The sequence below is a fragment of the Nitrospirota bacterium genome, assembly GCA_040754395.1.
Lineage (GTDB): Bacteria > Nitrospirota > Thermodesulfovibrionia > Thermodesulfovibrionales > SM23-35 > JBFMCL01.
The window spans coordinates 56,588-171,930 of the sequence record JBFMCL010000002.1; the positions used below are offsets into that span (position 1 = coordinate 56,588).

The 115,343-nt window shown below is 49.7% G+C and carries 109 protein-coding genes and 4 tRNA genes (2 of these 113 running past the window's edge); 33 read left to right on the plus strand and 80 right to left on the minus strand.

The window, feature by feature from the left end; all coding sequences use genetic code 11:
- From AB1552_01435 to AB1552_01475, 9 genes are all read right to left on the minus strand, one after another.
- Nucleotides 1–148: the 5' end (the start) of a tRNA1(Val) (adenine(37)-N6)-methyltransferase gene (locus AB1552_01435; protein MEW6052439.1), read on the minus strand. The gene continues 575 nt to the left of window position 1, outside the view; only the first 148 of its 723 coding nucleotides appear in the window; it begins with the start codon at nt 146–148; its stop codon lies beyond the left edge, outside the window.
- Between the two features lie 12 nt (nt 149–160).
- Nucleotides 161–1,612: an HD domain-containing phosphohydrolase gene (locus tag AB1552_01440; GenBank protein MEW6052440.1), complete on the minus strand. Its 1,452-nt coding sequence runs from the start codon at nt 1,610–1,612 to the stop codon at nt 161–163.
- 134 nt (nt 1,613–1,746) lie between these two features.
- On the minus strand, nt 1,747–2,157 hold the full coding sequence (locus AB1552_01445; protein ID MEW6052441.1) for a F0F1 ATP synthase subunit epsilon: 411 nt from the start codon (nt 2,155–2,157) through the stop codon (nt 1,747–1,749).
- Nucleotides 2,158–2,191: 34 nt separating this feature from the next.
- Nucleotides 2,192–3,613 carry a F0F1 ATP synthase subunit beta gene (atpD, locus tag AB1552_01450; GenBank protein MEW6052442.1) on the minus strand — a complete coding sequence of 474 codons (1,422 nt, stop codon included), beginning with the start codon at nt 3,611–3,613 and terminating at the stop codon, nt 2,192–2,194.
- Nucleotides 3,614–3,654: 41 nt separating this feature from the next.
- Nucleotides 3,655–4,533, minus strand: a complete 879-nt coding sequence (gene atpG / locus AB1552_01455) for an ATP synthase F1 subunit gamma (GenBank protein ID MEW6052443.1) — start codon at nt 4,531–4,533, stop codon at nt 3,655–3,657.
- Nucleotides 4,534–4,557: 24 nt separating this feature from the next.
- On the minus strand, nt 4,558–6,069 hold the full coding sequence (atpA, locus tag AB1552_01460) for a F0F1 ATP synthase subunit alpha (GenBank protein MEW6052444.1): 1,512 nt from the start codon (nt 6,067–6,069) through the stop codon (nt 4,558–4,560).
- Between the two features lie 4 nt (nt 6,070–6,073).
- Entirely contained in the window at nt 6,074–6,613 is a 540-nt protein-coding gene (gene atpH / locus AB1552_01465) for an ATP synthase F1 subunit delta (GenBank protein MEW6052445.1), read from the minus strand.
- On the minus strand, nt 6,610–7,218 hold the full coding sequence (gene atpF / locus AB1552_01470; GenBank protein MEW6052446.1) for a F0F1 ATP synthase subunit B: 609 nt from the start codon (nt 7,216–7,218) through the stop codon (nt 6,610–6,612). The genes atpH and atpF overlap by 4 nt, the downstream gene beginning before the upstream one ends.
- On the minus strand, nt 7,215–7,637 hold the full coding sequence (locus tag AB1552_01475; GenBank protein MEW6052447.1) for a hypothetical protein: 423 nt from the start codon (nt 7,635–7,637) through the stop codon (nt 7,215–7,217). Before AB1552_01475 ends, atpF begins: the two co-directional genes overlap by 4 nt.
- Before the next feature lie 175 nt (nt 7,638–7,812).
- Here AB1552_01475 and bioF point away from each other — a divergent pair, with 175 nt between their 5' ends.
- Together bioF and bioD are read left to right on the plus strand one after the other, a co-directional pair.
- Complete coding sequence (gene bioF, locus AB1552_01480) at nt 7,813–8,946, plus strand: 8-amino-7-oxononanoate synthase (GenBank protein ID MEW6052448.1); 1,134 nt, start codon at nt 7,813–7,815, stop codon at nt 8,944–8,946.
- Between the two features lie 223 nt (nt 8,947–9,169).
- Nucleotides 9,170–9,874, plus strand: coding sequence for a dethiobiotin synthase (bioD, locus tag AB1552_01485; protein ID MEW6052449.1), 705 nt, complete (start codon nt 9,170–9,172; stop codon nt 9,872–9,874).
- Between the two features lie 190 nt (nt 9,875–10,064).
- Here the strand turns inward: bioD and dapA are convergent, their stop codons facing one another.
- The 3 genes from dapA to lysA all read right to left on the minus strand — a co-directional run bounded on the left by dapA (nt 10,065) and on the right by lysA (nt 13,191).
- Nucleotides 10,065–10,937 (minus strand): 4-hydroxy-tetrahydrodipicolinate synthase, encoded by an 873-nt coding sequence (gene dapA / locus AB1552_01490; protein MEW6052450.1) that lies wholly within the window; start codon nt 10,935–10,937, stop codon nt 10,065–10,067.
- A 99-nt stretch (nt 10,938–11,036) separates the two neighbouring features.
- Nucleotides 11,037–11,891: a diaminopimelate epimerase gene (dapF, locus tag AB1552_01495; protein MEW6052451.1), complete on the minus strand. Its 855-nt coding sequence runs from the start codon at nt 11,889–11,891 to the stop codon at nt 11,037–11,039.
- Between the two features lie 43 nt (nt 11,892–11,934).
- Nucleotides 11,935–13,191 carry a diaminopimelate decarboxylase gene (lysA, locus tag AB1552_01500; GenBank protein ID MEW6052452.1) on the minus strand — a complete coding sequence of 419 codons (1,257 nt, stop codon included), beginning with the start codon at nt 13,189–13,191 and terminating at the stop codon, nt 11,935–11,937.
- Nucleotides 13,192–13,435: 244 nt separating this feature from the next.
- Here lysA and AB1552_01505 point away from each other — a divergent pair, with 244 nt between their 5' ends.
- From AB1552_01505 to AB1552_01515, 3 genes are all read left to right on the plus strand, one after another.
- Nucleotides 13,436–15,379, plus strand: coding sequence for an aconitate hydratase (locus AB1552_01505; protein MEW6052453.1), 1,944 nt, complete (start codon nt 13,436–13,438; stop codon nt 15,377–15,379).
- Between the two features lie 127 nt (nt 15,380–15,506).
- Nucleotides 15,507–15,582: transfer RNA gene (locus AB1552_01510), tRNA-Lys, on the plus strand.
- 5 nt (nt 15,583–15,587) lie between these two features.
- Nucleotides 15,588–15,665 (plus strand) — tRNA-Glu (locus AB1552_01515).
- A 317-nt stretch (nt 15,666–15,982) separates the two neighbouring features.
- Here AB1552_01515 and AB1552_01520 read toward each other — a convergent pair.
- A complete protein-coding gene (locus AB1552_01520) occupies nt 15,983–16,645 on the minus strand; it encodes a hypothetical protein (GenBank protein ID MEW6052454.1) in 663 nt (220 codons plus the stop codon).
- Between the two features lie 188 nt (nt 16,646–16,833).
- Between AB1552_01520 and AB1552_01525 the strand changes: the two genes are divergently transcribed.
- Nucleotides 16,834–17,109 (plus strand): BrnT family toxin, encoded by a 276-nt coding sequence (locus tag AB1552_01525; protein MEW6052455.1) that lies wholly within the window; start codon nt 16,834–16,836, stop codon nt 17,107–17,109.
- The gene (locus AB1552_01530; GenBank protein ID MEW6052456.1) at nt 17,087–17,353 is read left to right on the plus strand and encodes a CopG family transcriptional regulator; all 267 of its coding nucleotides are present in this window, start codon (nt 17,087–17,089) and stop codon (nt 17,351–17,353) included. Before AB1552_01525 ends, AB1552_01530 begins: the two co-directional genes overlap by 23 nt.
- Nucleotides 17,354–17,631: 278 nt before the next feature.
- Here AB1552_01530 and AB1552_01535 read toward each other — a convergent pair whose 3' ends face one another.
- Nucleotides 17,632–17,781, minus strand: a complete 150-nt coding sequence (locus AB1552_01535) for a hypothetical protein (GenBank protein MEW6052457.1) — start codon at nt 17,779–17,781, stop codon at nt 17,632–17,634.
- Between AB1552_01535 and AB1552_01540 the strand changes: the two genes are divergently transcribed.
- The 4 genes from AB1552_01540 (at nt 17,782) to aspS (ending at nt 21,787) form a co-directional block, all read left to right on the plus strand.
- On the plus strand, nt 17,782–18,630 hold the full coding sequence (locus AB1552_01540) for a DUF3187 family protein (GenBank protein MEW6052458.1): 849 nt from the start codon (nt 17,782–17,784) through the stop codon (nt 18,628–18,630).
- A gap of 40 nt (nt 18,631–18,670) precedes the next feature.
- On the plus strand, nt 18,671–19,144 hold the full coding sequence (locus AB1552_01545; protein ID MEW6052459.1) for a deaminase: 474 nt from the start codon (nt 18,671–18,673) through the stop codon (nt 19,142–19,144).
- Between the two features lie 113 nt (nt 19,145–19,257).
- On the plus strand, nt 19,258–20,019 hold the full coding sequence (locus AB1552_01550) for a pseudouridine synthase (protein ID MEW6052460.1): 762 nt from the start codon (nt 19,258–19,260) through the stop codon (nt 20,017–20,019).
- A complete protein-coding gene (aspS, locus tag AB1552_01555) occupies nt 20,006–21,787 on the plus strand; it encodes an aspartate--tRNA ligase (GenBank protein ID MEW6052461.1) in 1,782 nt (593 codons plus the stop codon). The genes AB1552_01550 and aspS overlap by 14 nt, the downstream gene beginning before the upstream one ends.
- A 34-nt stretch (nt 21,788–21,821) precedes the next feature.
- Here aspS and AB1552_01560 read toward each other — a convergent pair whose 3' ends face one another.
- Both AB1552_01560 and aroC read right to left on the minus strand, forming a co-directional pair.
- Entirely contained in the window at nt 21,822–23,288 is a 1,467-nt protein-coding gene (locus AB1552_01560) for a HEAT repeat domain-containing protein (protein MEW6052462.1), read from the minus strand.
- Nucleotides 23,289–23,340: 52 nt separating this feature from the next.
- Entirely contained in the window at nt 23,341–24,597 is a 1,257-nt protein-coding gene (aroC, locus tag AB1552_01565) for a chorismate synthase (protein MEW6052463.1), read from the minus strand.
- Nucleotides 24,598–24,694: 97 nt separating this feature from the next.
- On the opposite strand from aroC, the gene AB1552_01570 reads away from it, so the two are divergent.
- The gene (locus AB1552_01570; protein ID MEW6052464.1) at nt 24,695–25,234 is read left to right on the plus strand and encodes a CPBP family intramembrane glutamic endopeptidase; all 540 of its coding nucleotides are present in this window, start codon (nt 24,695–24,697) and stop codon (nt 25,232–25,234) included.
- Between the two features lie 377 nt (nt 25,235–25,611).
- On the opposite strand, the gene AB1552_01575 is transcribed toward AB1552_01570, so the two are convergent.
- The 23 genes from AB1552_01575 to AB1552_01685 all read right to left on the minus strand — a co-directional run bounded on the left by AB1552_01575 (nt 25,612) and on the right by AB1552_01685 (nt 50,072).
- Nucleotides 25,612–27,903: a S8 family serine peptidase gene (locus AB1552_01575; protein ID MEW6052465.1), complete on the minus strand. Its 2,292-nt coding sequence runs from the start codon at nt 27,901–27,903 to the stop codon at nt 25,612–25,614.
- Between the two features lie 10 nt (nt 27,904–27,913).
- A complete protein-coding gene (gspN, locus tag AB1552_01580) occupies nt 27,914–28,705 on the minus strand; it encodes a type II secretion system protein GspN (protein ID MEW6052466.1) in 792 nt (263 codons plus the stop codon).
- A 105-nt stretch (nt 28,706–28,810) separates the two neighbouring features.
- A complete protein-coding gene (locus AB1552_01585) occupies nt 28,811–29,317 on the minus strand; it encodes a hypothetical protein (GenBank protein ID MEW6052467.1) in 507 nt (168 codons plus the stop codon).
- Entirely contained in the window at nt 29,314–30,378 is a 1,065-nt protein-coding gene (locus AB1552_01590; GenBank protein ID MEW6052468.1) for a hypothetical protein, read from the minus strand. Before AB1552_01590 ends, AB1552_01585 begins: the two co-directional genes overlap by 4 nt.
- Nucleotides 30,378–31,262: a type II secretion system minor pseudopilin GspK gene (gene gspK / locus AB1552_01595; protein ID MEW6052469.1), complete on the minus strand. Its 885-nt coding sequence runs from the start codon at nt 31,260–31,262 to the stop codon at nt 30,378–30,380. The genes AB1552_01590 and gspK overlap by 1 nt, the downstream gene beginning before the upstream one ends.
- Nucleotides 31,262–31,906, minus strand: a complete 645-nt coding sequence (locus AB1552_01600) for a prepilin-type N-terminal cleavage/methylation domain-containing protein (protein ID MEW6052470.1) — start codon at nt 31,904–31,906, stop codon at nt 31,262–31,264. The genes gspK and AB1552_01600 overlap by 1 nt, the downstream gene beginning before the upstream one ends.
- A complete protein-coding gene (locus AB1552_01605) occupies nt 31,887–32,288 on the minus strand; it encodes a prepilin-type N-terminal cleavage/methylation domain-containing protein (protein ID MEW6052471.1) in 402 nt (133 codons plus the stop codon). The genes AB1552_01600 and AB1552_01605 overlap by 20 nt, the downstream gene beginning before the upstream one ends.
- Nucleotides 32,285–32,776, minus strand: a complete 492-nt coding sequence (locus AB1552_01610) for a prepilin-type N-terminal cleavage/methylation domain-containing protein (protein MEW6052472.1) — start codon at nt 32,774–32,776, stop codon at nt 32,285–32,287. Before AB1552_01610 ends, AB1552_01605 begins: the two co-directional genes overlap by 4 nt.
- Complete coding sequence (gene gspG, locus AB1552_01615; GenBank protein ID MEW6052473.1) at nt 32,745–33,176, minus strand: type II secretion system major pseudopilin GspG; 432 nt, start codon at nt 33,174–33,176, stop codon at nt 32,745–32,747. Before gspG ends, AB1552_01610 begins: the two co-directional genes overlap by 32 nt.
- A gap of 49 nt (nt 33,177–33,225) precedes the next feature.
- Nucleotides 33,226–34,401: a type II secretion system F family protein gene (locus tag AB1552_01620; protein ID MEW6052474.1), complete on the minus strand. Its 1,176-nt coding sequence runs from the start codon at nt 34,399–34,401 to the stop codon at nt 33,226–33,228.
- A complete protein-coding gene (gene gspE, locus AB1552_01625) occupies nt 34,382–35,902 on the minus strand; it encodes a type II secretion system ATPase GspE (protein ID MEW6052475.1) in 1,521 nt (506 codons plus the stop codon). The genes AB1552_01620 and gspE overlap by 20 nt, the downstream gene beginning before the upstream one ends.
- Nucleotides 35,903–35,944: 42 nt before the next feature.
- Entirely contained in the window at nt 35,945–38,254 is a 2,310-nt protein-coding gene (gene gspD / locus AB1552_01630) for a type II secretion system secretin GspD (protein ID MEW6052476.1), read from the minus strand.
- 59 nt (nt 38,255–38,313) lie between these two features.
- On the minus strand, nt 38,314–39,189 hold the full coding sequence (locus tag AB1552_01635; GenBank protein MEW6052477.1) for a type II secretion system protein N: 876 nt from the start codon (nt 39,187–39,189) through the stop codon (nt 38,314–38,316).
- 162 nt (nt 39,190–39,351) lie between these two features.
- Entirely contained in the window at nt 39,352–41,460 is a 2,109-nt protein-coding gene (locus tag AB1552_01640) for a S8 family serine peptidase (protein MEW6052478.1), read from the minus strand.
- Nucleotides 41,461–41,643: 183 nt separating this feature from the next.
- Nucleotides 41,644–43,257, minus strand: coding sequence for an Ig-like domain-containing protein (locus tag AB1552_01645; GenBank protein MEW6052479.1), 1,614 nt, complete (start codon nt 43,255–43,257; stop codon nt 41,644–41,646).
- A 16-nt stretch (nt 43,258–43,273) separates the two neighbouring features.
- A complete protein-coding gene (locus tag AB1552_01650; GenBank protein MEW6052480.1) occupies nt 43,274–43,930 on the minus strand; it encodes a hypothetical protein in 657 nt (218 codons plus the stop codon).
- A gap of 34 nt (nt 43,931–43,964) precedes the next feature.
- Nucleotides 43,965–46,217, minus strand: coding sequence for a type IV pilus secretin PilQ (gene pilQ / locus AB1552_01655; GenBank protein MEW6052481.1), 2,253 nt, complete (start codon nt 46,215–46,217; stop codon nt 43,965–43,967).
- Nucleotides 46,214–46,732 (minus strand): pilus assembly protein PilP, encoded by a 519-nt coding sequence (locus tag AB1552_01660; GenBank protein MEW6052482.1) that lies wholly within the window; start codon nt 46,730–46,732, stop codon nt 46,214–46,216. Before AB1552_01660 ends, pilQ begins: the two co-directional genes overlap by 4 nt.
- Entirely contained in the window at nt 46,729–47,361 is a 633-nt protein-coding gene (pilO, locus tag AB1552_01665) for a type 4a pilus biogenesis protein PilO (protein ID MEW6052483.1), read from the minus strand. The genes AB1552_01660 and pilO overlap by 4 nt, the downstream gene beginning before the upstream one ends.
- A 1-nt stretch (nt 47,362) precedes the next feature.
- Nucleotides 47,363–47,902, minus strand: a complete 540-nt coding sequence (locus AB1552_01670; GenBank protein ID MEW6052484.1) for a PilN domain-containing protein — start codon at nt 47,900–47,902, stop codon at nt 47,363–47,365.
- A complete protein-coding gene (gene pilM / locus AB1552_01675; protein ID MEW6052485.1) occupies nt 47,899–48,936 on the minus strand; it encodes a type IV pilus assembly protein PilM in 1,038 nt (345 codons plus the stop codon). The genes AB1552_01670 and pilM overlap by 4 nt, the downstream gene beginning before the upstream one ends.
- Nucleotides 48,937–49,081: 145 nt before the next feature.
- The gene (gene truB, locus AB1552_01680; GenBank protein ID MEW6052486.1) at nt 49,082–49,993 is read right to left on the minus strand and encodes a tRNA pseudouridine(55) synthase TruB; all 912 of its coding nucleotides are present in this window, start codon (nt 49,991–49,993) and stop codon (nt 49,082–49,084) included.
- Between the two features lie 2 nt (nt 49,994–49,995).
- Nucleotides 49,996–50,072 (minus strand) — tRNA-Arg (locus AB1552_01685).
- Nucleotides 50,073–50,449: 377 nt separating this feature from the next.
- Between AB1552_01685 and AB1552_01690 the strand changes: the two genes are divergently transcribed.
- Nucleotides 50,450–52,489 (plus strand): PAS domain S-box protein, encoded by a 2,040-nt coding sequence (locus AB1552_01690; GenBank protein MEW6052487.1) that lies wholly within the window; start codon nt 50,450–50,452, stop codon nt 52,487–52,489.
- A gap of 41 nt (nt 52,490–52,530) precedes the next feature.
- On the opposite strand, the gene AB1552_01695 is transcribed toward AB1552_01690, so the two are convergent.
- From AB1552_01695 to lptC, 8 genes are all read right to left on the minus strand, one after another.
- Nucleotides 52,531–53,034 (minus strand): DUF2155 domain-containing protein, encoded by a 504-nt coding sequence (locus tag AB1552_01695; protein ID MEW6052488.1) that lies wholly within the window; start codon nt 53,032–53,034, stop codon nt 52,531–52,533.
- Between the two features lie 185 nt (nt 53,035–53,219).
- Nucleotides 53,220–53,312: transfer RNA gene (locus AB1552_01700), tRNA-Ser, on the minus strand.
- A gap of 93 nt (nt 53,313–53,405) precedes the next feature.
- Complete coding sequence (rapZ, locus tag AB1552_01705) at nt 53,406–54,251, minus strand: RNase adapter RapZ (protein ID MEW6052489.1); 846 nt, start codon at nt 54,249–54,251, stop codon at nt 53,406–53,408.
- Between the two features lie 63 nt (nt 54,252–54,314).
- Entirely contained in the window at nt 54,315–54,839 is a 525-nt protein-coding gene (gene raiA / locus AB1552_01710; GenBank protein ID MEW6052490.1) for a ribosome-associated translation inhibitor RaiA, read from the minus strand.
- 11 nt (nt 54,840–54,850) lie between these two features.
- Nucleotides 54,851–56,293, minus strand: coding sequence for an RNA polymerase factor sigma-54 (rpoN, locus tag AB1552_01715; GenBank protein ID MEW6052491.1), 1,443 nt, complete (start codon nt 56,291–56,293; stop codon nt 54,851–54,853).
- Nucleotides 56,293–57,015 carry an LPS export ABC transporter ATP-binding protein gene (gene lptB / locus AB1552_01720; GenBank protein MEW6052492.1) on the minus strand — a complete coding sequence of 241 codons (723 nt, stop codon included), beginning with the start codon at nt 57,013–57,015 and terminating at the stop codon, nt 56,293–56,295. The genes rpoN and lptB overlap by 1 nt, the downstream gene beginning before the upstream one ends.
- Before the next feature lie 14 nt (nt 57,016–57,029).
- A complete protein-coding gene (locus AB1552_01725; protein ID MEW6052493.1) occupies nt 57,030–57,518 on the minus strand; it encodes an LptA/OstA family protein in 489 nt (162 codons plus the stop codon).
- On the minus strand, nt 57,493–58,002 hold the full coding sequence (lptC, locus tag AB1552_01730; protein ID MEW6052494.1) for an LPS export ABC transporter periplasmic protein LptC: 510 nt from the start codon (nt 58,000–58,002) through the stop codon (nt 57,493–57,495). The genes AB1552_01725 and lptC overlap by 26 nt, the downstream gene beginning before the upstream one ends.
- 75 nt (nt 58,003–58,077) lie before the next feature.
- Between lptC and metG the strand changes: the two genes are divergently transcribed.
- On the plus strand, nt 58,078–58,425 hold the full coding sequence (metG, locus tag AB1552_01735) for a methionine--tRNA ligase subunit beta (GenBank protein ID MEW6052495.1): 348 nt from the start codon (nt 58,078–58,080) through the stop codon (nt 58,423–58,425).
- Nucleotides 58,426–58,535: 110 nt separating this feature from the next.
- Here metG and AB1552_01740 read toward each other — a convergent pair whose 3' ends face one another.
- On the minus strand, nt 58,536–59,678 hold the full coding sequence (locus tag AB1552_01740; protein ID MEW6052496.1) for a cytochrome c3 family protein: 1,143 nt from the start codon (nt 59,676–59,678) through the stop codon (nt 58,536–58,538).
- A 202-nt stretch (nt 59,679–59,880) separates the two neighbouring features.
- On the minus strand, nt 59,881–60,576 hold the full coding sequence (locus AB1552_01745; GenBank protein ID MEW6052497.1) for a YIP1 family protein: 696 nt from the start codon (nt 60,574–60,576) through the stop codon (nt 59,881–59,883).
- A gap of 147 nt (nt 60,577–60,723) precedes the next feature.
- Between AB1552_01745 and AB1552_01750 the strand changes: the two genes are divergently transcribed.
- The 6 genes from AB1552_01750 (at nt 60,724) to AB1552_01775 (ending at nt 66,300) form a co-directional block, all read left to right on the plus strand.
- Nucleotides 60,724–61,785 (plus strand): ADP-ribosylglycohydrolase family protein, encoded by a 1,062-nt coding sequence (locus AB1552_01750; protein ID MEW6052498.1) that lies wholly within the window; start codon nt 60,724–60,726, stop codon nt 61,783–61,785.
- Nucleotides 61,782–62,678: a DUF72 domain-containing protein gene (locus AB1552_01755; GenBank protein ID MEW6052499.1), complete on the plus strand. Its 897-nt coding sequence runs from the start codon at nt 61,782–61,784 to the stop codon at nt 62,676–62,678. The genes AB1552_01750 and AB1552_01755 overlap by 4 nt, the downstream gene beginning before the upstream one ends.
- Nucleotides 62,679–62,947: 269 nt before the next feature.
- Nucleotides 62,948–63,547 (plus strand): transcriptional repressor LexA, encoded by a 600-nt coding sequence (gene lexA / locus AB1552_01760; GenBank protein ID MEW6052500.1) that lies wholly within the window; start codon nt 62,948–62,950, stop codon nt 63,545–63,547.
- 186 nt (nt 63,548–63,733) lie between these two features.
- On the plus strand, nt 63,734–63,973 hold the full coding sequence (locus tag AB1552_01765) for a hypothetical protein (GenBank protein ID MEW6052501.1): 240 nt from the start codon (nt 63,734–63,736) through the stop codon (nt 63,971–63,973).
- 42 nt (nt 63,974–64,015) lie between these two features.
- A complete protein-coding gene (gene dinB, locus AB1552_01770; GenBank protein ID MEW6052502.1) occupies nt 64,016–65,251 on the plus strand; it encodes a DNA polymerase IV in 1,236 nt (411 codons plus the stop codon).
- Nucleotides 65,252–65,376: 125 nt separating this feature from the next.
- Nucleotides 65,377–66,300, plus strand: a complete 924-nt coding sequence (locus AB1552_01775) for a serine protease (GenBank protein ID MEW6052503.1) — start codon at nt 65,377–65,379, stop codon at nt 66,298–66,300.
- Between the two features lie 14 nt (nt 66,301–66,314).
- Here the strand turns inward: AB1552_01775 and AB1552_01780 are convergent, their stop codons facing one another.
- The 19 genes from AB1552_01780 to mraZ form a co-directional block, all read right to left on the minus strand.
- Nucleotides 66,315–67,436: an acetoin utilization protein AcuC gene (locus AB1552_01780; GenBank protein ID MEW6052504.1), complete on the minus strand. Its 1,122-nt coding sequence runs from the start codon at nt 67,434–67,436 to the stop codon at nt 66,315–66,317.
- 3 nt (nt 67,437–67,439) lie between these two features.
- Nucleotides 67,440–67,874, minus strand: coding sequence for a hypothetical protein (locus tag AB1552_01785; GenBank protein ID MEW6052505.1), 435 nt, complete (start codon nt 67,872–67,874; stop codon nt 67,440–67,442).
- A gap of 183 nt (nt 67,875–68,057) precedes the next feature.
- Complete coding sequence (gene ftsZ / locus AB1552_01790) at nt 68,058–69,221, minus strand: cell division protein FtsZ (protein ID MEW6052506.1); 1,164 nt, start codon at nt 69,219–69,221, stop codon at nt 68,058–68,060.
- A 22-nt stretch (nt 69,222–69,243) separates the two neighbouring features.
- Complete coding sequence (ftsA, locus tag AB1552_01795; GenBank protein ID MEW6052507.1) at nt 69,244–70,467, minus strand: cell division protein FtsA; 1,224 nt, start codon at nt 70,465–70,467, stop codon at nt 69,244–69,246.
- Nucleotides 70,464–71,228, minus strand: coding sequence for an FtsQ-type POTRA domain-containing protein (locus AB1552_01800; protein MEW6052508.1), 765 nt, complete (start codon nt 71,226–71,228; stop codon nt 70,464–70,466). The genes ftsA and AB1552_01800 overlap by 4 nt, the downstream gene beginning before the upstream one ends.
- On the minus strand, nt 71,215–72,126 hold the full coding sequence (locus AB1552_01805) for a D-alanine--D-alanine ligase (GenBank protein ID MEW6052509.1): 912 nt from the start codon (nt 72,124–72,126) through the stop codon (nt 71,215–71,217). The genes AB1552_01800 and AB1552_01805 overlap by 14 nt, the downstream gene beginning before the upstream one ends.
- Entirely contained in the window at nt 72,113–73,033 is a 921-nt protein-coding gene (gene murB / locus AB1552_01810) for a UDP-N-acetylmuramate dehydrogenase (protein ID MEW6052510.1), read from the minus strand. Before murB ends, AB1552_01805 begins: the two co-directional genes overlap by 14 nt.
- A 20-nt stretch (nt 73,034–73,053) precedes the next feature.
- A complete protein-coding gene (gene murC / locus AB1552_01815) occupies nt 73,054–74,457 on the minus strand; it encodes a UDP-N-acetylmuramate--L-alanine ligase (GenBank protein ID MEW6052511.1) in 1,404 nt (467 codons plus the stop codon).
- The gene (murG, locus tag AB1552_01820; GenBank protein ID MEW6052512.1) at nt 74,450–75,592 is read right to left on the minus strand and encodes an undecaprenyldiphospho-muramoylpentapeptide beta-N-acetylglucosaminyltransferase; all 1,143 of its coding nucleotides are present in this window, start codon (nt 75,590–75,592) and stop codon (nt 74,450–74,452) included. The genes murC and murG overlap by 8 nt, the downstream gene beginning before the upstream one ends.
- 45 nt (nt 75,593–75,637) lie before the next feature.
- Nucleotides 75,638–76,816, minus strand: coding sequence for a putative lipid II flippase FtsW (gene ftsW, locus AB1552_01825; GenBank protein ID MEW6052513.1), 1,179 nt, complete (start codon nt 76,814–76,816; stop codon nt 75,638–75,640).
- Nucleotides 76,816–78,216: a UDP-N-acetylmuramoyl-L-alanine--D-glutamate ligase gene (murD, locus tag AB1552_01830; GenBank protein ID MEW6052514.1), complete on the minus strand. Its 1,401-nt coding sequence runs from the start codon at nt 78,214–78,216 to the stop codon at nt 76,816–76,818. Before murD ends, ftsW begins: the two co-directional genes overlap by 1 nt.
- On the minus strand, nt 78,200–79,318 hold the full coding sequence (locus AB1552_01835) for a D-alanyl-D-alanine carboxypeptidase family protein (protein MEW6052515.1): 1,119 nt from the start codon (nt 79,316–79,318) through the stop codon (nt 78,200–78,202). The genes murD and AB1552_01835 overlap by 17 nt, the downstream gene beginning before the upstream one ends.
- 3 nt (nt 79,319–79,321) lie before the next feature.
- A complete protein-coding gene (mraY, locus tag AB1552_01840; GenBank protein MEW6052516.1) occupies nt 79,322–80,404 on the minus strand; it encodes a phospho-N-acetylmuramoyl-pentapeptide-transferase in 1,083 nt (360 codons plus the stop codon).
- Nucleotides 80,404–81,771, minus strand: coding sequence for a UDP-N-acetylmuramoyl-tripeptide--D-alanyl-D-alanine ligase (gene murF / locus AB1552_01845; GenBank protein MEW6052517.1), 1,368 nt, complete (start codon nt 81,769–81,771; stop codon nt 80,404–80,406). The genes mraY and murF overlap by 1 nt, the downstream gene beginning before the upstream one ends.
- Nucleotides 81,768–83,312 (minus strand): UDP-N-acetylmuramoyl-L-alanyl-D-glutamate--2,6-diaminopimelate ligase, encoded by a 1,545-nt coding sequence (locus tag AB1552_01850; protein MEW6052518.1) that lies wholly within the window; start codon nt 83,310–83,312, stop codon nt 81,768–81,770. The genes murF and AB1552_01850 overlap by 4 nt, the downstream gene beginning before the upstream one ends.
- Nucleotides 83,309–85,015: a penicillin-binding protein 2 gene (locus AB1552_01855; protein ID MEW6052519.1), complete on the minus strand. Its 1,707-nt coding sequence runs from the start codon at nt 85,013–85,015 to the stop codon at nt 83,309–83,311. Before AB1552_01855 ends, AB1552_01850 begins: the two co-directional genes overlap by 4 nt.
- 17 nt (nt 85,016–85,032) lie before the next feature.
- On the minus strand, nt 85,033–85,377 hold the full coding sequence (locus AB1552_01860; protein MEW6052520.1) for a hypothetical protein: 345 nt from the start codon (nt 85,375–85,377) through the stop codon (nt 85,033–85,035).
- Complete coding sequence (gene rsmH, locus AB1552_01865; GenBank protein ID MEW6052521.1) at nt 85,359–86,258, minus strand: 16S rRNA (cytosine(1402)-N(4))-methyltransferase RsmH; 900 nt, start codon at nt 86,256–86,258, stop codon at nt 85,359–85,361. The genes AB1552_01860 and rsmH overlap by 19 nt, the downstream gene beginning before the upstream one ends.
- Before the next feature lie 15 nt (nt 86,259–86,273).
- Complete coding sequence (mraZ, locus tag AB1552_01870) at nt 86,274–86,726, minus strand: division/cell wall cluster transcriptional repressor MraZ (protein MEW6052522.1); 453 nt, start codon at nt 86,724–86,726, stop codon at nt 86,274–86,276.
- Between the two features lie 578 nt (nt 86,727–87,304).
- On the opposite strand from mraZ, the gene AB1552_01875 reads away from it, so the two are divergent.
- Nucleotides 87,305–87,577: an HU family DNA-binding protein gene (locus AB1552_01875; GenBank protein MEW6052523.1), complete on the plus strand. Its 273-nt coding sequence runs from the start codon at nt 87,305–87,307 to the stop codon at nt 87,575–87,577.
- A gap of 108 nt (nt 87,578–87,685) precedes the next feature.
- The gene (locus tag AB1552_01880) at nt 87,686–87,991 is read left to right on the plus strand and encodes an MTH1187 family thiamine-binding protein (protein MEW6052524.1); all 306 of its coding nucleotides are present in this window, start codon (nt 87,686–87,688) and stop codon (nt 87,989–87,991) included.
- Between the two features lie 118 nt (nt 87,992–88,109).
- On the opposite strand, the gene AB1552_01885 is transcribed toward AB1552_01880, so the two are convergent.
- The 3 genes from AB1552_01885 to polX all read right to left on the minus strand — a co-directional run bounded on the left by AB1552_01885 (nt 88,110) and on the right by polX (nt 92,951).
- Nucleotides 88,110–90,716 (minus strand): CBS domain-containing protein, encoded by a 2,607-nt coding sequence (locus tag AB1552_01885; protein ID MEW6052525.1) that lies wholly within the window; start codon nt 90,714–90,716, stop codon nt 88,110–88,112.
- Between the two features lie 65 nt (nt 90,717–90,781).
- The gene (locus AB1552_01890; GenBank protein ID MEW6052526.1) at nt 90,782–91,168 is read right to left on the minus strand and encodes a hypothetical protein; all 387 of its coding nucleotides are present in this window, start codon (nt 91,166–91,168) and stop codon (nt 90,782–90,784) included.
- Nucleotides 91,158–92,951: a DNA polymerase/3'-5' exonuclease PolX gene (gene polX, locus AB1552_01895; GenBank protein MEW6052527.1), complete on the minus strand. Its 1,794-nt coding sequence runs from the start codon at nt 92,949–92,951 to the stop codon at nt 91,158–91,160. The genes AB1552_01890 and polX overlap by 11 nt, the downstream gene beginning before the upstream one ends.
- Before the next feature lie 261 nt (nt 92,952–93,212).
- Between polX and AB1552_01900 the strand changes: the two genes are divergently transcribed.
- Complete coding sequence (locus AB1552_01900; protein MEW6052528.1) at nt 93,213–93,416, plus strand: hypothetical protein; 204 nt, start codon at nt 93,213–93,215, stop codon at nt 93,414–93,416.
- A 52-nt stretch (nt 93,417–93,468) separates the two neighbouring features.
- Here the strand turns inward: AB1552_01900 and AB1552_01905 are convergent, their stop codons facing one another.
- Nucleotides 93,469–94,317, minus strand: coding sequence for a hypothetical protein (locus AB1552_01905; GenBank protein MEW6052529.1), 849 nt, complete (start codon nt 94,315–94,317; stop codon nt 93,469–93,471).
- Nucleotides 94,318–94,617: 300 nt separating this feature from the next.
- Between AB1552_01905 and AB1552_01910 the strand changes: the two genes are divergently transcribed.
- Nucleotides 94,618–95,640 (plus strand): GNAT family N-acetyltransferase, encoded by a 1,023-nt coding sequence (locus AB1552_01910; GenBank protein MEW6052530.1) that lies wholly within the window; start codon nt 94,618–94,620, stop codon nt 95,638–95,640.
- Nucleotides 95,641–95,791: 151 nt separating this feature from the next.
- On the opposite strand, the gene AB1552_01915 is transcribed toward AB1552_01910, so the two are convergent.
- Nucleotides 95,792–96,832: a radical SAM protein gene (locus AB1552_01915; protein MEW6052531.1), complete on the minus strand. Its 1,041-nt coding sequence runs from the start codon at nt 96,830–96,832 to the stop codon at nt 95,792–95,794.
- A 251-nt stretch (nt 96,833–97,083) separates the two neighbouring features.
- Here AB1552_01915 and AB1552_01920 point away from each other — a divergent pair, with 251 nt between their 5' ends.
- From AB1552_01920 to AB1552_01930, 3 genes are all read left to right on the plus strand, one after another.
- The gene (locus AB1552_01920) at nt 97,084–97,617 is read left to right on the plus strand and encodes a peptidylprolyl isomerase (GenBank protein MEW6052532.1); all 534 of its coding nucleotides are present in this window, start codon (nt 97,084–97,086) and stop codon (nt 97,615–97,617) included.
- Nucleotides 97,618–97,634: 17 nt separating this feature from the next.
- Complete coding sequence (locus tag AB1552_01925; protein MEW6052533.1) at nt 97,635–98,303, plus strand: glycerophosphodiester phosphodiesterase; 669 nt, start codon at nt 97,635–97,637, stop codon at nt 98,301–98,303.
- A 153-nt stretch (nt 98,304–98,456) separates the two neighbouring features.
- Nucleotides 98,457–98,996: a PAS domain S-box protein gene (locus AB1552_01930; GenBank protein MEW6052534.1), complete on the plus strand. Its 540-nt coding sequence runs from the start codon at nt 98,457–98,459 to the stop codon at nt 98,994–98,996.
- 89 nt (nt 98,997–99,085) lie between these two features.
- Here AB1552_01930 and AB1552_01935 read toward each other — a convergent pair whose 3' ends face one another.
- Nucleotides 99,086–100,438, minus strand: a complete 1,353-nt coding sequence (locus tag AB1552_01935) for a DEAD/DEAH box helicase (protein ID MEW6052535.1) — start codon at nt 100,436–100,438, stop codon at nt 99,086–99,088.
- Nucleotides 100,439–100,689: 251 nt separating this feature from the next.
- Here AB1552_01935 and AB1552_01940 point away from each other — a divergent pair, with 251 nt between their 5' ends.
- Nucleotides 100,690–101,046 (plus strand): DVU0772 family protein, encoded by a 357-nt coding sequence (locus AB1552_01940; protein ID MEW6052536.1) that lies wholly within the window; start codon nt 100,690–100,692, stop codon nt 101,044–101,046.
- On the opposite strand, the gene AB1552_01945 is transcribed toward AB1552_01940, so the two are convergent.
- Nucleotides 101,043–102,614 (minus strand): radical SAM protein, encoded by a 1,572-nt coding sequence (locus AB1552_01945; protein ID MEW6052537.1) that lies wholly within the window; start codon nt 102,612–102,614, stop codon nt 101,043–101,045. The two genes, AB1552_01940 and AB1552_01945, sit on opposite strands and share 4 nt — an antisense overlap.
- A 386-nt stretch (nt 102,615–103,000) precedes the next feature.
- On the opposite strand from AB1552_01945, the gene AB1552_01950 reads away from it, so the two are divergent.
- A complete protein-coding gene (locus tag AB1552_01950; GenBank protein MEW6052538.1) occupies nt 103,001–103,648 on the plus strand; it encodes a hemolysin III family protein in 648 nt (215 codons plus the stop codon).
- An 8-nt stretch (nt 103,649–103,656) separates the two neighbouring features.
- Here the strand turns inward: AB1552_01950 and AB1552_01955 are convergent, their stop codons facing one another.
- Nucleotides 103,657–104,253 carry a methyltransferase domain-containing protein gene (locus AB1552_01955; GenBank protein ID MEW6052539.1) on the minus strand — a complete coding sequence of 199 codons (597 nt, stop codon included), beginning with the start codon at nt 104,251–104,253 and terminating at the stop codon, nt 103,657–103,659.
- Between the two features lie 123 nt (nt 104,254–104,376).
- On the opposite strand from AB1552_01955, the gene AB1552_01960 reads away from it, so the two are divergent.
- Complete coding sequence (locus AB1552_01960) at nt 104,377–105,567, plus strand: NAD(P)/FAD-dependent oxidoreductase (GenBank protein MEW6052540.1); 1,191 nt, start codon at nt 104,377–104,379, stop codon at nt 105,565–105,567.
- Nucleotides 105,560–106,159 carry a Maf family protein gene (locus AB1552_01965; GenBank protein MEW6052541.1) on the plus strand — a complete coding sequence of 200 codons (600 nt, stop codon included), beginning with the start codon at nt 105,560–105,562 and terminating at the stop codon, nt 106,157–106,159. The genes AB1552_01960 and AB1552_01965 overlap by 8 nt, the downstream gene beginning before the upstream one ends.
- A gap of 376 nt (nt 106,160–106,535) precedes the next feature.
- On the opposite strand, the gene AB1552_01970 is transcribed toward AB1552_01965, so the two are convergent.
- From AB1552_01970 to AB1552_01980, 3 genes are all read right to left on the minus strand, one after another.
- On the minus strand, nt 106,536–107,075 hold the full coding sequence (locus AB1552_01970) for a hypothetical protein (protein ID MEW6052542.1): 540 nt from the start codon (nt 107,073–107,075) through the stop codon (nt 106,536–106,538).
- Between the two features lie 151 nt (nt 107,076–107,226).
- Complete coding sequence (locus tag AB1552_01975) at nt 107,227–108,039, minus strand: dienelactone hydrolase family protein (protein ID MEW6052543.1); 813 nt, start codon at nt 108,037–108,039, stop codon at nt 107,227–107,229.
- 323 nt (nt 108,040–108,362) lie between these two features.
- Nucleotides 108,363–109,268: a nitroreductase family protein gene (locus tag AB1552_01980; protein MEW6052544.1), complete on the minus strand. Its 906-nt coding sequence runs from the start codon at nt 109,266–109,268 to the stop codon at nt 108,363–108,365.
- Nucleotides 109,269–109,407: 139 nt separating this feature from the next.
- Between AB1552_01980 and AB1552_01985 the strand changes: the two genes are divergently transcribed.
- A complete protein-coding gene (locus tag AB1552_01985; protein MEW6052545.1) occupies nt 109,408–110,001 on the plus strand; it encodes an NAD(P)H-dependent oxidoreductase in 594 nt (197 codons plus the stop codon).
- 245 nt (nt 110,002–110,246) lie between these two features.
- Entirely contained in the window at nt 110,247–111,947 is a 1,701-nt protein-coding gene (locus tag AB1552_01990; GenBank protein ID MEW6052546.1) for a DUF4388 domain-containing protein, read from the plus strand.
- A gap of 22 nt (nt 111,948–111,969) precedes the next feature.
- Here AB1552_01990 and AB1552_01995 read toward each other — a convergent pair whose 3' ends face one another.
- Nucleotides 111,970–115,343: the 3' portion of an EAL domain-containing protein gene (locus tag AB1552_01995; GenBank protein MEW6052547.1), read on the minus strand. 508 nt of this gene lie beyond the right edge of the window; only the last 3,374 of its 3,882 coding nucleotides appear in the window; the start codon falls outside the window, past its right edge; the stop codon is at nt 111,970–111,972.

Here is a 115,343-nt window from a genome sequence, read left to right on the forward strand (position 1 = left end):
TCCCTGATCCTGCACCCAGATCGGCAATGGTGCCGACGTTATTGAGGGCTACAAAATCAAACAGAAGAAGTGAGTCGACAGAGAAGCGGTACCCTTTTTTTGACTGATAGAGTTGTATGTCGCGGATGTTGTCAAGCGAAATATCCATTCCGTATCTTTTTCAGGTCTTTTCTCTTACCGTATCCTGCACAATCCCTTTCTCATGCAGGAAGGAGATGAATATCTCTACCACGCGGGGGTCGAACTGGATTCCTGAGAACCTTCTGATTTCCTGAATGGCGTCCGCCATCGAAAGGGCATTCCGGTAAGGCCTGTCCGTGGTCATGGCGCCGAATGCATCCGCAACAGCAATAATCCTTGCACCAAGGGGGATTGCTTCACCCCTGAGTCCGTCCGGATAGCCCGAACCATCAAAAGACTCATGATGATGTCTGATGATCTCTCTTGCCTCCTTTATCGGCGCTACAGGCTCAATGATCTTTGCGCCATCTACAGGATGTTTCTTTATAATATTCATTTCCTCCTCGGACAGCTTGCCGTCCTTCATGAGAATGTGATCAGGAACGCAAATCTTGCCCAGATCGTGCAGCAGTGCAGCTTTTCTGATGTTTTCAATATCATTCTCGGGAAGCCCCATCTTTCGCGCGATCTCTACTGAGTATTCGGAAATATCCTTCATATGTTTGTCAGTATACAAATCCCTCGCCTCAACTACCCCGGACAACGTAACGATCATCGAGAGATAGGACTGCTGGAGTTTCTCATAAAGATGGGCATTTTCTATGGCAGCGGCAGCCTGTCCGCTCAGGACCGAAACAAGTTCGATCTCCGACGAAGAAAAAGAATGCCCGGGGTCAAGCCTGCTGATACAGAGAAGGCCGATTATATTTCCCCTGATCGAGAGCGGGACAGAAACGTAGGAAGACATCCCGTAGCCCTTGTTGATTTCATGAAAGTCCCGGTTCAACCCGATTTCATTGGTAATAAGCAGGGGATTGTTTTCCTTAAAGACAGATTCAGCATGGTGCACAAAATCCGGCGATAACCCGTAATGCTCTTTCAGATGCAGCCTGCCGGTATTTTCATCGAACAAAGCAAGCCATACCCTCTCTGCGTGTGTTTCCTTTACCACAGTATCCACTATCAGCTTGAGCAAACGTTTCTGGTCCACTTCCCCTATTATTTCCTTGCTCACTTCAAAAAGCGGCATCAATGCCCGCATCCTGATGTTTTCTCTCAGCAGCCTCGCCTTTTCGAGAGCTTCAGCAACAGCAGCCTGAAGTTCAAGCGGAGTAAATGGTTTCAATATGAACCCCTGCGCACCTAATCTGAGCGCATTGATCGCGGTATCAAGTGTCCCATGACCGGTAATGACGATAATCGGGATCTCTGTATTATGGGTTCGCACCTGCCTGATCACATCAAGGCCGTTCATGTCCGGCATTTTGATATCGGTCAGGATAAGATCAAACCTGTCCTCTGACAGAAGTTTCATTCCCGTTTTTCCGTCAGCGGCCGTTTTCACACGGTACTCGGTCTTGGAGAGGATGTCTCTGGAAAGCTGAAGGATAAACTCCTCATCGTCTATTATGAGGACACTTTCTTTTTGCATGTCAATGAATCACCTTAGAGTATGTCGCTCCATATGATACCAGTTTTTTTTACGGTAATTCCATGCATAAAAAAGGCCATGCTTAAATGCATGGCCTTTGTGAGTGTGTTGAATTACTATGGAATGCTTTTATCCTACCTGAACTTCTCTCCTATCTGCACTCTGGTGACTGCCCTTTCAAGGGATGAGGATGCACGTGCAAAATCGAACTCTTCTGCTTTCTTGAGTCTTTCTTCTGCCCTTTTCATCGCAGCCTTTGCCCTCTCAACATTTATATCCTCAGATTTCTCTGCACTGTCGGCGAGTACCATGACCCTGTCGGGCCCGACCTCTGCATATCCCCAGTTTACAAAGATATATTTTATTGCATTACCCTTTTTATAAGAGAGCATCCCTATTTTCAGGGTTGTAAAGAAAGGCACGTGTCCTGGAAGTACCCCGAACTCACCTTCACTTCCGGAACAGGTGACTTCATCAACATCCTCGCTTAATATAAGGCCATACGGGGCAACAACCTCAAGTGTTAATTTGCTTTCTTTCTCCATATTTCTCCTGCCTTAATCTTGACTTTCTTTATGCCTATCTGCTCCAGCCGAGTTTCTTGGCCTTCTCTTCAACCTCTTCAATCGGGCCTACCATATAGAATGCCTGTTCAGGAATGTCATCGTACTGTCCTTCAACAATAGCCTTAAAGCCTTTTATGGTATCGGCAGTCTTGACATATTTACCTGCCTGGCCTGTAAATGTTTCCGCGACATGGAACGGCTGGCTCAGGAATCTCTGAAGTTTCCTTGCCCTTGCAACGATCATTTTATCATCTTCCGAAAGTTCCTCGATACCGAGGATCGCGATGATGTCCTGGAGTTCTTTGTACCTCTGGAGTGTTTTCTGAACGTTTCTTGCAACGGCATAATGTTCTTCGCCGATTACCTTTGGATCAAGGATTCTTGATGTTGAATCAAGGGGATCGACAGCAGGATAGATACCAAGCTCTGCAATCTGCCGTGAAAGAACGACGGTTCCGTCAAGATGCGTAAACGCTGTGGCAACCGCAGGGTCTGTAAGGTCGTCAGCAGGGACATAAATCGCCTGCATGGAGGTAATCGCGCCCTTCTTTGTCGTGGTAATTCTTTCCTGGAGTGCGCCCATGTCTGTTCCGAGAGTAGGCTGATATCCGACCGCTGAAGGCATTCTTCCGAGAAGCGCGGAAACCTCGGCCCATGCGAGTGTGTATCTGAAAATGTTATCGATGAACAGGAGAACGTCCTGTCCCTGATCCCTGAAGTATTCTGCACAGGTCAGGGCGCTCAGTCCGACGTTTGCTCTCGCGCCGGGAGGCTCGTTCATCTGACCGTAAATAAGGGCTGCCTTTGGCAAAACGCCTGAATGCTTCATTTCCAGATAAAGGTCATTTCCTTCCCTTGTTCTTTCACCAACGCCTGCAAACACGGAGATACCGCCGTGGACCATGGCGATGTTGTTGATCATCTCCATGATAATAACGGTTTTTCCGACTCCTGCACCACCGAACATTCCCATTTTACCGCCACGAACAAACGGGATGAGAAGGTCAAAAACCTTCACGCCTGTCTCAAATGCCTGGGTAGTAGCTTCCTGTTCGGTAAAATCAGGAGCAGGTCTGTGAATAGGCATTCTCTCTGTTGTTTCTATTGATCCCATTTCATCAATAGGGTCACCTACGACATTTATGATTCTTCCTAATGATGACTTGCCAACCGGCACACTTATGGGTTGGCCTGTATCAACGACCTCCATGCCTCTCACCATACCATCCGTGGGTCCCATGGCAATTGTTCTCACCTTGTTCTCACCAAGATGAATGGCCGCTTCCAGGGTAACATGGATCTCCGGTATGCCCTTTTCAGGGTCTCCGGCAAAATCTACCGTCACAGCATCACGTACTTTCGGCAACTGTTTTTCGAATTCGACGTCTACTACTGCACCTATTACCTGTGATATTTTTCCTACATTCATTTCAATACCCCCTAAGCTATATTAAAAATCCTTGAACTTTATAATCCCTAATCCTTCAACGCCTCAACGCCGCCGACGATATCCATCAGTTCTTTAGTAATTGAGGCTTGCCTTACTTTATTGGCCAGGAGCGTTACTTTGCTGATCAGTTCAGAACAATTCTTTGTCGCGTTCTCCATGGCTGCCATTCTTGCCGCTTCCTCTGCAGCTGATGATTCAAGCAACGCCCGGTAAATCTGTATTTCAATGTATTTCGGCAACAGTCTCTCAAATATTGCTGCTCGGGACGGTTCATAAAGGTAATCAGCGGTCATCGCCGTTTCCTTCTTTTCCTCTCCTCCTGCCAGCTTTCCTACAGGAAGAAGTTTCATGGAAGTAACTTTCTGTGAGATAAGGGACTTGAATTCGTTATAAAAAACAATTACCTCATCAAACGACTCATTTGTATAATGCTCTGTGAGATTGCCTGCGATCTCCTGGGCGTTGGCATAAGATATTCTGCCGGATAACCCGATCCAGGTGTTTCTCATCGGCACACCTCTTCTGCGGAAAAAGTCACGGGCCTTTCTTCCGATAACGCTGAGGGTAAACTCAATATTTTCGTCTTTCATCTGATTGATATATTTATACGCAGCCTTCAGGATATTTGTATTAAACGCTCCGCAAAGGCCTTTATCTGATGTCAGCACCAGTATTTCTACGGTTTTCTTCGGTCTCAGAGCAAGAAGGGGATGTATCTCCCGCTCAGCGACACTCGCAAGGTCAGACAGCACCGTCTCCATCCGTGAGGCATAAGGCCTGAAATTCAGCATCCGGTCCTGCACCTTCCGCATCTTCGCTGCTGCAACCATCTTCATCGCGGCAGTGATCTTTTTTGTGCTCTGGATCGCTTTTAGTCTTTTTCTTATATCCCTTAAAGTTGGCATGTATCCTCTCCTATCAAAACCGTATTATGCTGAGTAGGTTTTCTTGAAAGCTGTGATTGCCTCGGTCAGTTTTGCTTTAAGGTCATCATCCAGTGCCTTCTTTTCCATGATCTCTTTTTTCAGATCCTGTTTTTCAGCTCTTATATACCTCATAAAGGCTTCCTCAAAAGCTCTTATCGACTCAACCGGCACGTCATCCAGAAATCCCTGGGTTCCTGCAAAGATGACAATAATCTGATCATCAACCGACATCGGAACGAACTGGTCCTGCTTCAGAAGCTCGACCATTCTCTGCCCTCTCTGTATCTGTGCAAGGGTTGCCTTATCAAGGTCGGAGGCAAACTGGGCAAATGCGGCAAGCTCCCTGTACTGGGCAAGGTCAAGCCTGAGCATACCGGCAACCTGTTTCATAGCCTTTATTTGGGCTGCGCCGCCGACACGGCTGACCGAAAGACCCGCGTTCACCGCCGGTCTTATACCACCGTAGAAAAGTTCCGGCTCAAGGTATATCTGACCGTCAGTAATGGAGATGACGTTTGTAGGTATGTATCCGGAGACGTCACCAGCCTGTGTTTCGATAACAGGAATTGCGGTCAGAGAACCCGCGCCCATCTCGTCGCTCATCTTCGCCGCCCTTTCGAGAAGTCTTGAATGAAGATAGAAAACGTCGCCGGGATATGCCTCACGCGAAGGAGGACGTCTCAGAATCAGGGAAAGCTGTCTGTATGCCTGTGCCTGTTTTGTTAAGTCATCATACGCTATAAAGGCGTGTTTGCCGTTATCCCTGAAATACTCGCCCATGGTGCAGCCGACATACGGTGCAATATACTGGAGAGGCGCCGGCTCACTCGCTGTTGCAACAACTACGATTGTATGCTCGAGCGCGCCCATTTCCTCAAGTTTCTTAACGGTATTGACAACAGCCGGCCGCCGCTGTCCGATGGCGACATAAATGCAGGTAACATCGCCACCCTTCTGGTTTATGATTGTATCAATGAGGATGGCTGTCTTGCCGATCTGGCGGTCGCCGATGCAGAGCTCTCTCTGCCCCCTTCCGATCGGAATCATGGCATCTACCGCCTTAATGCCTGTCTGGAGCGGCTCATGAACCGGTTTTCTTTTAATGATGCCCGGGGCAACAACTTCGACCTTGCGGGTATTTTTTGTGTTGATCGGGCCCTTGCCATCAATCGGCTGTCCGATTGCGTTGACTACTCTCCCTCTCAGTTCATCTCCGACCGGAACTTCCATAACCTTTCCGGTACGCTTGACAATATCGCCTTCCTTCACGAGTTTGTCCTCACCGAACAGAACCGCACCGACTGAATCTTCTTCAAGGTTCAGTGCCATCCCGACAACACCGTTCGGGAATTCGAGCATTTCCATGGCCATACAATTGTCAAGGCCATAAATCTTTGCGACACCGTCACCGATGTAGGTCACGGTACCGATTTCACTTACGTCAACCTTCTTTTCAAAGTCTGTGATCTGCTTCTTCAAAAGTTCGCTTATTTCTTCTGTCTTGATTTCTGGCATAATGTCACCCCTTTATTAACTCATCTTTTAAAAGCCTTAACTGGCCTCTTATGCTCGTATCGTACATGGTGCTTCCCATTTTGATCAGAATTCCGCCGAGAAGGGAAGGATCCACAACGTATTCCAAATCCACATCCCTGTCAGTCAGTTTCTTCAGGGATGCCTTGAGTGTATTCTCATGATCCTTGCTTATCTGGATGGGGGTCATGACCACCGCCTTAGCCTTCTTCTTCTTTTCGAGGTAGAGATTCGTGGCTATCCTGATAATATCGGGGAGCGCGATGATAACCCCGACATCAGAAAGATGCAGAATAAATTTGACCGTGTACTCAGAAAGCTTCATCTTTTCCGAAAGCGCCTTAAGGATTGTTGTCCTTTCGTCCGATGTGAACCTCGGGTTGATAACAAGGCTCCTGAATTCCCTGCTCTTTACCATCAGGTCATTCACTGCGTTAAGTTCGGCAAGTGACTGCGGCACATTTTCGAGGCTTATGCTTCGAAGCAATGCCTTTGCGTACCTGTTTGCTTCTTTTGTCGGTTTCAACCTTTGCCTCCTATCTTCACAAGAGACTCTGCAAGCAGTTTTTCCTGCTCCTCTTTGGTCATTTGTTCCTTGATTTTCTTTTCGGCGAGCTCCATGGCAAGTTCAACCGCTTCAGCCTTAATGGCTTCTTTTGCATGTTTCAGTTCGAACTCGATATTGGCTTTTGCCTGCTCCAGTATTTTTGCCTTGAGTTTTTCACTTTCACTTGTGATGATGTCCCTTTCCTGTTCGCCGGATTTTTTTGCCGCAGCAAGGATTGCCTCTATTTCACTGTCTTTCACCTTGAGCCTTTCCTCCACTTCCTGCAGGGCTTTGATAGCGATTTCCTTCGCTTCCCTTGCCTCGTTCAGGGTCTTCTCAATCAGTTCAGTCCTTTTCTGGAGGAAATTCTGAAACGGCTTTTTCGCGAATACAAAAAGGAGCACAACAAGTACAAGGAAATTGATGATCTTCCATATATAATCTTTCAGCAGTGAACCATGATCACCCTCTCCGCCACCGGCAAATGCATAAGACGCAAATGTCAGGCTGGCGACAACCAGCAGCAGAATGTAACTGAAAAACTTATGAATGCCGTTTTCTGGATTCTTTTTTCCCTTTCTCATGCCTTCACCAGCTTTCTTACGATTTCATCGGAAAACCTGTCAACATCGGCCCTTAACGTATTTCTTGCCTTTTCAGCCTCGGACTTGATCTCTGCCCGCGCCTTCTCAAGGGTTGCAACCGCTTCCGCTTCTGTTGCTGAGAGCAGTTCCCTCTGTTTGTTCAGGCCTTCGGCCTTGAGAGATTCAAACATCTCCTTTGCCTTGCTTCTGGCTTCGGCAAGCTCACGGTTCATCCTTGCAATGCCTTCTTCCCTTTTTTCTGTCATCTCTCTGGCAGCATCAAGCGCGCCTTTGACCGTATCGTCCCGTTCCTTGAAGACTTTCATGATGGGATTGAAAAGGATGGCGTTGAGAATGAAGATTAAGACAAGAAACTGGATGGCTAACACAATAAACCATAATGGCTGAATATCTAGCATCTTTCACCTTCCATTGAGTAGTTTAGAAAAGCGACACCAGAATACCACAGGCAAAAAAAGATTGTCAAGAGGTTTTTGAAATTCAAAAATATAATGTTTCTCATTTTGCAGTTTTATGTCTGAATCCGCATCTGTCCTGCCTTTTTCCGCATATTCATTATGGTAAAATACCCGCATGTTCCTCGATAAAATCAGCAGATTGAGAGATGACAATCTTGTCAGAATCATCAATGACCGGCAGTCCCCGCAGGGGGCACGGATACGCTTCAGGGACAGGGAATATCTCAATTTTTCTTCGAACGACTATCTCGGTTTCGCAAATCATCCTCTCATTGTCGCGCGCGCGAGGCAGGCGCTGGAAGAATTCGGGTTCGGTGCAGGCGCATCACGGCTTCTCGGCGGAGGAAGCAGACTGCACAATAAAATCGAAAAAAGAGTAGCCGGATTCAAAAAAACTGACTCCGCGCTCGTCTTTAATTCAGGCTATGCGGCAAATACCGGCATCATACCTGCAATCGCGGATGATGCTACGGCTTTGTTCAGTGATGAGCTTAACCATGCAAGCATCATCGACGGATGCAGGCTCAGCCAGTCACGAACCCATGTGTACAGACACAAAGACATGTCGCATCTCGAAGACCTCTTAAGGCAGAACAATACCATCAGGAAGATCATCATTACAGACAGCATCTTCAGCATGGAAGGGGATATCGCACCTGTCAGGGACCTGTGCAACCTCTGCAAGGCCTACGATGCACTGCTCTATCTGGATGACGCCCATGCAACAGGGGTAATAGGGGAAGGCAGAGGTGTGCTCGCGCATTTCCGGATTGAGCCCGAACCATGGATATTCCAGATGGGAACGTTCTCGAAAGCCCTTGGGTCTTTCGGAGCCTTTCTTGCAGGAAGTGCAGATGTCATTGAATGGGTCAGAAACAGCGCACGGAGCTTCATGTTCTCGACAGCGCTGCCGGCATGTGTGATTGCCGCATCCGGTGCAGCACTTGAACTGGTCGAAAACACTCCCGGGATGCTGGACAAGCTCTGGGAGAACCGGCAAAAGGCAGCAGACGGCATACGAGGTATCGGATATGATATCATGGGCAGCGAGACACCGATAATCCCTGTGGCAACAGGGACGATAGAAAACACCATGCGCATTTCGGGACATCTGTTTGCAAAGGGTATTTATGCGGCCGCGATACGTCCACCAACCGTAAAGCAGCCCAGAATAAGAATCAGCGTAACCGCCGCACATACCGATGAAGACATCGGAAGATTAATCGACACACTGAAAGAAGCCGCCTAGCCAATATTAAAATGGGAAGAGTGGCTGAGGATAGCGTATTTGCGCGGATTCTTTTGCTGATAGTCAAATACACTATGTGAAAATAAAGAGGCAAAAGCCTTGCAGGAAGGAACGACCGAGAATGAGAAAAAAATACGCTGTTCTCAGGATAATCAGAAAAATGTATGAATAATTATGAATAATTATGTATGAATAATATGGTCTAGGTGCTTGAGGTCATACAATGGCAAAGGGCTTTTTCATAACCGGCACTGATACAGGAGTTGGCAAAACCGTTATCACGGCTGCGCTGATCAAGTCCGTACAAACCTTCGGACTGAGGGTCTGCGGAATGAAGCCGATCGAAACAGGCTGCCTCCGAGAAGATGAGACATTGATACCTTCCGATGGCATGTTCATCAAAAAGATCTCCCGCATGGAAGAGACAGAGAATGACGTCTCGCCATGCCGCTTTGAGAACCCGCTTGCACCGTTTCCTGCGGCAGAAATCAAGGGACGACCAGTCAGCCTTGAGAAAGTGCACAAGGTATATCATACGCTGTCCCGGAAATATGATGCGGTTATGGTGGAGGGAATCGGCGGGCTGCTTGTGCCGGTGACAAGGGATTACTTCGTGCTCGATCTTGCAAAGGATTTCGGATTACCGGTCATCGTTGTTGGGAGACCTGGTCTCGGCACGATCAATCACACGATGCTCACAGTGAAATATGCGATCAATGAAGGTCTCGTTGTCGCGGGCATCATCATCAACTACCACCATCCTCCCGACAGTTCCCTTGCAGAGGCCACAAATCCGGAAGTGTTGACAAAAATCAGCCCGGTTCCGCTCATAGGAGTGTTTCCCCACCTGAAGGATTTGAGCGCACAGGCCATAGAGGAAGCTGCCCTGCAAAACCTGGATCTGGACATTATCAGGTCATATCTTTAGCGTATTTTCATTCAGACACTCGCGCAGCCATGCATGTCCGTTCAATTGGTCACAACGGACTCTTCTTTGTCATCCTTATCCGTTCACCGGCAAGCCCGCAACTCGCAGGACGCTGACGACGGTTTCCGGCATTTCATTTCCGCTCTCACACGAAATAAATTCTTGAATCCGGTTTGGCTTTGCTCCCGGACTATATCAGCTTCAGATCGGCAAGCACTTTCCTCAGCTTCTCCTTATTGGCCGGTGCCATCTCGCAGAGCGGAAGCCTGAATTCCTCCTGTATTCTCCCCATCATGGCAAGGGCGGTCTTGACCGGGATCGGGTTTGTCTCGAAGAACATTGCCGCGTTCAGGGGTTCAAGCTTATAATGGAGTTCCCGTGCCTTGTCATGCTGTCCTTTCAGCCAGGATGCACACATCTGCGACACCGCCTTTGGCGCAACATTCGCAGATACCGATATCGCGCCTTTGCCGCCAAGGGCAAGAAGCGTGAGTGTGGTAAAGTCATCTCCGGAAATTACGGTAATCCTGTCCCCGCACAACCGAATGATTTCGCTGACCTGTTTCATATCACCCGTCGCCTCCTTAATGGCAACGATGTTCTTTATTTCCGCAAGGCGGGCAACAGTAGCAGGGAGCATATTGATTGCAGTACGTCCCGGGACATTGTACAGAACGATAGGGATGTCAACCTTTTCCGCAACGGTCTTGTAATGCCTGTAGAGCCCCTCCTGGGTAGGCTTATTATAGTAAGGAGTAACCAGCAGGACTGCATCTGCACCTGATTTCTTTGCATGTTCTGTTATTTCTATTGTTTCATCCGTTGAATTCGCGCCGGTTCCCGCAATGACAGGAACCCGTTTTTTCACTGTCTTCACGGCAATATCAATAACCCTGTAATGTTCCTTGTAATCGAGCGTTGACGCTTCTCCGGTCGTGCCGCACGGGACAATCGCATTGGTTCCCTGGGCAATATGCCATTCGATCAGATCTCCAAGCGCCTTTTCATCAACCTTCCCCTTCTTAAAGGGGGTAACGATTGCGACTATAGACCCTTTAAACATATCTGCCTCCTTTTTAAGGGTTTATACAAGTTTCAAACCCGTCCGATACTGTATTGTTTCTTTGTCTCTCATACGGAATGTCGCATACACCGGCATTTCTCAGATATCTATTATGCCCTCAAACACATGCACAGCAGGCCCTGTCATATACACCCGGTTGTTCTGATCCCACTCGATGAAAAGGTCACCACCGGCCAGATGGACAGTTACGGATCTTCCTGCAAGTCCCTTCCTGTGTGCGGCAACAGCGACTGCCGATGCACCCGTGCCGCACGCCGTGGTTTCACCGGAACCCCTTTCCCACACACGCATACGGATTTCCTTTTCAGAAAGGATTTCGAAGAATTCGACATTCACCCTGTTGGGGAATAACGGGTGCGTTTCGATCATGGGCCCGTAACGTGATACGGGAAACCCGTCAACATGGTCAACAAGAATAACCGCATGCGGATTGCCCATCGAGACACAGGTGATCCGGAATTCCCTGTCAGCAACCTGTAGCGGGTAGTCAATAATCATTCCGGATTCATGCCATTGACTGCTCTCTGAAGCCTGTATTGCTACAGGAATCCTTTCCGGATCAAATACCGGCTCTCCCATATCGACCCTGACCATATCGGCAGCCTTCTCGGGTTTGATGATGCCTGCAAGGGTTTCGATATCGAGAATGCGCTTGCCGGAAAGGTTTCTGTCCCAGATGTATCGGGCCAGACACCGGATACCGTTTCCGCACATCTCCACTTCGCTTCCGTCAGCATTCAGAATTCGCATCCTGAAATCAGCCTTGTCAGACGGATAGAGAAGGAGCAGCTGATCTGCGCCGATACCGAATCTCCTGTCACATGCCCGCCGGCTGAATGTCCTGAGGTCCTCTGTCCCGTGAGGACACGCCTCCTGCATGCAATCCACCACAACAAAGTCATTGCCAAGGCCGTGCATTTTTGTAAAATGGATTTTCATCGCAGTATAAAGTGATTTTTCTTTTTATCGAGCCTGTTCACTGCAAATATCCGGGGATATGTTCGTGCATCACGAGATCGTGATACGTCTGGCGTTTTCTTATCAGCACATGGTGTTTCCCTTTTATCAGAACTTCTGCAGCTTTCGGCCTGCTGTTATAATTGGAACTCATCGAAAAACCGTATGCGCCGGCACTCATGACCGCGAGATATTCTCCCTGCTTTACTTTCTGCAACTCGCGTTCTCGTGCAAGAAAATCACCGGACTCGCATATGGGGCCAACCACGTCACAGATTATTCTCTCTCTCCTGTTTCTTACCACAGGCTGGATGGAATGGTACGCTTCATAGAGTGACGGGCGGATGAGGTCATTCATCCCTGCATCGACGATCACGAATTCCTTCGCCTGCCCTTTTTTCAGATAGAGTGTTTGTGTCACCAGTATGCCCGCATTCCCGACAATCGACCTCCCGGGCTCCATAATCAGGGTCACTTTCCTGCCTTCAAGCAGCGGTATGAGGTGCTGCGCAAGGTCTTTGGGAACCGGCGGCTCCTCATCCTTGTACGAAATGCCGAGACCGCCTCCGACATCGAGATATTTGATCGCAACACCACGGGCAACAAGTTTGTCTATAAGCAGCAATATCCTTTTCAGCGCATCTACAAAAGGGGTTACCTTTGTGATCTGGGAACCGATATGCTTGTGGATACCGACAATATCAATATTTTTCAGTCCCGATGCAAGCCGGTAATATTCCAGCGCATCTTCGATGGGGATGCCGAATTTATGCTTCTTCATTCCTGTCGTAATATACGGATGGGTTTCCGGATCGATGTCAGGGTTAATCCTCAGTGCTATCGGCGCCCTCTTCTTCATATTGCCTGCAACCCTGTCAATCTCCCGCAGTTCATTTTCAGACTCCACGTTGAACATGAGGATGCCTGATTTCAGGGCAAACCGTATTTCCTCAACCGTCTTGCCAACACCGGCATACACGATCTTTTTGGAAGGAATCCCCGCGTTCAGGGCGACAAAAAGTTCCCCTCCTGAAACGATATCAGCGCCTCCGCCGTTTTTTGCGAACAGCCTGATGATCGCAGAACTCGGATTGGACTTTACCGCATAACAGATGATGTGCGGATAATCATTAAACGCTTCGTCATATGCCCTGAAATGCCGCAGAAGAGTGGTGTAGCTGTATACATACAACGGCGTTCCGTATTTTTTCGCAAGAGTTCTGACAGGGACATCTTCGGCATACAACTCGCCGGACCGGTACTTGAATGAATGCATGGGAGATCTCCAGGTTTTTATTTCTTTAAATTCGGCTATATTGTAAACATATTTTCTTTTTATCTCAAGGCACAGGGGCGATGCAATTTTGGATTTCAGTCTTACGGATATGTTACATTTGAAAAATATCCGTATTGCCAATGACGGCATTGGACATTCCCGCTCACTCCTTCGGAAAGGAAGGCGCGGCATGAATAATACACATAATACAGGCTCACAGCATGCACAGGATACGGAGGTTAAATTGGGAAAAAACATTGCAGAAAAGATATTCGAAGCCCACAGGGTATACGGCGAACTGAAACCCGACACCCCTGTGGGACTGAAAGTTGATCAGGTCTATACACAGGATGCCACCGGCACCATGACCTGGCTGCAGTTCGAGGCGATAGGGATCGATCGGGTGAAGGTCCCACTCGCGGTCTCGTATGTCGATCACAACATGCTGCAGCAGAATTTTATGAATCCTGACGATCACGTGTTTCTTCAGACTGCCGCAGCAAGGTTCGGCGCCTATTTTTCACGGCCCGGCAACGGCATCTGCCATCAGGTGCATCTCGAACAGTTCGCCGCACCGGGGAAAATCGCGCTCGGCACAGACAGCCATACACCGACAGGCGGCGGCATGGGGATGATCGCAATCGGTGTCGGCGGACTCGATGCAGCGACAGTAATGGGCGGGGCTCCGTTCGAGCTGACCATGCCGAAGGTGGTCAGGATCAACCTGACAGGAAAACTCCGGCGCCCGTGGGTGACCGCAATGGACGTTATCCTGGAAATTCTGCGAAGGCTGACGGTAAAGGGCGGCGTCGGGAAAATATTTGAGTACGGGGGCCGCGGGGCAAGGGATCTCTCTGTTCCCGAAAGAGCTACCATCACCAATATGGGCGCGGAACTCGGCGCGACAACGTCGATATTCCCGAGCGATAAAAAAACAAAGGCGTATCTTGCCGCAGTAGGGAGAGAAGCCGACTGGATCGAGATGAAGGCTGACAGGGGTGCCGGATATGCCGAGAGTATCGACGTAGACCTCAGCCAGATTGAACCGATGATCGCGCAGCCTCACAGCCCGGACAATGTGGTCTCAGTAAAAAGCCTCACCGGGACAAAGGTCGACCAGGTCTGCATCGGAAGCTGCACCAATTCCTCGTATCAGGCCCTCAAGACCGTTGCATCAGTCCTGCGGGGCAACACTGTTGCAAGGGATGTGAATCTCCTGATCAATCCGGGATCAAAACAGGTATATGAGATGATCGCAAAAGAGGGACTTATTGCCGACATGGTGGCAGCAGGGGCAAGAATGCTCGAGGCTTCCTGCGGACCCTGCATCGGCATGGGGGGAGCGCCGGGCAGCGGCCAGGTCTCGGTCCGTTCATATAACAGGAACTTCAAGGGCAGAAGCGGCACCAAAGACGCATCTGTGTATCTTGCAAGCCCGGTATCGTGCGCCGTGTTTGCGTTACAGGGGATGATTCGCGATCCCCGTGAATCAGGACTGCATATCAGCCCTTTCAGAGAGCCGAAAAAGTATCTGATCAGCAGGAATTTCATCATCCCTCCGGTGACTGATACGGCGGACATTGCAATCATTAAGGGACCCAATATCAGGGAGATATCCATTAAGGCACCTCTTCAGGATGCCATAGACGCAGAAGTGCTCATCAAGCTCGGAGACAACATCACCACAGATGATATCATGCCTGCGGGATCTGCGGTGCTTCCGTACCGTTCCAACATACCGGCGATTTCTGAGTTCGTGTTCAGCAATATTGACAGCACCTTCAGCACCCGTGCAAAAGAAGCAAAGGTCTCAGGCGGAGGGATTATTGTCGGGGGAGACAACTACGGCCAGGGCTCGTCCCGTGAGCATGCAGCCATTGCTCCGATGTTCCTCGGCGTGCATGCGGTAATCACGAAATCGTTTGCCAGGATACACCGGTCGAATCTGATCAATTTCGGGATACTGCCCCTTCTCTTCAGAGATGCCGGGGATTATGAAAAAGTTGCACAGGGTGACAGGCTGCTGATCAGGGACGTCATGAACGGAATTACCGGAACCCAGTTGTATATCGTGCACAATCAGTCAAGGAACTTCGTCTTTGAGGTCTTTTCCCAGCTCAATGCGCGTGAACAGGAGATTATCATCTCGGGGGGATTGCTGCCGAACACGAAGAAGCGTCTTGAATAATGCAGGCTGTCGAGGGGATGACATGTCTCCTGTTTCATTTGCTGGAAAAATGCCTCTGTTCCGAAGCAGTTCGCATGATACTGTTTGACAAGTTTGTACCGAAAAAGGTAAATTAAAAATCTAATCCGGGCCGCTAGCTCAGTTGGTAGAGCAACGCCCTTTTAAGGCGTGGGTCGTTGGTTCGAATCCAACGCGGCTCACCAATCGCGTCCCTATCGTCTAGCCCGGCCTAGGACATCGCCCTTTCAAGGCGGTAACACGGGTTCGAATCCCGTTGGGGACGCCAATACCAAAATCAACTCCCTTTGGCAATCATGTCAAAGGGTTTTTTTATTTGCGGGATGCCTTATGACACTTGAAAAGGGTTTCTTACAGGAGCTCATAATTAAGCATCATAGAACAAGGCTGTGATTGTTTTTTCAGGGAATGAACATGCCCTCGGAGCTAACCGGGATGCAGCCTGCACCTACAAGGGCGCAAAAATTACGTAAGATGAAAAGTGATGGTTAACAGGAGAATTGTCTAATGGTCCATCTGATCCGTCGGGGCAATCACCTTTGCTAAAACCAAATCAGCTTAATCCCGATCGGCTGTCGAGCCGCTTTAAGAGTAACCGAATTGATATATGTCATTAGCACGGAACCTCTTATCAAAGGGTACAAATTCGTTATAACGACTATCAAGAAATGCGCCCATGATTCTAAGCTTTGTGAGATAAGGTGCCTTTCGGCCCCACTCCGCTTTCTGTCCGGAGGCTATCTCCCACCTCCCATTTATGATCTCCGCGATCTGTGAATGGCCAGATAGCCCTGAACTCCATTCACCTTTACACGAAGGGCATTCTAAATCAATCTCTTTGCCATGTTCAGTAAGCCAGGCTTTAGCAGAGAGAGTAGAAAGTGATTCCCGAATAAAATCGACGCTGAGGACCGATGCTGTAGATGGTGCGCTCTCAAGAATGGGCGGCAATATAGTTTTCATGAATAACGCATTTGCTTGAAGACCAGCCCACGGGGATCGAAAATACTGTGCTCGATATCCAGTAGCTGAATTAAAAAATTGATCGAACAAGGTTCTTCCTATTTCCACAGTATATACTGGCCTCTGAAAATCAGTGCCCTCGATCCTATTAGTGTGACAGCAGAGCACAGCGAGGTTCTTTGCTATTGTTATCGCAATGTCTTCGAAGGAGATGGAATCTTTAAGCTTGGGAAGGCGTTCCTGAGCATCCATCTGTAGTTTTAGTGTCCAAGTTATGTCATGCATTGGTATTTATTTTTTCATAATGTTAGCGTCGGATACTCATAGCAATATGCTCCATTATAGCAGGAAGCGATGCTTGAGGACTTCAGGAAGGACAATTGCCTCACCTTAAAAAAAGGAACACATCGAAAATAAGTTTGGATCTTCTTCTTATTTTATACAGATATTGATTAAATTCTGTATAATATATTATGAAATTTGAGTGGGATTCTCGAAAAAGTAGTGCCAACATGGATAAACACGGAATTGATTTCGAATCTGCCAAGGCACTCTGGCTTGACGAAAATAGAATCGAAATCGAAGCGCCATACCCTATCGAAGAAAGAAGAATCCTTATTGCACATTTACAGGGAATGTTTTGGACTGCTGCATATACTATTCGGGAAGAGTCTACCATAAGACTTATTTCTGTGAGACGGTCAAGGGGGAAGGAGGTTAAATTATATGAAAAAGAAAAAATTGGCTAAGAATATAAGGGAGTTCGACCAGCGTTTTGACGCGGGAGAAGATATCCATGATTTGATTGATATGAAGAAGTCAAAGATAATACATCATGGGAAAAAGGTGCGTCTAACAATCGATGTAGCTGAGTCCCTGGTGAATGAACTTGACGAAATACGTCGGAAGATCGGAGTAGACAGAGGTGCCTTAATAAAAGTTTGGCTTCATGAAAGAGTGAGGCAAGAAAAGGGAACGAGGAAAGCCAGTTAATCAGTTTATTTACAAAAGAACTACGCGGCCTTATGGTGTATACAATCGGCGCGCACTTCAGGAAGACATTGAGGCAAGTTTTTAATGCCGGTGACACTCCGTTCCTCTTTGAAAAACTCTTTCGAGACGGACATTATAAAATTGGCCTTGCCATTTTCCACCACAATTACTTTTCTCATAATACTTCTGTAGTGGAAAATAGTAGTCAAGCTGCCTTCTGCATCAACCAGGTTCGAAAATCATAAATAAAGGGACGCCAATTTTTTCTTCAATTGACTTCACCGTCTGCCTTTGGTAACGTATTTCCCGTCATGAAAATGCTGACGGTTGCAGTATTGTCTCTTCTGCTCATTGTATCCCTCTCTTTGCCAGCAGGCGCCTTTGACGGTCCTCTGCAGGTCAGAAACCAGTTTCCGCTCTTTCTTCATTTGAATGCTCCCTCTCCGGAATCTGCAGCTATGGGAGATACTCTGTCTGCAAGTCTTTCACATTCGAGCGTCCATCTCGTGAGGAATTCACCCGGGTGGACTGCGGGTCTTGACATGGAAATAACGGAAATAACTTTCAGGTTCAGAAAGACTGTCAGAGATTTTATCGAACTCGGGATCGACCTTCCGCTGCTGAGTTTCAGTTCCGGGTTCATGGACGGCTTTCTCAAAGATTATCATGATACATTCGGCTTCCCGGATTACGGGCGGAGCAGAAGGTCGGACAACAAGTTCCTTTATGAAGTGAGGAAGGGCGGCACTCTTGTGGTGAAGGGGAAAAACGGCAGAACGGGACCCGGTGATATCCGCCTTACTGCGAAAAAACCTCTCCTGAGCGGCAATCCCGCCGTCAGTATAAAGGGCGAGATCGAACTCCCGACAGGAGATGCACACACCGGATTCGGAAGCGGCAGCTTCGGCGCCGGCCTGGCTGTGCTGTGTGATGCGCAACTGAGTGAGAAATTCAAATCGTATCTGAACATCGGGGTTGTCTCTCCCGGTGATCTGCGGGCACTCAAAAAAGTGGATAGCAGGGAATTCGTCTATGGCAGCACCGCCATTGAGGCTGCCCTATGGAAGCATATCAGCCTCATCGGCCAGGTTCTTGTGCACAGCTCCCCTTTTCCGGAGACGGATATTCCATCCGTTGACAGGACTGCGGTACTCCTCTCATTCGGGGGGAGATATTCTGCCGGGAAGAACAGCCTTGAAGTCTCGTTTACCGAAGATCCCAATACCTCCGGAGCGCCGGATTTCACCATGAATTTTTCTTTCCGGAGACTGTTCTGAACCTTGTAAGCATCTGATTCCGTAAGCTATTATACATATCATGAAAAAGCCGAAAAAACTGAGACCCGACTGGGACGAATATTTTATCGGGATCGCGAAGGCTGTTTCGGCCAGAGCAACCTGTTTCCGGAGGAAATATGGCTCGGTGATCACCAAGGACAACATTATCGTCAGCACCGGGTATAACGGCGCTCCCAGAGGGATGAAAGACTGCCTTGACGTAGGCAAATGCACCCGGAGAGAACTCCAGATCCCTCACGGCGAGCGATATGAACTCTGTCACAGCGTACACGCAGAGGCCAATGCAATAATCCGTGCGTCTGCGGATGAACTGAGGGATGCCACGATCTACATTTCCGGAACCGATGAAGACAGCCGCGAGTGCAACTCCGAGCCCTGCATGATGTGCAAGCGGATGATTCTGAACTCACAGATAGCAAAAGTGGTCTGCTCCGACGGGAACGGGGGTTTTTCGGTCGTAAACCCCAAGAAGTGGCTCAAAAAAAGGGTTTAGCCTGCTGAGTGTACAAATACTTGTGTATCCCAATAGGATATGGTTTTTCATACATTTTCATCCCGCTGCGCTGTTTCTGTCTCCCCGGCTTCCACAAATCGTTCAGATGATCTATGGTATCATTAACTCTTATGGAAAAAAGGCTCCAGAAGATACTCTCCGAAATGGGGATCGCGTCAAGAAGGAAAGCGGAAGAGCTGATCATGGAGGGCCGGGTGACGGTCAATGGTCAAATGGCAACGCTCGGCACCAAGGCGGACGCTGCAAAGGACCATATAAAGCTTGACGGAAAGCTTCTGATCAGGCCGGAACCGAAGGTGTATCTCATGTTCCATAAACCGAAAGGGGTGGTTACGACACTCCATGACCCTGAAGGCAGGCCCACTGTAAAAGATTTCCTCAAGAAGGTAAAATACAGGGTTTTCCCCGTCGGACGGCTCGATTATGATTCTGAAGGGTTGCTGCTTCTGACGAATGATGGAGATTTCGCGCACTCGTTGCTCCATCCTTCAAAAAAGATATACAAAACCTATCTTGTGAAGGTGAAAGGAGAACCGGACGAGGCGAAGGTCCAGAAATTGCGGAAAGGGATCAGGCTCCTGGAAGGGGTAACCGCTCCTGCGAGGATAAAGAAACTGCGGGAGACGGAACACAATACATGGTTTGAGATGACCATATATGAAGGGAAAAAACGACAGATCAGAAGGATGTTCATGGACATCAAACATCCCGTGCTGAAACTGAAGAGAATAAAGTTTGGCGATCTGTCGCTCGGCGACCTGGAATCAGGTGCATACCGGTTCCTGACAGCCGAAGAAATAGAGAAAGTGAAAAAAGAATTTTTCACTGATCGGAGGGCAGATGGTTCGCGATAAAGGGTGTGGGGAGATACTGGAATCTGACATTGGCAAAAATCTGAGTCTCTGCGGATGGGTATTCAGACGGAGAGACCATGGCGGCCTCATATTTATAGACCTGAGGGACAGGAGCGGGGTCCTCCAGATCGTATTCAGCCCCGACGTTTCCGGAGCAGCGCATGAACATGCCCATGACCTGCGGAGCGAATATGTGCTCTCTGTGTCTGGAGAAATAAGAAAACGGCCTGAGGGGACGGAAAACCCCGGCATGACGACCGGGATGGTTGAGCTGTATGTGAACAGTCTGTCAGTCCTGAATGAATCTGCGCCCCTGCCTTTCAGCGTGGAAGACGCTGCAGATGCCTCGGACATGCTGCGGCTGAAGCACCGGTACCTGGACCTGCGGAGACCTGAAATGCAGCGTAATTTCATTATCAGGCACAAAGTCACAAAGATTGTAAGGGATTACCTCGACGAGAGGGGTTTTCTTGAAATCGAAACGCCCATGCTTACCAAGTCAACCCCTGAAGGGGCAAGAGATTATCTTGTGCCAAGCCGCCTGAACCCGGGAAATTTCTACGCGCTGCCTCAGTCACCGCAAATATTCAAACAGATCCTGATGGCTGCCGGCCTCGAAAAATACTTCCAGATCGTGAAGTGTTTCAGGGATGAAGACCTCAGGGCAGACAGGCAGCCCGAGTTCACCCAGATAGATCTTGAAATGTCTTTTGTGGACATCGAGGATGTGACAGGGATTATTGAGGGCATGATGCAGACGCTCTTCAGGAGCATTCTTGATCAGGAACTCGCCATCCCGTTTGCGCATCTCAGCTACAGGGAATCTGTGGAAAGATTCGGGAATGACAAGCCTGACCTCCGGTTCGGCCTTGAACTCAGTGACATGGCAGACCTTGCGGAAAAAGGAACGTTCAAGGTCTTTCTCGACGCTGTCAGGTCAGGAGGAAGGGTTAAGGGGATAAACGGGCCGGGAATGGCATCCCTGTCAAGAAAAGAGATCGACATGCTGACCGAGGAGGCCCAGTCTTTCGGCGCTAAAGGGCTTGCGTGGATAAAGGTAAAAAACGGGTTCGAGTCTCCCATTGTGAAATTCTTTCCGGATGAGATTCTCCGGCAGATGGCAGAACGGCTTCAGGCAGGCGAAGGAGATCTTATGCTTTTTGTCGCAGATAAAGAGAAGGTTGTGCATGACGTCCTGGGCAGGATGAGGCTTGAGCTCGGGAAAAGGCTGAACCTCGTAGAGCCCGGCTACAGATTTGCATGGATTACCGATTTCCCTCTCCTCGAATGGAATGATGAGGAAGAGAGGTTCGAGGCGATGCACCACCCGTTCACCTCGCCGATGGATGAGGATATTGAAAAGATGCTGTCGGGCAATACGGAGGATAAGGGGATTCTCGCCTCTCTCCATGCAAAAGCCTATGACATTGTCCTGAATGGTTACGAGATCGGCGGTGGCAGCATCCGTATCCACCGTCGTGACCTGCAGAGGAAGATGTTCGATATCCTGAGAATCTCCGGGGAAGAGGCGCGGATGAAATTCGGGTTCCTGCTCGATGCGCTTGAATTCGGGGCACCTCCGCACGGAGGGATAGCGCTTGGCCTGGACAGGCTTGTCATGATTATGGTCGGGGCTTCCTCAATACGGGATGTTATCGCATTCCCGAAAACACAGAAGGCATTCTGCCTCATGAGCGGCACCCCGTCGCCTGTGGAACAGAAACAACTCAGAGAGCTCCATATCAGGACAGACATTCCGGAGGCATAAGGACGGGAAGCACCAGTACGATTATGCGTTTGCCCTACTGGCTTCTGATGCTCTCATATGCACCAGCCGCAATATCACGCACATAGTTGTCACGGTCATTCATTGCATCACGCAGGGGTTCAATCGCGCGGGGGTCTTTTATTTTTCCGAGGGCTTTCGCGGCTTCCGATCGCACTACCCATGATTCGTCCCTGAGTGCTTCTATGAGCGGGACAACTGCGCGGCTGTCCTTTATTGATCCCAGGATTATTGCGGTAGCCGACCTGACATGGATATCGCCATCCTTCAGCATAAAAATCAGCCGCTCCACGCCCGGTCCCCCGATACGTTCGAGCGCCTTCGTGGCATTTCCACGCACATGGGCATTTTTATCTTTCAGGGAATCGATCAGGGGCTCAACCGCATGAGAATCACTTGTATTTCCGAGGGCTTTTGCAGCTTCTGCACGTACAGCCCAGGATTCATCCTTCAGTGACTCGATGAGCGGTACAACCGCCCGGGTATCATTGATTTCTCCGAGTATTCTCGCTGCTGCCTGCCTGATGGAAATATCGTCGTCCTTCAGTGCCAGGATAAGGCCTTTCACCGCAGGAGCGCCTGTTCTGAGCAATGTCTTTGCCGCGCTGTCACGCACATTCCTGTCACCGTCTCCCAGGGCAGAGATCAGGGGTTCTATAATACGTTCATCGTTTACCGCTCCCAACGCCGCAGCCGCGTTTATCCTCACCGTGCTGTCTTCATCCAGAAGCGCATCAATAAGGATGTCGACTGCCCTGTTGTCAGACTTTCCTTCAAGCGCCTTCACCGCCATCCTTCTGATCACCGGCTCTTTGCTCTGTGATGCGGCAATCAAATAGTCCGTCGACCGGGGGTCTTTCTGGCTGTATATTATCGTTTCAAGGGCACGAAGCACCGCCAGCTGAATCTTTGACTTCCTGTCCTTCAGCAATTTACTCAGCGGCTCCAGTACACGTGCGTCCCTGATTTCTTCCAGAGACATTACCGCTTTGTAACGGACCTCGGCATCCTCATCCTTCAAGGCGCCGACCAGCGCGTCCACGACACCATTCTCCCGAATCATCCCGAGTGCTTCAGCCGCATTTCTTCTGACAGTGATGCTTTTCGCTTTCAGCGCAGCAGCAAGAGGTCCTGCGGAAGGCCTGCCTATCTTGCTAAGGGCGATCATGGCCTCGCGGGAGGGCGAGGTTGACCCCAGTATCGTATCATCTGCGCGGATGATCACGGATGCCTCATCTCCAAGCATGGCGGCAAGGTACGGGATAGCGGGAACCGCCTTCGCTCCCATATCCCCGAGTCTCACGGCTGCGTTCTTTCTCTCTGCAGGAGACTGGGAATACAGCAGTTCGATCTGTTTTTTCACTTCAGGGGCCAGGTCTTCAGGAATTTTTTCTTTCGGGATATCTGGTATGGCATAACACTGAGCTTGCGTCATGAACACAAGCACGACCGTCAGCATTATTTGTGTGGCTATGCTTCTCATATCTCCTCCCCCAACGATCAAGCTACAAAAAACTGCGTGCTCTTCTTCGTTCTCAGAAAGCCTGCATATATTTCACGTATGACTGATAGTTTCTCTTTACCTCGGTCATGGAGTCGCCGCCGAACTTCTGGAGAAACACATCTGCAATCGTCAGTGCAACCACTGCTTCCCCGATAACCCCTGCCGCAGGTACCGCACAGATATCGGACCGTTCGTACGCCGCCTCAACCCTTTTCTTGGTAAAGATATCCACTGACTGAAGCGGTTTTCTCTGTGTCGGGATCGGTTTCATTGCCGCGCGCACAATTACCGGCAAACCGTTTGTCATGCCTCCCTCGATACCGCCGGAGAAATTGGTCTTCCTGGAAAATCCGTTGCCGCTGATTTCCGGTTCTTTGGAGCGGTTTCCTGCGTGACGGATCTTTTCTCCGCGCCCTGCGGCCTTGCCTTGATAAAATATCTCATCCATTACCTCTGATCCGAACCTGCCGCTCATCAGGAAACCAAGCCCGGTTTCGACTCCCTTAATCGCCTGTATGCCCATCAATGCCTGTGCGAGCCTTCCGTCAAGCCGTGTATCCCATTGGATATGGCTTCCAAGGCCTATCGGCACATTAGTTACAAAAACCTCGAATATCCCGCCAAGGGAGTTCCCCTCCTTTACCGCCTTGTCTATCAGCCTGACCATCTTCTGAGAAACCCTTTCATCAGGGCATCTGACAGGCGATTTCTCAGCCCTTTTGAATGCCTGCAGAAGCTGTTTCTGCTGCGGGCTTTGACTGATACGCCCTGACTCAGGGATCCTCACTGCTCCTATCTGCACGATATAACTGCCGACGGTGATGTTGAATTCTGCCAGAAAACGCTTTGCCACGGCCCCCAGTGCGACCCGCATGGCTGTTTCCCTCGCACTTGAGCGTTCGAGGACATTGCGTATGTCATGATGGTCATATTTGATTGCACCGGGAAGATCTGCATGTCCGGGCCTCGGTCTGGAAACAGCAGGGATAGACCCTGCTGCCCGGGCATGCACAGACATCCCTTCCCCCCAGTTTTTATAGTCCCTGTTCGTGATAATAAGCGCCACCGGGGAACCGATGGTATTCCCCCACCTGACCCCTGAGATGATCTCGGCATGGTCGGATTCTATCTTCATTCTCCCGCCCCGCCCATATCCGCCCTGCCTTCTTCTCAGGTCGTTATCAATATCCTCCTCAGACAGGGAAAGACCGGATGGAATCCCCTCAAGAATGCCGACCAGAGCTTTTCCATGAGACTCACCGGCAGTTATGTAGCGAATGGCTCCCATTATTTCCTGAAAGTATACCATAGTCAGGGGTTCAGGGAGAAATCCATCAGTACGCCTGAGAATTGACAAAACTGCCGGTGAAAGACGATTATTTACCATGAATACCAAAACCCTATCGGGCTATCTTGCAGTTCTTTGCCTGTCATTTCTCCTCAGGATCATCGGACCATCAGACAGTTTTTCCCACAGCCTGCTGCCCGTCCTGATGATGGCATTTCCTGTTATCGTCGGCCACCGGGTGAAATTCAGACTCTCGGTAAAAGATTCCGCTGCGGGCCTCCTCGTCTCCGCTGCGATCCTGATTCCCTATTACATGCTCTTTGGAAGTGATCTGAAGGTGCTGACCGGGCATTCCCTCCTTTTTCAGCTCATCGGGATAGCCCTGCCGGAGGAGTTCTTTTTCCGGGGGTTTCTTCAGGATTCGCTCGGCAGGAACCTGCAGGCAATTCTTGTCACCAGCCTGCTTTTTTCTGTTGCCCACCTGCCGAAGGCTATGTTCCTCGGTGAATGGACGGCTCTGCTCAGTTTTTTCCCGTCACTGGTAATGGGATGGCTGTATATGAAAACGGACAATATACTTCCGGGGACTATATTTCATCTGCTGGCAAATATTGTCTATGGCGCTGCTTCACACTGAAGCAGTCTGCGCTATCGTCCTCTGAGATTGCTTTCCCGCCGGAACGCCAATGAGAACTATTCAAGAACCCAAATCCATCGATATACAACTCAGACGCTTTGGAAGCGGGTCATTGCAGACACCTGAACGGTACATGGCAATATTGTTTTTTGCATTGATTCAGGGGATTGCTTCGTCGCTTTGCTCCTCGCAATGACATGTCCATTGTGTCATCGCGAGCGAAGCGTGGCGATCTCGTTGTGTGAAACTGAGACTGCGGAGTCTGTTCCAAATGAAGTGAAGAATCTCGCTCCTGGGTTGCTCCGGCTTTGTCTCGCACCAACATTCACAATGACCATGTGTATCACTTCATTTGGGCATTGATAATACGAATTGAATTAATATCTTCTCATCCTCCTTAGTACCCAAACAACCGCAACAGGCACCATTAGGACAGCGGCATCGGCAGCAGACGTCGGACAGTTGGCAGTCCTGCCAATTGAACAGCCACCCCCTCCACCACCTCCTCCTCTACCGCCACCGCCTCCATTGCCATTGCCCTGGCCGCCTCCGGGGAGGGTCGCAGAGGCCTCATTTGAATACCCTGAAGAGGCAAGTGCATTGAATGCCCTTACCCGGTAGGTATAGGTCTTCCCTGATACAAGCCCGGCATCCGTATACGAAGTCTGATTTTTTGTCACAGATGCGATCTCAAGGAACTGGCCGCCTGCCTCTTTCCGTTCAATCCTGAATCCGTCCTCTCCTGTGGCATTATCCGTCCAGTCAAGTGCTACCCCCGTATTTGACAGCACCTGTGCATTCAGCGCTGCTGGCGGCAACAGCGAGGTGACGGCGCTGTATGCATTCACCCTGCCCCCGGTCAGAATCCTGTTCAGCAGAGAAGGTTTCTGATCGACCGTATTGAGAATCGTGCCCTTTATCTGGTCGGCATTGAAATCGCTGTACACGGCAGCAACAAGAGCTGCTATCCCTCCGACAATGGGAGTTGACATTGAGGTTCCGCTGAAAAACTGGTAGGCATCATGGTAACTGATACGGAATGCCTCAACGCTCCCGAAAGGCTGTACCGCGTCTATGAATCTCTGATTCCTTGCACCGTCTCCGTAGTTCAGCGGGACGCCGGCGGCAATACCACTGAAGACGTTCATGCCGGTGAACACATCGCCGTTTGCATCATCGGTAATATACAGGGCATGCAGATAATTCTGGTAAAAGCTGCTCGTTCCGATATCATATCCGATATCCTGACCGGTTATGAAAAGCCGGCCTCCATTATCGAGAAAAGACGAGAGGTGTGTCTGGTCGTTGAGCGTGAGGGTGCTGCTGTACTGATCCCCCGTGAACCAGATGACAAGCCTGTACTGCATTAACTGGCCTGCTGCGGGACCACTGCTCCCTGCAGGGACTGAATATTTGTCAAACGCATGTCCGAGGGCCTGAAGAGACTGGGCAAAGTAATTCTCATACGACTTCCCCCCGTCATCATCAACCAGGAGTATCTGATCTCCCGGGACAATGGCATGAAAATCCAGGACCGCCTGCATGACCGCATTTCGTGAAGCCGAGCCGTTGATCCCTTCAAAGCCGAACGCCAGATATGCAACCCTGTAGAACCCGCTGTATGTTACCCCTGTGGCAAAAGATGGTATGGTGCTCAGGATGTTCTCTCCCGGCGCTGCCACATCGACAGACGCGCGGCCGTAGTTGGAAAAGAGCGCAAGGTTATCATTCTGGTCCGATGCTGCAACAGAAAGGACATTGGGAAGATTGAACCCGGCAGGATATCCGGGAGTCACATCCTCATTGTCGCCGATCCCGTCCTCGCCTCCATTCCCTGCGGCCGCAACAAAAAGGATGCCCGGATACAACGCAATTACATTATAGAGCGACTGCGAATAGTCAGGGCCACTCAGGCTCATGTTCACAATCCGCGCGTTATTGGATGCGGCAAAGACTATTGCTTCAATAACATCAGCGATCGTGCCTTCTCCGTCCTGATCGAGCACTTTCAGCGGCATTATCTTCACCCGCCAGTTCACGCCGGTTACCCCCCGTGCGTTGTTTCCGACTGCGCCAAGAATACCCGCCACATGCGTTCCGTGTCCGTTCTGGTCGTCCGGATCCGCATCATTATTGATAAAATCATAGCCTGCTGCCAGATTTCCCGACAGATCCGGGTGATTTCCGTCCACACCGGTATCGATAACCGCTACCGTAACAGAAGATGCATCCCGCACTACCTCCCAGGCCTCGGGGCCGTCGATATCCGCATCGGAAGTCCCGAATGTTCCATTGACTGCCTGCCCGGTATTATGCATGCCCCACAGCTCACTGAACCTCGTGTCATCAGGCAGGATCGCCGCCCTGACGATGAAGTTTGGTTCTGCATATTCAACCGCGGGGTGTGCTCTGTACATTTCAACTGCTTCCTCAACCGGCATGCCTTCCGGTATCATGATTCTCTCAAGCCCTTCCAGTCCCAGTGTCCTGACTGCTTTTGCTCCCAGTGCATCGTGCACGCCGGATTTCTGCATTTCCCGTACACCTGTCCTGAATTTTACGAGTACCTCTCCCTGCTTATATACAGAACGGGCATGTCTGCCGGGGCTGTCACCTCCGCATGCCAGAAAAGCGAGTATAAGCAGCCCAAGAAGCGCCTGTTTCCACATTATTCCCTCCTTATACAGGGATATGGCCCTTTATCGGGATTATATAATATCCCGGAGAAACCCGGTACCGGTCGAGATTCATACTGACAAGAGGATTTTCAAGAAAAGACCTGTCAGGCATCAATTCCATTGTGAGATCTGCAACCCCCGTGTTCACCACTCCCTTGATCCGTGCGTAAATGTCCCTGCCTTCCAGTGAGACAGATTCGATTTTTATCATATTTCCCGTAATATGCAAAGAACCCTGTATGTTGCTGAAAAAATTCAGCGGGACCAGTACTCCGCTGAATTCCGCCGGCCTGAAGCCTGCTTCCTTCACCGCAAAGTCAGCACGCGCTTCACTGCCTTCCGTGGAAAAAGTCCCTGAAACAGTGCCTTCACCCCGAATCCCGAAAGAACCGAGAAGCCGGATGCTGCGCATGTCTGCATCTTTCAGTGCAAGGCTCGCCCTGAACTCCCGGCCGGCGCGGAATATGTCTCCGGATACCGTGCCGTTGCCGACAGTCCCTTCATATGAAACACTTAACTGCATCAGGAAGAGGAGCAGGGGGTGGATGCGTGCCTCAATGTTATGTAATGAAATGAGTTCCCTGGCAGATTTGCTTATTCGGATGTGTTCCACACGAAAATTGCAGAACAGTCCCTTCTCAAGCCCGCTGATCTCCAGATCGAGAAGATGTTCTGCCGCTGAATCTTCCATGACAGACTGTATCGCACTGGCAGGAAAAGCCATCCACAGGCACCAGAGCATGATCGGGACAGAAGCCAGCGCTATCGCGGTTTTTTTCGCAGGGGACATCATCTGATCCCGGGGAATACTCCTCTTATGCCTTTCTCAGGATGCATGCAGGAGAAATCGTATGGCAGTCTCCTCATGATATGTTGACATTGCATACCGCATTGCCTGTCATTTCGCTTTGAGAAAAGAAAGGGACAGTGCAACATTCAGGAGTTCAGGGTTTTCAAACGACTTTTTTATCGTTGCTTTTTTTATCGTCAGGACCACGGGAGCATGTTCGATTTTGTAAAAAATATTGACCATTTCATTCATAGTGATTTTTTCGATCTGGACATCAGCCTCCTCCTCAAATCCGTCCTTTGATTCCCTCTTTCCCGTCGCCTTGACCGTCCTGACTTTATCGCGCATCCCGATAGGCGAGAAAACCTCATCCACAGCCTGCACAATTCCCTGCACGCTGGCAAGATTTTTCCTGCTCTCGACTGCGTCAATTTTCTGCTTCAGGGAGACATATTCACCATACAGCACGGTCATTTCACTGCGCTGTGCTTTTACCTGTTGCAGTTCTTTCTTTGCAGTCAGAAGCCGGTTCATGCCAACAGCCCAGATCACGATAAAAACCGCCAGTACTGCTGCAGCGTAAAGATATCTCCTGTCTTTGAAAAAGTCCCTCACGCCTCTCTCCCCTTTGCCGTAATGGTGAACAGCATTCTCCCCTGTGCGGACGACTTTGAATCGGCTATCCTTACTTCACTGAAGACGATATCCAGTTCCTCCTTCACTTTCTGCACGTCACCCAGCGACGGGGCTTCACCCTTGAAAATGAGATTTTCCCTGTCCACTGTCACCTCATTGAATACCACTCCATTCCTGTCAAGCCGGGAAAGTCCGAGAAGGACGTGAAGGGGCTTGCCGCCGAGGAAGATCTCCTGTCTTGCCTTTAATTCTTTCATGTGGGATTTGAGCTGGTACAGCTCATTGACAATATTTTTTTCCCCCGGGAACAATGCATGATAGTCCTTCCGCATCTCATTCCTCAGGAATGCGATTTCAGACCGTACTGACACGATCCTGAAGAGCAGGCTCCCGGACAGGACCAGTGCTATCAGGATTAGCAGAACCCCGGTCATCCTCAGCGATTTCCTGGTCTTTTCAATATCCCGTATAAAGGCAAATTCGCCTCTTCTCAGGTTCACTGTGGGTGTCTTCATCTCCTCAATGGCAAGAGATATCCTCTCTTCATCTTCCAATGGCGCGGGTGAGGCAAGTTTCGCGAGCGCAAAATCCTTCGTAAGGCTTCTCAGTTCCAGAGAGGTAATGACTGCGGGATCAATATTGCATGCTTTGACTTTATCAAGAATCTCCCTGATACGCGTCTTTTCCGTATAGACCGCAAGCACCTGTGTTGCGGTATCGGATTTCCCGACGATTATGTCATCGAATACCACACCGGCAGATCCGCCCAGTATCAGTCCGTCGAGTTCGAAAGGAAGCACATCCCGAATCCGGTCCATATCAGAAAACGGCAGATCAATGACCCTGAAATTCAGACTGCTGAGAGGCAGGCTTATATACGCATTTTCCATATCGTATCCCGCAATATCGGCGGGGAAATCACCATTCTGGGGGAAAGGATATGTCCTGCGGTCTTTCAGTTCGCACTTGCCTCCCCTGACCGCAAACAGGTAAATCCCGAGCATTTCTTCCCGGATGTCAATAAACAGAGTGTTCCCCATTAATATTCCTTCCAGTATTCGACTCTGACTTTTTCCGTATCAAAGACGGTCTCGATGATCCGTTTCACTCCGCCGGACTCTGCAGAAGATTGTATCGAAAAAATTTTCCCCTTATAAATGAGAGATATCCCTGAAGCGGTCTGAAACGTCGCAACACTGTTCACCTGTCCGATATTCTCAAATGGACTGAAATCCCTGTGTGTCATGATTTTCTTCGCTTCCCCCTCATCCAACGATTCAGACAGGCTCATCAGCACAGCAGCATCAGCGCCGTTGATATTTATCTCCAGATTGTCTCTCGTACCATACACTGTGATATACGGAAATAATTTATCATAATCTTCCCTGCTTATTCCACGAACCAGCAGCAGTTCATCGACACTTGCAAAAGCAGCGTTTTTAGCGCCTTCTTCCAATCCGGAAATCTCCGCAAATTCATCGGGATCGATCCATTCCCTCACCCTGTCCGCGATTTTTGTGTCCAGGGAGAGTATCATGAGAAGTCTCTGAAACGCCTGGAATGCAGCAGGGTTCACGTCCCCGATCCTATATATGATAGCATTGAGGTTGAACTTCGCATTCTCATCCTCCAGCCGCACCGATATGCTCCCCTCAAAATCTTCAAACGGGTTTTGCACGGGGAATTCCATGGAACCGGGATACGAATAGGGTTTCCCGCTCAAGGTATCCGATAACATCTTTGCAGACACATGTATGCCGGATCTGGCCATGAGGGACAGCCGTTGTGAATCGCTCCAGTTATACAGATTGACCGTTCCGGTATACACTCCATAGGAAAATTCGACTACCATGGCCGTGATCAGGACGAGTGCAAGGAGGGTTACCACAAGGGCTATGCCTTTCTGGTCACCACAGGAATACATCAGAGTGCCCCCCCGTACATCGGCCTGGACATGTCCGAAAGTGTGATCGTTCTTCCCTTAACCATCACTGCCAGGCTGATCCTGATTTCTTCGGGAACTCCCTGATTCAGTTCAGTGTCCCATGTCTTCACCCACGTATTATTGAATTTTGCCTCGACCGTAAATGCCTCGAGTCCTTCGATGATATCAACTCCTTCCACCTCATCCCTGTTGTTCGGGGCCTCGACCTTTTTCATGAGGGTCAGCCTGCCGTCTCTCTCTTCAACATAATATGAAATCCGGGAAAGGCCCGGACGCAATACGGAGAAAGACGTAAAATCGAGGTGCGCAGTCTGTTTTCCGTGAAAGTCCCTGTCACGCAATTGCAGGAATGTACCGGAATCTTTTCCGCTGAAACATGCAGCATCAAGCTCGCGGCGTAAGATATCAACCGCATTTCTTGACTCCTGGAGTCTGACAAGGGACTCATCCATGCCCTCCAGCGCCCTGTGACTCAGGAAAAAAGTGCTGTAGATGGCAGCAAGCACAATCGAGAGAATCGCAACCGCAACAAGAATTTCCAGAAGGGTAAATCCATCCCCTCCCTTATGTTCCCTCCTGGTGGGCAGGTGTATGGGGACAGTGTTATTGAGGAATAAACGCATTCAGTGTTATCTTTTCTTTGCCTGATGTGATCACCACAATGATCTCCGAGATTCCCGCATAGGGCGACTCCTTCACAAACGTCGCAAATGCATACTTGTCATAAGGCGGATCGAAGTTTCCCGCCACACTCTGGGGGTTTTTCTCGAGATCTTTCAGTTTGTGCTTGCCAAGGAGAGTCCCGATCGTGACAGTCTCCTGCCTTTCGACAATTCCTATCTGATAGTTTATGGTGTAAATGAGTGTGACAAGAAGCCCGCTCACGATTGCAAGCGCAATGAGCACCTCAAGGAGGGTAAAACCTTCCTGCCGGCCGTGATTATTCCGCGTCCTGCAGCGAGCGCCCCGGGACAGATCAGGCAGGTTCCGCACCGAAAATCTCACTTCTCTGCCTGCACGATCTTCACCCTTCCGCTCAGGTGGTGAAGGGTGATTGTCATGTTCGTTTCGCCCCTGCGCATATCGACGCTCAGATCCTCCCTGACGCCAAACGGATCGAAGAAGAGAATCAGTTCCCCCCTGGAAACCGTTCCCCTTGATGGTGTCATCACTCCGGTCATATCATCGAACTTTCTCTTTTTTTCTCCGTCAGGGCCATTCCAGTAAACCGTATTCTCATCAAGATCGAATTTGGCCAGGAACGTTTCTTTCCTTGACATTGCGCTGTCATTCAGATATCTCAGGATCGAGGCTATCTCCCGCGCCTCGGATTTAAGCCTGTTTTCCCCGATCAGCCCGAAAGACGGAAGAACAACCGCAGTAACAAGAGAGACAAGAAAAAGTGCAATGATCAGCTCGAGAAGTGTAACCCCTTTGCAGGCACAGGGAAAATAATTTTTTCTATTGCATATCCCAGTTCTTGATGTCTGCATCCTTCCCTTCCCCGCCTTCCCTGCCATCGGCTCCATAACTCATGAGGTCAAAATCGCCATATACCCCGGGAGAGATATACAGATACGGATTGCCCCATGGATCGGCAGGAATCTTCTTCTGCTCGAGATAGCCTCCTTCCCTGTACCTTGAGGGTATCTGACCTGTGGTCGGCTGCTCCACAAGCGCCGCAAGCCCCTGCTCAGTGCCCGGATAAAAGCCGTTGTCGAGCTTGAAAAGCTTGAGCGCAGTCTCGAAATTCTTTATCTGCACCTTGGCCTCCGCGATCCTCGCATCGTCCGTCCTCCCGATAATCCTCGGCGCGACAATGGCCGCAAGAATGCTGAGTATGAATACCACCACGATTATCTCGAGCAGGGTAAATCCTTTATTATTTCTCATCAGTTCCTCCTGTTGAACACCGTTCTTTTCGCAGCTCGTTCCCTGTCCATCATTTTATCAGCTGGTTGAGCTGGAATATCGGCAGAAGAATCGCAAGCACTATCAGGCCGACAATTACTCCCATGAAAAGAATCATTGCCGGCTCAAGAAAAGACAGCATCTGCCGGACCTTCCTTGAAAACTCCTCCTCATATGCATCTGCAGCCTTCTTCAGGACTTCAACCATCTTTCCGCTTCTCTCACCCGTTGCAACCAGCTGAAGAAACACAGGAGGAAAGCCCTCCAGTGAAGCAGCCAGCCTCGCTCCCTCTGCAACCCGCCTGCCAGCCTCTGTTACCCTGTTTTCGAGCTCCCTGTTCCCTATGGATTTCGCACTCAGTTCAAGTGCACGGAGAACAGGCAGACCTCCCTCCAGCAGAAACCCCAGCGACCTTGCAAAACGACCCAAATAAAGGCTCAGGACGATATTTCCCGGCAGACGCAGAATGAGCCTGTCCACCAGTGCGCTGTTTGTCTGCCGGACATGTTTGAGAAAAAATACCGTGCCCATGAAAAGCCCTATGAGGAGCCACCAGTAATTCTGGAAAATATCACTGATCGTTATCAGCACGACAGTAATGAAAGGCAGCACAGCTTCAGTATCTTTGAAAATTTTTGTTATCTTCGGTATGACAAAGGTGAACAGGAAAGACAGTACAATGAATCCCACGCAGATCATGAAGACAGGATAGATCATTGATGTCCTCACTTGCGACTTCAGACCGGCCTGGGTTTCCAGATAATCAGCAATGCGGCTGAGCACTCTGTCAAGATTCCCGCTTGCCTCACCTGCAGCGACCATGTTCACATAAAAAACCGGAAAGATCTTGTCATATTCTTCCAGAGCCTTCGAAAAACTTGCCCCTGCTGCAACTTTCTCCTTAATATCAACCAGCATATTTTTCCAGGAACCCCTGTTTTCCTCAGCAATCGAATTGAGGGCTTCCATCAGCGTTACCCCGGATGAGAGGAGAGTGGACAGCTGCCGTGTCGTTGAGGGAAGGAGAGCGGCATCAGCCCTGCCGAATATGTTTCTCCGCCCGCTGTACAGGGTTTCTCTTACATCTTTCGGGTAGAGCCCGGATTCCTTAAGCCGCAAGACCGCATCTTTCTGACTGCTCGCCTCGATCGTCCCTGCCACCTCAGAGCCGTCCGTTCTGTAGCCTTTATACTGAAATATCGGCATAATCCTTCTGGGTAACCCGTAAAACTTCTTCGAGAGTTGTTATTCCCTGCAGGACCTTTTCGATTCCGTCCTGCCGGAGGGTCCTCATGCCTTTTGAGATTGCATGCATTTTTATACGCTGTGAATCGATTTTGTCGCAAATCATTGGGCGGATTTCATTATCTATGACGAGAAGCTCAAAGATGCCTGTTCTTCCCAAATAGCCTTTGCCCTTGCATTTGTCACAGCCTGCACCGTGATATAACGTGTCAGGAGGTTTGCCGAAATACGAAAGCTCAGGCTCAGACGGCCGGTACGACACCCGGCAGGCGGGACATATCGTCCGAACGAGCCTTTGTGCAAGCACAACCGTCAGGGAAGAGGCGACAAGAAAAGGCTCGATGCCCATGTCGATAAGCCGGACAAGGGCGCTCGGCGCATCGTTGGTATGAAGGGTGCTCAGGACAAGATGTCCGGTAAGGGAGGCCTGCATGGCAATCTCTGCTGTCTCAATGTCCCGTATTTCTCCCACCATGATGACATCAGGGTCCTGACGGAGAATCGACCTGAGACCCGATGCGAATGTGAGCCCAATTTTCGGGTTTACGTGGATCTGTCCGATTCCCTTCAGCTGATATTCAATGGGGTCTTCAACTGTGATAATATTTTTTTCTTCAGTATGAATCCTGTTAAGCGCAGCATAGAGAGTCGTCGTTTTCCCGCTTCCGGTTGGCCCGGTCACGAGGATTATGCCGTCAGGTCTCTGCAGGTGTGCTTCGAGCTTTTTTCCGTCATCATTGCTGAACCCGACCTCCCAAAGCCCAAGAAGCCCCTGTTTTCTGTCGAGGAGTCTTAATACTGCCCGTTCGCCGTGAGACGTGGGGATTACAGAAACCCTGATATCGATATCCCTTCCGCCAAGAAGAAGCCGTATCCTGCCATCCTGGGGAAGTCTTTTCTCTGCGATGTCCAGATTGGACATTATCTTGATCCTGCTGATCAGCGCATCCTGAATTATCTTCGGCGGCGTCAGAACCCTGTGAAGCACTCCGTCCACCCTCAGCCTCACGTCAAGCTCTTTTTCATAGGGTTCGATGTGGATATCGCTCGCCCTTTCTTTCACCGCCTGGAGGAGGAGCGCATTGAGAAGGCGTATAATGGGGGCTTCCTCGGTGAGTTCGAGCAGATCTTTCGGTGCCTCAAACTCTGTCGCAACCGATGAAAGATCCTCTCCTGTAATGGTATCCATCACTTCCTCGGCAGAACCTATCTGCCCGTAAAACCTATTGATGGCATCAAGGATCAATCCCGGTGGAGCCTTCAACGCCCTCGCCTTCAGGCCCATAATCTTTGAGACTTCCGAAAGAGCAAGGAATCCCTTATCGTCTTCCACAGCCCCAACCAGTTCAGCATCGCGGATCTTAATCGGGAATATGTGGTTGTTCCTGACAAAACTGAGCGGGATATTCTTCAACAGGGAGAGTTCTACTTCTCCATCGTTTATCGCATCAATCGTTTCCATGGGCAATCATTCTTCATTCCGGGGAACAAAACTCCATACCCTTCATCTTGCCTTCTGTATCTTCATGAGATAGTTTGGTTCAGCGTATTCGATTTCTTCGTATTTATTGAAAACCTTCACCGCGTCCCTCACATCCTGTCCCTTTTTCAGTCGTATGCGATGAGGCCCCCGGGGTGTCAGCACCGAGATAACGGATGCCCCTTCGGCAGCAAGGATTTCCAATACCCTCCGATCCTCAACAGCATCCCTGAATTTCACCAGGGCTTCTCCCTGAACAAACATTTCTTCCGTCCTTGCGTAGTCAGCTTTTTTATTGTCCGTAAGCTTTGAAAGCTGTTCCGCTTCTTTGATGATATGCGGGGTAAGAAAAACTATCAGATTTGTCTTTTTCTTTCCGATCGATCTGTTCTTGAAAAGCCACCCGAGCAGGGGGATGTCTCCGAGCAGCGGCACCTTTGTCACGTTTTCCTCTTCGCGCTCCTCCATCAGTCCTCCGATCACGACCGTCTGATTGTCCTTCACAAAAACAGATGTCTTCGTGGAACGCTTTGTGGTGGTCGGTCCAACCGTCAACGTGACATCGGTTGATTCCTGTTTAAGTGCCGAGATCTCCTGAAATATATCGAGTTTCACATAATCGCCTTCTGCGATCTGCGGGGTCAGGCGCAGGGTGATGCCGACATCCTTTCTCTCTATGGTGCTGAACACTGACTGGGGCCTTGACGGGTCTGATTCTTTCTTTGAGATAAAGGGGACATTCTCACCGACGACGATTTCCGCTTCCTTATTGTCGGAAGTAAGAATCTGCGGCGTCGAAAGCACATTCACAGCTCCCCTGAATTCATTGAGGCTGAAAAGGGCAGCAAATCCGGGGACGCTGAGTGTTGAGGTGACCACTTCACCATCAGGCCCGATCGTGGAAATAGGGACGTCCAGAAAATTCCCCATACCTCCGGCAGTAAGCCCTGTCAGTCCGAAAAGGATATTCTGCATCGCAGAGGAGTCTATGGTGCCGAACCCGCCTACCGCAACAGGCTCGCCGTCTTTTTCCGCGATGATCCTCCATTTTGCGCCGAGTTCCTGCAGCCTGTCAATCGACGCCTCAACGATCATTGCCTCAACATACACCTGCTTTCTTTTTCTGTCCAGTTGTCTGATGACCTGCACAAGGTTCTGGTAGTCTGCCGGTGAGGCAACAATGACAAGGGAGTTCGTCGCCTTATCGGGAGAAATCGTGACCCTTCCTCCCGGTTCAAACGGACTTTTTGCCGCCTGACCTGCCTGTACCGGCTGCCCGGCACGGGGCTGGGAAGAAATACCGGTGATCATCCCCTCGAGCACTTTGGAAAGTTCGGCAGCATCCGCATATTCCAGAAAGTAGACATTGATCTTGCTTGTTGCTTCCGGAAGAGGAATATCGAGAAGTGCGATCATCCTTTTCATCGATTCCTTTTCCTGTTGATCAGCGATCAGAACAATGGCATTTAATCGCACATCCGCAAAGACACTGGCCCTCTGTTCCTCAACAGAATATCCTGTCACTGTTTCCCCGGGTCTCGGCGGACGTATCGCAGCAGTGTGGGTCCTGCTGCCCAGAGCAAGTGCCTCATTGATGATCTTTACGACATCCTCAGCGTTTGCATGTCTGAGCATGATCAGTTCCGGCTCCTCAATGCCGGGCTTGTCTATCGAATCGATGATTTGGAGAATTTTTTCGATATTCGCATATGAGTCAACAATCAAAAGCATGTTGCTCGGCCCGAAAGATGAAATGTGCCCGTCGCGCGAGATCAGGGGCTGAAGGAAGTTTACCGCTTTTGACGCGGATATCGCCCGCAGTTGCAAGAGCCGTGTGATATACGCATCGCTCACCATCCCCCTGCCGTCTTTCAGCAGTTCTGTGCCTGACTGTTTCGCCTGGGAAACGGGGACAATCTTGTATACCTTTCCTGAAGGAACAACCGTAAACCCTTTCAGTTCGAGGACAGAGGTAAAAAGACTGAAGGCGTCATCAACCGAGAGCCTCGAAGGCGCAATGATGGTAATGTTTCCCTTCACCTTTTCGTCGAAAACGAAATTCTTGCCGGTCACATCGCTGATGAACTTGACTACGACAGCGATATCCACATCAACAAAATTAAAGGTGACCTTCTTTTCCTTTGTTCTTGCAGCATCAGGGCGAGCCGGTACTTCTTTTGTTTCAGGAGCGGTACCGGCCTGTTCCGGGGCATGTCCGGCTGAGGGAGTCCCGGCAAATGAGAGGCAGGGAGAAATGTGCAACAAAGATAACCCTGCAACCAGCAGGCAGATGAGCCTCCGCAGAAATATTGCAGTTCTTTTACCGGTCTTCATATCCAGAAATCCTTTGCATAGTGAGAAATCGATAACGATTTGATTTTTCAGCCTTTATATTACTTTATCTGATAGGTCATTGTCATCCTTGCCCCTGACCTGATCAGATCAACCTGAACCCTGTCAAGCCCTCTCAGGGCAGTGAACGCCTGAAGGGCTCTCTCAGGATCTGAAATATCATATTCGTTGATCCTGAGAAGCACATCACCGTCCTGGAGACCAAGACTCTGGTAAATACCTCCCGTTTTGACCTCACTCAGTATAAAACCCTCTTCCCTTCCATCGACGAAATTCGGTTTGAGCCTTGCATCGGTCATCATCTGCCCAGGGTTGGTGATCGCCTGCTGCAGTCTTGCCTGATCCACCATATATGTCCCCCGCCCTATCCGCTGTGCAAACCCCGAAGGAGCACCTCCCATGCTGGCAGGTTTCGCAATTTCCCTGACCTTCACATCTTCAAGCAGAAAGTCAAACGCAGAATCTCCCTTTTTTATGATCGCCCTGTCTCTTTTGACCACAGACAGGGTTCCGAGACCGAATACTGATTCGCCGATCCTGAAAACTTCCTGCATTCCTGAATTGTCCTTGAACACTGCATACGTGAGTTCTCTGGGGCCGACGACGGTGCCGATCAGCACAAAATCCGTTTTCTGTGCCCGGTTTCCGGATACCACGGTCAGAACCCTGAGATTACCGCCGGGAAAACCGAAAGGGTTGTTTTTCAGTACCGGGGAATAATCTTCAAACGGGCTTTTCCGGTACGCTGCCTCTGTATCAACCGGTGCAGCGGTTGTTTTCCTGAGGTTTTTTTTCTTCTCAAAATAGTCAGAGACAATATCACGCCCTGTCAGAAGAACCAGGAGAAAAAGTCCCGTACATAATAAAAGGTTAAGGGCGGCTATGTTCCTCCTGCTCAGGATTACTGATTTCTGCATGACAGTATGTTATTCAATATACAATTGAATGTAAACACCGCAGTATTTATGCTGTTAATCTCTTGGAACAGCATCCACTATGAATAAAAAAGGGGACGGATTGAGAAATCGCCCCCCTCTCGCAATGCGTCTCTGCAATTACTGATGCCCGGATACCCTAAACTATCTCCTCCGTCTCATGAAGGCGATCAGGACAAGGGGTGAAAGCAACAGTGCCAGGTCTGCGGCTGCTGTTTGGCTATTCTGCGGTGCTCCTATTGCACATCCCCCGCCACCGCCACCGCTCCGGCGGCTCCCGGTACTCAGCGTTTTGACAGATACTTCTTCAGAATATGCGGAATTGCCTGCCAGAGCACTGAACGCCCTTACCCTGTACCAGTAGCCTGTGCCTGCGCTCAGTCCCGAGTCGGTAAAAGTGGTGGCATTCTGGCCAACCTGGGCGATCTCAATAAATGTTCCGTTGGAAACCCTTCTCTCTATTTTGTACCCTGCTTCCGCACCTGAATCGTCATGCCATGAAAGCCGTATCTCAGAAGTCGACAGTGCAGAAGCATGAAGGTTTGCCGGAGGACTGAGAGGCGTAATGGCAGATGTTTCGTTGGTGAGATATGATGGAGAATCCCCGAGATCATTATAGGCCTTAGCCCGGTAAAAATATCTTGTGCCATCGGCAAGTCCGCCATCCGCAAACGAATTTGCGTTTGCGGCAAGGGTGATGATCAGCGCATAAGAACCGCCTTCGGCTTTCCTCTCTATCCTGTATCCGTGTTCATCAGTCGCCCTCTCAGTCCAGGCCAGAGATATCTGGGAAGGAGACATCGGAGTTGCAACAAAATCCGTCGGTGCCCAAAGTGAGGACATCGCCTTAAAGGAGTTGATCCTCCCGGCGGTCAGGATCCATCCGTTCAGGGTAGGAAGGACATCGACATACCGAAGCACCATATTCCGGATGCTCAGATGACTGAGATGGGAATAGTATGCAGAAAGCAATCCCGCAAGACCTGATACGTGGGGGGCAGCCATTGAGGTTCCGCTCCCGAATTCCTTATCAGAATATCTATTCTGGGGAAGGGTGCTCAGGATATACACCCCGGGGGCAGCCACATCTACAGTAGTCGGGCCGAAGTTGGTAAAGGGTGTTCTCCTGTCATCCTGATCAGTAGCTGCGACTGAAATGATGTTGGGAAGATTGTACCCGGCGGGATAGACAGGCAGCAGATCGTTATTATCACCTATTCCATCATCCCCGCCGTTTCCGGCAGCAGCTACCAGAAGGGTCCCCGCGTTATTGGCAGCGGATATTGCATTGTACAGGGTGTTCGAAAATCCATACCCTCCAAAGCTCATATTGATAACCTTCGCACGGTTTGTTACCGCATACTGTATGCCGGCGGCGATATCTGCGTCAGACCCGTCTCCTTCGGCATTCAGGACCTTCACAGGAATCATGTTGACCATCCACATCACACCCGCGATTCCGTTGCTGTTATGTCCCTTTGCACCCGCAATCCCTGCCACATGGGTACCGTGGCCATGGTCGTCCATGGGGTCATTGTCAGTCGTTTTTGCAACCGCGCAACTGCCGCTTTCGTTGAACTGAGCGCAGGTAGTAAAATCCCATCCCTGGCAGTCATCGATATATCCGTTCAGATCATTGTCAATGCCGTCAAGACAGTTGGTCTCCCCAAGGTTTCTCCAGATATTCCAGACAAGGTCGTTGTGGGTGTAATCGATACCGCTGTCGAGTATCGCAATGATAATTTCCGGGCTTCCTATCGAGATCTCCCAGGCTTCAGTTGCCTTGATGTCTGCACCCGGAGTACCGTAGGCATACTGACCTGTATTCCATAACGCCCATTGATCCCGGAAAAAGGTATCGTTCGCCACGATAAACAAGGCTTTTCTGATATAGTTCGGCTCGGCATATTCAACGTTCGGGTCAGACATGTATGCAGTGATCGCTTCTTTGACAGATATCCCTTTTGCCAGTGCCACATGCTCAAGATTTGGAACAAGAGTATATCTTCTTATTACAGATGAGCCGACAGTCTGATGTGTCTTCACGGCTGATGAGGTTACCACTCCGGATTTGAATCTGACAAGGAGTTCTCCCTCTCTGTAGTTGCCTGCATCCATCTGCACCATGATGGACTGTGCACTCATTGTTGCACTGCCGGTTTTTGCTGAGGGCTCTGAAGAGATTTGTGCAGTTTTCTCACTGCCGCATGCAACAAGAATAAAACACACCAACAAAAAAAGAAATTTCTTCATGGTCTTGCTCCTTATATATATATTGCTTGGTCATTCATTCATGTGTCTCTGTGCAGAGCCATTTATGCTGCTTCACTTCATCCCACTCATTGAGGGAATCGAGAGGATTCTGAGTTCAATCCTCCTTTCCCCGCATATTTTCCCACAGTCAATCAGGGCGGGCTTTCGCCCGCCCAAAAAAAGTTATTGGATATTCACCGTCGAATTTACACTCTGCCCGAGTGAATCAACGACTATGATATTAAATGTTGCAGTCCAGCCGGTAAAGCTTGTGAACCTTACGGTAAAGACCGCCTGATTTGTGCCGGCGGTTCCGACTTCCGCTCCATTCGCCGTTATGCTCTGATCAATGAACGTCAGAAGTGTGTAGTACACAGTGTATGGGGCAACCCCGCCAGACACAAAATACTGCACGTCGACATCGAATGGGATAGCATTTCCTATTGCAAATGAAGTAGGCGTAATCGAAAGTGTCGATGTCGGCACCGTAATTGTCAGAGTCGCTGTCTTTGTGGTTCCGGTAGCATCTCTTACTGTCAGTGTAACCGTGCCCGCAGACGTAAACGCAGGGATAGTTACAATGAATGAATCCCCGCTTGCGGCAACATTCCAGGTCCCATCGCCTGGGGCTGAGTCATAGGCAATCGCAGCATTGCTTGAAGTGACCGTATAGGGAGCAACCCCGCTGTATATCGTGTAGGAGACTGTGCCGCCCGCAATACCGTCAATCGTCTGCGCACCCGGAAGGACAGTCAGTGCGGTGGTTACCAATACATCGGTCGTTGCGCTGACTCCGCCCGATGTCGCAGTGATTGTGCACGTGCCTTCTGATGAAGTTCCGGTATACTCAGCGTTCGCCACGCCATTTGCAGTCTGCGCAAAGGGGGTCACCGTTCCGCATGAAGCAATATAACTTACTGAAGTTCCGTCGGGAGCCGGACCGCCTGTGTTCAACACCACTGAAGCGGTGATGTCAGACGTGTCTTCAGGCTCAAGAACAGAAGGATTGGCAGTGACATTCACATTACTCACGACAACCGGCAGAAGGAACAACGATACAAGATTGGCAGCACCATTGTCCGCAGTCGCAGTGATGTTCAGAATCGTCCCGAGATTTCTGACCGCCGCAGGGTCCACCTGCACCAATACGGTTGTTTCCCCGTTCGCATTTGTGGTGCCGGTGCTCCCCAGAGGGAAGGAAGCCTCTGAACTGTCTGCCCCGAAAGTAACAGATGTCAGTGCAGCACGCTGACCGAACCGGTTGAAGACCGTTGCCCGCACAACCACCTGATTATCATTCGCGTTCTCAAAGAGCGTCAGATCACCCGGCTCATTATATATGCCGTCATTATCTCCGTCTACATCAAGCGTCATGAAAGGCTGAAGGTTAAGGGTTGTCGCAAAGAAGACAGTCTTTCTGTCCCGGACGATAGCCACTCCCTTATTGACCTCTGCCTGAATTGTGGCAAACCCCTGGACCGTAGACTTAAGGGTTACTGTTGCTATCCCGATATCGTTTGTTTTTGCAGATGTTGATGAGAGAACACCTATCGGTGAAAGGTTGGTAAATCTCACTGCAAGACGCCTGACCGGATTGCCGTTCCCGTCCAGGACCTTCGCATGCAGTGTTATCACCGTATTCGTTTGGGCGATAAAGTGAGAAGGCAATAACTGAACGATCGATGGTTTCCCGGGGTTTTCCCCTGCAGGAGAATTTGAAGAACCGGCTCCGCCGCCGCAATTGAGTGTACTGAGAGTCAAAGCCAGCAAAGTCAGTAATATGAAAAATTTTTTCATCTCTTCCTCCAAATAATTAATCACAATAATCGAACCAGCCGATCTGGAAGTCTGTTTGAGTCTTGAAAGAGAATTTGGTTCCGTATTCATTCTTGCCTTCAAACGTATATACTGCCGTATAGTTGTTGATATACGCGAGTCCGTGATTGAACTGCCCGGATAGGACATCGTCGTAATACTTCTCTTTTCTGAGCAGATCAACGAAGATAACGGTATCCTGCACAGAGGTAATACCGCTTCCCGAAGGAGCCGGAATCACGATTGTTTTGTACCGTGTGTCATGTTCGATCGGCGGGGCACCGATGGAGTCTGTTGAACGCTTGTATTCGACCGTATATTTTTCGACATAGAGGTTTCCTGCCTTGAAGGTTGCATTCGGATTCAGGAGTCTTGCCTCCATTGTTATGATTGCAGAGTGGTCAGTAAAACTTTCGAATACCGGCGGCGGACCCGGTTCACAGATATCCTGTACCACATCAACCGAATAGGTATTCTCTCCCAGATACTGGGGCACAACCGTTGCCTGCACCTGGACACCGGTATCCTCACTGCCGCGGCTTCCGGGTGACCCCGGTCCACCTCCACCGCACCCCCAGAAAAGGATACTGAGCAGCATACAGCATACAGCAAACGATACACTATGACGTCTTTTCATCTTGCCCCCTGTCTTCATATTGATATCCTCTTTAATAGTCTCTTTTATGTCTTTATGATTTTGTGACGATCCTTGGCGTAATGAATATCAGGAGTTCGCTTGTGCTTGATGTCTCCTTGTTACTTTTAAAAAGCCTTCCCAGAATGGGGATCTTCATTAACCCCGGAACTCCTGTCTCTGATTCATTCGTCGTGATTTTGTACATCCCGCCGATAACAATTGTTTCTCCGTCTTTTATGATGACATTGGTGTTCGCCTCTTTTTTATCGGTGCCCGGAACACCTTCCACTGAGGGGACCGTCGGATCGAGTTCCTCCTTCTTGATTTCTATGGACATCCCGATTGACTTGTCAGGAGTAATATGAGGAGTCACCACCAATTCCAGCGTAACATCCTTGAACTCTGTCGAGATTGTTCCCTCTGTGGTCAGCTTCCTTACAGGGATGCTCTTGCCCTGCAGAATCTTTGCCTTGCCATTGTCCACTGTAAGTATCTTCGGATTTGAGATGACCTTCAGGTTCCCTACTGATGCAATAGCAGAAAGCTGCAGGTCAAGACCGATAGTCCGCGCCGGATCGATAATTCCGAAAGTAAATCCGGAGCCGGACAGGGGACCTACCCCTTTCGCCGGAAAGTCCACAAGATAATTCCCTCCACTAAATGCGCCTGGTGCAGTAAGCGGAACTCCTGACAACCCGCCTATTGAAGCAAGAGTATTAGTCGATTGAAGGTTCATTCCCCACTGTATACCGAGTTCATGCTCGTTGCTGGTATTGACCTCAACAATCCTCGCCTCTATCAAGACCTGGGGAGTCGGTCTGTCGAGTGTTTCAAGAAGGTTTTCTACCTCCAGAAACACTGATGCGATATCCTTCACGAGCATACTGCTCGTGCGTCTGTCAACACTGAGACTTCCCCTCGGTGTGAGAATCTTGGAGTTGCGTATGGCTGCTTCTACAACTGTGACATCCGCATAGCTTATCGGAAACATCTTTGTTTCAAGCGGCTCCGCCTTTACAAGGGCGTCAAGCGCCTTTGCCTTTTCTTCGCTTTCCTTCGCGAATATAATATGCGGGGCGATCCTTATGATATTTCCCTCAATCGATTTGTCGAGGCTGAAGGTTTTCAGGATTGTGTCGAGGGCCTGATTCCACGGAACATCCCTGAACTTCATCGTAGCCTTGCCCTTTACATCGGGATGGACAAAAAGGTTGCACCCGCTTATGTCGGCAAACAGCCTGAATATCGGAACAATTTCCTGGTCCTGAAAATCAAAATTGACTGTCTCTCTCCCCTCGAGGAATGCCTGGCATTTCCCTTCTGCAGGAACCCGGGGCTTCGTTGCCGAAGGTTCCGGTACATCCTCAGTATCTGGCTCCGTCATTTCGGCTGCCGCTGATGTCGAGAGCTTCATTCCGGGTCTGGTCAAGGTTACGACAATCGAGTCGCCAATTGCCGCGACATCAAAATTTGTCCTCTCTTTCAGGTCAAGGACGAGCCTGACCATCTCATCATGTTTACCCTGGCGGATCCCCTTCACCGGTGAAACGACTGAGGATGGCATCGGTGCTTTCATCATGACATTGGGGATATCGATAACAAGACGGTCATCCAGGGGAAACACATTCGGAATCATTGTACCATTCCCCTTAATCAAAACCTTCACCGCTTCTTCGGAGGTATCGAAAGAAATATCTGATATCTCGGTTGCCTTTGGAAACTGCGGCTGGGCATGTCCAGGATTGTTGTGCCCTGCAGCCATTACTGTTTCTTTGCGCAATAAATCTGCAACTTTGATTTCACTGGCTGTATCCGCTGCACTGCCTTGAGAAGTGTCCTCTTTTATCAGTACTGTCAGCACATTGTTGTTGTATTCCTGTTCAACAAATGAGGGGTTCTGGAGCAGGATTTCGAGCCGTCCGAGGAGAGCGGGAGACTCAATCTGCAGGGGGACGATTTCTGTTATCCCGGCCTTGTGGGATACAATCTTTTGATTGAACGTTCCGATGCTCACCACAGGAAGATCTATGACCAGTCGGTACGGGTCTCCAGGTTTGTAAATGGTATAAATGAATGGTTCGTTCGCAGTGACTGTTATCTGATTATCCAGGATGTCAATGCCTGTAATGACCGTGGTATGACGGGATTGCAGTGCGTCTCTTTCACTCCCTGTTGTCGCACATCCCCAGAATGTACACAAAGAGCTCAGGATAATCACATATGCACAGCATATCATGATGTTCCGGAAACTCAGCAGGCCTTTATTCAATAATTCATATCTCCTGGTTTTTCGTTTCTGATTCATTCTTCTTCCCCCTTGTGGAGTTTCAATATCGAATCCCTTGGCTTTATTTCACCCCTGTAATCCTTGATATATTCCCTGATAACGACCCTGTCCTGTGTAATCTTTTCGACCTTCCCCCCCTGCAGCCCCATAATCATGCCTTCCGTTATCGTATAGGTTTTTTTGTCAGGCAACCGGATAAGGGCAAAATATTTGTCATTTTTCCAGGCGATCGCCATCAGATGTATCTCATCAAGGTCGTAACTCTCGAAAGGGCTGGCTCCCTTCTTTTTTGCCGGTTTCTGTTTTGGCAATACAAGAGAGAGAAAAGGATCCCGCCTGCCTCTCGCATCATACGCATATCCTTCAGGAACAACCGGCTTTTCTTCTTCTGCAGGAATTGCTTCCTTAACTTCAGCAGGCTTAACCTGCCCGGCCTGCGGCTTCTTTGCAGGCTGCTGATCCTTGCCGCAGGCGCAGAGAGAGAACCCGATGAAGAGGCATACCATGATGAGCGCAATCGTCAGCCTTTTCATTGCGCCCCGCCTCCACCTTGCTGAGGTGTGGTATCTTTCTTTGTCGGATCGGCTTCCTCGACTGCGGAAAAAGTGGTTGCATTGAAGGATATTCTGACATCCGCGCTTACCTTTTCCGGTTTCGGATCACTGAGCCTGATGTCAGAAATATTTACGATCCTGGTCAGTTTGGTGAGGCTGCTGAAGAAATACCCAAGGCTGTGATAACTTCCCAATAGCTCGACTTTTACAGGTATTTCATACACGATACCGCTCGGGTGCGTCTTTTTCTGCTCAGGTCTCCAGAGTGCCACCTTAAGGCCTGACCGTATGCACAGGTCAGAAACCTGTTTGAGCAGCGACGAGACCTCCTTTTCCTCCGGGAGCTGTTGCTTCAGCTCATGCAGCCTTTTCCTCAGTTTCTCATTCTCCAGTGTCAGTTCAGGCAGTTTTTCAGCCTTTGCCTGGTTTTTCGCAATTTCATTTTCCTGGGCCGCTATTTTCACCTCAAGGGCCTTGATCTCTTCCCGTGCAGGAGAAATAAAGATAAGATATCCCGCAATGACAATGATCAGGGCAGGAATGCAGGATATCAGTATTTTCCCGTATAACGGCAATGCCTTAAAGTTTATATCGAGTTTCAGGGCCATGCTATGCCTTAATCTTAAATGTTAACTTAAAAGAATATACAGGAATCTGTTCGAGTGCCTCACTCTTTGATTCCTGCAGGTACACCTCGGCAAACATCTGTGAATTCTTTATGTTGTCAACATAGGTAACGATATCGGTGTTTGTAAAGCCGAACCCGTCAAGATTTATATTCCCCCCCGCAAATGTCATGCCGCGCAGCCAAACCCCGTTCGGCATCAGCGAACTGACTTCATCAAGGATCTTAACGGGAACACTCTTGTTCTTGCTGAGTTGCTCGATCAGATCGCTCCGATCCCTGAAGTCTTTGTTGCGTTTCTCAAAATCCTCAACCGCCTTTATCTTTTCCTTGAGCTCCGCTATCTTTTTTTCATTGGCTGCAAACTGATTCTTTTTTGCAGAAAGCCGCGAGGTAAAGAAAAAAGCGAGGTACGCTGTTATGATACATATGACGAGCGTCCCGAGAACAGCCCCAATCAGAAAAGACGGCAGAGGCTTGGCCTTCTTTTTCCTCTTCACCGGCAAGAGATTGACTTTTATCATCTGTCTCCTGACCTCCTCAGGGCAAGTCCTGCAGCGATAGCCGCAATCGGCGCCATTTCCTCAAGATATGTCGGATCAAATTTTTTGGGTATCCTGATATTCTTGAAAGGCTGCATGATTTTCGTCTCAACCCCTATTTTTTCCGCAATAAGTTTCGGAAAATCTTTTATCAGCGCACAGCCTCCGCTCAGTATTATTTCGTTGATTTCCTCATGAAAGTACTCAAGCGAGCGATTCACCTCGCCAATGATTTCTTCGGATGCCAGTTCCATGACCGAATATGCGTCCTGTGAAGCGATATTTTCCACCGCTTCTCCCTTTTTAAGTCTTTCGGCAACATCATATGTCAGATTGAATTCCCGCTGAAGCACTTCGGTGTGCAGATTGCTCCCGACCGCGCTGTCCCTCGTAAAGACAGATATGCCCCCTTTCAGGATATTCATATTGATCGTGCTTGCGCCGATATTTACGAGTGCGATATTCTTGTGCGGTTCGATTTCATAATTGATCTCATAGATATTCTCGAGTGCAAACGAATTCACGTCAACGATCTGGCAGTTAAACCCGGCCTCTTTGACCACGGTGATGTATTCATTGATGATGTCTTTTTTTACCGCGACAAGTATGACATCCATCTGCCCGGGTTCTTCCTTCGGCCCGAGTATCTGGAAGTCCAGGTTGACGTCTTCAATGTCAAAAGGGATATACTGTTCTGCCTCAAATTTTATCGATTCGGACAGTTCTTCTTCTGTCATGTCAGGAAGCGCAACCCTTTTGATGATGACAGAGGAATGCCCTGCGATGCTGATGGTAACGTCTTTAGTCTTTATCTTTGCCTTTCTCGAAAGTTCCTTCAGGGAATCGACAAGGCGAAGGGAATCGATGATCGAACCATCAACAATCAGTTCGGGGGGGAGAGGGATCATGTCAAACAGCTCGAGTTCGTACCCGCCCTTGGTATCCTTAAGCTGCACAGCCTTCAGATAACCCGAGCCGATATCTAAGCCAATGGAACTTTTCGCACCAAAGAGCATAGCATATGATTACCAGAAAAAATATGTCTTGTCAAGTTTTTTTTAATCTTAATAGGCAGATGGAGGGCAAATATTAATAAATTAGTTTAAGTTTGTGACCCAGATCACAAAATAAAAACAAACATTGTGGAACGGAACAGCAGGTTCAGGTTATCACAGAGGAATCAAGTAACCGCTCTATCTTTACAGTACCATTTTCAATTTTTCCTATTCCAAACAGCCGCTTATCAGGGGTCTTGAGTCTGACATAACCATTTGTTGAATATTCCCTTCCTTCCTCTTCCCATCTGAGAAAAGAGTAACTGTCCGTGGTCAGCGGGAATGATACGCCGTTTCTGGCTTTGCGGAAAGACTCTTCGGTGAGGACTATTTCTCCGAGATGCGAGAGGGCATCGTCCATGGACAGGAATGCCCGGTCTGTGTGCAGCAGATCCCCCATGGGCACAGAATCCTCCAGCCTGAAACGTCCTGTTTTTGTCCGCTGTAATGCAACCATATGCGCGCCTGTTCCGAGAGCGTTGCCGATATCATCGCACAATGTCCGGATATAGGTCCCTTTGGAACAGCCAACTCTCAGCTCAACATATGGCAGGGTGAAACCAGTGAGGGAGATGCTGCTGATATGCACTGACCTTGCAGGTCTGTCAATGCTGATCCCCTTTCGTGCGAGCTTGTAAAGCGGTTTCCCGCCGACCTTGACCGCAGAAAACATCGGGGGCGTCTGTTCAATATTACCCTGAAAACTCTTCAGAATGCGATGCAGATCCTTCTCTCCGACAGCCTGGAAGTCTCTTGTTTCGAGTGTCCTGCCTGTTGAATCGAACGTATCGGTTCTTTCGCCGAGTTTCAACCGGACATGATACTCCTTTTCGAGGTCCGATAAAAAACGCGTGATCTTCGTTGCCTCGTTCAGACATACGAGAAGCACACCTGTCGCTATCGGGTCGAGCGTGCCGGCATGCCCTGCTTTCTTCGCAGAGAACAGTTTCTTCACCCGAAGGACAGCCTGCTGTGAAGAGATATTTTCAGGTTTATTTAAATTGATGACGATATTCATAGTGGCGCGCCCAGGAGGATTTGAACCCCCGACCTGCGGATTCGTAGTCCGACGCTCTATCCAGCTGAGCTATGGGCGCATATGGTTTGCATGTATTGTAACATGTCGCTCCGGAGAATCGTGAAATAATTCTGGGATTGAATTCCGCTGCAGGTTTTACCGTGATAATGCACAGGTAACCCTGGGGGAATGCAGGAGTACAGATAGTGCAGCCTTCGTGCGTCTGATAGCGAGTTTTGAAAATGAATGCTGATTGTCTGCAATATTGGCAAAATTTTTTGTATGCTAATATATATTAAGCAAAAAGATAAATTTCCAGGATATATTCAAACAGTGAGAATCCCGGGAATTTTTCGATGTATTGAGAATTAATTGCTCCAGTTGTTCCCGGTGGTTTAATGCTATTGCTGGGAGTAATCATCTTACAGGGCACAGGTGAAGAAGAACAAGAATCATATGCATAATCTTCTCAAACGTCAACTGAAGAAATGCTTTGGAGACACAAGCAGCTTTCCGACCGATTGGCAAAAATTCATCGAAGCGGTCAACAGTGCCTACATGCAATTCGATGTCGAGAGGACCATGCTGGAACGCTCACTCGAACTGAGTTCTCAGGAATTGCTTCAGGCGAATTCAGAAATGAGGGCCCTCATTCTGGCGTTTCCGGATCTCCTGTTCAGAACAGATGCCACCGGTGCAATCCTCGACTTCAAGACCGGCAGTAAAACGAATCTCTATCTTCCTTATAAAGACCTGATAGGGAAACGCATTCAGGACATTCCCCTGAAAGACGTGAGCGCACAGTTTCAGGAAGCAATCAGCCGGGTTCAGATGACCCAGGCTATTGCAAGCATTGAATATCCGCTCATGATACAGGGACATGAACATTATTACGAAGCGCGGCTGGTCCCACTGCTTGAAAATCAGATTATGATAATCGTGAGAAATATTTCTGACCGGAAAATGGGGGAAAAAGCTCTCCGTGAAAGCGAAGAAAAATACCGGAGCCTCATAGAAAATGTCAATATCGGAATATACCGGCATTTATTCACTCCCGATGATCTCTTTGTTCAGGCAAATCCCAGTATGCTGAAAATATTTGGCTATGGCTCAATAGATGCGTTTACAGGAAGCACCATGTCGGACCTTTTCACGGATTCGGATGAAACACGGCTTTTCGCTGAAGAGATACGGCAAAAAGGGTGTGTGAAAGACAGGGAAATGCGCCTGAAGAGAAAAGATGGCACACAGATATGGGCCTCGGTAACCGCAAATGCCCAATATGATAAAAACGGGAATATTGCCTGGATAGATGGTGTGCTTGAGGATATCACTGAACGGAAAAGACTCGAGGAACAGCTTTTGCAGGCGCATAAAATGGAGGCAATCGGCACCCTTGCAGGCGGCATAGCACACGATTTCAATAATATTCTGACGGCAATAATGGGTTTTGCAAGCATTCTGAAAACCACTCTCATCGAAGATGCTTATTCGAGGGACTGCGTTCATGAGATCCTTGCTTCATCAGAGAAGGCTGCTGAGCTAACAAAAAATCTCCTCGCATTCAGCAGAAAACAGGTCATAAGCCCCAAGCCTGCAGACATCAATCTCATCATACAAAAAGTCGAAACACTCCTTTTAAGGATTATCGGCGAAGATATTGAACTGAAAACAGTTCCTGCAGCTGAAAATCTGACAGTTCTGGCAGACAGCGGGCAGATAGAACAGGTACTCATGAATCTTGCAGGAAATGCCAGGGATTCGATGCCTGACGGAGGCACACTCACCATAGGAGCTGAACGTATTGAACTGGACAAAGAATTTATTCATACATACGGCTATGGCAGGCCAGGACTGTATGCCGCGATTACCCTTGAAGACACTGGTTCCGGCATGGATGAGAGAACGAGGGAGAGGATTTTTGAGCCTTTTTTTACCACCAAAGATATAGGCAGAGGTACAGGCCTTGGTCTCGCGATGGTATACGGGATCGTCAAACAGCATGAAGGATATATTAATGTATACAGTGAACCAGGCAAGGGCACGAGGTTCAGGATATATCTTCCCTTAATACCACCAGAGCGTGTTGAATCCGAGCCAGGATTTCCTTACACACCGCCAAGGGGGGGAACAGAGACAATTTTACTGGCAGAGGATAATAGTTCGGTCAGGAAAATCACGAAAGGCATCCTTGAACGTTCAGGGTATCAGGTTGTAGAGGCTTCTGACGGAGAAGAAGCCATCAGCAAATTTCTCTCACACAAAGATATCATCCAGATGCTTGTCCTTGATATAATTATGCCAAAGAAAAGCGGCAAGGATGTCTATGACCTCATAAAACAGACAAGACCGGATATCCGGGCAGTTTTTATGAGCGGATATGCCTCGGACATTATTCATAAAAAAATCATCCTCGAAGAAAGTACGGCATACATCACAAAACCGGTTTTACCGGACAAACTCCTGAGGACGGTAAGAGAGATACTGGATAAATAATGTCCCTTTTCTGAACTCTGATATATTGATCTGCTCTCTTCTTATCCCTTCTTTATTCCTTCTTTCAGGATGATGCCATATTTCGCATGTTCGAAAGGATGTATCGAAGGAACCTTTGAAAACAACCAGCCCCATTTTCTGCCGGGATCCGGGAAGATCTGTTTTTCGTTCTCAAATACCCTAATGCCAAGGGCCGGATTTCTTGGCTCGTTCGACCCGGAAGTGAGCGAGAGACCATCCATCTTAAAATCAGGCAGGAAATCCCCGACATGTATCCGGAGACCGGAATTTGGAACCGCAAAGTCACTATTTAATTTTACGGTATATTCCTGTTTTGTCTTCGAAACCTTATCTTCGATAACCAGTTTTGCCCCGCTCCATTTTCCCTTCACTGTCTCAGGGATAACGACTTTTGTTTGTCCCTTCGGCATCATCATGCCCGGCTGCCCCATCTGCTGTCCGGGGGGCATCTGTCCGGGGGGCATCTGTCCGGGGGGCATCTGTCCGGGGGGCATCTGTCCGGGAGGCATCTGTCCGGGAGGCATAATGGGTCCTGTTGCGATAGGTTCCTGCGTCTGAGTTGCAGGAGGCTGGGCCTCTTTCTGCTTACAGGCAGAGAATATAAATAGCACACACACACACATGGTTAATACAAAGTATCTTTTCATCATTTCCTCCTTTGTAAATATAATCACCATTCTGTTCAGCACATGCGTTTGCTGTAGTTTTCTGGCGGAGAGGCAGGGATTCGAACCCTGGGTGGGGTTTTACCCCCACAACCGCTTAGCAGGCGGCTGCCTTCGACCAACTCGGCCACCTCTCCCTAAAGCTATATATACTAACAGCTTAAAATATGCTTTGTAAATATTGGAACCCACACTTCTGCAAGAGGCGATTTGCACATCCGTACAACAGGTTAGCTGATATCTCTGTGGACAATGTTCAGGTCTATCGGGTGTCTCTTCAGGTGCTCCTGCAGTTTGACAACAATAGCCGGTGAACGGTGATTTCCACCTGTGCAGCCTATCCCGATGGCAAGGTATGACCTGCCTTCCCTGATATAGAGTGGGATAAGAAAATCGATAAATTCTTGCATTTTCTTGACATACGTCTTCGATATGACGGTTTTGAATACATAGTCAGAGACCTTTTTATCCGTCCCCCTGAGCGGTTTTAATTCAGGAATGAAGTTGGGATTGGGAAGAAATCGTGCATCAAAGAGCAGGTCGATATTCTGGGGAACCCCCAGTTTGAAACCAAAGGAGATAAGCACAACCGTCATCGCTTTTTCCCCTGTCTTGACTGAATAGAGAGAGGTAATAAGCTGTCTCAACTGGTGCGGGGAGAGGGAGGATGTATCGATAACCCGGTCGGCAGCCTCCTTCAGGAGGGCAATTCGCTCCCTTTCGGTCTGTATCGATTCTTCGAGGGTTCCTCCGAGCGGATGCGGTCTCCGGGTCTCCTTGAACCTCCTGATAAGCACATCTTTTTCTGCCTCAAGGAAAAGGACTTCAGTCCTGTATTGCTTTCCCAGTACCTTCAGGACATCGCTGATCCCGGACAAGAAGCCTTTCTCCCTTATGTCTATACCGATGCCAATCTTCCTGATATCACGGTTTTTTCCCACGATGGAGATGAACGATCTGATAAGTGCGATAGGAAGGTTGTCGACGCAGAAAAAACCTGAATCTTCGAGCGCCCTTAAGGCAACAGTCTTTCCAGATCCTGAAAATCCGGTAATTATCACTATATGCGGTCGCATAAAATAAGGCGCCTTTATAAAACAGCAACCGGGAAAACCGGAGGGAGTCCCGGCCTGATCTCGCTATTTTACCGGTTCAATGAGCCCGAAATTCCCGTCTCTTCTGCGGTAGATGACATTGATATCCCCGCTGTTGTCATTGGTAAAAACAAAGAAGGTCTTATCAAGAAGTTCCATCTGCATCGCCGCCTCATCCGGGCTCATCGGCTTCAGTTCAAACCTCTTGTTTTTGATGATCTTGCCGACCTCAGGGGCAATGGCAATTTCAGGAGACAGGGCTCCGGGTTTCCCTTCGGACTTCCTGTGGGAAACAAGTTTTTCTTTGTATTTTTTTATCTGTCTCTCGAGTTTTTCCGCTACCTCATCAATCGAGGAATATATATCGCCTGTTATTCCTTCAGCCTGTATCAGGACACCGTTCACCTTGAGCAGAACCTCTACTTTATGCCTGTATTTTTCCACACTGATAGTAACATTAGCCTCCGAAATATTGGACAGATAACGGTCAAACCTCTTGATCTTCTTTTCTGCATAACTTTTGAGGGCAGGAGTCACTTCAAGCTGTCTTCCTGTAACAATAATATTCATAAGTCCTCCTTTCATTCATCAACTTTCCTGCGCTGTGCCTGCGGTGGAATTCCCATTTCCTCCCTGTATTTGGCCACTGTTCTCCTTGCAATTATGATACCACTTCTTTTCAGCATTTCCGATATATGCTGATCGCTGAAAGGCTTGTGCGGGTTTTCTTCTGACACAATTGTTTTGATATTGTTTTTTACAGATGTCGATGAGACGCTTCCCAGACCGCTATGCAATGCGCTGCTGAAAAGAAACCTGAAACAGAAGATTCCGTATTCGCAGGCGAGATACTTGTTTGATGTGACCCTGCTTACGGTACTTTCATGCAGACTCAGTACTGATGCAACATCCTTAAGCGTCAACGGCTTCAGGTACTGCACCCCTTTCCTGAAGAATTCTCCCTGCAGGTCCAGCAGTGCCTCGGTCACCCTGTAGATAGTCCTGTTTCGCTGATCAAGGCTTTTGAGAAGCCCCGTAGCAGAGCGCAGCTTCTCTATAAGGAATTGCTTGTCCTCCTTCGGGAAGGCACTGTTCTGCTGGATAAGTTTCCGGTAATAGCTGCTGATCTTCAGCTTCGGAAGCCCCTCGTCATTCAGAATAATCTGATATCCCTCTTCCGTCCTCAACAGATATACATCAGGGGTAATATAATTGGTCACCGCGCTGGAAAAATTTCTTCCCGGCTTGGGTTCGAGACCTTCGATGATCTTTACCGCAGCCATAACATCCTTCAGCGAGAGTCCATGTTGCTGTGCAATTGCGGCATATCGCTTTTTCTCAAGCTCTCCCATATTGCTGGAGACTATTTTCTCTACAATACTGCCCTGCAGATTCAAAGCCCTGAGCTGCAGTAGCATGCATTCCTGAATGCTTCGTGCTGCGATTCCGGGAGGGTCAAAACCCTGGATCAAGGCAAGAGTTTTTTCCGCAGTCCCGATATTCTTTTCTGCTGCCTCAGCAATCTCCTCAAGAGAGGCCTTAAGATATCCGTTCTCATCCAGATTGCCGATGATAATCTCCCCGACCTTTCTGATCTCGTCAGAGATATTTGAAAGCCTCAGCTGCCACAGGAGATGATCTGCAAGATCCGGCTTTTTGGAGATGAACTGATCGTATTCGAGCGGGGTTACTGTCCCGGGGTTGAAATACCCCATGTCTCTTCCGTCAGAACTTCTCTCCTCAAAATATTCATCCACCGCAAAACTCATGAGCTTTTCAAGGGGAACCCCTTCGTCCTCAATCGTTTCTTCGGTTTCGATGGAATCCCTCTCCTCCGGGGAGAGTTCCTTGACGGATATTTCGTCTGCAGATTCCTCCAAAAGCGGGTTTTCCATTAGCTCCTGGTTCAAAAACTGGGAAAGCTCAAGGTGCGGCAACTGGAGCAGTTTTATTGCCTGCTGCAGCTGGGGAGTAAGTATCAGTTTCTGGGCAAGTCTCAGTTCGAGTCTGTTTTCAAGCGCCATCAGAGTCTGAACTCCTCTCCGAGGAATGCTTCCTTGACCTTCAGGTCTGAGACGATCATATCTGGACTTCCCTCACGGAGAATCTCTCCGTTGCTGATTATGTAAGCCCTGTCGGTAATGGACAGGGTGTCCCTCACATTATGGTCTGTAATCAGGATTCCGAGGTCTCTGCTCTTCAGATAACTGAACATCTTTTTTAGTTCTATTATCGCAAGGGGGTCGATCCCTGCAAACGGTTCGTCAAACAGAAGGAATCTGGGCTTTATGGCAATCGCACGCGCTATCTCTGTCTTTCTCCGCTCACCTCCCGAGAGCTTATACCCTTCTTTCTGGGACAGTTCAGCAAGATTGAATTCCCTGAGCAGTCTCCTGGTTTCTGTGTCGATCTCTTCCCGCGGCAATCTCCTGATCTCGAGAACCGCCCTGATATTGTCCTCTACAGAAAGCTTGCGGAATATGGAAGGCTCCTGAGGGAGGTAGCTGACCCCCATCAGAGATCTCTTGTACATCGGGAGTTTCGTCATGTCTTCACTGTCGAGAAAAATATTTCCGCCGTCAGGCTTGATCAGCCCGACTATCATGTTGAAGGAGGTGGTTTTTCCTGCTCCGTTCGGGCCGAGAAGGCCCACAATCTCGCCGGTGCTGACATAGAAGTCAATCCCTTTTACGACATGTCTCTTCCCATAAAATTTCGAAATCCCTCTTGCTTCCAGGGTATGCATTGTAAACTCCGCGGTTATTCTCTTTTTTTTGTCAGGAATACCTTGCTTCCTTCAACAAGGAAGCGGTCTTCGTTGATAAGGTATGTCATGGTCCTGCCGGTAACCACATTTTCCCCCTCTACAGCTCTCGGGTCCCCGGTAAAAACGACTTTTTCTTCTCCGGCATAATATGAGGCTTCCTGTGAGATAATCACCCGGTTTTCTTTAATCACCTTAACCCTGCCGGTTGCATCGATCCTCTGGACATTGCCGGTATCCTTGTCATAGGAAACAACCATCCTGTCGGAGTAAATGGTCAGATCGGCAGTTCTGGCAGCAACAGAATCCTCAAAAACCGCCGTATGGTGCTTGTTGTCAGCAGTAAGCTTCTCAGAGGTGATAATGATCGGCCCCTTTACCTTCTGCGTCTGCCCAGCAGGGAATGCCGTATCGGGGAGCAGGAAAAGGGCGATCAGAACTCCGCTGAAGCGGATGAGCTCACTTATGAAACGTTGCCTTGACATCCTTCAATACTTGAACCTTCTGTCCTGTTTCTGCATTCATTCCCTTTCCTTCGACCCTGAACCCCTTCCCCTCAACTTCTATCCTGCCGTCCGTGGATATCGTCCCCGAGGGAATACTGTAATCGATCGAGTCCGCCTTTATTCTGAAGTCTTTTGATGCAGCGTTGACAATGCTGTCTGTGGAAAAACTCCTGTCAGCAAGGTTGTATATGCCATTATCCGCATGCAGCACAAGATTCTTTTCCTTTATCTCCATTGAGATATCGCGCAGTCTCGCCTTGTCATCGTTTTCAAAAAAATCTGCCCTGCGAGCGGTGAGAGTCCAGACAGTCATCCCGTTTGTTTTATGCAAAATCCTGATATCCTCGATAAAAGAACTTCCCTTCATCTGCAGATTCCCTGCATTTTCTCTTCCTGATCTTGAGAGCATGATGAAGCTGCCGAAAAGCAGGACAGAAAGCGCTATTATCAGAAGTTTCTTCATAAAAAATTCTATCATACAGGGAGAGGTATGTAAACCCTGATTTTTCAATACTTCAGAAAAGGTCATATTGCAAAAATTGACCGGACTCCTGATAATAGGAGCATGATTTCGTTTGATGATTTCAAGAAACTCGATATCAGGATCGGGAAAATCATATTTTCAGAAAAGGTCGCCGGAACGGACAAGCTGCTGAAACTGGTCATTGATTTCGGCTCAGAAAAAAGACAGTTAGTCGCAGGCATTGCAGGGTCATATGACCCGGAACAACTGGTCGGGAAACAGGTTCCTGTGCTGATGAATCTGGCGCCACGCGATATAAGGGGAATCACCAGTCAGGGGATGATCCTTGCGGCAGATGTCGAGGGCAGGCCCGTACTGATGCATCCTGAGCAGGAAGTCCCTTTGGGAAGCATTATCAGGTAATCTTCCGCAGCGTTTTATCTGCAACAGAGACATCTCGTGCAGGACAGCACATAAAAAAATCCTGCCTGCCATCCATCATCCTCAGAACAGCGTTACTGTTTTTTTCAGAGTTATTTCTTTTGCGTATGGCAGGTAAAACATCCCTCAGCAGCAGCAGCACCTCCTCCTCCTGCCACCATAGCACTGTAGTCCCACTTCAGGATATCAGGATAATCAGTGCCGTGGGCTGCGTGGCAGGACAGACAGGTCACAACGTCTGTCCCCGGAGTCACTGTGTTGCCCATGGAAGACGGGACTGCTCGTCTGCCGACAGGTGTCTGCGGGCTGTACGTAGTATATGCCGCATATTCACCTGAAGCGGGCAGAACGACATCGGTCGGATGCCGGGTAAAGGGTGCATTGATATCACCACCGATTCCTGCCAGAAGGTGATAATTTCCATGGCAAGTGGCACAGAATCCGCTTATCGTCTTGTTAGCCGGAGCTACTGTCATGACAGGAGGAATATGACAGTTGCTGCACATATCCCCACTCATGGGGATTGAGTCGCCATAGTATTCATTATGATTATCGGCATTGTAGTTCTGCCACTTATATGCTCCGTTATTCTCAAACCCCTTCACCCCTCTCAGGAAGCGGTAGCTGTTATGGTTCTGGTCAGCAATGTCACACCTGCCATCCACGTTCTGATGATGGGCACCCTTCAGACTGTTCAGCCCGCTCCCGCTCGCATTGAAAGAACGGGAGCCATGACATCCGTTGTTTCCCGCACAGGTCAGCTCGGTATTTTTTGCCATCGGACTATGGAATCTGCCCGGCGCATCGGTAAGCACATCGTCAATATTGCCGAGGTCTATGACATTATGACCTTTTGTGTCTGATGCACCGCTTCCTTTTGCCCCAAGAATATACGCAAAATTTCCTCCGGCAAGGTCCCCGGTGCTATCGGTATGATAGACCTGCGGGATATCGCTTCCGCTTATGGTAATTATCTTGTTTGCACCCCCCATGCCGTGACATCCGAGGCAGTCTCCCCGGACAAGCAATTTGTAGGGACCTGTTCTTTTCCAGGGTGTTCCATCTGCCCCGTAATCGGCCATGACTGAACTGTTCTGGCTGTTGTGCATGGTATGGCAGTTTGCGCAATTTCCGGTTATTTTTGCATCCGAATCACGATACAAGAGAAAAATCAATACCGATAGTATGAACACCCGCATTACCACATTAAGGCGTTGTCTTGGTTCACATTTCATGTCACATCCTCACAGTGTCTGGATTGATTGCATTGCACAATATTTAACATTTGATATAGTATTCAGAGCGCCAGCAACAGTACAGAGAAGATATTTCTGCATTATTTAACAACAATCTTCAGAAAATACACAAATATAAAGAAATAGATTCTCTTTAATATTAGCTAATGCTATTTAATCTAAGGGCGGGGAGCAATTTTTGTCAAGTATTTTGTCTCATGTCCGACACATCATGAAGGGAAGAGAAACTTCCTGTGCTTTTTTTGTCAAACATCCGGTATGCTTCCAACCTGTTCTTTTTTTGCAGACCCTGTGTCTCATTCTGCGTGCGTTCCGGATAATCCATCGAGATTTTTGACGCATACTGACCGGTGATATTCATAAGAATAAACAGCAATCCGAGAATACCGAAAACCAGCCAGGCCTTGCGTGCAGCAATCATATGCACTTCCTTGCTTGCGATGACAAGGAAAACGGTGGAGAGGGCGACGCTTGCCACTATCCCCATATAGGGAACCGCATCAATGACCGTCGTCACCGGTGTCAGCGCCGAGATATATGCAGAGCACCGGTATGCTGTTTCATAGGTTTCAAGTGACCCCATGAGCTTCCAGATAATATAAAGCACGCCGGCCCCGATAAAACTGCCGGCCGCAACTGCAGCCGGCAGAACAAAAAGCCATGTCGACCTGTTTTCGACTCCTTCGATCATCGAGAGTCCGAGCATATCAAGAAAAGCCCTTATGATGCCTCCGAGAATTCCCATGACGATCACGAAAAGGAGAGGTTCAGCATATCCGCCCGTTTTTGGCATGCCCCTGAAAAACTCTGAAGGCGACGTCAGAATTCTGATTGCCAGCGCGGGCAACGCGGTAAAATCTGAGCTTTTTATGGCCATGGCATCTTTAAAAAAGTATCTTCCTTTGTTTCAGCTATACAAAACCTGGTATCTATGTTAAGAAATACTGTTTGACAATACAATAGAGAATTTTTTTATATTTAAACAGCAGCAGAAAATGTTCCGGTGAAGAAAGGTTGTTTTGATATGATACCCCGCAAAGACCAGTTCAGCGGCTGCCTCATAGGCCAGTGTCTCGGAGATGCAACAGGTTTTGTGGTGGAAGGCTTCTTCCCTGCCGCATGTAAAAGATATATTGAGGATTATCTGAAGACGGACCGGGTCGGGGAATTCGGCAAATTCCCCTTTACATTCGGGCAATATTCAGATGACTCCCAGCTTGCTCGTGAGCTTATGCAGAGTTATGTGGCATGCGGCAGATTTGATCCCGGTGACTATGCGGAAAAGATAAAGCGCATCTTTGCTGAGAAGAGAATTGTGGGGTTTGGGTATTCCACCAAAGAAGCGGTCAAAAGGTTATTCCTCGGCATCCCGTGGGAAGAATCAGGCACTCCCTCTCCATCAGCAGGGAACGGCAGCGCCATGCGCGCAGCGCCTGTTGGGCTGTTCTTCTTTGATAATCCGCACATGCTTGTGCAGGCAGCCCACGATCAGGGCAGGATCACCCACAGGGATCCCCGGTGCTCCGCAGGGGCTGCCGCTGTCAGCGGCGCGGTTGCACTGGCGCTCCGGGAGACAAAAATCGAAGCCGATTCCTTCATCTCAACGCTGTCCGAATGGACAGGTGAAATTGACTCAGGGTTTTCCCAAGAACTGCTGAAGCTCTCGCAGTGGATAGCCCTTTCTCCGGAAGAAGCGGTTATCCACATTGCAAAAGCAGGATTTGACCCTGACTATGTTGATGATGAGGAATGGACAGGCATATCCGGATTTGTCGTAAGCAGCGTGCTCTGGAGCCTCTATGCATTCCTCAGATCGCCGAATGACTACTGGGAAACCATTTGTACGGCGATCGAGGCAGGCGGAGACGTGGATACCACGGCAGCGATGGCCGGTGCAATAAGCGGTGCGTACCTCGGGATCGGTGCGATACCCTCGCACTTGAGACATCTGCTGAATGACCGCGGCACCTGGAAATTCGATGAACTTTCAGAACTGGCGCAACGGTGTTATGAAATAAAGATAGCCCAAATCCCGCTCAGGCGTCCGCAGGAAAAGGGGACAAACGAACCGGGCAAGGTACGATGATCCGTGTCGGAACCTGTTCATGGACGGAAAAGACACTGATGCAGAGCGGTGAATTCTATCCCGAAAAAGTAAAAACACCGGAAGAACGTCTGAGATATTACGCACATCACTTTACCACAGTAGAGGTGGATTCCACATATTACGCAATTCCTGACAAAAGAACGACGCATCTCTGGAACGAGAGAACGCCTGAGGATTTCATCTTCCACATTAAGGCATACGGAGCGTTGACAGGCCACGGGGTAGCCCCAAAGACCCTCCCGAAGGATATCTTCGATTTGCTTTCCCCGGCAGACAGGACCAGAAAATACGTGTACATCAAAGAACCGGCTCTTCTTGAATCAATAACTGCACGGTTCAGTGAAGCCCTTGCTCCTCTCAGGCAGTCCGACAAGCTGGGCTGTGTTGTTTTTCAATACCCCCCATGGTTCCGTCATGCAACTGCACATATGGACGTTATCCTCAGGTCAACACATTTCATCCAGCAGGACATGCAGGTCGCTGTTGAATTCAGGCATGGGAGTTGGCTGACTTCAGACACCACAGCCCCGGTCCTGCAGTTTCTGAAAGACCATCAGTTATCTTATATATCCGCAGATGAACCGCAGTATGGTTCTTTGGCCACCGTGCCTTTCATCCCCGACGCTACAACAGACATCGCCTACTTCAGGTTCCATGGAAGGAATACACAGAACTGGCTGAAAAAAGGGACGGAGACAGCGCTCCGTTACAGTTACCTCTACTCAGATGAAGAATTGGCGGGATTTGTGCACGCTCTCAGGACAACAGAGAAAAAAACAAAGGTAACCTACGCCATGTTCAACAACTGCCACGGGGGGTTCGCGATGAGAAACGCGATGAGACTGCAGGAAATGACAAAGGGCAGGGCATGATCCCTTTCTCAAAAAGGGGATAAAGGGAATTTCTCATTGTTGCCCATGCATTCGCATTACTTACCGTGACCTGAATGCCGCCATCCTACACACCTCTTGACAAAGAAAATATTTTAGTATACATTTGTATATATAATATTTCCCCACTTTCTGAGGGGGCAGGGACATCGAGAACCCCAATCCCGATTCTCCCTGCCCCGCTCTGCAACAGGGATTGACGGAATAACTCCTGTTCGGGGGAAATCCGGGGAGGTTCAAAAAACGGTCTCATGAGAGCACTCACTGATAAACAGAAGAAGGTACTCGAATTCCTTATTGAGTTCACCAAAGACCACGGCTACCCCCCTACAGTCAGAGAGATCGGCGAACATTTCAGGTTTCTCTGGGCTGCTGCACGAGGACATCTTCAGGCACTGCAAAGGAAGGGTTTCATAAAACTGGAACCTTCCAAGTCCAGGGGGATAGAGATCCGGGGCCTGATGCCTTCAGGCGGATTCATGGTTCCTGTCGCAGGGAAAATACGGGCAGGGAAGCCTCTTCTGGCACGGGAGGATATTGATGCGCACATTCTTGTCGATCAGTCCCTGTTTCCCCATGCAGATGCGTTTACTCTCAAAGTGACAGGCGACAGCATGACAGGGGCGGGGATATTCGACGGGGATTTTGTGGTGATCAGGCCGCAGACAACGATAGAACACGGCGGAATCGGTGTCGTCCTTGTGGCAGACGAAGCTACGGTAAAAAGGGTGTACAAAAAAGGGGGGAAAATAATCCTTCAACCGGAAAACAGCACCATGCAGCCGACAGAACACAGTCCCCATGAAGTGACTGTTCTGGGAAAGGTTATCGGGGTAATAAGAAAACTGTGATGAAAGCCCATGGAATAAACGGCGGAGACCGGCAAGCACCTGAGCCGGATGTGACGCGTGCGGGGAAAGCGGGTGCCACATTGTCCCGATGCTATACGGGACGTCCCGTGATAGCCCCTCAATTCCGGATAATTGTCAGCGGGTGAACTGAAGTCATCTCTTTCATACTGCGGTCAGACATCATCTATGGAAATCGGAGATACCATAAGTGTGGTGGCCTCATTCGGGCTGCCCTATAAGATACAACCGCTCAGGTTCAGGTGGTCAGGAAGACTTTTTGAGGTAAAAGACATCACCTATACATGGCAGACCAAAGAGGGACACCGCATGATTTACCATTTCTCGATATCAGACGGAAAGACATTGTATGAACTCAGTTTCGATGCCACATCGCTTCTGTGGAGGCTGGAAAGGCTGGAGGCATAGGAAGGAGCACGTTTCACCATTTTTTCAGGGGGGTGTTCCTTTATGAAGAACCCACTCATGTCCAGAATAATCCTTTGCATAGACATGGACGCATTTTTTGCCTCGGTGGAGCAGCAGACACATCCTTTCCTCAGGGGAAAGCCGGTCGCGGTCATCGGCTCAGGCGCAAGGACAGTCATCACGACGCGTTCGTACGAAGCGAGAAAATACGGGGTAAAAACGGGGATGAATGTCTGCGAGGCGAAAAAACTCTGTCCGCATATCATCTTTGTTGCAGGGAACAATGAAAAATACACCTTCACCTGCAGGGATCTCCAGAATATCTATCTTCAGTTTACTCCGGATGTGGAAGTCTATTCCATTGATGAGGCATTTCTCGACGTGACTGCAACGCATCATCTTTTCGGGGGGCCGGAATCCATCGGCAAACGCATCAGGGCAGAAGTAAAAGAACGCTTCGGTATTACCTGCACGGTCGGCATTGCTCCAAACATACTCATTGCAAAGCTTGCCAGTGATATCGCAAAACCTGACGGATTACGGTGGATCAGGCCCGATGACGTCACCTCAGTGCTCGAAGATATGCCTTTGAAAGAACTCTGGGGAATAGGTTCCGGGATTACTGCTCAACTTGAAGGTCTGGGGATAAAGACCTGCGGTCAGCTCGGAAGGACACCGGCAAGCCTTCTGAGGAACAGGTTCGGCATACCCGGTGAACATCTCAAAGCCATGGGGATGGGAATCTGCAACAGACCTTTGCTTGTCCGCGAGGAAGATCCCAAGTCCATCGGACACAGCATGACCTTTCCGAGAGATCTGGGCAGCGGGCAGGAAACAGAGGCAGAGATACTGAAACTGAGCGATATGGTAGGAAGACGGGCAAGGAGATACGGATACATCGGCAGAAAGATCTCGCTGACGGTAAGGTATCCGGATTTTGAGACGTTTTCGAGACAGACAACGCTTCCGGCACACACCAATCATACCCATGAGATATACCGGAACGCCATTTCCCTTTTAAACAGCATCCGGTTGAAAGACAGGGTCAGACTGCTCGGGGTATGCCTGTCCGGCCTTATCAGGGACTCACACCAGATGCTGCTGTTTGAAGCACAGAGAAAAGAGAAGGCAATCCTGCAGGCGATGGATACCGTCAACGACCGGCACGGTGACTTCAAACTCCTCTGGGCGTCGTACCTGAAGCATGTGGATCCTCCCCGCGTGATATCCCCCGCGTGGAAACCTTCCGGGGTCAGGAATATACGAGTGCGGAGATAGAATGCTTCACTGCCGGCAGTTTCATCCGCAGGGAGTCATTCCCGCCTTCTTTTTTTTTCCGGTCAGTTTGATTTATTATATGTCCGCACACAGTCAAGGACAGAAGAGATGGGGGGATACTTCAGGTGGAAAGATTCGCGCCTCGGTCTTTTTTCCTGATCATACCTCTTGTGTACCTGGTGCTGATGACAGGCTGCAGCCAGCCCGTTCCGAAACACATATCCATTGAGAGTCTCAGCGGCCCGGACAAACAGGAGAGGATTGACCGGATTAAGCGATCCACAGTTCGCATTTATGTGAACGGCAGACCCAACGGCACTGGATTCATCATCAATGCAAACGGGCTGGTTGCAACATCCTTCCATGTCGTAGGGAAGACAGAGCAGGCCTCCCGAAAGCGATCCTTCATTACCTATGCTTCACCTATAGAAGTTCAGCTGCATGACGGAGAGAGGGTGCCCGCAATACCGCACAAAGCCTTCATAGGCGACGGCATCTATGAGGCAGTGCTGAAAGACTACTGTATCCTCGAAATCAGAACTCCCAGACAACTCGTCCCGCTGCGGCTGGGAAATTTTTCAGACGCCAAGGAAGGCTCAACAGTATACCTGTGCGGCTATTCCCTGACCAGAGAGCAGCCCGAGATCTCTTTTGGGGTAGTGAAAACCCGATGGAAGGATGCGGTGCTGGCATATCAGGGAACTTCTTCGTTCCGGAAAAGAAGTATTATAGATATCGCCTGGCTTGACATCCCGATGACCAAAGGCAACTCCGGCGGACCGATCGTGCTTCCGGGAAAACGCCCTGAGGATGATCGGGTAATCGGCATCGCCTCATTCATTACAACTCCCCTTGACCAGGATCTGAAGGCACTTGTCAAAACCCTTAAGGACAATGCACCGTCCAGCCGTGCATCTCCCGTCTGCAGCATTGAGCTTTTCTGTGCAATGAAAGAGGCAATAGGCTATGATTCCCTGTTCATTAAGGGATGTATATCGATCGACTCTCTGAGAAACAGGCTGCAGAAACTGGCTGGCAGCAGTCTGTAATTATTTCTCCCCGGTCAGCCCTGAAGGACCTTCTGTTTCACGAACTGCACTGTCCGTTCAACTTCTTCCCTCATCTGCTCCTTCGCAATACCTTTTTCGAGATAGGGTTCGTCTCTCATGTGTCTCCGTAAAATCTCTTCGGATCCATGCCCGGCAACAAATTCTTCGGGTATCATCTCCGGAATTGCGGCATCATTCATAATCGCCCACGCAAGCGTCCATGCCTTTGCAACATTCATCACATCGTACCCTCCACCGCCGAGCGCGACCCACTTCGGCGCAATCTTTTTTATCCTCCCCACCGCTTCGCAAAAACCGTTATTTGTAAAATTGAGGTGTGCCAGAGGGTCGTGCATGAAGGAATCCACTCCAAGCTGGGCAACCACGATATCCGGCCTGAATTTCAGGATAAGCGGAGGAACAACCTCATCGAAGACATAGAGAAAAAGCTCGTCATCGGAATAGGGTGGCATCGGGATATTGACAGAATATCCTTCACCCTCTCCCTCTCCTGTCTCGTACTCAAAGCCGGTGCCAGGGAAAAGAACCTTCCCTGTCTCGTGGATAGATATGGTAAGCACCTTATCAGTCCTGTAGAACGCCGCCTGCACACCGTCCCCGTGATGTGCATCGATATCGAGATAGGCAACCCTTTTCCCTTTCTGCAGAAGGAAGACTATCGCGACCACGATATCATTGATATAGCAGAAGCCCGATGCCTTCGATGACATGGCATGATGCAGGCCCCCCGCCATATTGAATGCAATATCAGCATCTCCTCTTTCCACAAGTGAGGCTGCCTTCAAAGACGCACCTGCCACCAAACTCGACCAGTCAAAAAGACCCCTGAAAACCGGGTTATCCCCGGGGCCGAGACCATAGAAAGATGAATAAGGCAGATCAATCCCTGAATTCACCGCTTGCAGCACCTCGAGATATTCCCTGCTGTGAAATCTCAACAGATCTTCAAAACCGGCCTTGCCGGGTTTCACAGAAAGCACCTGAGGCAATGACAGGAGTCCGCAGGCGTCAATCAGATCGTATGCAACCTTCAGTCGGTATGTCCGGAGCGGATGTGTCGGACCATAATCATATTGTGAATATTCATCCGTATAAACGAAGGCAGTCTTTTTCATCAGTCACTTCTTCTGCTTCTTGAAACTGTCAAGAGAAATGATCTTCCTTTCGGATCCCCTTCCCTCCTTAACAATACCGGGAGACACGGGATCATGCCAGGATTCCCCCTCCTCCAGAAAATCCCACCTGTCCAGTTTCACCCTTGCATCCGGAGAAAAAACTGCCACAATATCATCAGCGTGAATAAAACACTTTTCCGGCTTGTTATTGACACCAAACCCCAGCGTCGCCATAATGCTTCCGTCTTCCAGCCACTGGAGTTCTTTGTGATTCCTCTGATTGAATACAAGGACAAGACCCTTTTTTTTCTCCTCCTCAGTAAATCCCCTCCCTCCGATTCGTGAGTTATCGGAATACCGGATGACGATATACACCAGCCCGTAATCATTCAGCAGGTCATAGAACAAATTCTGCAGATACCGCACTTGGTTTTTCATATCTCTTATCTTATCTCACATCATGCAAAAATGAAACACCGGAAGGCATGGAGACTGCCCCGTTCAAATTCTCCCGCGATGCATATGTGAAAACACCGTGCACTTTATTTTCTGGAGCGGTATATGTGAAAATGGGGGGGGGGAGGGGCTTCCGGGGGGGGAAGCCCCTCGTGGGAGGGAAAACTAAAGCTCCTTTTGGGGCTGGGGTGCTTTTCTCAGAAAAGTCGGCACATCCATATGATCCTCATACGACATGATCTCTGTCGGAACCGTTTCAACGCCATACTCGAATTTAAGGCTCTTTGACAAAACCCTCTCGGAACCCCTGAAATTCACGGGCTGCCTGAGGGGGCTCCACTTCCTTATCTGGGGCAGATCCACTTTCTCTTTCTGCTCGTTGAATCCTGTTGCGATGACGGTAACCCTTACCTCATCGTCAATGTCTGCATCAATCACCGCACCGAATATCAGGTGGACGTCCTCGTGTGCGGAATCGTAAACATAGGAAATCGCTTCCTGCACCCCGTTGAGCGACAGTTCAAGTCCACCGGTGATATTCACAAGAATGCCTGTTGAGCCTTCAATGGATGACTCTTCGAGCAGCGGGTTTGATATCGCCTTTCTGGCCGCATCGATTGCTCCGGTTTCGCCTCTGCCCGTGCCGGAGCCCATGACCCCCCTGCCCTTATCCTGAATGATCGTTCTGACATCGGCAAAATCAACATTAATAAGGCCGGGGATCAGGATAATGTCGGATATTCCCTGAACTGCCTGCTTCAGGACATCGTTCGCAACAGCAAAGGATTTCAGAAGAGGTGTTCCCTTCTCCACGACAAGCCCGATCTTGTCGTTCGGAATGACAATTATCGTATCGACATTTTTCTTCAGTTCCTTTATGCCTTCCTCGGCATTCGCATACCTGATCTTCCCCTCATAGAAAAACGGCTTTGTGATTACCGCGACGGTTATGGCTCCGAGTTCTTTTGCGATCCCCGCGATCACAGGACCTGCGCCGGTCCCTGTGCCGCCTCCCATTCCCGCGGTAATGAATACCATATCCGATCCCTCAAGGCTTTCTGCAATCATTGCGCTGTCCTCGAGCGCCGCGTCTCTCCCGATCTGAGGATTTGAGCCGGCACCAAGTCCTCTGGTGAGACCGTCACCGATCTGCACCTTAATGGGGGCAAGAGATGTTTCCAGGGCCTGCATGTCCGTGTTTATCGCAATGAACTCAACACCGTGGAGGTTCGATGCAATCATGTTATTGATCGCATTGCCTCCGGCTCCTCCTACACCAACAACTTTTATTTTTGCCTGCTGACCCCTTACTTCTTCGATTTCGAACATAGTAAACCCCTCCTTTATTTTTCTATCTGAAAATACCTGTAACCCAATCTCTCATTTTTCCGAAGACCCCTGTTAGCGAATCAGAATACGCACCGTTGCCTGAATCTGCCTGAAAACCGTACAGCACAAGACCCGCTCCTGTTGCATACATCGGATTGCCGCTCACCTCATGACATCCTGCAATGCCGATGGGAAGACCGATTCGGACCGGCAGCGCCAGGCTCGCCTCTGCCATCCTTTCGATTCCCTGAAGAAGCGATCCTCCTCCGGTAAGCACGACACCTGTCGCTGCAATGTCATATCCGCCGCATGCAAGGAGTTCTTTTTGCACCAGACCGAGCAACTCTTCAGTCCTCGGCTGAATAATCTCCGTAAGATGCCGCCTGAGTATTGTGCGGCTCTGTCCCGCCTGCACAATGTCGATTTCTTCAAGATCATCATCCATAGTGATGCGTGCAGAACCAAAAGTTCTCTTGATCCTTTCTGCCTCTGTCACGGATACTCTGAGACCCACCGCAACATCGTTCGTAAAATGGTTTCCGCCGACAGCGAGGACCGATGAATGCCTCAGCCATCCGTCCTTATAGATCCCGATATCGGTCGTGCCTCCCCCGATATCCACAACCGCCACACCAAGCTCCTTTTCGTCTTCAGTCAGTATGGCTTCTGCTGAAGCGAGCGGCTCAAAAATCACGTCAATAACCTCGACTCCTGCTCTTCTGCAGCACTTCAGGAGGTTCTGCACAGATGTGACAGCCCCGGTAATAATATAGACATGTGCTTCAAGCCTTACTCCCGCCATCCCGATCGGATCCCTTATCCCGTTCTGTCCGTCGAGGATATACCCTGTCGGGATCACATGGAGCACCTCCCTGTCAAGCGGCACGTATACCGCCTTTGCTGAATCGATCGCACGGGCAATATCCACGTGGGTAACTTCCCTGCCTCTTACTCCGACTGCACCGTAGCTGTTGAACCCTTTGATATGACCCCCTGAAATGCCGATATTCACTGCGTGTATTTCAACCCCTGTGGTCTCTTCGACTTTTTGAAGAGCATTTTTGATTGAGTCGACCGTTGCCTCGATATCCACGACAACCCCTTTCCTGAGGCCTGTCGAAGGAGACATGCTGACACCCCTGAACTCGAGTTCCCTGTTCACTACCTCTCCTACAACAACACAGATTTTGGTGGTACCGATATCGAGCCCAACGATAATATTTCCGGGAGAAGACCGGGGCATCATTCCATCACCTTTTCTGTCACAGGTTTTACAATCGCCTTCTTTTCAAACCGCAGATCGATATAATCGACAAGCAGTCCCATCTCCTTGATATCTTCCTCTATCTGAAGGAGCCTTTCGAGCTTCTCTTCATACCCTCCGGCTCCCAGCTTGAAATACGTCCCATCCATCGAAAGGCCGATTTCCTCCTGTTTGTGCGCAATCACCTCAATATGATCCCGATCTGCAGACAACCCCCTGCCGTGCATCAGTCTGACAAGCTTCATTGCTTCTGAAAAGCCCGCTTTGTTTTTCTGCGGATCACCGGCAATAATTGGCAGGAACGGGACAGAACCATCGCCGAGTTCATCCAGAACGTCTCCATTCTCATCAATCAGATAAAGATGGTCGCACATATCGAGTAGTGCAAATGGTTCCGATTCTCTTATATCCATGGTTAAAGTATCTGGGAACTCCCTTCGCAGGCTTACGGTTTTTATCCAGGGCGATCTGAGCAGTTGCCCGGTGATTTTATCCGCCGGCACAAGCACCAGACTGTCATTCATCTGCACATCAATCAGTGCCCGCAGCTCATCATCTGCGAGGTGCCTGTTTCCTGTGAATTTGAAATATTTGACCGGGAAAAGGGAATTCGCAGGATATGCATAAATAATGGCAGAAAGGAGGATCGCTGCGGCGATGATGGATGCAAGCGCCGCGGTATTCCTTCCCAAGCGCACCATGCCCAACCATCCCTTGCCCCTTTTGAATCTATTTGCTTTCATGGATAACACCCCTGAGTATCTCTTCAACAAAACCCGGGAAGTCGAATCCTGCGAATCCGGCAATTTTCGGCAGCAGACTCGTTTCGGTCATGCCGGGGATTGTATTCACCTCAAGCACATACGGGTTCCCCTGTGTATCGATTCTGAGGTCAACCCTTGTGGCACCTCTGCATCCAAGCGACACATGCGCCGCGAGTGCTGCCACCTGTGCCTTTTCGTATACCCTGATGTCCAGTTCAGGAGGGAGTATATACTCCGTAAGACCGGCCGTGTATTTCGCTTCATAGCTGTAGAATTCGAGCGAGGGCCTTACCTCAACCCCGCCCAGCACACGGTTATTGAGAATCCCTATATGGACTTCCTGTCCCTCTATATACTTCTCCAGAAGCGCCCTTTCTCCATATACGAAGGCCTTCTCCAATGCATTGTCCAGGCCCGCTTCCTTCCTTACGATGTTGACTCCCACACTCGATCCTTCTGCTGCAGGCTTCACAACCCACGGCAATCCGAATCCTACATCTTCTTTCCCCTGCCCCCGGCAAAACATCACAAAGGGCGGCACCGGAATATCATGAGAGAGAAATATTTTTTTCGATGCTTCCTTGTCCATCGAAAGGGCGGAGGCAAGAACGCCGGACCCTGTATACGGAATCCCGAGCACTTCAAGCATTCCCTGTATTGAACCGTCTTCTCCGCAGCCTCCGTGGAGGGCGAGAAACGCCAGTTCTATCCCTTCTCTTTCCAGCACAGTGCAGACATCCGGACCAACGTCTATGGAAACCGCGTGATACCCCAATGCCTTCAGGGCGGCATGGATAGCCTTTCCGCTTCTGAGGGAGACCTCCCGCTCAGACGAGGTACCACCCATCAGCACACCTATTTTTCTATTCGTTAACACTATCCCTCCCGACAATTCTTATCTCCGGTTCAAGGATCACGTGAAACTTTTCCCTTACCCTGCGCGCAACCTCTTTCATCAGAGCGATAAAATCAGAGGCAGTTGCCTTCCCTTTATTTATGAAAAAATTTGCATGGAGTGTGCTGACCTCTGCGTCTCCTATCCTCATGCCCTTGCATTCTATTTCATCAATAAGCTTTCCCGCAGCAAGACCGGGGGGATTTTTGAATACGCATCCTGCTGACGGCTCCCAGATTGGCTGCGTTTCCCGCTTGATTCTCAGGAAAGCCTCAACCCTCGACGCCACGTCCTCCCTGCTGTCCTTCCTGAGCTGCATCTCGGCGTTGATCAGCAGTTCCCTGGGCAGGATTCCTGAACTGCGGTATCCGAAACGCATGTCTTTTTTGTGCACTCTCTTTACGTTCCCTTCAGTGTCCATGATCTCAACAGCAATCAGCACGTCCTTTATTTCCTGGCCGAAGGCGCCCGCGTTTCCGCAGATCGCCCCGCCGACAGTCCCAGGGATGCCCGCAAGGCCTTCCATACCTGAATATCCTTTTTCCTGTGCATAACGGACAAGTGACTGGAGAAGGGTGCCGGCTGCAACAGACAGATTTACCCATTCGGAGTCTTCCGATAGCGTGTCGATTTTTTTCAGGGATCTGAAGGAAATGACCGCGCCTTCGATGCCCCCGTCCCTTACCAGAATATTCGTCCCGCCTCCCAATGCAAATACAGGGATATGATTTCTTGCCAAGTGTGCATGCAGCCGATTCAGCGAGAGGATATCCCGGGGTATCGTAAAAATGTCCGCAGGCCCTCCGATCTTCAGGGATGTATGGTTTCTCATCGGTTCCGTGAATCTCACTTCTCCGTCAAAAATATCTCCGGATAAGATTTCTTTCATATGCGGGTGTTTCAAGCTATTCATTTTATGCTGTTCCCCTGGCCCAGCCTTTCGAGCATCTCCTCTCCCAGCTTCCATACATTGCCTGCTCCCAGGGTAAGCACGATATCTCCTTCCCTGCTGGTTTCGACAATATAATCCACAGCTTCACCGTGGTCCGGAAGGTACACTGCATTCTCATTCCCTGCGCCCCGAATGCGTTGTGCCAGTATCTCCGCATTCACCCCTTCAACCGGGCTCTCTCCTGCCGCATAAATGTCGAGAACCACGAGCAGATCCGCGTCAGCAAATGAGACAGAAAAATCGTCGAAAAGATCCCGAGTCCTTGTGTACCGGTGAGGCTGAAAAAGGACCAGCAGCCGGCCGGTCTTCTGGCCTGCCAGTTCCAGCCCTTCTTTCACTGCCTTCAGGGTTGCCAGTATTTCCGCAGGGTGATGGCCGTAGTCGTCATATACTTTGATGCCGGCGACCTCTCCCTTGAATTCCATTCTTCTCTGTATACCGCTGAATTCCCTCAGTGCATCCTTCACAATTTGCGGCTCCATCTTGAGAATCAGCGCGACCCCTATAGAAGCCAGGCTATTCAGCACATTGTGGACTCCAGGGATCGGAAGCTCAAATACCCCGATATTCCTTCCCTTGTACACCGCCTCAAAGCTAACTGACATGAACCCTTTTCTGATGTTCTCGGCATACAGATGCGCATTCTGGGTAAGTCCGTAGGTGACATATCTTCTGTGCACCGAGGGAAGGAGTGAACGCAGATGTGCATTTTCTATGCATACAACTGTTGTACCGTAAAACGGGACCTTATTCATAAAGGACAAAAAAGCCTCTTTCAATGAATCTATGGTCTTGAAAAAATCCATGTGTTCCCTGTCGATATTGGTGACAACCCCGATAGTCGGGGAAAGTTTCAGAAAAGAACCGTCACTCTCATCCGCTTCTGCCACGAGAAAAGCTCCCTGGCCCAGCCTTGCATTGCTCCCGGTTGCTTTCAGACGTCCGCCTATGACCACTGTAGGATCAAGGCCGCCATAGGCGAAGATAGTCGAAATCAGGGAGGTTGTTGTTGTCTTCCCATGGGCACCTGCAACAAGCACGCTGTACTTCAGCCGCGCAAGTTCGGCGAGCATCTCTGCACGGGGGATCACCGGTATTGACTTGCGTTTTGCCTCAATCACCTCGGGATTACTGCCCGCAACCGCCGAAGATATGACAAGAACATGGGCGTCATCTATGTTTTCCGCATAATGGCCGATATACACCTTAATCCCCAGTGTCCTCAGTTTTTTCGTCGTCTCAGAATCCCTGAGGTCTGAACCGGTAACCGTATATCCCAGGTTATGGAGGACTTCGGCGATACCTGACATCCCGATACCCCCGATACCGACAAAATGTATTACCCTGTATCTCTCAAACATTGTCTGTCCTGTTCTTTGGGATGCTGCCCGTTCCACCTGACTGCTGCCTAATAAGGCTCGTCGCAATATCAACAACCCTCTGGCACGCATCCGGTCTTCCGACAGCACTGCTGTTCCGCTGCATTTCAGTCCTCAGGGCCTGATTCATATATAATTCCTTGATGGTTCTGGCAAGGATCTCGCCGTTCAGCTCGCGGTCCAGGATCATCCTTGCCGCTCCCATTTCACGCAGCTTTCTTGCATTCAGTTCCTGGTGGTTTCCTGCAGCATGCGGATAAGGAATCAGAATCGCCGGTTTGCCCAGTGCGGTCAGTTCTGCAAGTGTTGTTGCCCCGGAGCGTGAGATAACGATGTCCGCTACAGCGTACGCCTCACCCATCTGATAGATAAACGGCGTTATCGTACCTTTGAATTCCCTCTTTCTGTAAGCTTCCCTGATGCCTTCATAATCTTTCACCCCGGTCTGATGGAGGAACTGGATTTTGTCTTTGAGGTCAAGCAGGTGATTCAGGGCATCTATCATGGCAGTGTTGATACGCTTCGCCCCCGAACTGCCGCCAAAGGCAAATATGGTAAACCTCCCTTGTTCGAGGGAAAAAAGCCTGTAGGCTGATTCGATGTTTCCCTTCAGCACCTGCATCCTCACCGGGTTCCCTGTGAGAAATGTTTTTGCCCGCTGAAAAAAGGATATGCTTTCCTGGTATGTGATACAAATTGCGTTTACGAATTTTCCGAGCATCTTATTGGTAAATCCCGGGACCGAATTCTGTTCAAGGATCATCGTGGGCACCGACATCAGAAAAGCAACCAGCACAACCGCACCGGATGCGTAGCCGCCGACACCGATGACGATATCGGGCTGGATCTTTCTGATAATCCTGTAGGAATCTGCTACTGAGTAAAAAATTTTTATGCCGGCCCTCATCTTTTTCAGAAACGATACGCCCATTAACCCTTCCGCCCGTATGAACTTGATGGGATACCCTTCCCTTGGCACCACCCGTGCCTCGATGCCATATTCTGTTCCCGCGAATATCACTTCCGTAGAAGCATCCCTGTGCCTGATTTCCTCAGCAACTGCCAGACCGGGGAAGAGATGTCCCCCTGTCCCGCCGCCTGCGATGATTACCCTCATTGCAATCGCTACCCCGCACCTTCAGTCTCTTTCGGCTGATCCGCTTCAACCTGCAGATGCATCATATTTCCTGTATACATTTCTTCTCGCCTTCCTCCTGACAAGTATTTCCCGGCTGCTTGTCAGATTCTCCCATTCTTTTTCGCCCTTGGAGATGTTAAGAAGTATCCCTATTGCAGCCATATTCACCAGAAGGGAAGAACCGCCGTAACTGATGAAAGGAAGAGGCAGCCCCTTTGTCGGCACCAGACCTGTGGCAACCGCAAAGTTGATAAGCGCCTGAAGGGATATCATCAGCGAAAGCCCTGTTGCCAGATAAAAAACAAAACTGTCCTTTGCTTTATTCGCAACAGATATCCCCTTAATAAACAAAATCATGAAAAACGCGACAATCACCGATACCCCTATGAAGCCGAATTCCTCCCCGATGATCGAGAAGATAAAATCTGTATGCGATTCCGGGAGATAGGCCAGTTTCTGCTTGGAACTCCCGAGACCTACCCCTGTCAGTCCTCCGCTTCCGAGGGCAATAAAAGATTGAATAAGCTGAAACCCGCTTCCGAGGGGGTCTTCCCATGGGTTCATAAATGAAGTAATTCTTTTGAGGCGGTAAGGCTCCGTCGCCAGTTTGATGATAATCGGCACTGCAGGGACCGCAAGATACCCAAAATATCTGAGTTTTGCACCGGAGAGAAAGAGCAATGCGAATGTCAGGAATGCAAGACTCATCGCCGCGCCGAAATCGGGCTGTTTAAGGATAACCGCCTGGAACAGGATCATGATACCGACCGGTTTTATGAATGATATGAAACTGTCGGTTTTGTACTCGGGCATTGACATATATCTCGCCATATATATCACCATTGCGAGCTTGGCAATCTCCGAGGGCTGGAATGTCGACGGCCACAGGCGTATCCATCTTCGTGCGCCTCCTGCGGTCACGCCGATCCCCGGGAGAAAAACAAGAATCAACAGCACAAACGACACTACCAGCAGGGGGAGCGCCATCTTCCGGATGAATTGAGGGTTCAGCCTGTATGCGATGACAAGAAAAGTAACCCCTATCATGATCGTAAACATGTGTCGTTTGAAATAATAGAACTCCGTTATCCCTTTCTTCGCGAGAACCTGAGTGACAATAGAGGTCGAACTGTAAATCATCAGCGCACCGAACCCTACCAGAAAAGCGGTCAGAAGAAGCAGCCACTTGTCATATTTTCCCACTATTCCAGTTCCCCCACTATTTTCTTGAACTGCCTGCCTCTGTCCTCAAAATCTGCGAACATGTCAAAGCTCGCACATGCGGGCGAAAGGAGAACGACATCGCCATCTGCCGCACAATCCTTCGCCTTCATCACTGCATCTCGCAAATCTCCCGCCCTGATCGTGCGGGCAGCTTCACCGACGGCCTTCTGTATCTTTTCGCTCGCCTCTCCTATCAATATGACAGCCTTCACTCTTTCTCTTATCAGCTGCTTCAACAGGGAAAAATCTCCTGACTTGTCCCTCCCTCCTGCAATCAGGATTACCGGCTCTGTAAAGCTTTCGAGCGATTTTATCACCGCTCCGACATTCGTCCCCTTGGAGTCATTGAAGTATGTCACGCCCTTCAGACTTCTCACCGGTTCAAGCCTGTGCTCAAGGCCGGGGAATTCCCTCAGAGATGCAGTGACCGCCCCGTCACTGCATCCTGCAAGGAGCGCCATGGCAGAGGCAGCCATGGCGTTCTCCAGGTTATGTACACCTTTAATCCGTATCTCATCCGCGTGTATCAGGGGAAAGGGGCAAGGCGAAAGAGGCAAGGCAGGGAGATTGGCATACACAACACCCTCCTCTGCATAGATGCCCTCGACCTTTTCTTTCCGGCTGAAATGCACAATTGCCGGGTGTCTTCCGTTGCCCCGCACTTTTTGCCTTACAACCTGCATCGTTTGGGGGTCATCATGATTTACCACGAGGAAATCACCGGTGTCCTGGTTTTCGAATATCCTTGCCTTTGCATCGGCATATTCTTCGAGTGAATGATATCTGTCAAGATGGTCAGGGGTAATGTTGACAATCACTGCGCCCCTTGGTTTGAAGTCTTGTATGGATTCCAGCTGAAAGCTGGACACCTCCGCAACGATGAAATCCGCATCCGGATTTCCGGTTCCCTCTCTCTGTTTTAAGAATTCCTCAGTCAGGGCATTGCCAATATTTCCTCCGAGAACAGCCCTGAACCCGCCCTTCCTCATCATGAAGTCGAGCAGCGCTGTTGTCGTTGACTTGCCGTTAGTGCCGGTCACCGACAAAAAGGGAGTCTTGTTTCCTGCAAGCTGATATGCGAGTTCAAGTTCCCCGATGACCGGTACCCCTTCTGCCCTCGCCCTGGCAATAGGGGGAATGTCAAGCGGAACTCCCGGGCTTACCACCAGCATGTCCGCATTCACAAAGACATTTTCAGGGTGGGCTCCCAGGACAGGTCTCACTGAAGCGCTGAGCTGCCTGACATAATGCTCCAGTTCTTCGCCTCTTCTGATATCTGTCACCGTCACCCGTGCCCCGAGTGCGGCAAGCAGGTTTGCAGCGCCTGCCCCGCTTCTCGCAAGCCCGACAACAGTCACGTTCTTACCCTTCACGTCCATCGATTTTATTTTTCTCCGCTATCCGCCAATTCTTCTTCCCGCCTTTATGTTTTGCAATCGCACGTTTCTTGTTTTTGTTATTCTTTACAATCGCCTTTGTTGTCTTGTTCTTCAATCCTTTTTTTACCAGCTTCGTTTCACCCTTTGACTTCTTTTTCTTCTTTATTTTCGACCTTTTTTTCACTTCGGGCTTTTTTACTTCCTGCTCACTGTAAACCGCTTTGGTAAAGTAGATGGTCGGCTTCTCATCGTTGCTGATTACTTCAAATCCTCTGTTGATCAGCGTTTCTGACTCCCTCCAGAGGTCGCTCCTGCTCGGGCTTCCGAGCAATGCGACAATGATGGTATCGTTCTGCCGTTCAGCAGCGCATACAAAACAATGACGCGCCTTGCGGGTATATCCAGTTTTGCCGCCCACCAGGTCCTCATCCGACCACAGAAGCCTGTTGGTGTTTCTCAGATATATCGAATCTCCTCCCCTTGTAGAAATTTCCGTTGCACGGGTGCCGATAATCTCTTTCAGCTTCTGATATCTCAGCGCATACTCCATAATCTTTGACAGATCGGACGCAGTTGTATACTGCCCTTTCCCCGGCAGTCCGCTTGCATTAATAAATTTTGTATCAGTCGCACCGATTGACAGAGCCTTCTGGTTCATCAGCTCAACAAATTTCGGCTCTGAGCCCGCAACCGCCTCTGCGAGTGCAACAGCTGCATCATTTGCAGATCCAAGAAGCGCCGCAAACAGGAGTTTTTCTATGGTCAGCCGGTCACCCGCCCTGAACCCTGCCTTATGCGGAGATACGCGGGAGGCGTTCCTGCTTATGGTCGTAATATTGTAGAGGTCAGCATTCTCGATAACAACTATCGCCGTCATCAGCTTGGTTGTGCTTGCGGGAGGACACCTGAGATCAGGATTTTTTGCATACAGGAGTCTCCCGGTTGATGCGTCCATGACAACCGCAGCCCTTGAATGAATGCCGGCAGCAAGACAAAACGCAGGGAGCATACAGCAGGCAATTACCAGGAAGCAAGCCCACAGCTTTTTATATCCCGGACAGATGGTCTGCATACTGTGTGCTGATTGACGCTTAGTAGTCATACGTCACCTCACTTTCAACGTTGCCAGGCTTAACAGCGCAAGCATTATCCCGATTATCCAGAATCTGATGATCACCTTGGGCTCTGACCATCCCTTGAGTTCGAAGTGATGATGAACAGGTGCCATTTTGAATATCCTCTTCCCTGTGAGCTTGAAGGATGCCACCTGGAGCATCACGGAAACAGTCTCTATCACAAAAATACCTCCTACCACCGCCAGCACTATCTCGTGTTTCGTCATCACGGCAAGGGTTCCCAGGGCGCCTCCGAGACCGAGCGACCCCACATCGCCCATGAAGACCTCTGCGGGATAGGAGTTATACCAGAGAAAGCCGAGCGCAGCACCGAACATGGCGCCGCAAAAAACCGTCAGTTCACCCGTACCCGGAAGATAGAGAACCTGAAGGTACTGTGCCAGCCCTTTATGACCGGAAAGATACACGAGCACGGCGTTGGCAAGTGCAGCAACCGCAACCAGTCCGATCGCAAGCCCGTCTATGCCATCCGTGAGATTGACCGCATTGGACGAGCCGACGATCACCATGACCGAAAACGGTATATACATCCATCCGAGATCAATGAGCCATTTTTTGAAAAACGGGATACTCAGGACATCCGCATATGGGTCCTTCGGATTCATATAAAGAAAAATTCCGATCATCAGGGCCAGAAGTATCTGCAACCCGAACTTCTGATATGCCCTGAGGCCCGTGTGGTTTCTCCTGTACACCTTGAGATAGTCGTCAAGAAAACCGATTCCCCCAAACCCGACGAGCGAAACGATCAGCGTCCATATGTAGATGTTCTTCAGGTCCCCCCACATTAGCAGCGCAATGAGCATGCAGAGGATTATGAGGATCCCTCCCATGGTGGGTGTCCCTGACTTGCCCAGATGCGCCTTTGGACCGTCATCCCGTATCTGCTGCGTAAGACTCAGTTTTCTCAGTTGCCTGAAGATCCATGGACCGAGTATCAGGGAGAACACCATGGCCGTAAGCACCGCAAGGAACGTTCTGAACGTGATATACCTGAATACATTCAGTGGAGAAAACCATTCGTGCAGGCTGTAGAACAGGTTGTAGAGCATTATTCCTCCAGAACCTTTTCCATTCGCATTCCTCTTGACCCTTTTATCAAAACCGTGTCACCGTTCCTCCGGATGTCTCCCAGCACCTTCGCTGCCTCTGCGGAGGTCTGCAGCCTGTGCACTTCACCCCGGAATTCCGATGCAGCCAGGGACATGCATGGGCCAACGGCGACAAAGATATCTATGCGGAGATCCGACATCAGTCTGCCAAGCTTTCTGTGGGCTTCTTCTTCGTATGTCCCCAATTCCAGCATGTCCCCAAGCACAGCAATAACCCTGCCCTGCCTGTTTCTCACGAGCTCTTTTACCGCCTCTTCCATCGAGGCAGGATTCGCGTTGTAGACATCGCTGATAACCTTTATCCCTTCAACCTCTCTGACTTCAAGCCTCATCGGAACACCGGTAAAAGATTCGATCGCTTCCTTTATTGACTCCGGGGCGATATCGAAGAGGAACCCGACTGCGGCAGCAGCGAGCAGGTTGGAGATATTGAACATCCCTGATATCTGCGGGGAAATCTCCATGGTTCGCCCCTGCGCATGCATGACAAACCGCGATCCCCTCTCCTTCAGTTCGATGTCAGAGGCATAAATGTCTGAGGGGTTTTTTATCCCGTACCTGATAAGTTTCCCCTGAAATCCGGACTGTTTCAGACCTTCCATCAGAAAATCATCGTCCGCATTCACCACGGCAAGACTGACGGACTCAAGCAGTTCAAGCTTTGTTTTCCTGACTGTTGCAATGTCTCCGAAGCCCTCGAGATGGGCATGGCTGATATTCGTGATCACACCATAGTCAGGAACCGCGATCCCGCACAATTGCCGTATTTCACCGGGACCGCTTGCTCCCATCTCGAGCACGATAACCTCATCTGCACCGGATATTCTTGTCAGGCTGAGCGGCAGCCCGATATGATTATTGAGATTTCCCGCGTTCTTGAGCACCCTGTAACGGGTGCCCAGAATCGAAGAAATGAGTTCTTTTGTAGTCGTCTTGCCATTGGAGCCTGTTATGGCAACAGCCGGGATATTCCGCGCACACCGCATGCGGCGACCGACATCCTGGAGTGCCTTCAAAGTATCACCGACAAAGATAATGGTCTTATCCCTGAAGACTGTATCAGGGGGACGGCTGACAATGGCGCCGCTGCCGTTTCCTAATGCCTCGGGCAGAAAATCATGGCCGTCGAACCTGTCTCCCTTCAATGCGATAAACAGTTCTCCGTGTTGTATCTTTCTTGAATCTATCGACACCCCTGTGAACGAGTCGGTTCCGGGGGAAATCAGTCTTCCCCCTGTTGCTTCAACAATCTCTGTAACGCTGAGTGCCATCATATTTTTTCTGTCATCACAGGTAATGGTATTCATTGTGCATGACGGATTTTCAGTTTATTCATGATTCCCTCTTTCAGCACTTCCCTGTCGCTGAAAGGGAATCTGATGCCCTTGATCTCCTGGTAATCCTCATGCCCCTTGCCCGCAACAAGGACAACATCTCCTTCGCCGGCCATATCCACCGCCTTCTGTATTGCCTTTTTCCTGTCAGGTTCTCTCAGATAGTTCTTCCCGGCAATCCCGCCTTCGATATCTCTGATGATGTCGAGCGGGTCTTCAGTCCGGGGATTGTCAGAGGTTACAATCACGAAATCGCTGAGCCGTGCTGCCAACTCCCCCATCGCCGGCCTCTTTCCGCGGTACCTGTCTCCTCCGCATCCGAATACAGTGATAATACGCGGTGAACCGGCGCCACCCTGATGCCCTTCCCTGCCAGTGAGCGCTCCGTGATGCGCGAGCATTTCCCTCGCTGTGGATATCAGCCTCTGAAGGGCGTCTTCTGTATGTGCGTAATCGACAAAGCAATAAAACGCCTGGCCGTAATCAATTCTTTCAAACCTCCCGGTTACTGTACCTGCCTTTGCCACACCATCAATAATCGCTTCCGGAGGAACACCGAGGGAAACTGCTGCCCCGGCGGCAGACAGAATGTTGTACACATTGGGCATTCCCATCAAGGAGGACGCAATATCATAGGCATGCCCCCTGAATAACAGGGTAAATGCCAGTCCGCTGAACGAATTCCGGATATTGCGGACAGTGATATCCGCTTCTTCATTCACCCCGTATGTCAATATATGCCGGTCCCTGTCCGTCGCGCGCAGCCGTGACAGCAGTCTTTTCCCGTACTGATCATCGAAATTCACGACAGATGTGCCTTCTTCATCCAGGAGTTCAAGAAATAACCTCTCTTTTGCCCTGAAATACTCATCCATGGTGTGGTGATAGTCAAGGTGGTCCCTGGTGAGGTTGGTGAAGACGGCAGCATCGAAATTCACATAATCTGTCCTGTGCTGTGCGAGGGCATGGGAAGACACTTCTGAAATAACATGTGAACATCCTGCGCGCAGCATCTCCCGCAGGAGTCCATGGAACTCAAGAGACTCAGGCGTTGTATGGAGCGCAGGGCATACAGTGTCTCTGATCATGTGCCTGATGGTCCCGATCAGCCCGACTGCTTTGCCCCAGGACTCAAGCACGGATTTCAGGATGTAGGTAGTTGTTGTCTTGCCGTTTGTCCCTGTTATCCCCGTGAGGGTCAGGCTTTCTGACGGCCTTTCATAGAAATTGTTCGCCATGCATGCTATCGCTTTTCTGCTGTCTTTTACGAGGAGGCACGTTCCCCCGGCATGCATTTCCTTCTCCGTCACAATCACCGCAGCGCCTCTCCTGATCGCATCCCCGACAAAATCATGCCCGTCAAATTTTTCCCCTTTCATTGCGACGAAAAGATACCTCTGCTTCACATTCCGTGAGTCATACGCCATTCCCTGTATGTCTGTGTCCAGATCCATGTCCGCGTCTGATGGGGCATCTTCATAACTGCATCCTGTCAGGATTTCTCTCAGCATCATCGCAACACTACCAGGGAACTCTGCTGGTATGTGTCTTCTCTTGGCACATTCAGGTAGGATAGCGCCTGATTCGCGATTTCCCTGAACACAGGAGCGGCCACAACTCCCCCGTATATCTGTTTTTTCGGCTCATACACCACAACGATCATTGCAAGCCTCGGGGTATCAGCCGGCACAAAGCCGACAAAAGAGCTCACATATTTTTCCTTTGAATATCTCTTTGTCGCAGGGTTTATCATCTGCGCGGTGCCGGTTTTTCCTGCTACCGGATTCCCGTCTACAGACGCCCCTCTCCCTGTGCCCCCCTCTTCTGTCACACTTTTCAGAATCTCCCTGAAAATCTCTGCAGTCCTTGCAGAGATTACCCGTTTCATTTCTTTATCCTTGAATTCAGCGATAACCCTGCCATCCGGGGACATTATCTCTGATACGATATGCGGCGTTACGAGAAACCCTCCGTTGGCAACCGCAGCATACACCCTCAGCACCTGGAGCGGGGTCACCGCAACCTCCTGTCCGATCGAAATGGCACCAAGCGATGTCCCGGACCACCTTTCCGGCGCATATATCCATCCCGAGACCTCTCCCGGAAGATCGATCCCTGTTTTCTCCCCTATTCCCAGGAGCTTTGCGTATTTATACACCCGCTCCTTTCCAAGTCTCATGCCCAGCATGACAGACCCGACGTTTGATGACTTCTGAATGACTTCCCTGAACGTCAGGACATTATGCGGGTGCACATCGCGGATCGTCTTCCCTCCGACCTCAATCCCGCCCTTGCTGACATCGAACAGCGTATGAGGTTTCACCAGTTTTTCCTCGAGAGACCCCAGGCCGACAATGATTTTAAACGTCGAGCCTGGCTCATAACAGTCAGTAATTGCCCTGTTTCTTCTTTCAGAGGCTCTGGCACTGCCTCCCCTGTTGGGATCGTATGCAGGCCGGTTTGCGAGCGCAAGTATCTCGCCGGAATAGGGGTCCATCATCACCACTGATGCAGCCGCCGCACTCCAGTGATGCATCGCCTTATCCAGTTCCTTCTCAACAATGCGCTGAAGGGCTTCATCTATGGTCAGGACGATATTGTTTCCTTTTGCCTCAATATCAACCCCCGGTGACAGCGTCCTGCCGCTTGCATCCCTTTCGGTCAAGACCTTTCCTCCGGTGGTTTTCAGAAATCTGTCGTATTTCAGTTCAACTCCTTCAAGGGCCTGATTGTCAATGCCGACAAACCCGAGGATATGGGAGGCAAGTTCCCCCTTCGGATAAAACCTTTTTGCCTCGGTCACAAACCCTATTCCCTCGATATCGAGCCGCCTTATCTTGTCCGCAGTATCAAGCTCCAGCTTTCTCTCGATCCATGCAAATCTTCCCGCATCCGGAATCTTGGCAAGAACCGCCCTTGGTTCGCTCGAAATCAGTGAAGAAAGCTTTCTTATCCCTTCCTTGTTGTTATCGATATTCAGTGCTTCAGGATCGCAGTACAGGGATTCAAGTTCAAGGTTGAGTGCAAGATCTCTTCCCTTGCTGTCAAATATGGCCCCTCTTCTTACCTGGATGTCTTCAACCTTCACATGCTGCTGCTTCGCCCTCTCCGAAAGGCGCTTGTGGTTGATTATCATAAGGTCAGTCAGACGGAGGGACACAAGGACAAAACTGAAGATGATGGCCGTATTTAATATTATCGCCCTCTTTTTATTCAACCCCCCACCCCTGTTTTTCAGTAATCAGTCAATTGTCTGCTCTCCAGAGACGCCTTGTAAGGTAATTGTCTTTTATGCTTATTCATATGAACCACCTTCACCCTGTCCGGCAGAATAAATCCCCCGCTGCCGTTACCGGATGTTTCAAGTTTTGCAAAAGACAGAAGGCTCGTCTTTTCAGCAAGCAGCATCTTGCGCTCCCTCAGGCAGCTCATTTTCTTCTTCTCAAGATCGCCGAGGCTGTATTCCACTTTCAGATAACTTGATCTGAGATATACCACCCCAAACACACACACAATCAGAAAGGCGATTGCGACAGGCTTAAGAATGAATGAGAATATATTTATGCCCTTGCTGTACATGAAATCCTTTCTGCTGCTCTGAGCTTTGCGCTCCTGGAAGAAGGATTCGTGCGTATCTCTTCTGCAGAGGGTGTTCTCGGTTTTTTCGTCAGTTTTTTCAGCAGTCCCTTTTTTGCACTCTCTGCGATGAAATTCTTTACTATCCTGTCTTCAAGAGAATGATATGATATGACACATATTCTTCCGCCCTCTTTCAGCATCTTCAGCCCCGAGTCGAGTCCTTCCCTGAGCTCATCAAGTTCCCTGTTCACCTCGATTCTCAGCGCCTGGAAGGTTCTGGTCGCCGGATGAACCTTTCTTCTTCCCCCGTACACGCCTTCGACAAGCTCAGACAACTCTGCACAGGTGTTGATCGGAGTTCTGCCCCTTCTGCTGACAACCGCCCGTGCGATTTTCCTTGACAGCCTCTCTTCACCAAATATCCGGAATATGCGTTCCAGCGCATGTTCCGGATATTTATTGATAACGTCCCAGGCTGACAGCGGCTGCCTCTGGTCCATCCGCATGTCAAGATGGCTGTCAGAGAGGAAACTGAATCCCCTTTCATGGTTCTTCAGCTGCATCATCGAAACACCGAGATCGAAGAGGATTCCATCGACTTCAGAGATTCCTTCTGCGTGAAGCAGGCTTTCCATTTCCGAGAAACTCCCCTTTTTCAAAACCGCCCGTTTGTCCGAGAGCCTCTGCCCGGCTGACTTCAGGGCTGCATCGTCCCTGTCAATTCCTATCAGCCTGCCCCCGGCACCGATCATCTTCAGTATTTCTCCTGCGTGTCCCCCAAGCCCGATCGTTGCATCGACATACACTCCATTCTGCTCCGGGTTCAGCATCTGCATGACTTCCCTCTGCATGACCGGCAGATGATGAATTTCTATGGGCATCTCCTGTATCTTTTTTTACAGCCCATAGGAAGAAAGCTTTTCCTCGATACTCTTTCTGTCGATCTTTGCGGGATCAACCAGCGCATCCCATTCGCTTCTGTCCCATAATTCAATCCGCTCTATCTGCCCTGCCATCACCACATTACTGTTGATGCGTGCATCTTCCCTGAGTGCGGCAGGGACAAGAACCCTGCCCTGTTTATCCATTTCTGTTTCGACCGCAGAAGCAATAACCCTTCGCAGAAAGAACCTGATCGCTTCGTCAGAACGTGGTTTTGTCCGTACCTGTTCGTGGAGTTTGTTCCATTCCTCAAGGGGATAGATATACAGGCAGTTGTCAAAAGGGGCATTGGTTATGTACAATTTTGTACTATAATTGGTGGTAATAATTTCCCTGAAAGGAGCCGGGATGATGATTCGCCCTTTTGCGTCGACTGTGTAATAATATTTCCCCGAGAAAGCAGGCATGTTTCCTCCACTTTCTACCACTTTCTACCACTTCATATTAGTGGGAGAAAAAACGAATGTCAAGAAAAAAATCGCATCTTCCATATTATGTGCATGTATAAGATCCGACCCACTACATATAGGATTACCGTGATTGAACCTGGATTGCGGTCATATCGGAAGCACCCCCTGCGTACAATAACCCCATTTTCCTGTCACTGACACTCACGCGGCAAATATGTTCTTCCGCGCAGTCACACCCGGAATACCTCCGGGACATCCTCCCTCAGGCATGAGAACAACTCTCCGTGCAATACATGATCCGGCATCTGTTTTCATGCCAAACACTTTCGCAAGACTTTATTTTTTTGCTCCGTTCGCAGACACACAATTCACGCTCCGGCATATGACTCCGGCTCCTTTGGCATACAGCAGCAGGTGCAGAAATGTTCCCTCAGCAATCAGCAGACTGGCATGAGTTTTTCCAAGAAAGAGGTTGCATTTTTGGCTTGACAAAAGGATTTCTTCCTTGATACTGTTATCACAGTCTTATTTATTGCTACTAAATAATCTTTCTTACGAAAGGGGGGAAACTATAGATGACAAAAGCAGAACTTATTGACAAAATTGCCTCTGGAACAGGACTGAGCAAGGCAGATGCCTCAAGGGCACTGGATTCTACTTTGAATTCCATCCGGTCAGCACTTAAAAAAGGACAAAAGGTAACTCTTGTCGGGTTCGGGACTTTCTCGGTAGTGAAAAGGAAATCACGAAAAGGCCGCAATCCAAGAACCGGTGCCGTAATCACAATCCCTGCAGCGAAGATTCCAAAGTTCACTGCTGGCAAATCACTCAAAGATTCAGTTAAATAATTTTTCATAAATTTTTACTGTCGAAGGGGCAATCACTATTGCCCCTTCTGCTTTTCACAGACGCTTTTTCTATCAGTTGTCCGGTAAAAACAGATTACAGGAGGTGTTATGCTCGCAGAATTCAGCATTATCCCGCTGGGGTCCGGCAGCAGCATTGGCGACAAGCTTGCCGAAGTCCTGAAAATCGTTGATCAAAGCGGCATCCCCTATAAGATCAACCCTATGGGGACGGTTGTGGAGGGTGACTGGGATGAGATCATGAAACTCATCAGGAAATGCCACAGGACTGTCATGAAGACCGGAGAGAGAGTTATCACGAATATCGCTATTGACGACAGGAAAGGAAAACCGAAGAGGATCGACGAAAAAGTGAAGTCAATAGAGAGACGGATCGGTAAGTCTCTGAAAAAGTAGCTCCTGTCCGGAGACCGACCGGTACTCCGGTCAGACGGGGTGTGCGGAACCGTTCAGATTCTGGAGATATTCGGGCTGCTGAGTTCCGTGGAGAACGATACGACACAGGGGAAGAGATTCACTCCCGGAGAATCTTCTTCACAAACTTCTCTTCCTCATCCCTGGTCTTTAGATGGCCCCTGAGCTTTTCTTCAAGGAGCCTGTTGAGTATCTTCGAATAGACAGGTCCCGGCTGAACTTTCATGCCCTTGAGATCATCACCCTTAAGAATCGTCTTCACATTCCTCAGTTCCGTGAGATAATGGGATATGACCCGCTGTTTTTTCCTGTCCTTGCTGAGCGCCATAAGGAAAAGAACCGTTTCAAGCCCGAGTTTACTGAGGAGCTTGTATATTTCCACAGGATCATCCGGAGGGAACCTTCTCAGGATATCCTTCGCTTGGTTCATCCCCCTGAGAATCATATCCCTTGCCCTTGGCGGGGGTGATAACCGGCTGATTGTAGCCTTCAGATCCTCATCCTTCAATCCGGAAAGCAGCGCCATAAGATACAGGATCCCCTTATCAGGCTTTTCCTCAAGAAAAAGAAGCGTAAACCACGATATGGTTTCCTGCATCGACCTGAGGGTTAACTCGAGTGCATCGGTGAAGACAATGCCTGCATGTATGACCTTGAGGAGACCGTAATCAGAGAGTTTTTTCAGGGTCTTGATCGGCTCGGTCTCCTTGAAGGCAAGGAGCAGTTCCTCGTAAAGCCTCGGTCCCGAAAGCATATTGAACAGATTCATCTCAATCGCCGACTTAATGAGATTCTCCGTATGCTTGCTGATCTTGAACCCGAACCGCTCGGAAAATCTCACCGCCCTGAACGCCCTGGTGGGATCTTCGACAAAGCTGAGGTTATGAAGAACCCGTATCGCCTTTTCTCTGAGATCCCTCTGGCCGCCGAAAAAATCTATGAGCGTCCCGAACTCCCCCGGATTCAGTTTCACCGCAAGGGTATTAATGGTAAAGTCCCTCCGGTAAAGATCCTTTTTTATCGATGAGGTCTCAACCTTCGGGAGCGCCGCAGGAGATTCATAATATTCCGTTCTTGCGGTTGCCACATCAAGCTTGATTTCCTGTGCAAATACCTGTGCGGTTCCGAATTTCTGATGCGCCCTGACCTTTGCCTTCAGACGTTCGCCCAGCGTTCGTGCAAACACAATCCCCTCGCCCTCTATGACGATATCGATATCCAGGTTCTCTTCACCGCGCAAGAGATCCCGGACAGACCCTCCGACAAGATATGCATTGAACCCGAGTTCTCCGGCTATCTGCCCGGATTTTTTCAGGATGTCACACACTGCCGAAGGGAATTTTTCATTCAGCCAGGATGAGAGGTTTCTCCCGACTACCGGCTTTTCTCTCGTGAGCGTTTCCTCAATTTTTCTTCTCCTCAGGAATTCCTCGTAGAGCGTGCGCAGCAGGTCAGTCCTCGTGATTGCCCCGACGATCCTTCCGTTTTCGACAACGGGCATGAACCGCTGATTCTGCTCGATCATCAATGTCTCTATCTTTCTGATAGGCGTCTGCGGGTCTACGGTTATGGCGTCTGTCGTAGAAAAATCTATGGATCTGCTTTTCCCGAACCCGTGGAACAACGCCTTCTCCACAATCTCTCTCGATATCACCCCAAGATACTTGTTTTCTTCCAGAACCGGCAGTGCGTTGACGCCGTACCTGGTCATCATCGCCTCGGCTTCCCGTATGGGCACGTTCCACTGGATGCTGATGACCGGCTTGGTCATGATGTCTGAAGCGATCTTGCCCGGCTTCACATTCGCACCGAGTATGGCTGTCAGCCTCTCTTCTACAATCTCGAGCGACGCTTCTTTTATCGTGGCTGAGGCAGCGGTAGGATGTCCTCCACCACCGAATTCCACCATGACCCTCGATACATCAAGTTCGGGAACCTTGCTCCTTGCAACCATCAGTATCTTGCCTTCCATGCCAAGGAGCACAATCACTGCATCGATATCCTCCATGTCCATCATCCGGTGCGCAAGGTGCGCCGCATCCCCGAAATATTGTTCTCGCGATGCCTTTGCTATCTTGATCCTTATCCCCTGCATGACAACCTCCCGTGACGACTGAATCAGTTCGTTGAGGATGTCGAGTTCTTCCATGCTGAGTTCCATCTTCAGAAAACTTGACGCGATATTGAGATTTGCCCCTCTTTTGAGAAGATACGCAACCGCAAGGAGGTCGCGTTCCGTTGTCGAAGGGAAAAGAAGGCACCCTGTCTCCTCATAGATTCCCAGTGCAAGGATCGTGGCTTCCATGGGTGTGGGGTGCAGCCTTCTGTTTTTGAGTATCTCGGCAAATATGGTAGCAGTTGCCCCTACAGTCTCTATTTTTTCCACCTCGCCCCTGATATCGCCCTTACTGAAGGGATGGTGATCATAAATATGGATCTTGATTCTCTTGTCGGAAAGCAGTTCAGCAAAGGGTCCGATCCGTCCGGGCAGTTTTGTATCAACGAGAATCAGCCGCGTGATCTTAGAGAGATCAATGTCCTTAATACGCCTGATCGTCACGGGGTGGAATGCCTGCAGGAAGTCTCTCAGTTTTTTCTCCTGGGAACCGGGGAACACGATTTCGGCATCCCGGTAGATCTTCTTTGCTGCCACCATCGATGCAAGGGAATCGAAGTCAGCGTTGATATGGGAGGTGATTATGTCCACAGCATATTGTACCCTACATGATTCAGAAAACTCCCGCAATCATGCAGAATTTTCATGTTCCCGTGTTATTTGCTGACGAAGGGGACCGAAGACCGGCTGCCGATCGGCGCTATGGCATCCCGCACTTCCTTCATGAGAGGATCTTTCTGGGCATCTTTGATAATAACCGGCTTCTTGAACGAGAGCGCGGCCCTGATCTCAGGATATTTCTGGAGATCGATTCTCAAATGGGTTATATTCGGGTCCTCGAATGTGGAGACAATATCGGCATACCGCTGATTGTCGGGCTGATGCGCGGCAATCTCCTTCCGGAGGATCTTTTCGTTTTTCTTCATGAACCGGACTGAATACTCCGGCTTTTCACTGAAAAAAGATTTCAGGAATCTCAGGACTTCCCTGTCCTGTTCGAATATCAGGATGTCTTTCTGCCTTATCTTCTTATCAGTCGCCATATGCCGAAGACAGTCCTTTCTTATCTGACATTATATCAATTTTTCTTTTCAATGCCCTCATGAGGGATTTGCAGTTCATGGTATTCAGTATGTCCTTTTTCTCAAGCCACCCTCTCCTCGCAATCGCCACGCCGAATGTCATGTACTCAAACTGGCTGGTAGTATGGGTATCTGTGCTGATTACCATCTGCACCCCCTTTTCCTTCGCTGCCCTTGCATATGCATCATTCAGATCAAGCCTGAGGGGATAGGCGTTGATTTCAATGGCCGTGCGGGTTTCCCGCGCTGTCCTGATGATTTCGTGCATATCAATATCATAGGGGTCCCGCTCGCCGATCAGTCTGCCTGTCGGATGTGCAATGACAGATACATAAGGGTTTTTCATGGCAGACACCATCCTCCTGGTAAGCTGTTCCCGTTTCTGCCTGAACCCCGAGTGAATTGACGCAACCACGATATCCATTTCCCTAAGGATCTCATCAGGGAAATCCAGGCGCCCGTCGCTCCTGATATCCACCTCAATCCCTGACAGCAGCCTGAATCCGCGCAGCCTCCTGTTAAGGGCATCGATTTCCCTCTTCTCTTCCATCAGTCTTTCTTCACTCAGCCCGTGTGCAATGCCGAGCCCTTTCGAATGGTCGGTAATCGCGATATACTCATATCCCTTTTTTCTGGCAGCGTCTATCAGCTCGTCGAAATCATGGCTTCCGTCGCTTCTCTTTGTATGGACATGCAAATCTCCTCTGATATCCCCCGGGACGACGAGATCCGGCAATTTCCCGTCCAGGGCAGCCTCTATTTCACCCGAATCCTCTCTCAGTTCCGGCGGGATGAAAGGGATCCCGAGAATCCTGTAGATGTCTTTCTCATCTTTCCCGCCAAGCTTTTTATCGTCCTTTTCCCTGAAGACACCGTACTCGTTGATCTTCATTCCCGACTTCACCGCCATTTCTCTCAGCCGGATATTGTGCGCCTTGCTCCCGGTAAAATATGCAAGTGCTGCACCAAAGCTCTCCTCCTCAACAACCCTGAGGTCGACCTGAAGCCCCTCATCGAGGACAACGCTCGATTTCGTGGGTCCGCGCATCAGGACATCCTTCACATGCGGCATGCGGGCAAAAATTTTCATGACTGCGCCGGGATCGTGTGAAGTTGCCAGCAGGTCGATGTCTTTCACATTATCCTTCCATCGTCTGATGCTTCCCGCAATGCTGATCTTATTGACCGGCGCATTTTTTCTCAGATGATCCAGGATGTCATTGGCAAGGGGGAATACCTTTCCCAGAGGCTGCCGCTCCATGCCCCTCTTCAGCATCTCTATTCCTTTCAGAATATTCTCCTCTGTCTTCTCCTTGATCCCCGGCAGGCCGCTGAGCTTACGCTCTCTCGCATAGCATTCAAGGTCTTCCAGATTCCTGACCTTCAGCCTGTCAGCGAGAAGTTTTGCAGTCCTTGGTCCAATACCCGGCACGGAGAGGAGCGTACCGAGACCTTCGGGAACCTCTTTTTTCAGGTCTTCATACGAATGCATCCTGCCTGTCTGTACATACTCCAGTATCTTCGCGGCAAGATCCTTCCCGATACCCGGGACCTTCTGCAACGCATCCCCGGACATTCCGGCAACATCCTCTGCAAGAGTTTCGATATTCAGCGCCGCACGGCGGTAAGCCCTTATTCTGAAAGGATTGTCTCCTTCTATCTCGAGAAGGTCTGCAATTTCATTAAAGATCCGGGCAATTTCCTGATTCTTCATAAAAAAAGTATAGCAGAAAAAAGTATTCATTCCAGCAGCTCTTTTCCGTCATGCGGGTGCGCGCCGAATGGCGGGCAAATTATTGCTCCCTTCTCCGATGACACTTTTTCCGTATCCGTCATCAGCATGAACAGGGAACATGAGAGATTACGGGGATTGTGGTGGCATGAATGATCATACGCGGTGCGGCAAAGACACATGGAAGGGGACAGTGCGGGCCCACGGCATATACAAAAAAGGACAGCTTTTATATAATTAATACATACCATCATAGAAAGAACGGAGACCGTTTTGACAAAACATGCTGGAGCATACAAAAGTCAGAAGAGAAAGAAAGAACTCCTGCGTCAGCAAAAGCAGGAAAAGAAAAGGATGCGGCGTTTGAACAAAAATACCGGCAATCCGCAGGATCCCGGTATCAGCGAATCACAGGAAGATACCGAATCAGCAGAGAAACAGGAAGATACCGAATCAGTAGAGAAACAGGAAGAATAGAATATTTGGCATACCCTCTGTGCGGGTCTGCAGCATCCGGGCTCTCAGGCCCTCATTCATTGAAATATTCGGAATAGAGTTTTTTCGCACATTCAGCACATAATCCGTGACTGAATTCCGCATCGGTGTGTTCGCTGATATACGATTCGAGCTGTTGCCAGGAGCCCTTGTCATCGCGAATCTTTTTGCAGTATGAGCATATCGGGATTATCCCGTGCAATGTCCTGATTGTGGCCAGGGCTTTCTGCAGCCCGGCAATAAGCGTTTCCCTCTCCGCCTCCATCTGTTTCCGTTCAGCAATGTCTCTCTCTATGCTTATGATCATCTCGTTGGTGACATGTTTCAATGCCCGGATCAGCTCATTGTCCGATTCCCCGGATACCCGCGCGCTCAATTCTCCGTGTGATACCCTGTGCAGGACATCGAAATGTTCGGCCAACCCCATAGCAAACTCATGCGACTGATCCACAATCTCACCGATATTCTCCGCGGTCGAATTTACCATTTTTTTCAGTTTCTCGATCAGTTCGATACGGGAAGTTTCGTCCACCCTCACAGCCGGGTCCCCTGAAGCGATCTTCTTCAATGCCTCAAAAACCTCTGAAAGACTGAGAGCCAGTTCAAGGCTCATCTCCTCCATTTCCCTGTCCCGCGCTTCAACCAGCTGCCGGTATTCCCAGAGCTGATCCTTCACCACATGGAGGGTCTTCATCATCCCGGCCATATCCATGTTCGCTGCAAAGACCGTGCAGCTGATGCACATCTCTATCTTTTGGGTAAACTGTTCCTGGACACTGTTTCGGCACCGGGTTCCGGAAAACAGCCAGCACCTGAGATCCGCCGACCTGAAAGCCGGACATTCACTCTGCTCACAATGAAAAACCTCCCAGCATTTCAGCATCTCTCCCACTCCACCTTTCTCCCTGTTCCCTGTACGCCCATAATGGAAAGCCCCATAGTATTGAGTATAGCATTAGCCTGTCTCCCCATTGCACAATTTGTTGAGCAGGGATGGCAGACAGCGTGGCGGTGTTGCTCCGTTTTCCTGAAGCTCTTTTGACCGGCAGCAGAAACTGCACGGAGGCACCTATGGTATTATGTTGAAACGTATATCCTCTGCCTTCTGTGAAGGAGCATATTCAATGTTCTTGGCATCAGGTAACGGCATTGCTCTCAGAGCGCGTAAACGGTGAATGCGCGCATGTATTCCCTCGAAATACCCATCATGCAGGTACCCGAGTGGTCCGCGCTGATGCAGGAGTTCGACGATGCGAGCATTTATCAGACATGGTCGTGCGGGGCTGCCCTCTGGGGAGCGCAGCGCCTGAGCCATCTCGTGCTCCGCTGCGGGGAAGAAGTATTCGGGCTTGCGCAGGTTGCTGCCATTCAGGCTCCTCTCTTCCGTGCCGGGACCGCGCTTGTCTTCTGGGGTCCGCTCTGGCAAAGGCACGGGAAACCTCGTGATACAGAAATTTGCGCGGTCCTCATGGCCGCGCTCCGTGACGAGTTCGTGGAAAAACGCGGTATGCTGCTGAGGATAATCCCGCATGCACTGGGATTGTATGGAACAGACGTCCGTGCGGCAGCCGAAACCGCCGGGTTTCACTGGAAAGGCTGCATTTACCGGACCTATCTGCTTGATATCTCGCAACCGCCAGGTCAGATACGAACACACCTGCGGTCAAACTGGCGCAATCATCTGAAGCAGGCAGAACAGAAGCGCCTTACCGTCACCCGGGGAACAGGACTCGAGAGATATGATATCTTCTACGGCCTCTTTGCCGAGATGCAGAGACAAAAGCAGTTCACCGAATCGTCTTTTGATCCCGTCCGGCTGCGTGCGATTCAGCAAGACCTGCCGGACAGACTGAAGACACAGATATTTCTGTGCAGCAGGGACGAGGAGCCTGTGGCAGGTGCGGTCGTCTCTGCTGCCGGCGACACCGCGATTTTACTGCTCGCTGCGAGTTCCGGGGAGGGAAGGACACTAAAAGCTTCCTACTTCCTGCAGTGGAAAGTAATCGAGTGGCTCCAGTCGCAGGGGGTACGGTTTTATGATCTCGGGGGAACCAAACATGCAATCCCCGGGGTAAACCATTTCAAGGAGGGGCTTGGTGGGAAAGACGTCTGCCATGCAGGGCTGTTCGAACTATGCAGGAATACCGCAAGTTCCCTTTTTGACAGATCACTGGGGATAATGAGAAGCACCTTTGATGCCCGCTGAATTCCGTTTGAAGAAAGCCATCCGGTAGTGCGCTTCCCTGAGACCTGATATAATTCAATTGTGCAGCACTTCTCGCATCACTTCTCTGAGTTCACATGTGCGGAGTACTACAGAATTGCGCCGCCCTCTTTGTGTGTTCCTTTTTCTCCCCTTACTCTTCCAGATGCCGGTAGAACTCCTTCGGCCGGAGCTCCCTGAAATCACCGTGCAGGGAAAGATGTCTTCTCATGTCCATGCAGAGGTGGCACTTTGACAGATATCCTTCCGGGGATTCAAGGAAGCCATATCTCTGCGCAAAACGGAACAGCCCCCTGAAGTCATCATCCATGAGGAATCCCAGCACAGGATGCTGCGCGATATCGATCCCATCCTTCAGGAGGGCATCGAGTTCCCTGCAGTCGCCGAAGGAGATTCCCCCGCAAAACCCCGGGATATAATTTCCGTAGTTGTCGAAGTGGTTGTGCCAGCCCCGCAGGAAAGGCGTGATGCATCGTTCCTGAAAGAAATATTCAGCCTCATGTTCGGTGACCAAATCTCTGAGCACCTTTCTCAGTGAGTAGGGTGCGCGGCCCATGACAAAGAATTCCACATACCTGAGCAGGTCTTCCCTTCGTTCGAGCCTCAGATATTCCTCGAAAGGCACCGTGTCCTGTATTCCCCAGTCCCTGAACCGCCTGTAGTATTCAAGCTGATAGACCATTACGTTGCCGCCGAAGATATCGTGGCCGATGCGTATCGCCCTGTCCGTACGTGCGAACGGGACATACTCCAGGTAGAACGGATTTACCGAAATCATTATCCCTTTCATGCCTTTCTTCTTCAGGAGCTTCAGCTTCTCCCTTGTGGTGCGGTCATCCACGGCCCAGAAACAGTTTGTCTCCACAAAGGTCGAAGGAATGTTCAATGTGTCGGCCATTTCCACCGCCTGACACAGGAGTTCGAAGTTCAGAAACGGCTCACCCCCGGTGAAATGCAGGCCGTGGTTCAGGCCTGTAGCACGAGGGCCGTGTGTGCTTGAGATGATCCTGCCGGACAGTTGCCTGAGGATCTTTTCAAGGTCCTCAGGAGAAATCCAGTCTGCACTCCATTTCTGCGAACAGGCATAAATGCAGTGTCTGCATTCGGCGGAACACTTGTAGGAGAGGATCAGCCCTCCTGAGAACGGTTTCGGCACCTGCCTGATTGTCGCCATGATCTCCTATTATAGTGCAATGACGCTGGCAAAAAGAACGCGATTCAGGGCTGCGGATTGGAGAGCGCATCATGACTTTCAGAGGCGGCATTGCATCATCTGTTCCCTTTCTGTTGCATGCAATGATGATAATTTTATAGAATGAAACAGGCGCAACGAAGTATTTTACCCGTGAACCGCAGAGTATTCTGCTTTGCGGTTCTTTCTTTTTCGCGCTTTACGCGCCGAATACTAAAAAAATGAGGTGTTGAATGAAGACAAAGGAAGCAACATGGTACGTCGCATTCACGGGATTTCTTCTGGTACTGTTATTACTTGCCGGCGTATCCGGCGCGGCTGAAAAGACCAAAAAGGGAACCTCTCCGGTCGTCGCTGAAGGCAAGTCTGTAAAGGTGCACTATTCTCTGACAGTCGATGGCAAGGTCGTGGACAGTTCAAAGGGGCGCGAGCCGATTCAGTTCAAGCCTGGCACCCGCCAGATGATACCCGGGTTTGAGAAGGCGGTTATGGGCATGAAAGCAGGCCAGAAAAAATCCTTTCGCGTCAGCCCCGATGAAGGTTACGGGCGGGTGAATTTAAAACTGAAAAAAGACGTGCCGAAAAGCCAGCTGCCTGCTGATACCCCGCCGAAGGCAGGAATGACCATCTATGCACAAACAAAGAAAGGTCAGCGTATCCCCGGCAGGATTATGGAAGTGAAAAAAGATACGGTTGTCATAGACTTCAACCATCACCTTGCAGGCAAAACCCTTCACTTTGATGTTGAGGTAATCGAGGTCAAATAGGAGACACCGGGACAGTCATGTTACTGAAAATCGGCCATCGGGGAGCAAAAGCCTATGAAACCGAGAATACCCTTGAAAGCTTCTCAAAGGCGATTGAACTGGGTGCAAACGCGATCGAACTCGACGTGCGCATGTCCGCTGATGATCAGGTAATCGTCAGTCACGACGACAGCCTGAAAAAAGTCTACGCCAAAGATACTCTCATACGCGGTGCAACGCTGCAAGAACTGAAAGCACTTACCGGAGGCAGGATAGCCACTCTTCAGGAAGCCCTGCACGCCATCGGCAGGAAGGTCGAAAAGATCCTCGTGGAGCTCAAGGAATCAGGATATGAACACAAAGTGCTGGAGATTATCAGGCAAGAAGAACTTGAGGACAGGGTTATCCTCGTCTCGTTTCTTGGAGATGCGCTCGCACGTGTGCGGGCTCTTCACCCCACCATAGAAACCGGCCTGGTGTACAACAGACTCGGGAACCCCATTGAAGCCGCATTGAAGGTAAACGCCCGGTATCTTCTCCCTCTCTACCGGTTCGTGCACCGCAGAGACATCGCCAAGGCGCACAGGAGCAATCTGAAAGTGATCGTCTGGACTGTCAACAGCCGGGCAGAAGCGGAGAACTTTGCTGCAAAGGATGCTGACGGCATCGCCACTGACAAACCGGATATCTTTCAGGGTATTTCGTAGAACATACAGATGAAATCTCCCTCTGTCAGGACTGCATGGAACCCTCCCTGAAAGGATGCTGGAGAGGGGTACGGCGATATCTTTCCTGTTTTTTGCCTAAAATAACTACTCTTGATTGACAATCAAACCACTTTTTGAGATAGTTGTGTTAACATGGCATCCTCTGAGATAAAGAAAGTTCTCCAGGCAAGCGAGGAAAGATACAAGCGTCTCTTTGATATCATAGAGCAAAGACATTTCATCTTTTCTCGGGCTGCCGATGGCAGCTTCACCTATATCAGCCCCTCAGTGACCAGACTGCTCGGCTATTCACAGGAAAACTTCATGAATCATCTTTTGGAATACCTGACCGAAAATCCGCAGAACAGGGAAGGCATGGCGAAAATGCACCTCGGCCTGCAGGGGCAACGACAACCCCCGTTTGAGATAGAGATCTTCCACAAGGACGGGAGCAGGCAATGGCTGGAGGTAACCGCCGTTCCGGTGCGTGACACAAAAGAACAAGTAATCGCAGTCGAAGGAATCGCCCAGATCATTACCGAGCGGAAAATGGCGGAGGAAGAAGTCAGTACCAGGGTGAAGGAGCTTGAGGATTTCTACGATATCGCCATCGGCAGGGAACTGAGGGTGATACAGCTGAAAGAGGAAAATACAGAACTGAGAGAAGCCTTAACGCAACACAAACAGACGTAACGCGTTCCCCCGCAGTAATGGCGCCACATCTTTGAGGATTCCCGCATTTCCTGCACGCGCGGAGAAAGAACAGATCTTTCATGTGCACATCAGGGTTGAGTGGAAGATTTTTTTCTTGAACGGCTGTGGCCCGAGCGGCGCCTCTTCGCCTCCTGACGGGCATCACCGCTTCTGCCGGGGGTATCTCTCTGCGGTATTTCAGTCCCCTGTCGCGTCTGATGGCTCTTCTTGCGCGGCGACTGCCTTGCATGAGGCCGGAACTCTTTCTTGGCAGCCTGGACCGGCCTCCTGCGATATCCGCTTACAATCATCTCATCGGTCAGCGGCATCACCGGGATCTTCTGCCTGATATAGTCTTCAATGTCCGGCAGCGAATGCACGTATTCCTCACAGGCGAGGCTGATCGCCCTGCCACTGGCACCGGCCCTTGCTGTCCTGCCGATCCTGTGCACGTAATCCTCCGGGTCCTGGGGAAGATCATAATTGATCACATGCGTTACCCCTTCGATGTGAAGCCCCCTGCCTGCGACGTCAGTCGCCACAAGGACCTGCATCATGCCGCTCTTGAACTGTGAGAGCACTTTTATCCGCTTTTTCTGGGGGAGGTCGCCGGTAATGGCCGCCGCGGTCAAACCATTGGCATTCAGAAGTCCTTCAAGCCGCTCGGCCGCGGCCTTCGTGTTGCAGAAGATGAGATACCTGCCGCCTGGCTCGCGCCTCAGAATCCCGAGCAGGAGGCCAGGCTTTTCAGACATGCCGACATGATATATCTCCTGCTCTATCTGTTCAACCGTGAGGCTTTCCGGGGTCACAGAAAATTTTTCCGGCATATTCATGTGTTCGTAGCACAGTTCAAGCACCCTGTGTGACAGGGTTGCAGAAAAGAGCATGGACTGCCGCCTGTGATAGGGAGACATCCTCCTGAGCATAAACCGGAGGTCGCTGATAAACCCCATGTCGAACATGCGGTCTGCCTCATCGATCACCAGGAACTGGGTTTTTTTCAGGCTGTACACCCTTTGCTTCAGATAGTCGATCAGCCTTCCCGGGGTACCGATGAGCATGTCAACGCCTTTGGAAATCTCTTCGCGCTGCTTCAGATAGTCGATACCGCCGAACACGGAGAGAATTCTGAAATCCGCAAACCCGCCGAGCACTCTCGCCTCAGCCTCGATCTGGAGCACGAGCTCACGCGTGGGAGCGATGATCAGCGCCCGGGGGGAAAGTCCCTGCCCGGGAGATGGCAGACGCAGCATGCGGGAAAACAGGGCGATCAGAAAATTGGCGGTCTTGCCGGTGCCTGTTTGCGCCTGCACTGCGATGTCCTTCCCCCGCAGGGCCTCGGGCAGGGTGAGGGCCTGAACAGGGGTGCACTCAGTAAACCCTGCAGCCCGAATTCCCTGAAGGACCTGTTCGGGAATAGCAAGTTCTTCGAATTTCACTCCACTACTATACCTTAAGAGCCAAGGATTCATAAAGCGGACGGGCAGTATTTGTTACGATTATCTTACCCCGCATCACCCTGCATCACGGTGCATCCAGCATCGCACTGGTGAATGTCAGCAGACGCCAATGCCGGCACGCCTGAAAGGCCCCGGGGAATTATGCGCCGGATATTTGAAAAAAATCCCTGTTGGTGTTATTTTAAATAAATACTATGTAATATTTAAATATAACTACAAAAAGGAGCGTCATGATTACCACACTCGATGAGCTGAAAAAAGACAGGAAACTTATCAACGAAGTAGACTGGGACATGACACCGGAAATGGCGGTGCGGATGTATCTCGAATGGGGGAACATCTGGGCTCACGCGGACCGGAGACATGTGGTAAGGTCAAAAAGCGATTATTCGGTCTATTTTGTCGTGAACTGCTGGGACCGGCCCTATTATATTTACCTGATCAAAAGGAACTCAGAAGAAGCGGTCGAGCTTGCGAAGATTGAACTGCCGCCGCAGTTCGAAAACCCGGTCTGCAAGCTGAAGGGGATCTACGCGGTGGACGGCGACCTCAGGGACTGGCTGAAAAAAGAAGTGCAGGCTGATTAACGCGCGGCAGCATGCCGGCGTGTTCCTGATACCGCTTCGTTTCGGTTCTTTTCCATCGCAAAAAACGGGGCGTGGTTCGAGGTGAATACCGGCGGATCATGTTTCAATATCCCGGCAACCGCCGGGTGCTTCCTGAATTCATGCTCAAGAAACAGCCGTACACGTCTCCTGTCCCATCCATTCGGATGGACAAAGTCCGTATACAGGGAAAGGTCCCCCTCGGAGAACTTCATGGTCTCCACCCCATTGACAGGTTCCCCGCAGCGCGGCATATTGAAAATGGCGAGGTTCAGGAAATCAATGCAGGTGCGATGCTTCACGGTAAATGCAAGGGTTTTCCGGGCGCCTGCCTCTGTCTCCGGGGGCGTGCCGAAGATGAGATACACATACGTTGCGATCCCTGCGTGCTTCAGGCTTCTCAGGCAGTCTCCTGCGGTTCCTACATGTATGCCTTTCTGAAGCCTGTCGAGTACCCCCTGGTCCCCTGACTCAATGCCGAGCTTGAGCATGACGCATCCGGACCGCTTCAGCGCCATGCAGAAATCCGGATCAGCAAGCTCCGGACTGACACGCACGAACCCGTACCATGGAAATCCCCGGGTGCCGGAGGCGAGCGCACCGAGCAGCACAGGACTCATCGCATTGTCGAGAAAATGGACAAGCCGGGGATGTGTCTCTCCTGCAATGCCCTGTATGTCTTCGATCACCTGCTTCACCGGGACAGGCTGATACGGGGTGCCTTCCGCCTGCTCAGGACAAAATGTGCACCTGTGCCAGTAGCACCCTGAGGATGCGCTGTAGGGCAGAATGCCCCCCGGGGCAAGATACCTAGCGGGTTGAAGTGAGCGATACTCCGGCCTCCATGCCCTTTTCCGGGGTGCATGCATGCCGAGGATCGACAGGAGATCGTGTTCACCCGGACCTGAGACATAATAATCCACCATTCCCTGAAAAGGGTCTTTCCATGCCGGGTTTCTGACCCACGAGGTCACAAGCCCTCCCCCGAGAATGATTTTCACATCAGGAAACCTGCGTCTGAGAACGCCGATGAGCGAAAAGGCGCATAATGCCTGGCTCAGATAGTTCAGGGAAATGCCGGCATACGCGGGCTTTCTGCGTGAAAAGAGTGATTCAAGCCTCGCACGGAACCATGCATAGAAAGGACTGAGTTCGGGGTTTTCTGCCGCGGTCAGCAGGTCCGCACTCCGCAGAGGAGAGAGATTGTGATGCGCATAGTTTGCCAGCCCCACCCTGATCCCCGGTAGGGTGACTGCGGTGAGAGCCCTGCCGATATCACTGACCGCTCTCCTGTACCGTGCGATATTCTGATACAGCCCCGGGGTCTGCATGAGAGAAAGGTTTCGCTCGCGATTGCGGAGTGCCCTGCCCGTCCACACATCCCTGTCCTTTTCGCCGGACACCGGCAGCGAGAGGAGATGGAGAAGCCCTTCGATGTTTGCGTCCAGGAGAGCGTGCTCGATGCCGAGGCTTCCGAGCATACCTGAAAGCCGTGCGATGCCGGCAGGCGGTTCGCAGGGTTTTGCCACAGGGGGATGAATGAGCAGTATCAAGGCGCTATGTCAGATTACGTGTGAGGTGACACGGTATCATGAGGATAATTATAACAGGTTCGGAACGGGATTTTGTTCACGCTGCGAGCCCCGTGTAATCGGAGTTCTCATCAAAACCAGCCCATAGTATTCATACAATTGGGGAAAACGTCTGAGGATAGCGTATTTGCGCGGATTCTTTTGCTGATAGTCAAATACAATATACAAAAACAAAGAAGCAAAAGCCTTGTATGAAGGAACGACCGGGAATGAGCGAAAATATGCTATCCTCAGTGGAATCAGAAGAATTTACGAATACTATGGGATAGAAAAATACGCGGGAAGATATATAATGAGGGTAGATTCTCGGATATCTGCAGAACTTGCACAGGATGGCACAACGCATGCAGCACAATCTCTACAGACGCGGTGAAGAAATCGCCCATAGCGTTACCCACGGCATCGGGACAGTGCTGGCTGTCGCCGGGCTGATAATCCTCATTGTCTTTACCCCCTCATCCGGAAGCGCTCGCCAGATCCTCAGCTACAGCATCTTTGGTGCCGCGCTTATCCTCCTCTATGCGGCTTCGACCCTGTATCACGGGCTCACACATCCGTCGGCAAAAAAGGTGCTGAGGGTCATCGACCACTCGTCGATCTATCTCCTCATTGCAGGCACCTATACCCCTTTTACCCTGGTGAATTTGAAGGGTGCATGGGGATGGTCTCTGTTTGGGGTCGTGTGGGGGCTTGCGCTGCTCGGCATCATACTCCAGTTTACTCCCCTGCGGAGGCATTCCCTTATACGACTTGTGCTTTATCTCACGATGGGATGGACCGCGCTCGTGGCGATCAAACCCCTCGCCGCTTCACTGCCCATGAATGCACTCGCACTGATCGTGGCGGGAGGCATTGCGTATACCGTCGGCATTCTTTTTTATTTATGGCGCCGTCTGCCCTACCACCATGCGATCTGGCATCTCTTCGTGCTGTCCGGCAGCATCATGCATTATCTCGCGGTGCTCTTTTCGATGAACCGGGCCGGGGCGTAGCAGGGAAATTACCCGGTTTTTCTGAGTCTCGCAAAACGTGTCAGAAATCCGTTTCGCACCGCTTCTGCAGCAAAACCCCTCTGTGCGAACAATCCGGTCGTTTCCTGCATCTGGAGTTTCCCCACCTCTATGGTCGGCTCGTAGATCGAGAGAATACCCCCTGCCCTGACCGCCATGCTGATGACATCCGCAGCTTCTCTTTTCCTGTCCACCTCGTGGAAGCTGTAATAAAGGAGACAGACATCAGCAGCCTCTCTGAGCACAAGTGACGCGATATCTCCATGGATAATACTGACCAGTTCCCCGTACTGCCGGACTCGCCTGTACAGTTTTCTTATCATCTTTTCCTGCAGTTCCACCGCGTATACCTTCCTTGCACGCTGCGCAAGGGCTTCCGTCAGGAACCCGTTCCCCGCACCTACCTCGAGCACTACCGAATCCCCGGTGATCCCGGATTCGTCCAGTATTCTTTCCCTGTCGGTACACGCTTTTCTTATCGGATTGTAAAGGATAAACGACAGCCATGACGGGCAGACCATGCGATCCCCTTTCCCTGAAGAATAGTATACACAGATTGACCCTATCAAGAGAAACAGCTTTTGCATTCCGCACATCCTGTTGCGCAGGGTAAGGTATACTACCCGGAGTACCCGCGTGAGCCGGGAACGGTGCCCCGGGACTGTGCCCGGCGAAGGAGAGAAATACCGAGGGAAGGTGCGGTGCGGCAGATGACACAGGATCCTCAATCACTGATCAGGAAGGATGTGGTCATCATCGGTGCAGGGGCTGCAGGTCTGATGTGCGCCATGGAAGCCGGCAGGAGAAACCGTTCGGTCATCGTCCTTGAGCACATGAACAGAACAGGAAAAAAACTCCGGATCTCGGGAGGAGGACGGTGCAATTTCACCAACCTGCACCTGCAGCCCGGCAATTACCTCTCGAATAATCCCCACTTCTGCAAGTCCGCACTCGCCCGGTTCACCCCGCACGATTTCCTCGCCATGGTCGAACGTCACGGGATCGCGTACGCCGAGAAGGAAGACGGCCGGCTCTTTTGTGAAAGGTCTTCAGGGGATATCGTGAAGATGCTCCATGCGGAATGCCGGAATGCAGGGGTTGAGATTCGCCTGAACTGCAGGATAACCCGTATCTCGAAAGGCACCGTATTCTCCGTCCGGACACATTCCGGAAGGATTGAGGCAGGCACGCTGGTGATCGCCACAGGCGGGCTGTCGTATCCAGAACTCGGGGCAACAGACCTCGGGTTCCGCATCGCACAGAAGTTCGGCCTGAGGGTCACGGGGCTGAGGCCTGCGCTCGTCCCGCTCCTGTTCGGCACTCGCGACCTGAAGGCGTTCGGCGGGCTGAGCGGGATCTCCCTCGACGCGGCAGTAAAATGCAAAGGGAAACAGTTCCGTGACAATGTCCTTTTTACCCACCGGGGACTGAGCGGCCCTGCGATTCTGCAGATTTCCTCATACTGGGATTCCGGAGATGCAGTCTCTCTTGATCTGTTGCCAGACCTGGACGCCCATGCGCTTCTGGCAGGAATGCGCACGAGCAGGACAGAACTGAGCAACCTTCTCTCCGTATATCTCCCCAGAAGATTCATTCAGCAGTGGTGTACGGCACATGCGCCTTCAAGACCGGTATGCCAGTATTCTGAAAAAGAGCTCAGGGAAATTGCACATGCACTCCACCACTGGGAGATACGGTTTGCGCGCTCCGCCGGTTATGCAAAGGCAGAGGTCACTGCCGGAGGGATCGATACCGCAGAACTCTCCTCACAGACCATGGAATCAAAGAAGGTCCCGGGGCTTTTCTTTGCGGGCGAGGTCATCGATGTGACCGGACAGCTTGGCGGATACAACCTTCAGTGGGCATGGTCCTCAGGGTTTGCAGCAGGACAATATGCGTAACCCGAAGACCATCATCCTCGCTTCGGCGTCTCCGAGAAGGAGGGAGATCCTCCGCAGGACGGGCCTGAAGTTCAGCGTTGATGAGAGCAGTTACGAAGAAGCCGACCTTCCCGGCCTGAAGCCCCGCGCACTTGCGGAATTTCATGCCCTGCACAAAGCGAGGGACGTCGCCCGGAGGCACAGAAACGCCATCGTCCTCGCAGCGGATACCATTATCGTGCTGAAGGGTAGACGCTACGGAAAACCACGGGATACGGCACAGGCAGCAGAGATGCTGAAGGCCCTGAGCGGCAAGGCACATTCAGTCATCACGGGGTTCGCGATAATCGACACCGCAGACTCGCGGGAGCTGTCCGGGTCGGTCGAGACAAAGGTCTTTTTCAGGCGACTGACCAAGGATGAAATCACGGCATATGTGAACTCGGGAGAGCCACTCGATAAGGCGGGAGCCTACGGCATTCAGGGACTTGGCGGGGTGCTGGTCGAAAAAATCGAAGGGGATTTCTCCAATGTCGTGGGACTGCCGCTCAGCGCCGTTTCGGAAGGCCTGAAGAAGTTCGGGGTATCCGTGCTGCAAGTCCCGGCTTCCTGATTTGAAAAGTCAACAACGATGAATTGCAATAAAAAAGTCTACCCCCTGACATCTAGAAAATAAACTAAAGTCTTAGATAATAAGAATAACAAGAAATCTCTTTATTAGGATTCATTTCGAGCAACTGGCTCTTCCAAAAGGCATTAAAAAAATAAGGTGGATACCTTTGCGTGACGGTTATTCTCTGAATTCAAGACCAGCGAGAAAAAGTCAACAATGCGTATTTTCAGGTGGACTTTGCAAGATCACTTCCTCACAGAAGTCCACAATTTTTGATAACCTGTTAATTTTGTGTAGTTTTTTGGGAAATCTATAACTTGAAGATAATCTGATTTCTCAATATCTGAAAATAAATGTATAAGAATGCATATCAAGCTTAAGGATTATCCTCACGTTTCTTAAAATATTCAGCAATAGCTGTTTGAAGAGCTGTATCAACCTTAGATTCAAATAACTTTCCAGTGGAAGTTTTAACTCCGATAATGATAGTTCCCTTGGGAAAGTCCGATTTAAAATTGTCAAAGTTAAATTTAAAACGCCTCTCGGCGATGAAGTATTTAGCTTCCTCTCCATCTGATAATTTAATAGGTAAATCTGAAGAACCTTGATCAAATTCAGTCCTCTCCTGCTCATAGATTGTTTTCCTAGATTTCCAATATAGAGACAAAACATTAGCGGTTCTGTGACCGATATTGGTTATATATATCGCAATATAGTGAGTATCCCTCTCAAATTTACTTTTTTTAAAAAATGCGGCTATTTTAAGTTTAATTATACGGTCTCGCATTGCAAGATATAGAGATGTTATAACAGCTGCTATAGTTCCAATAGCAGACAGCCACGGTGCAAAGGTATTAATAAATTCCCACTGTGCTTCGGAAAGCCCTAAAAATGCATAAGAAATCTGAGCATCCATTGTTGGAGTTTATAGCACTATGAGATTATTAAGTCAAGGTCATAATATCAACAATGTCGTAATGTGAAAAACAGCGCGCATCTCAAGTGGTAATAGTTATCTCATCAGAGTATCTGTACACATTTGTGTGCAGATGTGTTACAAAGCCTCACTATTTGTCGAATATTTGTTGAAGAAATTTCTTGAGTTCATTCCAGGAACTGCTGTCTGCCTCTGCATCGTAGGCAACCGGAATGTTGAATTTCTTTCCATATGCATCAGCTTCCGGATTGGTGAAACTATGGAGTGCCCCAGGATATACAATAAAGCGAAAATCAACTCCGGCATTTTCCATTTCCTTTTTGAAAGCCTCAATCTGCTCCCCTGTGATGAATTTGTCATCGGCACCATGAAGAACAAGAATTTTGGCCTTAACATCTCCCTGCTTCGCAGGTGTTACTGCAACAAGACTCCCATGGAAGCTTGCGACTCCTCTCAGGTTGTCCACCCCTTGACGTGCCATATTGAGTACAATTCCTCCGCCAAAGCAATATCCTATCGCTGCGATCTTATCGGAATCTACCACAGGCTGTTTTTTGAAAAACTCCATAGCGGAAATAAAACGATCTTTTGCGGTACTGAAGTTCTTCATCAGTTCTGATGAAAACTTTCCCGCTTCATCAGGATGCTCTGCTTGTTTTCCGTCTCCATACATATCGATCGCCATTGCTGCATATCCCAGTTCTGCCAGCATACGGGCACGCTTCTGTGCATAGTCGTTCAATCCCCACCATTCATGCACAACCAGCACCCCTGGTCTCTTGCCTTTGATACCCCTGTCATATGCAAGATACCCTTTCATCGACACACCTTTTGTGCTATATTCCACTGTTGTTCCCTCGATATCCGGCTCAGCCTGCACAGAAGAGTCTGCGAGAAAGAATGTCAAAAACGTCATTATTGCTATCAGATAAAGATTTTTCATAATATCCTCCTTTACTTTCTCAGATAATTAAAGTTTATCAACATAGAGAGAGGGAGACAACCGGAATGCAACAAAATTCTAAGGAACTGGGGTCAGCCCTTGAATATTGACAAAGATAAATAAGAGGCAGGGCCAAATCTTCAATGGTTACATAAAAAGGGGACAGGTCTCCACTTATGACAAAGCAGATAAAACGAGAGGGCCATAGGAAAGCTGTGCCGAAACACATGTTTGTAACGGTAATTAAAATAGTCCATAGGCTGTCAGCAGTGTCGGCTTGCAGGTGAAACAACTTTTCAGAAATGTACCTCTTGTCCTTCTTCCTATCCCTCGAAATATCGCGGTGTCACTTTCTTGCGGCTGGCTATGCGCTGATACACCTCGTCTGAATACCCGAGGGCGATGACTGCGTGAATCTCCTCTTCCGCAGGGATTCCGATGGAGCGCTGGATCGAAGGGTCTCTTTTCATCGCAGCAACAGCGTATCCGATGAGGCAGGTACCGAGCCCCATGCTGTGGGCCGCGAGCAGGATATTTTGTGTCACAAGCAGCGCGTCCTCTACCGGACAGCTTGCGCCCGGTTTCGAGCCTACGAGAATCGCAGCCGGGCTTCCGTGAAACAGCCGGTCCTTGCCCGATCCGTGCCATTCTTCAAGCGTCTCCTTCACCTTGCGGTAATATCCCCGGTAATATGCATCGAGTTCTCCTTTGCCTATCACCCTGAGGAAGTTGCGGAGCAGGGTATTCTCCGCTGTGGCGTTCAGTTTCTCGAAAAAGGAGGCGACACGCTCTGCACATGCCTGCACCGCCTTCCGGTGAGGCAGTATGGTAAAGGTCCATGCCTGGCTGTTCGTTCCTGAAGGCGCGGTGATCCCGATCTTTACAAGGTCTTCAAGTATTTCTCTTGCCACGGGCCGGTCAGTGAAGCGACGGCAGGAGCGGCGCGAGGCCATAAGCTGCACTAATAGTGGTGTATTGTACTCCCCGGGCGGGAGCCACCGCGTTTCTGCAGTGAATGTCTGATACTTTGACATCTCAGGGTCGGTCTCGCGCACGCGGATCGCCTGCACGGGACATACTGCTTCGCAATGTCCGCAAAAGATCGAATCCCTTCCCGAAGTAGTCGCTTTTTCATCTCTGAGCGAAAGCGTGCCTGTCGGGCACACGTCGATGCACAGGCCGCAGCCGTTGCAAAGATCTTTGTCGATCTCTATTCCATTTCGTTCCATGAGGTCTCCTTAAAAAATCGATACAGTAGAATATGATACCATTGCCGTTCAAACTTGATATAATGATGCTTTGGTATTGAACCGGTTGACCCCTGCGTTGCACCGCATGCGGGAATACAGACAAGGAGATAAGAGTGCAATGAAAATATCAGTGATCCTTGCCCACCCTCACAAGAGAAGCTTTAACCATGCCATAGCAACAACTGCCGTGGAACTGCTCACGCAGAGCGGACATGAAATCTTTTTCCATGATTTATATGAAGAGAAATTTGATCCGGTATTACCAACAGACGAAATACCGAGAGATGTTCCTTTGCCGTCTGAAATAGAGAGACACTGCAGGGAAATTGCAGAAGCCGAGGGAGTCGTGATTATTCATCCGAACTGGTGGGGACAGCCGCCCGCAATTCTCAAAGGGTGGATAGACAGGGTTATGCGTCCTGGAGTCGCATATGAATTTATCGGAGACGACAAAGGAGAGGGAGTCCCCTGCGGGTTATTGAAAATAAAAACAGCTGTTGTATTTAATACTTCCAATACAGCAACAGAAAGAGAGAAGACAGTATTCGGGGATCCGTTGGAAGTTCTATGGAAAAACTGTATTTTCGGCCTGTGTGGAGTCAAGAGCTTTTATCGCAGAATGTTTAATATTGTCGTTATCAGCTCTGAAGAACAAAGGAAAGGGTGGTTGCAGGAAGTCAGAGACACACTTGGTCAGCATTTCCCCTCCTGACAACAGCATAGTTCAGGCGGTATTCATCGGTCATCGTACTACAATGAAGGGGGCAAGCTGTTTTGTGCAGTGCAGCGCCTTTGGGCAACTTCCTTTGTAAATCATGCAGATTTTACCCCGGCAATCTCCCTTTATTCCCTTCCGTACGCACAGTGAGCCATCTGTTTTCCTGTGCTATACTTATAGCAAGCAAATGATTAACTATCTCTTTTTCAAAACCTTTCACACAGTTTGAGGTGGAGCCTGTGGGATTCTATAATGACAGACGGCTTTTCAGACGGTACCGGCAGACGACGGATTTCTATGTAATCATCGATGCCAATTACTACAAGGCAGCCACTGTCGATTTCTCTCTCAGCGGCCTCTGCATTTTTATCGAAGGAACTCCTCCCCTGCGCCCCAATTCCTTCATTGATCTGAAAATCGAGGGACTGGATATCGATATACGGGGCAGGGTGATATGGGTTCAGCAGACAGACCAGAACCTTCTCGTCGGCATCGAAAAGATGGCGATCGCCGGTCTTCTCAGGATATGCCCCCTTTCGCATATCCTTCTCGATCTGCAGAGAAGCAATGTGACCGGTGTTCTCGAGATGGAAAAGCGCCCTGTCCTGAAACGCATTTACATAAAACACGGGGTGATGGTATTCGCTGCCTCGAATCAGCATGAGGACCGCTTTGGTGAACTGCTTCTGAAGAGGGGAAGGATAACCTCTGATCAGCTTCACCAGGCAGCAGTCCTGCTTTCTTCATCCGGGAAGCGCCTCGGAACAATTCTCGTTGAACTCGGCTACCTGAAACCCGACGAGCTCGTAAGGGCACTGAAGTATCAGGTCGAGGAGATCATCCTGAGTCTTTTCAGATGGCAGGAAGGGACAGTACGGTTCCTTGCGGGACCGTTGCCGGATGAGATTATCACATTCAGGCTGAGCGCGGCCAATCTCATTTTTCAGGGGATCAAAAGAATAACCCAGCCGGAATATTTCAGGAATATCTGCCCTCCGCCTGACACCATTCTGTACTTCTCGAACGACCCCCTGAACCTTTTCCAGGACGTCAGTCTTTCAGAAGAGGACAGATATGTGCTCTCCCTGCTGGATGCAAGGCTGACCCTAAAGGAAATCATTGATCTCTCTTCGCTGGAAAAGTCCAGGACAATAAAGATCATCAGTGCATTGTTCAGTATCAGCATGATAGAGAAGAAAGGGGAAAAAATACTTGCCGACAGGACTATTGTAAAAACAATAAGTGAACCGCAAAAAGCGGTTGACTCTGCCTTTCTGGAAAATGTCAGCGATCTGTGCAGAAAATTTCCCTCAATGGATTACTACAGCATCCTCGGGATCAGTAGCGGGGCATCACTCAAGCAGATACGGAAGGCCTACTATGCGATGGTAAAGGAATTTCATCCCGACAGGCATATCAGTGCAAGTTCCGGGATGCTGAAAAGCAGATTGAATGAAATATTATCCCATGTCATTAACGCGTACAGGACTCTGTCGGATTCAGAGCTGAGGGCGCACTATGATGATACGCTGAAGGTCCGCCGGCCTCCCGAGGCTCCGGACGTGACAAAGAAAGCCGTTACCGCGCGTGAACGTTTCATCCAGGGCAAAGAGGCATTGAAAAATGGCCTGTATGAGGATGCGGCAGAATTTCTGGGACAGGCCGTATATCTTGACAGTTCTATGGCAGAGTATCATAGCTGCCTCGCGATCGCATACCGAAAGCTGAAGAGACTGCGTGATGCGCAGAAAGAGATGCAGAAGGCTCTTGAAATCGATCAGACCGTCGCAGACTATTATGCAGAGATCGGGGAAATTTACCTCGAACTCGGGCTGCCCTTAAGGGCAAGGGCATCTTTTGAGAAGGCGCTGAAGACAGATCCGTCGCACAAAAGGGCGGCTGACAGGCTCAAGATGCTGGATACCGGGAAACATGGATGAGAAAAGACATTGCACCTCTTTCTTATCTAAGCCCTCTATTTTTACTGCGTTCGTACCGTTCTTCAGTATGCATGCCAGTCTGCTTATCTGGTGCAAGTGCATTAAACAGTCTTTCAACTTCTTCTGCGGGTAATGGTTTACTGAAGTAATACCCCTGTCCCATATCACATTTCAAAAGGCGCAGGAACTTCCACTGTTCCTTAGTCTCCACCCCCTCCGCAATTATTTTCAAATTAAGCGCATGTGCCATATTGATGATAGCCATTACGATTGATGCAGAATCAGGATCATTCACCATTTCTTTGATAAATGTTATATCTATTTTCAGATTGTCGATTGGGAATCTCTTCAGATATGCCAATGACGAGTACCCGGTCCCAAAGTCATCAATAGAGACTGAAACTCCTATATCCTTAAGTTCCTTGATAACCAGGCTGGTAATTTCCACATTCTGCATAAAGGCGCTTTCTGTTATTTCCAGGGTAAGGAGCGAAGGATAAAATCCACTTTCTCCCATTATCTTCTTCACCCTCTCAGCCAGATTCTTTTGCCTGAATTGTATTGGTGAGATATTCACCGAGACTGGTACTACAGGATACATTTTATCCTGCCATTCCTTCACCTGCCTTATCGCTTCTTTCAAACTCCACTCCCCAACCTCAAGAATCATCCCTGTTTCTTCCAACACGGGAATAACCTTCTCCGGAGGCACTAACCCCTTGTCCTTTTTTTGCCACCTGATAAGGGCTTCCATCCCTATTATTCTATTTGTAGTTATATCCCAGTACGGTTGATAATGGAGAATAAATTCCTTTTTCTCATGGGCTATTGCAAGTTCCTTTTCCAGCGATATTATTTCTGCTGCCCTCAAATCCATATCTTCAGTATAAAACTGGAACGATTTCCTCCCGTTCTTCTTTGCAGTTGATAGTGCCAATCCGGCTGATTTCAGAAGTTCAGCGGCATTGTTTCCGTCTGAAGGATAAAAAGAAATACCGGTATTGAATGACAGTCTTATTTTCTCATTTTTTACCGTTATATTCTGTGTTATATCCTTTATAATCTTTTCTAAAATTAAAATAATATCATCAACGTGACCTATATTAATAAGTGCTATGCCGAATTCATCGTTACCCAGCCTTGCTGCGATATTTCCTGTTTGGATACTATGTGATAGTCTCTCCCCGACTGCTTTTAAAATATCATCGCCAAACGCATGTCCGTATGAGCCACTGATAAGTTTAAATCGCTCAATATTAACAACTGAGACCGCAACATTCTTTGAGGTGTCCTTTGTTCGAACAATGGCCTGGTTAACCCTCTCAATGAACAGATTTCTATTGGGGAGCCCTGTTAAAGAGTCATAATACGCGAGATACTCAAGCTGCCCCTCCATTTGTTTCCTCTCTGTGATATCTCTGAAAGTAACGACTGTTCCGGTAATCTTGTCATTTTCTTCTATAGGGGTACTGGTATATTCGACCGGGAAAAGTGTGCCATCTTTTTTCAAAAACAGTTCATGATTGACAGTTTGGACTGCGCCATCATGAAGAGACGCATGTATCGGGCAGTCTTCTTCAGGATAAGTATTTCCATCAACCTGTTGAGAGTGCCAGATACTGTGAGTGTCCTTGCCTATGAGTTCATGTGGTGCATATCCGAGCATTCTTGCCGCAGCCGGGTTAACGAATGTGTGGTATCCATTTTTATCGAGTCCTAAGATGCCTTCTCCCGCCGAGTTCAGAATAAGCTCATTCCTGTGGCTCAGCTTTTTTATAGTCTCCTCCGAATGCTTTCGGTCAGTGACATCTCTGCCTACCCCACTAATGCCAATGGTTTTTCCCTTGTGGTCTTTCAGCACTGATCCCCTAAAATCATATGGCATATGTCTCCCGTCTTTAGTGATAAGTGCTGCCTCAACAAATCCCTCACCCTCCTTATATATTGTCTCAATTGCTTCAGTCAATCTTTTGGCATCTTCTTCAGAAAAGAAATCAGGCACTTTCATCGAAGATACTTCTTCATCGCTTAACCCTAATACTGTATTCGCTGCCTTGTTCCACCTGAGCAACTTACCTTCCAGATCAAAAACAAAGAATAAATCCTTCAGATTATTCAATGCGTTTTCAGTAAAATGCTTTTCTTGTTTCAGCTCCTCCACCGCACACCGGCGCTCGTCTCTTGCATGCAATGCCATGATGCCATATGAAATTTCCTTTGAAAATTGAATAAGCAAATTGACCTCCTGTTCGTCAAATGCATAGGGATGAGAAGCATAAATATTTAAAGTGCCAAAGACTCTTGCGTCCGCAATGAGAGGAAGTGAAATGCATGACGCATAACCGCGCTTGATCGCCTCTTTGCGCAGGAAGGCATGGTGTTCATCTGATAGCATATTGCTGATAATGACTGGTTTGCCCGTTCTGATTGCTGTACCTGCGGGATTTTTTCCTCTTTCATCGTCGGCCCGGGAAGTATTCAGGGCCGCAAGATATCCTTCGTCATATCCTGCATGGGCGACAGGATTGACACTCTCTGCCTCATCTACCCCGGCATAGCCTATCCATGCCAGGCAATAACCTCCGGTCTCAACGAGAACCTTGCACATGCCGTTCAGCAGCTCGTTCTCTTCGGTAGCATGCACTAATATCTGATTGCATTCACCGGCGGTCTTGAGTGCCCGGTTTAAAATGTGCAAATCCTTAATTCTTTTTGCAAGCTCAGAGGTTCGTACCTGAACTTCGACTTCAAGATCGTCATGCGATTTCTTAAGTTCTGCCGACATCTGCTTTTGCTCTGTGATATCCCGCGCTACGGAAAAAATCAGCTGCTCTTCAACCAGCGGATAGCAGTTCCATGAAACCCATTTATAAGAACCATCCTTGCATTGATAGCGGGTTTCAAATGTAACCACCGATTTGCCTTTCTTGAGTCTGTTTGCCATATCGATTGCCAATTCCCTGTCTTCAGGATGAATGAATTCAAGATACGGTTTAGACATCAGTTCTTTTTGTGTCCAGCCAAGGGTTTTTTCCCAGGCCGGGTTTAACTGCTTGAAGAATCCGTCGAAACCGGCAATGCAAAACATGTCGATTGAGAAGCTGAACAGGCGTTTGCGTTCCACCTCTGCACGATTGCGCTCGGCAATCTCATTCCGGATGATTACAACAGAGACGACCACGATAATAACCGCCAGAAGCAACCCTGACATCACAATAAAAGATGTTGCACGACCCAGCAATCTCAATGTTTCATCATGCTGGTTAAGGAGCCTGGTCTCTTCAGTTACAAACTCATCAATTACCTTGTCGATATTTGTCATCAACTGCTCACCTTTTCCAGTCATAACCAGGGTTTGGGCAGCAACTCGCCCCTGTTTCCTCCGGATTTCAATAA

Excerpts from the sequence above, each read along its gene's own strand:
- AB1552_01890 (MEW6052526.1), bottom strand. The coding sequence starts at position 91,168 with ATGGCGACTGATAAGAAGATAAGGCAGAAAGACATCCTGATATTCGAA.
- AB1552_01985 (MEW6052545.1), top strand. The coding sequence starts at position 109,408 with ATGAAAATATCAGTGATCCTTGCCCACCCTCACAAGAGAAGCTTTAAC.
- AB1552_01940 (MEW6052536.1), top strand. The coding sequence starts at position 100,690 with ATGATTACCACACTCGATGAGCTGAAAAAAGACAGGAAACTTATCAAC.
- AB1552_01905 (MEW6052529.1), bottom strand. The coding sequence starts at position 94,317 with ATGCTGAAATGCTGGGAGGTTTTTCATTGTGAGCAGAGTGAATGTCCG.
- AB1552_01440 (MEW6052440.1), bottom strand. The coding sequence starts at position 1,612 with ATGCAAAAAGAAAGTGTCCTCATAATAGACGATGAGGAGTTTATCCTT.
- gspG (MEW6052473.1), bottom strand. The coding sequence starts at position 33,176 with ATGAGAAATAATAAAGGATTTACCCTGCTCGAGATAATCGTGGTGGTA.
- AB1552_01520 (MEW6052454.1), bottom strand. The coding sequence starts at position 16,645 with ATGCATGACATAACTTGGACACTAAAACTACAGATGGATGCTCAGGAA.
- pilQ (MEW6052481.1), bottom strand. The coding sequence starts at position 46,217 with ATGAATCAGAAACGAAAAACCAGGAGATATGAATTATTGAATAAAGGC.
- AB1552_01475 (MEW6052447.1), bottom strand. The coding sequence starts at position 7,637 with ATGCTAGATATTCAGCCATTATGGTTTATTGTGTTAGCCATCCAGTTT.
- AB1552_01635 (MEW6052477.1), bottom strand. The coding sequence starts at position 39,189 with ATGCAGAAATCAGTAATCCTGAGCAGGAGGAACATAGCCGCCCTTAAC.
- AB1552_01670 (MEW6052484.1), bottom strand. The coding sequence starts at position 47,902 with ATGATAAAAGTCAATCTCTTGCCGGTGAAGAGGAAAAAGAAGGCCAAG.
- pilO (MEW6052483.1), bottom strand. The coding sequence starts at position 47,361 with ATGGCCCTGAAACTCGATATAAACTTTAAGGCATTGCCGTTATACGGG.
- AB1552_01750 (MEW6052498.1), top strand. The coding sequence starts at position 60,724 with ATGATACCCCGCAAAGACCAGTTCAGCGGCTGCCTCATAGGCCAGTGT.
- gspE (MEW6052475.1), bottom strand. The coding sequence starts at position 35,902 with ATGGAAACGATTGATGCGATAAACGATGGAGAAGTAGAACTCTCCCTG.
- AB1552_01445 (MEW6052441.1), bottom strand. The coding sequence starts at position 2,157 with ATGGAGAAAGAAAGCAAATTAACACTTGAGGTTGTTGCCCCGTATGGC.
- atpA (MEW6052444.1), bottom strand. The coding sequence starts at position 6,069 with ATGCCAGAAATCAAGACAGAAGAAATAAGCGAACTTTTGAAGAAGCAG.
- AB1552_01930 (MEW6052534.1), top strand. The coding sequence starts at position 98,457 with ATGGCATCCTCTGAGATAAAGAAAGTTCTCCAGGCAAGCGAGGAAAGA.
- lptC (MEW6052494.1), bottom strand. The coding sequence starts at position 58,002 with ATGAAGAAACTTCTGATAATAGCGCTTTCTGTCCTGCTTTTCGGCAGC.
- AB1552_01910 (MEW6052530.1), top strand. The coding sequence starts at position 94,618 with ATGTATTCCCTCGAAATACCCATCATGCAGGTACCCGAGTGGTCCGCG.
- atpF (MEW6052446.1), bottom strand. The coding sequence starts at position 7,218 with ATGAGAAAGGGAAAAAAGAATCCAGAAAACGGCATTCATAAGTTTTTC.
- AB1552_01780 (MEW6052504.1), bottom strand. The coding sequence starts at position 67,436 with ATGAAAAAGACTGCCTTCGTTTATACGGATGAATATTCACAATATGAT.
- AB1552_01755 (MEW6052499.1), top strand. The coding sequence starts at position 61,782 with ATGATCCGTGTCGGAACCTGTTCATGGACGGAAAAGACACTGATGCAG.
- ftsZ (MEW6052506.1), bottom strand. The coding sequence starts at position 69,221 with ATGTTCGAAATCGAAGAAGTAAGGGGTCAGCAGGCAAAAATAAAAGTT.
- AB1552_01980 (MEW6052544.1), bottom strand. The coding sequence starts at position 109,268 with ATGGAACGAAATGGAATAGAGATCGACAAAGATCTTTGCAACGGCTGC.
- gspD (MEW6052476.1), bottom strand. The coding sequence starts at position 38,254 with ATGAAGACCGGTAAAAGAACTGCAATATTTCTGCGGAGGCTCATCTGC.
- AB1552_01550 (MEW6052460.1), top strand. The coding sequence starts at position 19,258 with ATGGTATCATTAACTCTTATGGAAAAAAGGCTCCAGAAGATACTCTCC.
- AB1552_01695 (MEW6052488.1), bottom strand. The coding sequence starts at position 53,034 with ATGCCTCCCGGACAGATGCCTCCCGGACAGATGCCCCCCGGACAGATG.
- rpoN (MEW6052491.1), bottom strand. The coding sequence starts at position 56,293 with ATGGCGCTTGAAAACAGACTCGAACTGAGACTTGCCCAGAAACTGATA.
- aspS (MEW6052461.1), top strand. The coding sequence starts at position 20,006 with ATGGTTCGCGATAAAGGGTGTGGGGAGATACTGGAATCTGACATTGGC.
- AB1552_01800 (MEW6052508.1), bottom strand. The coding sequence starts at position 71,228 with ATGAAAGCAAATAGATTCAAAAGGGGCAAGGGATGGTTGGGCATGGTG.
- AB1552_01650 (MEW6052480.1), bottom strand. The coding sequence starts at position 43,930 with ATGAAGACAGGGGGCAAGATGAAAAGACGTCATAGTGTATCGTTTGCT.
- rapZ (MEW6052489.1), bottom strand. The coding sequence starts at position 54,251 with ATGCGACCGCATATAGTGATAATTACCGGATTTTCAGGATCTGGAAAG.
- AB1552_01915 (MEW6052531.1), bottom strand. The coding sequence starts at position 96,832 with ATGGCGACAATCAGGCAGGTGCCGAAACCGTTCTCAGGAGGGCTGATC.
- AB1552_01960 (MEW6052540.1), top strand. The coding sequence starts at position 104,377 with ATGACACAGGATCCTCAATCACTGATCAGGAAGGATGTGGTCATCATC.
- AB1552_01525 (MEW6052455.1), top strand. The coding sequence starts at position 16,834 with ATGAAATTTGAGTGGGATTCTCGAAAAAGTAGTGCCAACATGGATAAA.
- murC (MEW6052511.1), bottom strand. The coding sequence starts at position 74,457 with ATGTTTGAGAGATACAGGGTAATACATTTTGTCGGTATCGGGGGTATC.
- dinB (MEW6052502.1), top strand. The coding sequence starts at position 64,016 with ATGAAGAACCCACTCATGTCCAGAATAATCCTTTGCATAGACATGGAC.
- polX (MEW6052527.1), bottom strand. The coding sequence starts at position 92,951 with ATGAATACTTTTTTCTGCTATACTTTTTTTATGAAGAATCAGGAAATT.
- AB1552_01725 (MEW6052493.1), bottom strand. The coding sequence starts at position 57,518 with ATGTCAAGGCAACGTTTCATAAGTGAGCTCATCCGCTTCAGCGGAGTT.
- dapA (MEW6052450.1), bottom strand. The coding sequence starts at position 10,937 with ATGTTTAAAGGGTCTATAGTCGCAATCGTTACCCCCTTTAAGAAGGGG.
- AB1552_01950 (MEW6052538.1), top strand. The coding sequence starts at position 103,001 with ATGCAGCACAATCTCTACAGACGCGGTGAAGAAATCGCCCATAGCGTT.
- AB1552_01645 (MEW6052479.1), bottom strand. The coding sequence starts at position 43,257 with ATGAAAAAATTTTTCATATTACTGACTTTGCTGGCTTTGACTCTCAGT.
- AB1552_01620 (MEW6052474.1), bottom strand. The coding sequence starts at position 34,401 with ATGCCGATATTTCAGTATAAAGGCTACAGAACGGACGGCTCTGAGGTG.
- AB1552_01660 (MEW6052482.1), bottom strand. The coding sequence starts at position 46,732 with ATGAAAAGGCTGACGATTGCGCTCATCATGGTATGCCTCTTCATCGGG.
- murF (MEW6052517.1), bottom strand. The coding sequence starts at position 81,771 with ATGAATACCATTACCTGTGATGACAGAAAAAATATGATGGCACTCAGC.
- gspN (MEW6052466.1), bottom strand. The coding sequence starts at position 28,705 with ATGATGTCCCCTGCGAAAAAAACCGCGATAGCGCTGGCTTCTGTCCCG.
- lexA (MEW6052500.1), top strand. The coding sequence starts at position 62,948 with ATGAGAGCACTCACTGATAAACAGAAGAAGGTACTCGAATTCCTTATT.
- pilM (MEW6052485.1), bottom strand. The coding sequence starts at position 48,936 with ATGCTCTTTGGTGCGAAAAGTTCCATTGGCTTAGATATCGGCTCGGGT.
- AB1552_01975 (MEW6052543.1), bottom strand. The coding sequence starts at position 108,039 with ATGAAAAATCTTTATCTGATAGCAATAATGACGTTTTTGACATTCTTT.
- AB1552_01850 (MEW6052518.1), bottom strand. The coding sequence starts at position 83,312 with ATGATGCTGAGAGAAATCCTGACAGGATGCAGTTATGAAGATGCCCCA.
- AB1552_01600 (MEW6052470.1), bottom strand. The coding sequence starts at position 31,906 with ATGCGTTTATTCCTCAATAACACTGTCCCCATACACCTGCCCACCAGG.
- bioF (MEW6052448.1), top strand. The coding sequence starts at position 7,813 with ATGTTCCTCGATAAAATCAGCAGATTGAGAGATGACAATCTTGTCAGA.
- AB1552_01740 (MEW6052496.1), bottom strand. The coding sequence starts at position 59,678 with ATGAAATGTGAACCAAGACAACGCCTTAATGTGGTAATGCGGGTGTTC.
- AB1552_01880 (MEW6052524.1), top strand. The coding sequence starts at position 87,686 with ATGCTCGCAGAATTCAGCATTATCCCGCTGGGGTCCGGCAGCAGCATT.
- ftsA (MEW6052507.1), bottom strand. The coding sequence starts at position 70,467 with ATGATGCCCCGGTCTTCTCCCGGAAATATTATCGTTGGGCTCGATATC.
- truB (MEW6052486.1), bottom strand. The coding sequence starts at position 49,993 with ATGAATATCGTCATCAATTTAAATAAACCTGAAAATATCTCTTCACAG.
- bioD (MEW6052449.1), top strand. The coding sequence starts at position 9,170 with ATGGCAAAGGGCTTTTTCATAACCGGCACTGATACAGGAGTTGGCAAA.
- murD (MEW6052514.1), bottom strand. The coding sequence starts at position 78,216 with ATGGACGTGAAGGGTAAGAACGTGACTGTTGTCGGGCTTGCGAGAAGC.
- AB1552_01835 (MEW6052515.1), bottom strand. The coding sequence starts at position 79,318 with ATGACTACTAAGCGTCAATCAGCACACAGTATGCAGACCATCTGTCCG.
- AB1552_01690 (MEW6052487.1), top strand. The coding sequence starts at position 50,450 with ATGCATAATCTTCTCAAACGTCAACTGAAGAAATGCTTTGGAGACACA.
- raiA (MEW6052490.1), bottom strand. The coding sequence starts at position 54,839 with ATGAATATTATTGTTACAGGAAGACAGCTTGAAGTGACTCCTGCCCTC.
- AB1552_01965 (MEW6052541.1), top strand. The coding sequence starts at position 105,560 with ATGCGTAACCCGAAGACCATCATCCTCGCTTCGGCGTCTCCGAGAAGG.
- gspK (MEW6052469.1), bottom strand. The coding sequence starts at position 31,262 with ATGTATTCCTGTGGTGACCAGAAAGGCATAGCCCTTGTGGTAACCCTC.
- AB1552_01570 (MEW6052464.1), top strand. The coding sequence starts at position 24,695 with ATGAATACCAAAACCCTATCGGGCTATCTTGCAGTTCTTTGCCTGTCA.
- AB1552_01955 (MEW6052539.1), bottom strand. The coding sequence starts at position 104,253 with ATGCAAAAGCTGTTTCTCTTGATAGGGTCAATCTGTGTATACTATTCT.
- AB1552_01610 (MEW6052472.1), bottom strand. The coding sequence starts at position 32,776 with ATGCAGACATCAAGAACTGGGATATGCAATAGAAAAAATTATTTTCCC.
- AB1552_01545 (MEW6052459.1), top strand. The coding sequence starts at position 18,671 with ATGAAAAAGCCGAAAAAACTGAGACCCGACTGGGACGAATATTTTATC.
- aroC (MEW6052463.1), bottom strand. The coding sequence starts at position 24,597 with ATGGGAGCCATTCGCTACATAACTGCCGGTGAGTCTCATGGAAAAGCT.
- AB1552_01530 (MEW6052456.1), top strand. The coding sequence starts at position 17,087 with ATGAAAAAGAAAAAATTGGCTAAGAATATAAGGGAGTTCGACCAGCGT.
- AB1552_01925 (MEW6052533.1), top strand. The coding sequence starts at position 97,635 with ATGTTACTGAAAATCGGCCATCGGGGAGCAAAAGCCTATGAAACCGAG.
- AB1552_01590 (MEW6052468.1), bottom strand. The coding sequence starts at position 30,378 with ATGGGGAACACTCTGTTTATTGACATCCGGGAAGAAATGCTCGGGATT.
- AB1552_01560 (MEW6052462.1), bottom strand. The coding sequence starts at position 23,288 with ATGAGAAGCATAGCCACACAAATAATGCTGACGGTCGTGCTTGTGTTC.
- AB1552_01640 (MEW6052478.1), bottom strand. The coding sequence starts at position 41,460 with ATGAAGAAATTTCTTTTTTTGTTGGTGTGTTTTATTCTTGTTGCATGC.
- murG (MEW6052512.1), bottom strand. The coding sequence starts at position 75,592 with ATGAGGGTAATCATCGCAGGCGGCGGGACAGGGGGACATCTCTTCCCC.
- mraY (MEW6052516.1), bottom strand. The coding sequence starts at position 80,404 with ATGCTCTACAACCTGTTCTACAGCCTGCACGAATGGTTTTCTCCACTG.
- AB1552_01970 (MEW6052542.1), bottom strand. The coding sequence starts at position 107,075 with ATGGATGCTCAGATTTCTTATGCATTTTTAGGGCTTTCCGAAGCACAG.
- AB1552_01535 (MEW6052457.1), bottom strand. The coding sequence starts at position 17,781 with ATGAAGAAAGAGCGGAAACTGGTTTCTGACCTGCAGAGGACCGTCAAA.
- rsmH (MEW6052521.1), bottom strand. The coding sequence starts at position 86,258 with ATGCCCATAGAAATTCATCATCTGCCGGTCATGCAGAGGGAAGTCATG.
- AB1552_01765 (MEW6052501.1), top strand. The coding sequence starts at position 63,734 with ATGGAAATCGGAGATACCATAAGTGTGGTGGCCTCATTCGGGCTGCCC.
- AB1552_01575 (MEW6052465.1), bottom strand. The coding sequence starts at position 27,903 with ATGTGGAAACAGGCGCTTCTTGGGCTGCTTATACTCGCTTTTCTGGCA.
- AB1552_01920 (MEW6052532.1), top strand. The coding sequence starts at position 97,084 with ATGAAGACAAAGGAAGCAACATGGTACGTCGCATTCACGGGATTTCTT.
- atpG (MEW6052443.1), bottom strand. The coding sequence starts at position 4,533 with ATGCCAACTTTAAGGGATATAAGAAAAAGACTAAAAGCGATCCAGAGC.
- AB1552_01875 (MEW6052523.1), top strand. The coding sequence starts at position 87,305 with ATGACAAAAGCAGAACTTATTGACAAAATTGCCTCTGGAACAGGACTG.
- AB1552_01745 (MEW6052497.1), bottom strand. The coding sequence starts at position 60,576 with ATGGCCATAAAAAGCTCAGATTTTACCGCGTTGCCCGCGCTGGCAATC.
- lptB (MEW6052492.1), bottom strand. The coding sequence starts at position 57,015 with ATGCATACCCTGGAAGCAAGAGGGATTTCGAAATTTTATGGGAAGAGA.
- AB1552_01860 (MEW6052520.1), bottom strand. The coding sequence starts at position 85,377 with ATGTACAGCAAGGGCATAAATATATTCTCATTCATTCTTAAGCCTGTC.
- murB (MEW6052510.1), bottom strand. The coding sequence starts at position 73,033 with ATGAAAGAAATCTTATCCGGAGATATTTTTGACGGAGAAGTGAGATTC.
- lysA (MEW6052452.1), bottom strand. The coding sequence starts at position 13,191 with ATGCATTCATTCAAGTACCGGTCCGGCGAGTTGTATGCCGAAGATGTC.
- mraZ (MEW6052522.1), bottom strand. The coding sequence starts at position 86,726 with ATGCCTGCTTTCTCGGGGAAATATTATTACACAGTCGACGCAAAAGGG.
- AB1552_01785 (MEW6052505.1), bottom strand. The coding sequence starts at position 67,874 with ATGAAAAACCAAGTGCGGTATCTGCAGAATTTGTTCTATGACCTGCTG.